111 protein-coding genes and 1 riboswitch (1 of these 112 running past the window's edge) are annotated in these 115343 nt (G+C 47.7%); of the genes, 49 read left to right on the top strand and 62 right to left on the bottom strand.

The features are described from left to right. Positions 1–1074: the 3' portion of a D-serine ammonia-lyase gene (locus H511_RS0105330; protein WP_027251376.1), read on the top strand. The gene continues 270 nt to the left of window position 1, outside the view; only the last 1074 of its 1344 coding nucleotides appear in the window; its start codon lies beyond the left edge, outside the window; the stop codon is at positions 1072–1074. On the opposite strand, the gene H511_RS0105325 is transcribed toward H511_RS0105330, so the two are convergent. The 8 genes from H511_RS0105325 to H511_RS0105285 form a co-directional block, all read right to left on the bottom strand. Continuing rightward, the gene (locus H511_RS0105325; protein WP_027251375.1) at positions 1071–1652 is read right to left on the bottom strand and encodes a hypothetical protein; all 582 of its coding nucleotides are present in this window, start codon (positions 1650–1652) and stop codon (positions 1071–1073) included. The genes H511_RS0105330 and H511_RS0105325 overlap by 4 nt on opposite strands. A 36-nt stretch (positions 1653–1688) precedes the next feature. After that, positions 1689–2264, bottom strand: a complete 576-nt coding sequence (locus tag H511_RS0105320; protein WP_027251374.1) for a hypothetical protein — start codon at positions 2262–2264, stop codon at positions 1689–1691. A 76-nt stretch (positions 2265–2340) separates the two neighbouring features. After that, on the bottom strand, positions 2341–2967 hold the full coding sequence (locus H511_RS0105315) for a hypothetical protein (RefSeq protein ID WP_036758842.1): 627 nt from the start codon (positions 2965–2967) through the stop codon (positions 2341–2343). A 225-nt stretch (positions 2968–3192) separates the two neighbouring features. Further along, positions 3193–3591, bottom strand: a complete 399-nt coding sequence (locus tag H511_RS0105310; protein WP_027251372.1) for a hypothetical protein — start codon at positions 3589–3591, stop codon at positions 3193–3195. A 172-nt stretch (positions 3592–3763) separates the two neighbouring features. Further along, positions 3764–4549: a helix-turn-helix domain-containing protein gene (locus tag H511_RS0105305; protein ID WP_027251371.1), complete on the bottom strand. Its 786-nt coding sequence runs from the start codon at positions 4547–4549 to the stop codon at positions 3764–3766. A 418-nt stretch (positions 4550–4967) separates the two neighbouring features. Next, positions 4968–6188 carry a type II toxin-antitoxin system HipA family toxin gene (locus H511_RS0105295; RefSeq protein ID WP_027251370.1) on the bottom strand — a complete coding sequence of 407 codons (1221 nt, stop codon included), beginning with the start codon at positions 6186–6188 and terminating at the stop codon, positions 4968–4970. Positions 6189–6190: 2 nt separating this feature from the next. Further along, positions 6191–6445, bottom strand: coding sequence for a helix-turn-helix domain-containing protein (locus tag H511_RS0105290; RefSeq protein ID WP_027251369.1), 255 nt, complete (start codon positions 6443–6445; stop codon positions 6191–6193). 144 nt (positions 6446–6589) lie between these two features. Further along, positions 6590–7105 (bottom strand): NUDIX hydrolase, encoded by a 516-nt coding sequence (locus H511_RS0105285; protein ID WP_027251368.1) that lies wholly within the window; start codon positions 7103–7105, stop codon positions 6590–6592. Positions 7106–7329: 224 nt separating this feature from the next. Between H511_RS0105285 and galE the strand changes: the two genes are divergently transcribed. The 3 genes from galE to H511_RS0105270 all read left to right on the top strand — a co-directional run bounded on the left by galE (position 7330) and on the right by H511_RS0105270 (position 12113). Beyond that, positions 7330–8349: a UDP-glucose 4-epimerase GalE gene (gene galE / locus H511_RS0105280; protein WP_027251367.1), complete on the top strand. Its 1020-nt coding sequence runs from the start codon at positions 7330–7332 to the stop codon at positions 8347–8349. Between the two features lie 264 nt (positions 8350–8613). Continuing rightward, positions 8614–10488, top strand: coding sequence for a PhoX family protein (locus H511_RS0105275; RefSeq protein WP_027251366.1), 1875 nt, complete (start codon positions 8614–8616; stop codon positions 10486–10488). 281 nt (positions 10489–10769) lie between these two features. Next, positions 10770–12113, top strand: coding sequence for a DEAD/DEAH box helicase (locus tag H511_RS0105270; RefSeq protein ID WP_027251365.1), 1344 nt, complete (start codon positions 10770–10772; stop codon positions 12111–12113). 73 nt (positions 12114–12186) lie between these two features. Here H511_RS0105270 and H511_RS0105265 read toward each other — a convergent pair whose 3' ends face one another. The 3 genes from H511_RS0105265 to pdhA are packed head-to-tail and all read right to left on the bottom strand — an operon-like array spanning position 12187 to position 15405. Beyond that, on the bottom strand, positions 12187–13344 hold the full coding sequence (locus tag H511_RS0105265) for a dihydrolipoamide acetyltransferase family protein (RefSeq protein ID WP_027251364.1): 1158 nt from the start codon (positions 13342–13344) through the stop codon (positions 12187–12189). Next, positions 13341–14324, bottom strand: coding sequence for an alpha-ketoacid dehydrogenase subunit beta (locus H511_RS0105260; RefSeq protein ID WP_027251363.1), 984 nt, complete (start codon positions 14322–14324; stop codon positions 13341–13343). The genes H511_RS0105265 and H511_RS0105260 overlap by 4 nt, the downstream gene beginning before the upstream one ends. Beyond that, entirely contained in the window at positions 14317–15405 is a 1089-nt protein-coding gene (pdhA, locus tag H511_RS0105255; protein WP_027251362.1) for a pyruvate dehydrogenase (acetyl-transferring) E1 component subunit alpha, read from the bottom strand. The genes H511_RS0105260 and pdhA overlap by 8 nt, the downstream gene beginning before the upstream one ends. Before the next feature lie 301 nt (positions 15406–15706). Between pdhA and H511_RS0105250 the strand changes: the two genes are divergently transcribed. The 5 genes from H511_RS0105250 (at position 15707) to H511_RS24035 (ending at position 19869) form a co-directional block, all read left to right on the top strand. Then, positions 15707–16156, top strand: a complete 450-nt coding sequence (locus H511_RS0105250; RefSeq protein WP_027251361.1) for an MOSC domain-containing protein — start codon at positions 15707–15709, stop codon at positions 16154–16156. Between the two features lie 192 nt (positions 16157–16348). After that, positions 16349–16813 carry a hypothetical protein gene (locus H511_RS0105245; protein ID WP_051287894.1) on the top strand — a complete coding sequence of 155 codons (465 nt, stop codon included), beginning with the start codon at positions 16349–16351 and terminating at the stop codon, positions 16811–16813. A 168-nt stretch (positions 16814–16981) separates the two neighbouring features. Then, a complete protein-coding gene (gene trxC / locus H511_RS0105240) occupies positions 16982–17410 on the top strand; it encodes a thioredoxin TrxC (protein WP_027251359.1) in 429 nt (142 codons plus the stop codon). Positions 17411–17537: 127 nt separating this feature from the next. Then, complete coding sequence (locus H511_RS0105235; protein ID WP_027251358.1) at positions 17538–18452, top strand: cation diffusion facilitator family transporter; 915 nt, start codon at positions 17538–17540, stop codon at positions 18450–18452. Between the two features lie 769 nt (positions 18453–19221). Further along, positions 19222–19869 (top strand): TetR/AcrR family transcriptional regulator, encoded by a 648-nt coding sequence (locus H511_RS24035; protein WP_027251357.1) that lies wholly within the window; start codon positions 19222–19224, stop codon positions 19867–19869. Positions 19870–20109: 240 nt separating this feature from the next. Here H511_RS24035 and nagZ read toward each other — a convergent pair whose 3' ends face one another. After that, positions 20110–21114 (bottom strand): beta-N-acetylhexosaminidase, encoded by a 1005-nt coding sequence (nagZ, locus tag H511_RS0105215; RefSeq protein ID WP_027251356.1) that lies wholly within the window; start codon positions 21112–21114, stop codon positions 20110–20112. 273 nt (positions 21115–21387) lie between these two features. Here nagZ and H511_RS0105210 point away from each other — a divergent pair, with 273 nt between their 5' ends. Next, positions 21388–21897, top strand: coding sequence for a DUF1097 domain-containing protein (locus H511_RS0105210; protein ID WP_027251355.1), 510 nt, complete (start codon positions 21388–21390; stop codon positions 21895–21897). A gap of 4 nt (positions 21898–21901) precedes the next feature. Here H511_RS0105210 and H511_RS22635 read toward each other — a convergent pair whose 3' ends face one another. After that, positions 21902–22840, bottom strand: a complete 939-nt coding sequence (locus H511_RS22635) for a precorrin-2 dehydrogenase/sirohydrochlorin ferrochelatase family protein (protein ID WP_051287891.1) — start codon at positions 22838–22840, stop codon at positions 21902–21904. Positions 22841–23098: 258 nt separating this feature from the next. On the opposite strand from H511_RS22635, the gene sseA reads away from it, so the two are divergent. Further along, a complete protein-coding gene (sseA, locus tag H511_RS0105200; RefSeq protein ID WP_027251354.1) occupies positions 23099–23953 on the top strand; it encodes a 3-mercaptopyruvate sulfurtransferase in 855 nt (284 codons plus the stop codon). Between the two features lie 51 nt (positions 23954–24004). Here sseA and H511_RS0105195 read toward each other — a convergent pair whose 3' ends face one another. Both H511_RS0105195 and H511_RS0105190 read right to left on the bottom strand, forming a co-directional pair. After that, on the bottom strand, positions 24005–24823 hold the full coding sequence (locus H511_RS0105195) for a phosphate ABC transporter substrate-binding protein (protein WP_027251353.1): 819 nt from the start codon (positions 24821–24823) through the stop codon (positions 24005–24007). A gap of 81 nt (positions 24824–24904) precedes the next feature. Next, a complete protein-coding gene (locus tag H511_RS0105190; protein WP_248616577.1) occupies positions 24905–25753 on the bottom strand; it encodes a GGDEF domain-containing protein in 849 nt (282 codons plus the stop codon). A gap of 346 nt (positions 25754–26099) precedes the next feature. On the opposite strand from H511_RS0105190, the gene H511_RS0105185 reads away from it, so the two are divergent. The 8 genes from H511_RS0105185 (at position 26100) to H511_RS0105150 (ending at position 38299) form a co-directional block, all read left to right on the top strand. Next, positions 26100–27737 carry an ATPase RavA domain-containing protein gene (locus tag H511_RS0105185; protein ID WP_027251351.1) on the top strand — a complete coding sequence of 546 codons (1638 nt, stop codon included), beginning with the start codon at positions 26100–26102 and terminating at the stop codon, positions 27735–27737. A gap of 13 nt (positions 27738–27750) precedes the next feature. Then, positions 27751–29205: an ATPase RavA stimulator ViaA gene (gene viaA / locus H511_RS0105180; RefSeq protein WP_027251350.1), complete on the top strand. Its 1455-nt coding sequence runs from the start codon at positions 27751–27753 to the stop codon at positions 29203–29205. A gap of 155 nt (positions 29206–29360) precedes the next feature. After that, on the top strand, positions 29361–30755 hold the full coding sequence (locus tag H511_RS0105175) for an NfeD family protein (protein ID WP_051287889.1): 1395 nt from the start codon (positions 29361–29363) through the stop codon (positions 30753–30755). A 3-nt stretch (positions 30756–30758) separates the two neighbouring features. Further along, positions 30759–31520, top strand: coding sequence for a slipin family protein (locus tag H511_RS0105170; RefSeq protein WP_027251348.1), 762 nt, complete (start codon positions 30759–30761; stop codon positions 31518–31520). A 228-nt stretch (positions 31521–31748) separates the two neighbouring features. After that, entirely contained in the window at positions 31749–32231 is a 483-nt protein-coding gene (locus H511_RS0105165; RefSeq protein WP_027251347.1) for a DUF3015 domain-containing protein, read from the top strand. Positions 32232–32350: 119 nt separating this feature from the next. Beyond that, entirely contained in the window at positions 32351–34198 is a 1848-nt protein-coding gene (locus tag H511_RS0105160) for an Lnb N-terminal periplasmic domain-containing protein (protein WP_027251346.1), read from the top strand. A gap of 308 nt (positions 34199–34506) precedes the next feature. After that, on the top strand, positions 34507–35478 hold the full coding sequence (locus tag H511_RS0105155) for a calcium/sodium antiporter (protein WP_027251345.1): 972 nt from the start codon (positions 34507–34509) through the stop codon (positions 35476–35478). A gap of 280 nt (positions 35479–35758) precedes the next feature. Further along, the gene (locus tag H511_RS0105150) at positions 35759–38299 is read left to right on the top strand and encodes an Ig-like domain-containing protein (protein ID WP_027251344.1); all 2541 of its coding nucleotides are present in this window, start codon (positions 35759–35761) and stop codon (positions 38297–38299) included. A 96-nt stretch (positions 38300–38395) separates the two neighbouring features. Here the strand turns inward: H511_RS0105150 and H511_RS0105145 are convergent, their stop codons facing one another. Further along, positions 38396–39331, bottom strand: coding sequence for a universal stress protein (locus tag H511_RS0105145; RefSeq protein ID WP_027251343.1), 936 nt, complete (start codon positions 39329–39331; stop codon positions 38396–38398). Positions 39332–39551: 220 nt separating this feature from the next. On the opposite strand from H511_RS0105145, the gene H511_RS0105140 reads away from it, so the two are divergent. The 3 genes from H511_RS0105140 (at position 39552) to H511_RS0105130 (ending at position 43069) form a co-directional block, all read left to right on the top strand. Beyond that, entirely contained in the window at positions 39552–39746 is a 195-nt protein-coding gene (locus tag H511_RS0105140) for a hypothetical protein (RefSeq protein ID WP_155804806.1), read from the top strand. Between the two features lie 614 nt (positions 39747–40360). Continuing rightward, positions 40361–42052: a cation:proton antiporter gene (locus H511_RS0105135; RefSeq protein WP_027251341.1), complete on the top strand. Its 1692-nt coding sequence runs from the start codon at positions 40361–40363 to the stop codon at positions 42050–42052. 39 nt (positions 42053–42091) lie between these two features. Continuing rightward, positions 42092–43069 (top strand): universal stress protein, encoded by a 978-nt coding sequence (locus H511_RS0105130; protein ID WP_027251340.1) that lies wholly within the window; start codon positions 42092–42094, stop codon positions 43067–43069. A 33-nt stretch (positions 43070–43102) separates the two neighbouring features. Here the strand turns inward: H511_RS0105130 and H511_RS0105125 are convergent, their stop codons facing one another. From H511_RS0105125 to H511_RS0105110, 4 genes are all read right to left on the bottom strand, one after another. Next, positions 43103–44059 (bottom strand): YeiH family protein, encoded by a 957-nt coding sequence (locus tag H511_RS0105125; protein ID WP_027251339.1) that lies wholly within the window; start codon positions 44057–44059, stop codon positions 43103–43105. 127 nt (positions 44060–44186) lie between these two features. Continuing rightward, on the bottom strand, positions 44187–44510 hold the full coding sequence (locus tag H511_RS0105120) for a YdbL family probable chaperone protein (RefSeq protein WP_027251338.1): 324 nt from the start codon (positions 44508–44510) through the stop codon (positions 44187–44189). 18 nt (positions 44511–44528) lie between these two features. Next, positions 44529–44744 (bottom strand): YnbE family lipoprotein, encoded by a 216-nt coding sequence (locus H511_RS0105115; protein WP_081669195.1) that lies wholly within the window; start codon positions 44742–44744, stop codon positions 44529–44531. 47 nt (positions 44745–44791) lie between these two features. Next, positions 44792–48181 carry an intermembrane phospholipid transport YdbH family protein gene (locus H511_RS0105110; protein WP_027251336.1) on the bottom strand — a complete coding sequence of 1130 codons (3390 nt, stop codon included), beginning with the start codon at positions 48179–48181 and terminating at the stop codon, positions 44792–44794. Between the two features lie 352 nt (positions 48182–48533). Here H511_RS0105110 and H511_RS0105105 point away from each other — a divergent pair, with 352 nt between their 5' ends. The 6 genes from H511_RS0105105 (at position 48534) to H511_RS0105080 (ending at position 55713) form a co-directional block, all read left to right on the top strand. After that, on the top strand, positions 48534–49811 hold the full coding sequence (locus H511_RS0105105; protein WP_027251335.1) for an NRAMP family divalent metal transporter: 1278 nt from the start codon (positions 48534–48536) through the stop codon (positions 49809–49811). A gap of 173 nt (positions 49812–49984) precedes the next feature. Further along, entirely contained in the window at positions 49985–51415 is a 1431-nt protein-coding gene (locus H511_RS0105100; RefSeq protein ID WP_027251334.1) for a TolC family protein, read from the top strand. Between the two features lies 1 nt (position 51416). After that, positions 51417–52394: an HlyD family secretion protein gene (locus H511_RS0105095; protein WP_027251333.1), complete on the top strand. Its 978-nt coding sequence runs from the start codon at positions 51417–51419 to the stop codon at positions 52392–52394. 1 nt (position 52395) lies between these two features. Continuing rightward, entirely contained in the window at positions 52396–53547 is a 1152-nt protein-coding gene (locus H511_RS0105090) for an ABC transporter permease (protein WP_027251332.1), read from the top strand. Continuing rightward, positions 53544–54722, top strand: coding sequence for an ABC transporter permease (locus H511_RS0105085; RefSeq protein WP_027251331.1), 1179 nt, complete (start codon positions 53544–53546; stop codon positions 54720–54722). The genes H511_RS0105090 and H511_RS0105085 overlap by 4 nt, the downstream gene beginning before the upstream one ends. 97 nt (positions 54723–54819) lie before the next feature. Beyond that, the gene (locus H511_RS0105080; RefSeq protein WP_027251330.1) at positions 54820–55713 is read left to right on the top strand and encodes a LysR family transcriptional regulator; all 894 of its coding nucleotides are present in this window, start codon (positions 54820–54822) and stop codon (positions 55711–55713) included. Between the two features lie 132 nt (positions 55714–55845). Here H511_RS0105080 and H511_RS0105075 read toward each other — a convergent pair whose 3' ends face one another. After that, positions 55846–58557 carry a bifunctional acetate--CoA ligase family protein/GNAT family N-acetyltransferase gene (locus H511_RS0105075; protein WP_027251329.1) on the bottom strand — a complete coding sequence of 904 codons (2712 nt, stop codon included), beginning with the start codon at positions 58555–58557 and terminating at the stop codon, positions 55846–55848. A 349-nt stretch (positions 58558–58906) separates the two neighbouring features. On the opposite strand from H511_RS0105075, the gene H511_RS24030 reads away from it, so the two are divergent. The 4 genes from H511_RS24030 to H511_RS22625 all read left to right on the top strand — a co-directional run bounded on the left by H511_RS24030 (position 58907) and on the right by H511_RS22625 (position 61705). Then, positions 58907–59581, top strand: a complete 675-nt coding sequence (locus tag H511_RS24030) for an SPOR domain-containing protein (RefSeq protein ID WP_051287885.1) — start codon at positions 58907–58909, stop codon at positions 59579–59581. A gap of 232 nt (positions 59582–59813) precedes the next feature. Continuing rightward, complete coding sequence (locus H511_RS0105065) at positions 59814–60821, top strand: D-alanine--D-alanine ligase (RefSeq protein WP_027251328.1); 1008 nt, start codon at positions 59814–59816, stop codon at positions 60819–60821. Between the two features lie 61 nt (positions 60822–60882). Continuing rightward, complete coding sequence (locus H511_RS25205) at positions 60883–61083, top strand: YhfG family protein (RefSeq protein ID WP_027251327.1); 201 nt, start codon at positions 60883–60885, stop codon at positions 61081–61083. Beyond that, positions 61073–61705: a putative adenosine monophosphate-protein transferase Fic gene (locus H511_RS22625; RefSeq protein WP_051287883.1), complete on the top strand. Its 633-nt coding sequence runs from the start codon at positions 61073–61075 to the stop codon at positions 61703–61705. The genes H511_RS25205 and H511_RS22625 overlap by 11 nt, the downstream gene beginning before the upstream one ends. Positions 61706–61713: 8 nt before the next feature. On the opposite strand, the gene H511_RS0105050 is transcribed toward H511_RS22625, so the two are convergent. From H511_RS0105050 to H511_RS0105040, 3 genes are all read right to left on the bottom strand, one after another. Further along, positions 61714–62682: a tyrosine-type recombinase/integrase gene (locus H511_RS0105050; protein ID WP_027251326.1), complete on the bottom strand. Its 969-nt coding sequence runs from the start codon at positions 62680–62682 to the stop codon at positions 61714–61716. Positions 62683–62787: 105 nt separating this feature from the next. Then, on the bottom strand, positions 62788–63297 hold the full coding sequence (locus tag H511_RS0105045; protein WP_027251325.1) for an ATP-dependent zinc protease family protein: 510 nt from the start codon (positions 63295–63297) through the stop codon (positions 62788–62790). A gap of 107 nt (positions 63298–63404) precedes the next feature. Next, positions 63405–64016, bottom strand: a complete 612-nt coding sequence (locus H511_RS0105040) for an HAD family hydrolase (protein ID WP_027251324.1) — start codon at positions 64014–64016, stop codon at positions 63405–63407. A 118-nt stretch (positions 64017–64134) separates the two neighbouring features. Between H511_RS0105040 and yciH the strand changes: the two genes are divergently transcribed. Beyond that, positions 64135–64458 carry a stress response translation initiation inhibitor YciH gene (gene yciH, locus H511_RS0105035; protein ID WP_027251323.1) on the top strand — a complete coding sequence of 108 codons (324 nt, stop codon included), beginning with the start codon at positions 64135–64137 and terminating at the stop codon, positions 64456–64458. Positions 64459–64875: 417 nt separating this feature from the next. Here the strand turns inward: yciH and H511_RS0105030 are convergent, their stop codons facing one another. After that, positions 64876–66180: a Y-family DNA polymerase gene (locus H511_RS0105030; protein ID WP_027251322.1), complete on the bottom strand. Its 1305-nt coding sequence runs from the start codon at positions 66178–66180 to the stop codon at positions 64876–64878. Next, entirely contained in the window at positions 66180–66566 is a 387-nt protein-coding gene (locus H511_RS0105025) for a LexA family protein (protein WP_027251321.1), read from the bottom strand. Before H511_RS0105025 ends, H511_RS0105030 begins: the two co-directional genes overlap by 1 nt. A 368-nt stretch (positions 66567–66934) precedes the next feature. Between H511_RS0105025 and H511_RS0105020 the strand changes: the two genes are divergently transcribed. Next, positions 66935–67342 carry an SPOR domain-containing protein gene (locus tag H511_RS0105020; protein WP_027251320.1) on the top strand — a complete coding sequence of 136 codons (408 nt, stop codon included), beginning with the start codon at positions 66935–66937 and terminating at the stop codon, positions 67340–67342. A gap of 48 nt (positions 67343–67390) precedes the next feature. On the opposite strand, the gene H511_RS0105015 is transcribed toward H511_RS0105020, so the two are convergent. Continuing rightward, positions 67391–68320 (bottom strand): electron transfer flavoprotein subunit alpha/FixB family protein, encoded by a 930-nt coding sequence (locus tag H511_RS0105015; RefSeq protein ID WP_027251319.1) that lies wholly within the window; start codon positions 68318–68320, stop codon positions 67391–67393. Then, a complete protein-coding gene (locus H511_RS0105010; protein WP_027251318.1) occupies positions 68317–69069 on the bottom strand; it encodes an electron transfer flavoprotein subunit beta/FixA family protein in 753 nt (250 codons plus the stop codon). Before H511_RS0105010 ends, H511_RS0105015 begins: the two co-directional genes overlap by 4 nt. 179 nt (positions 69070–69248) lie before the next feature. Between H511_RS0105010 and H511_RS0105005 the strand changes: the two genes are divergently transcribed. Then, the gene (locus tag H511_RS0105005; RefSeq protein WP_027251317.1) at positions 69249–70892 is read left to right on the top strand and encodes an electron transfer flavoprotein-ubiquinone oxidoreductase; all 1644 of its coding nucleotides are present in this window, start codon (positions 69249–69251) and stop codon (positions 70890–70892) included. A gap of 11 nt (positions 70893–70903) precedes the next feature. Here the strand turns inward: H511_RS0105005 and cutA are convergent, their stop codons facing one another. Continuing rightward, on the bottom strand, positions 70904–71227 hold the full coding sequence (gene cutA, locus H511_RS0105000; protein ID WP_027251316.1) for a divalent-cation tolerance protein CutA: 324 nt from the start codon (positions 71225–71227) through the stop codon (positions 70904–70906). Positions 71228–71253: 26 nt separating this feature from the next. After that, a complete protein-coding gene (locus H511_RS0104995) occupies positions 71254–71880 on the bottom strand; it encodes a LysE family translocator (protein ID WP_027251315.1) in 627 nt (208 codons plus the stop codon). 395 nt (positions 71881–72275) lie between these two features. Between H511_RS0104995 and rpoS the strand changes: the two genes are divergently transcribed. The 4 genes from rpoS to H511_RS22615 all read left to right on the top strand — a co-directional run bounded on the left by rpoS (position 72276) and on the right by H511_RS22615 (position 75708). Continuing rightward, a complete protein-coding gene (gene rpoS, locus H511_RS22620) occupies positions 72276–73151 on the top strand; it encodes an RNA polymerase sigma factor RpoS (protein WP_051287881.1) in 876 nt (291 codons plus the stop codon). A gap of 185 nt (positions 73152–73336) precedes the next feature. Continuing rightward, positions 73337–73882, top strand: a complete 546-nt coding sequence (locus tag H511_RS0104985; RefSeq protein ID WP_027251314.1) for a YceB family lipoprotein — start codon at positions 73337–73339, stop codon at positions 73880–73882. A 272-nt stretch (positions 73883–74154) separates the two neighbouring features. Continuing rightward, positions 74155–75069, top strand: a complete 915-nt coding sequence (locus H511_RS0104980) for a LysR family transcriptional regulator (RefSeq protein WP_027251313.1) — start codon at positions 74155–74157, stop codon at positions 75067–75069. Between the two features lie 87 nt (positions 75070–75156). Further along, entirely contained in the window at positions 75157–75708 is a 552-nt protein-coding gene (locus tag H511_RS22615; RefSeq protein ID WP_081669193.1) for an OmpA family protein, read from the top strand. 32 nt (positions 75709–75740) lie between these two features. Here H511_RS22615 and H511_RS0104970 read toward each other — a convergent pair whose 3' ends face one another. Continuing rightward, complete coding sequence (locus H511_RS0104970) at positions 75741–76850, bottom strand: 1-acyl-sn-glycerol-3-phosphate acyltransferase (protein WP_027251312.1); 1110 nt, start codon at positions 76848–76850, stop codon at positions 75741–75743. Between the two features lie 194 nt (positions 76851–77044). On the opposite strand from H511_RS0104970, the gene H511_RS0104965 reads away from it, so the two are divergent. Further along, positions 77045–77734, top strand: a complete 690-nt coding sequence (locus tag H511_RS0104965) for an AraC family ligand binding domain-containing protein (protein ID WP_027251311.1) — start codon at positions 77045–77047, stop codon at positions 77732–77734. An 85-nt stretch (positions 77735–77819) separates the two neighbouring features. Here H511_RS0104965 and H511_RS0104960 read toward each other — a convergent pair whose 3' ends face one another. Continuing rightward, positions 77820–78368 carry a hypothetical protein gene (locus tag H511_RS0104960; RefSeq protein ID WP_027251310.1) on the bottom strand — a complete coding sequence of 183 codons (549 nt, stop codon included), beginning with the start codon at positions 78366–78368 and terminating at the stop codon, positions 77820–77822. Between the two features lie 67 nt (positions 78369–78435). Then, positions 78436–78966, bottom strand: a complete 531-nt coding sequence (locus H511_RS0104955) for a nicotinate-nicotinamide nucleotide adenylyltransferase (RefSeq protein ID WP_027251309.1) — start codon at positions 78964–78966, stop codon at positions 78436–78438. 180 nt (positions 78967–79146) lie between these two features. Here H511_RS0104955 and nadE point away from each other — a divergent pair, with 180 nt between their 5' ends. Further along, positions 79147–79983 carry an ammonia-dependent NAD(+) synthetase gene (gene nadE, locus H511_RS0104950; RefSeq protein WP_027251308.1) on the top strand — a complete coding sequence of 279 codons (837 nt, stop codon included), beginning with the start codon at positions 79147–79149 and terminating at the stop codon, positions 79981–79983. 72 nt (positions 79984–80055) lie between these two features. Here nadE and H511_RS24295 read toward each other — a convergent pair whose 3' ends face one another. The 9 genes from H511_RS24295 to H511_RS0104905 form a co-directional block, all read right to left on the bottom strand. Further along, on the bottom strand, positions 80056–80214 hold the full coding sequence (locus H511_RS24295; protein ID WP_081669192.1) for a YoaH family protein: 159 nt from the start codon (positions 80212–80214) through the stop codon (positions 80056–80058). Between the two features lie 78 nt (positions 80215–80292). Continuing rightward, on the bottom strand, positions 80293–81489 hold the full coding sequence (locus tag H511_RS0104940; RefSeq protein WP_027251307.1) for an NnrS family protein: 1197 nt from the start codon (positions 81487–81489) through the stop codon (positions 80293–80295). 159 nt (positions 81490–81648) lie between these two features. Beyond that, entirely contained in the window at positions 81649–82512 is an 864-nt protein-coding gene (locus H511_RS0104935; RefSeq protein WP_248616576.1) for a DUF2861 family protein, read from the bottom strand. Then, positions 82509–83177 (bottom strand): response regulator transcription factor, encoded by a 669-nt coding sequence (locus tag H511_RS0104930; RefSeq protein ID WP_027251305.1) that lies wholly within the window; start codon positions 83175–83177, stop codon positions 82509–82511. Before H511_RS0104930 ends, H511_RS0104935 begins: the two co-directional genes overlap by 4 nt. Next, positions 83152–84591 carry a sensor histidine kinase VxrA gene (vxrA, locus tag H511_RS0104925; protein WP_027251304.1) on the bottom strand — a complete coding sequence of 480 codons (1440 nt, stop codon included), beginning with the start codon at positions 84589–84591 and terminating at the stop codon, positions 83152–83154. The genes H511_RS0104930 and vxrA overlap by 26 nt, the downstream gene beginning before the upstream one ends. A 220-nt stretch (positions 84592–84811) precedes the next feature. After that, entirely contained in the window at positions 84812–86191 is a 1380-nt protein-coding gene (gene pntB, locus H511_RS0104920) for a Re/Si-specific NAD(P)(+) transhydrogenase subunit beta (protein ID WP_027251303.1), read from the bottom strand. 14 nt (positions 86192–86205) lie between these two features. Then, positions 86206–87744, bottom strand: a complete 1539-nt coding sequence (pntA, locus tag H511_RS0104915; RefSeq protein WP_027251302.1) for a Re/Si-specific NAD(P)(+) transhydrogenase subunit alpha — start codon at positions 87742–87744, stop codon at positions 86206–86208. Between the two features lie 382 nt (positions 87745–88126). After that, positions 88127–88408, bottom strand: a complete 282-nt coding sequence (locus tag H511_RS0104910; RefSeq protein WP_027251301.1) for an HlyU family transcriptional regulator — start codon at positions 88406–88408, stop codon at positions 88127–88129. A gap of 212 nt (positions 88409–88620) precedes the next feature. Further along, a complete protein-coding gene (locus H511_RS0104905; RefSeq protein ID WP_027251300.1) occupies positions 88621–88815 on the bottom strand; it encodes a hypothetical protein in 195 nt (64 codons plus the stop codon). A gap of 271 nt (positions 88816–89086) precedes the next feature. Here H511_RS0104905 and H511_RS22610 point away from each other — a divergent pair, with 271 nt between their 5' ends. After that, positions 89087–90028: a hypothetical protein gene (locus tag H511_RS22610; RefSeq protein WP_081669191.1), complete on the top strand. Its 942-nt coding sequence runs from the start codon at positions 89087–89089 to the stop codon at positions 90026–90028. A gap of 102 nt (positions 90029–90130) precedes the next feature. Then, positions 90131–90342, top strand: a riboswitch (FMN riboswitch). A 148-nt stretch (positions 90343–90490) separates the two neighbouring features. Beyond that, entirely contained in the window at positions 90491–91180 is a 690-nt protein-coding gene (gene ribB / locus H511_RS0104895; protein ID WP_027251298.1) for a 3,4-dihydroxy-2-butanone-4-phosphate synthase, read from the top strand. Positions 91181–91475: 295 nt separating this feature from the next. Here ribB and H511_RS0104885 read toward each other — a convergent pair whose 3' ends face one another. After that, positions 91476–93281, bottom strand: a complete 1806-nt coding sequence (locus tag H511_RS0104885) for a bifunctional metallophosphatase/5'-nucleotidase (protein WP_027251296.1) — start codon at positions 93279–93281, stop codon at positions 91476–91478. Between the two features lie 224 nt (positions 93282–93505). After that, positions 93506–93898, bottom strand: a complete 393-nt coding sequence (locus tag H511_RS0104880) for a VOC family protein (RefSeq protein WP_027251295.1) — start codon at positions 93896–93898, stop codon at positions 93506–93508. 247 nt (positions 93899–94145) lie between these two features. Between H511_RS0104880 and H511_RS0104875 the strand changes: the two genes are divergently transcribed. Beyond that, positions 94146–95810 (top strand): ATP-dependent endonuclease, encoded by a 1665-nt coding sequence (locus tag H511_RS0104875; protein WP_027251294.1) that lies wholly within the window; start codon positions 94146–94148, stop codon positions 95808–95810. Between the two features lie 34 nt (positions 95811–95844). Here H511_RS0104875 and H511_RS0104870 read toward each other — a convergent pair whose 3' ends face one another. From H511_RS0104870 to ycaC, 17 genes are all read right to left on the bottom strand, one after another. After that, the gene (locus tag H511_RS0104870) at positions 95845–96396 is read right to left on the bottom strand and encodes a DUF3833 domain-containing protein (protein WP_081669190.1); all 552 of its coding nucleotides are present in this window, start codon (positions 96394–96396) and stop codon (positions 95845–95847) included. Between the two features lie 21 nt (positions 96397–96417). Continuing rightward, positions 96418–96921, bottom strand: coding sequence for a chalcone isomerase family protein (locus tag H511_RS22605; protein WP_036758827.1), 504 nt, complete (start codon positions 96919–96921; stop codon positions 96418–96420). Between the two features lies 1 nt (position 96922). Further along, entirely contained in the window at positions 96923–97456 is a 534-nt protein-coding gene (locus H511_RS22600) for a DUF2878 domain-containing protein (protein WP_051287877.1), read from the bottom strand. 33 nt (positions 97457–97489) lie between these two features. Beyond that, complete coding sequence (locus H511_RS0104855) at positions 97490–98725, bottom strand: SAM-dependent methyltransferase (RefSeq protein WP_027251292.1); 1236 nt, start codon at positions 98723–98725, stop codon at positions 97490–97492. Further along, positions 98694–99572, bottom strand: a complete 879-nt coding sequence (locus H511_RS22595; protein ID WP_051287906.1) for a DUF1365 domain-containing protein — start codon at positions 99570–99572, stop codon at positions 98694–98696. Before H511_RS22595 ends, H511_RS0104855 begins: the two co-directional genes overlap by 32 nt. 2 nt (positions 99573–99574) lie before the next feature. Continuing rightward, complete coding sequence (locus tag H511_RS22590) at positions 99575–100861, bottom strand: NAD(P)/FAD-dependent oxidoreductase (protein WP_051287875.1); 1287 nt, start codon at positions 100859–100861, stop codon at positions 99575–99577. After that, positions 100858–101589, bottom strand: a complete 732-nt coding sequence (locus H511_RS0104840) for an SDR family NAD(P)-dependent oxidoreductase (RefSeq protein WP_027251291.1) — start codon at positions 101587–101589, stop codon at positions 100858–100860. Before H511_RS0104840 ends, H511_RS22590 begins: the two co-directional genes overlap by 4 nt. Before the next feature lie 2 nt (positions 101590–101591). Then, positions 101592–101999 carry a nuclear transport factor 2 family protein gene (locus tag H511_RS0104835; protein ID WP_027251290.1) on the bottom strand — a complete coding sequence of 136 codons (408 nt, stop codon included), beginning with the start codon at positions 101997–101999 and terminating at the stop codon, positions 101592–101594. 102 nt (positions 102000–102101) lie between these two features. Further along, positions 102102–103568, bottom strand: coding sequence for a deoxyribodipyrimidine photo-lyase (gene phrB / locus H511_RS0104830; RefSeq protein ID WP_027251289.1), 1467 nt, complete (start codon positions 103566–103568; stop codon positions 102102–102104). Beyond that, a complete protein-coding gene (locus tag H511_RS22585) occupies positions 103555–104403 on the bottom strand; it encodes a MerR family transcriptional regulator (protein WP_051287873.1) in 849 nt (282 codons plus the stop codon). Before H511_RS22585 ends, phrB begins: the two co-directional genes overlap by 14 nt. Then, complete coding sequence (locus tag H511_RS0104820) at positions 104393–105337, bottom strand: YbgA family protein (RefSeq protein ID WP_027251288.1); 945 nt, start codon at positions 105335–105337, stop codon at positions 104393–104395. The genes H511_RS22585 and H511_RS0104820 overlap by 11 nt, the downstream gene beginning before the upstream one ends. 163 nt (positions 105338–105500) lie before the next feature. Further along, positions 105501–105815 carry a YkvA family protein gene (locus H511_RS22580; protein WP_051287871.1) on the bottom strand — a complete coding sequence of 105 codons (315 nt, stop codon included), beginning with the start codon at positions 105813–105815 and terminating at the stop codon, positions 105501–105503. Positions 105816–106124: 309 nt separating this feature from the next. Then, on the bottom strand, positions 106125–106373 hold the full coding sequence (locus H511_RS0104810; RefSeq protein WP_027251287.1) for a Rho-binding antiterminator: 249 nt from the start codon (positions 106371–106373) through the stop codon (positions 106125–106127). Between the two features lie 55 nt (positions 106374–106428). Further along, the gene (locus tag H511_RS0104805) at positions 106429–106827 is read right to left on the bottom strand and encodes a GNAT family N-acetyltransferase (protein ID WP_027251286.1); all 399 of its coding nucleotides are present in this window, start codon (positions 106825–106827) and stop codon (positions 106429–106431) included. A gap of 244 nt (positions 106828–107071) precedes the next feature. Next, positions 107072–107989: an aromatic amino acid DMT transporter YddG gene (gene yddG / locus H511_RS0104800; RefSeq protein ID WP_027251285.1), complete on the bottom strand. Its 918-nt coding sequence runs from the start codon at positions 107987–107989 to the stop codon at positions 107072–107074. A gap of 81 nt (positions 107990–108070) precedes the next feature. Continuing rightward, positions 108071–108625 carry a dihydrofolate reductase family protein gene (locus tag H511_RS0104795; protein WP_027251284.1) on the bottom strand — a complete coding sequence of 185 codons (555 nt, stop codon included), beginning with the start codon at positions 108623–108625 and terminating at the stop codon, positions 108071–108073. A gap of 293 nt (positions 108626–108918) precedes the next feature. After that, positions 108919–109545 (bottom strand): isochorismate family cysteine hydrolase YcaC, encoded by a 627-nt coding sequence (gene ycaC, locus H511_RS0104790; protein WP_027251283.1) that lies wholly within the window; start codon positions 109543–109545, stop codon positions 108919–108921. Between the two features lie 434 nt (positions 109546–109979). Here ycaC and H511_RS0104785 point away from each other — a divergent pair, with 434 nt between their 5' ends. The 4 genes from H511_RS0104785 (at position 109980) to H511_RS0104765 (ending at position 113172) form a co-directional block, all read left to right on the top strand. Beyond that, the gene (locus H511_RS0104785; protein WP_027251282.1) at positions 109980–111293 is read left to right on the top strand and encodes a molybdopterin-dependent oxidoreductase; all 1314 of its coding nucleotides are present in this window, start codon (positions 109980–109982) and stop codon (positions 111291–111293) included. A 5-nt stretch (positions 111294–111298) separates the two neighbouring features. After that, positions 111299–111958: a c-type cytochrome gene (locus H511_RS0104780; RefSeq protein ID WP_248616575.1), complete on the top strand. Its 660-nt coding sequence runs from the start codon at positions 111299–111301 to the stop codon at positions 111956–111958. A gap of 679 nt (positions 111959–112637) precedes the next feature. Then, the gene (locus tag H511_RS0104770; RefSeq protein WP_027251280.1) at positions 112638–112886 is read left to right on the top strand and encodes a type II toxin-antitoxin system Phd/YefM family antitoxin; all 249 of its coding nucleotides are present in this window, start codon (positions 112638–112640) and stop codon (positions 112884–112886) included. Further along, complete coding sequence (locus H511_RS0104765) at positions 112876–113172, top strand: type II toxin-antitoxin system RelE family toxin (RefSeq protein ID WP_027251279.1); 297 nt, start codon at positions 112876–112878, stop codon at positions 113170–113172. The genes H511_RS0104770 and H511_RS0104765 overlap by 11 nt, the downstream gene beginning before the upstream one ends. A gap of 314 nt (positions 113173–113486) precedes the next feature. Here H511_RS0104765 and H511_RS0104760 read toward each other — a convergent pair whose 3' ends face one another. Further along, positions 113487–114530 (bottom strand): hypothetical protein, encoded by a 1044-nt coding sequence (locus H511_RS0104760; protein WP_027251278.1) that lies wholly within the window; start codon positions 114528–114530, stop codon positions 113487–113489. Positions 114531–115056: 526 nt separating this feature from the next. Here H511_RS0104760 and H511_RS22575 point away from each other — a divergent pair. Next, positions 115057–115343: transposase (locus H511_RS22575; protein WP_036758822.1), on the top strand; the 287-nt coding region annotated here is incomplete at its 3' end.

Here is a 115343-nt window from a genome sequence, read left to right as displayed (position 1 = left end):
CTTGAGGCTTGTTACGGCACTGAGATTGCGGGTCGTTTGATGCTGAAAAAAGACAGCCATCTGCCTATTTCCGGCTCGATCAAAGCGCGGGGCGGTATTTACGAAGTCCTGACACACGCTGAAAAACTGGCGACACAAGCCGGGTTGCTGTCTGTATCCGATGATTACAGTAAATTGTATTCGGACGCTTTCAGGGATTTTTTCAGCCAGTACAGTATTGCGGTCGGCTCGACAGGTAATCTGGGGATGTCGATTGGCATTATGAGTGCCAAACTGGGCTTCTCTGTGTCGGTTCACATGTCAGCGGATGCCAGAGAGTGGAAAAAGCAGAAGCTCAGAGATCATGGCGTGAATGTAGTGGAGTATGAACAGGATTATGGCGTTGCGGTAGAAAAAGGGCGCAAAGAATCTGAGAAAGATCCGCGCTGTTTTTTTATTGATGATGAAAATTCCCGTACCTTGTTTCTTGGTTATTCTGTGGCTGGTGAGCGTCTGAAAAAGCAATTTGCAGAGCAGGGGATTGTGGTTGATGATACGCACCCGCTGTTCGTTTACCTGCCATGCGGCGTTGGTGGCGGGCCTGGTGGTGTTGCATTTGGATTAAAAATGGCGTTTGGCGATCACGTTCACTGTATTTTTGCTGAACCCACCCATTCGCCCTGCATGTTACTGGGGGTGCATACCGGTTTGCATGATGCGATCTCTGTACAGGATATTGGCCTGGATAATCTGACGGCAGCCGATGGGCTGGCAGTAGGCCGGGCGTCTGGTTTTGTGGGGCGGGCTATGGAGAGAATGCTGGACGGGTATTTCACGCTGTCGGATGAGCACATGTACCGTTTACTGGGGCAGTTAGCGCAAAGCGAGGGCATTAAACTGGAGCCGTCTGCCTTGGCAGGTATGCCCGGTCCCGTGCATGTCAGCCGGGACCATGACTATGCCGCTCGCATGCTGTTTGATCACCAGAAAATGAAAAATGCGACTCATCTTGTCTGGGCAACGGGCGGTGGCATGGTACCACCTGAAGAAATGGCGTCGTATCTTGCCAAATCGGGTGTTGATACTGTGTCTTAAATAGCTGAAATCTGAAACGTCAGGGGGCTGGACTCCGCCCCCGGTTGGCCACCTGTCATAGTAATATCGATTCTGGTTTTATCGTGAATATCAAAGCCTGTCAGACTCATGTTCATATTGATGGGGTGTATGAGTTTTCCTTGTGATGTCCTCAGATCTGCCGCGATATAAAATGTGTCCGTCAGTTGAAACGACGTGTGAAAGTCATTACTTAATGCGTTATTGGCAATGACGCGATTGTTCTTCAGCAACTGAATACCTGTATATTTATTGTCTGTGGTTTTCCTCACACTGATAATGTTGGTGTCCCGAGTGATTAGCAGGCCATGTTCGTCGTGATGGGGGAGTTTCTCCAGAGATAGGTTTCTGGCGGTACTGTAATTACCATGGCTATCGCAGAGCCGGTAACTGTAACTTGTCTCTATTCTGAACGGATGACTCCATTTGTACTGGCAGTGCGTTATGACTTTCCATGCAATACACCTTGTACTGTTATTAAGATGATTTCGCTGAAAAATAGTGACACTCGGCAAATGAGTGTTCAATGATAAGTTGCGAAAGGAAATATCCGTTTGCATACTTTCCTGTCCCCGATAATTGAACAACTGAACGTCTCAGTCGTCACTTTTCAATAACGCACTGAAGCCCATAATGTAGCCAAGCTCTTCCTTTTGAAAGGGTTCGAGACCGTACATAAAATGCACCCGCAGAAAAAGATCCATGGTATTGCTTTCCAGAGCAAGCCATCCATTAACGGTAAAGTCGTTATTTTTATCATCACTTGGATCAGGCTGCGCGTTCTGATTATTTTCCGGCTCCGCGTTGATTTGTTCTGAAGTGGCGTCTACCGTGGCGGTATCGCTGTTATCAGGCGCAGTGTTTGGTTCTGAATCTGAATTTGTCGTTTCATTGCTGTTGTCAGCGTCAGCGGAATCTGTCGGCGCTTCAGGGGCTGGGATGTTTATTTTTCCTTGTGCGATCGTTAATGCCTGAATGTTACTGCTGATGCCCGCCGGATCATTCGTATAATCCGTAATGGTAATGGCCGCTGACACAAACGCGCCGTTATCATTATATTGCGGAATACCAGTGATCTGGATGCCGTTATAAGGAGCTTGGCTGTTGGCTTTATCTTTCCAGTCGCCAGACTGCCAGGTGTGTGAATTTGAGAGTGTTTGAGTGTCCGTCATAATAATGTCTCTTTACAGAAGAGTTGATTGAAGCAGGTGCTACAGTAAAAAGCTGTAACACCCGGGTTATTAAGTTTTATTTATTGATGTTTTCCAGATGGAATTCAAATGGCGAAGCTGTTGGTCCTGAACCACCGCCAGTCATAACAAGATCAGCGCTTTGAATACCAAACAGGTTAATTTCAGTGTTCACTTGCTGGATAATCGCTGAATTCATCACCTCACCTTCAACCACTTGTGATGCAACCCCGACGAAAATACTTGGATGGAATTGGAAAACCCCTTTCTGACCAGGTGAGACATTGGTTTTAGCAGCCAGTAACTTTCCGTCACGATAGATATTGGCATTAATTGAACCGCTGCTCAGGTTGTTACGAAGTTCGACTTCCTGTTGAGATACGGCGGGTGTACTGGCAAGCCGAAGTACATCACCTGACGTGTCTTTCACCATTTCGTAGGCCTGGCCGTCGTAGGCTGTCATCTGTGGTGTGTAATTACCGAAGGAATCACTCGCACAGACTTCGAATTTCAGAGGATAAACGAAAGGATGGTTATCATTACGTCCACAGTTTTGGATAACCCGCCAGGCAATGGCTATTTCATCAAAACTCTCGGCGACATTTTTCTGGAAAATAACCACTTCGCTGTTGTTGACATCATTAGAGCGGTTAATAAAGTTTAAGTTGATTTGTGACTGTGACATATTGTTTTCCTCATAGATTAACTGACGCTTGTATTTGTTGGTTAATGGTGCTTGATTTTTCAGGCACACGATAAAGATAATGTTAGTTTGTGCTGATAACCTTTGTTTAATACCTTATTTTCTTTGTGTCATCATGGTTTTTATTTTTTAATGTGACGTGCTTTGTTTTTTATAAAATAAAAGCCCATAGAATGAGCTTTTATTTTTATGGCAAAGACGTATAGATTATGGCGCAGTACCCGTAACCTGATAGCTTGCAGCGTTATCAAAGCTTTGATTAAGTGCTGATTGCACTTTTCTTAATACGCCTTGCTGGTTAGGTTGATCGTTTGTCATTGTTTCTTCAGAAACATTGGCGTGAGCAACAGTGCTATTACCATTAACACCATTTACCTGGACCTGAAGGTTATGAAAACGATAGTTACCTTGCATAAAGGTGCCCTGCATGTCCAGACGCATGGTTTGGTTTTGGACAATTGTTCCCGCGTTATTACGGTAGATATCTGCATAGGTAAGTTGTCCTATAACATTATAAACCGCTTCTTTCTGATTGTTATTAAACACACCAGGTGAGCCAGGGTATATATTGTTGATGGCTCCTGTTTGTTGTACGTTAACTGCCATGGTAAAGCTCCTTCTCTGACGTTGTAGTAGATATTTCTATGTATTGCTCTTTGACTTAGACCTTTACTTTCTCAAGAGTAACTTAATGTTAGGTCATGCTGATATGTTTTCCTTTTTTGAAATCATCTATAACTTTGAACTGCGCATGATTACTGATAGTTTAAGCCAGGGTTTAATTCTGTATAGAGGATTTAAATTGCTTTCTAAACTGACTGGGACAATTATGGTAGATACGCTTGAATGCCGTTGAAAAATTGTTTGAGTCCATGTATCCCACTTTTTCTGCGATTTGAACAATGTTGAGAGATGACGTTTCGAGTAATTCTGCTGCCTTATACATTCTTTGTTTTCGCAGCCATTCGAAGACAGTCATGCCTAAGTGATCTTTGAATACCTGATTGAGTTTGTTTCTGTTTGTTCCAAGTAGCCGGCAAAGTGTTTCTAGCCTGACATCTTCAGATATCGTACTATTGAGGTGTTTGATGCACTTTTCAATTAAAATAAGTTGTGAATCCATGGAATCCAGATTGTTGTTTTTGTATGTTTGAGCAGATAAGGATTCATTAGATTGATGTGTGTTTTTTATTTTTTCATTGGAATGCAGTATGTGCATTATTCGGTAGTTGATCTCTTTGCTGATGAATGGACAGCTAATGTAATCAGTGATACCTATGTCAAATAATTGCTTCTTGTGATTGTATTCACTGTTAATAATTGCAATGAAATCAGGTGGTGTTGTTTGTTGCAGTAGAAAGCGGAATGTTAGCGCATTTTTTGTGACCTTTATGAGTTCAAAATCATTGTTGATCGCATCAATAATGACCAAGTCAGGTGTGTCTCTAAATTGTAACTGTGAGATGCTTTTGATATTTTTATGAGAAAAAAGAACATTCCCCTTAAATAGCTTTTCTTGCAGTTCTATGGAGTAAGTTGGTTTTTCACTCAGTACCCATGCCAATGAAAAGTATTTTTTTTACAGTTTGTTATATTCATTTTGATATTCCTTTATTAATTATTTCTTATATTGGCGTACTGTTAAGTAACGCTCTGACGTTGTATGTGTTAGCAATTTCATTGCTGTCACAGTAGTAACTGTAAGAGAGTTATCTCTATATTTCCTTTGAGATAATCACTAACAGCTTTGTATTATGCACTAGGATTCTTTTGTTTAAGGACTGAAGGTTTTATAAATATTGCGATTGATGCTTTCTTGTCTGGTGATGACTTATGGTAAGGTTGATATAGATGTAATTACGGTCACTAAGACCGGTTAGCATTTCTGGTATATAGGTATACAGGAGTTTATTTAACATTTTCAATGGAAATATGCAGCGTAATATCCTGTTTAAGATGGTATATAAACATATATTACTGTTTCAGGTGAATTGTTCAAACTTACGCTTTTTGTCGTGCCGATACGACTTTGCACTGTAGCTGGATACCATGGTCTCAGACACTGATTTATCTATGGAGGCTTTTAGTCCTTCCATTAACAGGATTTCCTCTGATCGATCTATATAGTCTTTGATGTCTTGTGCCAGCTTTTCAATGATCTTATCTGCCTGCCGAATTCTGAAGCTGGTGGATTCGGCCAGCTTTAACAGGTGGTGTTTATCCGGGAAGACTTTGCTGTTCGCCATCTTGAGTGCCATTTTATTGTCAATGGTGTCGTAAATCAGGGTATGGGTGATATCAAAAGGCGGAGAGACAAATATGTGTTGCATATCTTGTGTGTATTGCAATGCGAAGTTTTTCAGGTGTGCATCACCGTTACCGATCAGGCAGTTAAAGACAATGTATCTATACATTTTCTCTACCTCAGCCAAACTGTTGGTGTACAGGTGAGTTGCTTTGAGCAGAGTTTCGTAGCTGCCTGTATATTTGGCATCCGGGTGGTTGGGCTTTTTCAATAAGGTGGTGAAGTCTTCATACCCCAGTAACTGGTCATCTGGTTTGTCAAAACGTTCGACAACAAAGGTTTCCATGTTGTCGGACAGATAGGTAGCCGGCGGTTTTAAGCCGCAATGGCGTGCCGCTTCCATACAGACATATTCATTGACTGTCAGTAATGGAAACTCTGCATCGAAAGATTTAACGATCAGATCTTTTTGTTCAACCGTTCGGTCTGTTTTGGGAATGCTGACCTTAGGCTGCACACCGGCCAGCGCATTACGCAGGTAATACTTTTCGAGCAGTTGCGGAAATAAGGGGGTATCACCCTGATAAGTCAGAATATCAGTCAGGGATACCGAATCAGCTTCCGGAAGCTGTAATTCACTCTGGTAGCTGAGCATACCTATGCTGTGTTTACCCTGCAGTGCGAGCAGATACATGTCATTGACCCGGGCATATCTTGCCAGTTTTTCAGCAATGAACCGGCGATTGAAGCCTTCGGGCAGATTCTGCGCAAAAATAGGGTGTAATGCACCGGAGGAATAACCATCCAGATTAGGCTTTGTCATGGTAAGAGAGGCATGGCGTTGAGTTTGTATCGGCTGATAATGATGAACGGAGCCGTGCGTTAACACGCCTAATTCGTCTTCTTCCAGGCATACAGTTATCTTTTCTATTTTGGCGGGCAGATGATCAAGGGCCATGCTCAGTCCTCATCAAACAGTGTGTCGATATCATCCCAGTCTGGTAACTGATGGTGTTTGGGTGATACTTGTAATTGCAAACCTACGGCATCCAGGTAGCGCTCGAAAATGTCCAGGGAGCCGGTAAAGCGACCGTTTTCAATTTCTGACAGGGTGGTTTTGTTAATACCTGTCTGCTCTGCCATGGCTTTCTGTGTCGTGCCTCTGGCTTTTCTTGCTGTGGCTATTGCTTTACCTATGCTCTCTCTGCTGGCCATGTTGAAATCCTATTAGCTATATAGCAAACAGTGTAGTTGATAGTTTGTAAGTTATCTATATAGCTAACTTAAAATTGAATGGTTACAAAGTTAGCTATATAGCTAATATTGGTGATGTGAAAAACGAAGAATAATGGCTTGTTGTCAGATCAGTCCCATGACCTGTAATTTCAGAAAGACTGCCAGCGTTTTGGCATCCTGGATCTCATTGCTGACCACCTTTTCGGTGAAAGCCTCAACGGTCATAGTCACGACTTCGAGGATTTCATCTGCATCAAGATCACCTTCAGCCGGCGAAAGCCCTTTAGCCAGAAAGACATGCTGAACCTCATCACAAAAACCGGGAACAGGCAGGAGTTCACCCAGAGCCAGCCACTCACTGGCGGCGAGTTGCGTTTCCTCCGCCAGCTCTCGCTTCGCGCAGTATGCGATCTCTTCACCTTTTTCCAGAGTGCCTGCGGGGAATTCCAGAATCCAGCGTCCGATTGCAGGACGGTATTGGCGTAACAGAACCAGTTCCCCGTGCGCCGTGACAGGCACAATGACCACCGCGCCCGGATGGCGGACTGTGGTAAAAGTGATGTCGCGTCCATCCGGTAATTGGTGTGTCCCTTGTTCTACGGAAAAGCCTTTCCATTGGCACAGGGTTTGTGATTTCATATTGCCTCAATGTGTTCTCATAACTGAATGTGTCAGTCAGTGTAACACTGAAGGCAGGGCAGAGTGTTTATCGCTGCGATAATGTCTGGCATTGATGAGAAAGAAATTTTCGGTTTGTGGGCCACGAGCGAAGCGCCACAAGCCATGCGCAGATGACGGTTGAAGATTCTCTGATATACTCAGCATCTGCAGCATAATGAAGAACTAAAAAACAAGGAGATTGTATGCGCGTTCTGGTCACAGGCGGTATGGGTTATATTGGCAGTCATACCTGCGTACAAATGATAGAAGCGGGGATGACCCCAATCATTGTCGACAACCTGTACAACAGCAAGAAGACCGTGCTGGAGCGAATTGAAAAACTGACCGGCGTCAGACCGGCGTTTTTTGAAGGTGATATTCGTGATCGCGCATTTCTGGATAAAGTATTCCGTGAGAATGATGTTGAATCAGTGATTCACTTTGCAGGTTTGAAAGCCGTGGGTGAATCGGTTGCAAAGCCGCTGGAATACTATGACAACAATGTTCACGGAACGCTTGTGCTGGTTGAAGCCATGCGTGAAGCCGGAGTGAACAGCCTTATCTTCAGTTCTTCGGCTACGGTATATGGCGATCCGGCGAGTGTGCCGATTCTTGAATCTTTCCCGACCAGTGCGACCAACCCTTATGGCCGCAGTAAGCTGATGGTAGAAGAGTGCCTGACAGATATTCAGCATGCTCACCCTGAAATGAGCATTACACTGCTGCGTTACTTCAACCCGGTAGGGGCGCATGAATCTGGAGAAATGGGTGAAGATCCTCAGGGGATCCCTAACAACCTGATGCCGTTTATTGCTCAGGTCGCCGTGGGCCGTCGTGAATTTCTGTCTGTGTTTGGCGATGATTACCCAACGGTTGATGGTACGGGTGTACGTGATTACATTCATGTTGTCGATCTGGCTGATGGCCACGTGGCAGCACTGACACACAAAGGGAAAGAAGCCGGTCTGCATATTTATAATCTGGGAACAGGCAATGGTCTGAGCGTCTTACAAATGGTTGAAGCCTTTGCCAAAGCCTCAGAGAAAGCGGTGCCTTACCAGATTGCACCGCGACGTCCCGGTGATATTGCAGAATGCTGGGCAGATCCAGGTAAAGCAAAGAAAGAACTGCATTGGGCTGCGTCCCGTACTGTTGATCAAATGACGCGCGATACCTGGCGCTGGCAGTCTCAGAACCCGCAAGGTTATCCGGACAGCCATTAACAGTAGCGATATGTATTGCAAAAACGGCCCATGACGGGCCATTTTTTTTATTGTCATCCCTAAACCACCGCCGATGGCGGTGGTGATTGTAAAAAGCCGCCTTCTCAGAAGGCGGCTTTTTACTTGCGCAATATGATTAACTCACTGCTTTTCAATGCCTTTTCATCGTTAAGACACATAATCTTCATGAGTTTGTAAAATTTAGTGCATATGCTCCGCTCGTTAAACCTATTTGGATATGCGAAGAATAATAAGGAGCATACAATGTGGAAGCGTGATGAGCAGGACTCGCAACTAACTAAAATGATTGAGGCGAGATTATCGCGCCGTCATTTTCTGACTGGAACCGCTGCTGCAGGTGCAGGGGCATTTCTGGCATTAAACCCGGTAGCTAAAGCCGTGGCCGCTTCACCTTCATCCTCTCTGCTGAATTTTGAAGCCGTGCCCGCTTCTACCGCAGACACAGTTGTGGTACCAAAAGGCTATAAGGCAACTCCGCTGATGTCATGGGGAGATCCTATTTTTCCCGGTGCGCCTGAATTTGATCAAAGCGGAAAACAGGATTCACGCTCACAGGAACGTCAGTTCGGTGATAACACAGATGGCATGAGCTTTTTTGCTATCAGTGAAGATCGCGGCGTTCTTGCTATCAATAACGAATACACCAACTACGAGTATTTGTTTGATCACCAGGGTGACAACATGACGGCGGATGACGTGCGTAAGGCACAGGCAGCCGTCGGCGTGACTATCGTTGAAGTTGTGCGTAAAAACGGCCAGTGGGCTATTGATAAAAGCGGTAAACGAAATCGTCGTATTACTGCCAATACGCCTATGATGCTCACAGGGCCGGCCGCGGGTCATGAACTGATGAAAACCAAGGCGGATCCGGCAGGAATCAGGCCATTAGGCACGTTTAATAACTGTGCAAACGGTCAAACGCCCTGGGGTACCTATCTGACCTGCGAAGAAAATTTTGATGCTTTCTTCGGCAGCGATGAAAAAGGGGATGTCAACGCGGAGCAGGCCCGTTATGGCATTTCGGCGTCACCCAGTGATTACAAATGGCATCAGCATGATGAGCGCTTTGATGTACTGAAAAACCCGAATGAAGCTAACCGCTTTGGCTGGGTCGTTGAGATCGATCCGAATGATCCGCAATCAACGCCGATGAAACGTACAGCTCTAGGCCGTTTCAAACATGAAAATGCGGCACTGACGCTGAATAAAGATGGTCATGCTGTGGTGTATCTGGGTGATGATGAACGCGGCGAGCACCTGTATAAATTTGTATCTAAGCACCGTTTTCAGCAAGGCAACGATGCCGCTAACCGTAAATTGCTGGAGGAAGGCACTCTGTATGTTGCCCAGTTCGGTATGAATGACGATCAGCTGAAAGGTCAGGGGAAGTGGATTGAACTGACGTTCGGCAAGCATGGTTTAACACCGGAAAATGGGTTTAATGATCAGGCCGAAGTGCTGATTTTTGCCCGTCGGGCTGCCACTCAGGTAGGTGCAACTACTATGGACCGTCCTGAGTGGGTGGCTGTGCATCCGGACAACAAGCATGTGTTTTGTACACTGACGAATAATAAGAACCGTGGTAAAGAAGGGCAGCCTGTTGGGGGGCCGAATCCACGAGCTAAGAACCACTATGGTCAGATCCTGCGCTGGATGCCATTAAATGGCGATCACACCAGTGAAGGTTTTGTCTGGGATTTGTATCTGATTGCAGGCAACCCTTCGGTTCATAACGGTGACTTGTACGCCGGCAGCGACAATATTAATGCCGGTAACATGTTCAACAGCCCCGATGGCATCGGGTTCGACAGCGCAGGCCGTTTGTGGATTCAGACGGACGGTAACTACTCGAATAAAGGCGATTTTGCCGGGCAGGGTAATAACCAGATGCTGTGCGGTGACCCTATGACGGGCGAAGTGCGCCGGTTCCTGACCGGACCGGTCGCTTGCGAAATTACGGGGCTGGCATTCTCGCCGGATAACAAAACCATGTTCGTGGGCGTTCAGCATCCGGGCGAAGAAGGTGCGCCATCGCATTTCCCTTACGGCGGTAACACCAAACCGCGCTCGACTATCATGATGATCACCCGGGAGGATGGGGGCATGATTGGTGCCTGATGGCGTGTGATAGCGAAACATTAACAGCGCAGTAATAACCCAAACGAAAATGGCCTCAGTGATGACTGGGGCCATTTTGTTTCAGACTTTACTGTTTCTGATGACGGTTTAACACAGTGGCGATGATCAGAATCTGTTGTACGATGTCCTGTTATCTTGTCGTGGTTAATCAGGATAACTATGGTATAATCCGCCGCTAAATTTTCTTCCGGCTGTGAGCCAGATCACAAGCAATCAGCGGGAAATATTCTTGTTTTAGAGCGTTTTACCGGAGCAATACTTTGCACTTTAAAGATCTTGGTCTTGATCAGCGACTGTTGAAAAAATTGAATCATATGGCCTTCTCGCAGGCGACAGAAATCCAGCAGCAAGCTATTCCTGTTGCGATTGCTGGAAAAGATTTGCTGGCTTCCTCGAAAACCGGTTCCGGTAAAACTCTGGCATTTTTGCTGCCGGCCATGCAGCGCATGTACCGCGGTAAACCTTTTACCAAGCGTGACCCGCGAGTGGTCATTCTGACACCGACCCGCGAGCTGGCAAAGCAGGTTTATGCACAGTTACGCACCCTGAATGCCGGTACACCTTATGACAGCACGCTGATCGTAGGTGGCGAGAACTTTAATGATCAGGTAAAAGCGCTGCGTAATGACCCAATGTTTGTGGTGGCAACACCTGGCCGTTTAGCGGATCATCTGGAGCACCGCAGCACCCACCTGAACGGTCTGGAAATGCTGATCATGGATGAAGCGGATCGCATGCTGGATCTGGGTTTTGCGCCGGAGTTGCGTAAAATTCACCAGGCCGCTGATCACAGACGCCGTCAGACCCTGATGTTTTCCGCCACATTAGATGATCCGGAAGTGATTGATATCGCATCTGAAATGCTGAATGAACCTAAGCGTATTGCTGTTGGTCATGCGGCTCAGGACCATGGTGATATTGAGCAACGCTTTATCTTGTGTGATCACCTGGATCACAAGCAGGCTATTTTGGATCGCTTGCTGGAGCAGGAAAATTATGACCAGGTCATTATTTTTACCGCGACTCGCGAAGACACAAACCGCCTGACTGAGTTACTCAATGAACGCAAACTCAAAGCGGTGGCCTTGAGTGGTAACCTGAATCAAACGCAACGTAACAACATCATGAGCCAGTTTGAGCGCAATGTTCACAAGATTCTGGTGACGACGGATATTGCATCGCGTGGTTTGGATATCAGTAAAGTCTCACACGTGATTAACTTTGATATGCCCAAGCATGCCGAAGAATATGTTCACCGTATCGGACGTACTGGCCGGGCCGGTAATAAAGGTGACGCGGTGTCGCTGGTGGGACCGAAAGACTGGAAAAGCTTTAAGAATGTGGAAGCTTTCCTGCAGAAACAAATCAGTTTCACCGCCTTGGAAGGGCTGGAAGGTAAGTTTAAAGGGCTGAAACCTGCGCCTAAGAAAACTTATCAGCCGAAGAAAAATACCAAGGCGAAACCTCAGCAGGATAAAGCCAAAGCGGCGTCTAAACCGAAGAAGAAGCTGGATAAACGCTTCTACGACAACATGGCTGTCGGGGACAATGTCTTCATGCCGAAAAAGAGAAAACCGGCAGAGCCGTCAGCAGATGACGAATAACTGAAGAACAGAACTGAAGAAAAACAGGCCAGCTTGCACTGGCCTGTTTTTTTATGCGTTAACTTTTTATGCGTTAACCATGCGGTTTTGACAGGTGTTGAACAAGGGCTCTGACAAACCGGGCAGCTTCGCCCCCGGTGCAGGCTCTGTGATCAAAGGTCACTGACAATGGCATGGCTTTTACAGAAAGCGGTTTATTATCTTTCATCACGAGTTTATCAATGAGCCGGCCGGCCCCTACAATGGCCACCTGTGGCGGAGTGACGACCGGCGTTGCATAAATGCCCGCAATCGCACCGAAGTTAGACAGTGTGATGGTGGCATGCTGAAACTCTTCCCGGCCTATTTTCCTGGCCCTGATACCTTCTGCTGTTTCGTCTATCCAGCGCCGGATGGCTTTGGGATTCAGACTGCCTGCATCCCTGAGTACCGGAACATACAGACCATGCGGACTGTCTACCGCGATACCAATATTGACTTTATTGTGCACGCAGCGCGTCATGGTTTCGGCATCAAACCAGGCATTCAAAGCCGATTCTTGTTCACAGGCAGAGACGATGGCCTGAATAATACGGGTGGTGATGTCTTCGTCTTTCGGCCATTTGTCCAGCAGTGCTTCTTCTGTGATGGTAACCGCAGCGACCTGCTGATGGGCTTCTGTCATGCTGCCGACCATAGTACGGCGAGCGCCTTTTAGCACTTCAGTGCCCGGCAGTTGCTGATCGCAGGCCCGGTAGACATCGGCTTCGACAATGACGCCATTAGGTCCGCTTCCGTTGATCTGCTTAAGGTTTACCCCCAGTTTCTGAGCCAGCATGCGGGCGGCAGGTAAGGCGCTGATCTGTTCTGATGATGGTTTTACCTGACTGCCAACCCAAAATTCATCAACGCTGACGCTCTGTGCGTGGTGAGAAACGTTGCCCACCACAGTGGCGGCATCGGCACGTTGTTCTTTTTCCGATTGGCTGGCTTTTTCAACACCGGCATCGGTAGAATTTGTTTCGTCGATTTCCAGCAGCAGGCTGCCTATAGTAATGACATCGCCTTCGTTGCCGTGTCGGCTTACGATGGTGCCACTGTAGGGCGCGGGTACTTCAACCGTGGCTTTTGCTGTTTCAACTGTCAGCACGACCTGATCAACTTCCACGGTATCGCCAACGCTGACATGCCATTCAATAATTTCAGATTCGGCGAGTCCTTCGCCCAGATCCGGCAAGGAAAACGTCTTCATTTCCATCCCTCCACAAGTTGTTTGGCCGCAATGACAATATCGTCTTTATTAATCATGAAATACTCTTCATTGCGGTAATAAGGCATGACAGTATCCATACCCGTTACCCGAATGGGTGGCGCTTTTAACAGGCACAATGCCTTCTCAGACACCTGTGCCAGCAACTCGGCACCGACACCACAGGTTTTACTGGCTTCATGCACCACCAGCAATCGACCGGTTTTTTCCAGCGAGGCAATAATGGTATTAATGTCGATGGGTTTGATTGAGGCCAGATCAATGACTTCGGCTTCAATGCCCATTTTGGAGAGTTCATTCACTGCGTCCAGGCTTTCGACAACGCAGGCTCCCCAGGTGACTAATGTCAGATCTCGTCCTTTACGCAGTGTGAAACAGGTATCGAGCGGAAGTGCTTCGCCGTTGTCGATGACCTCTGATTTTACTGTCCGGTAGATGCGTTTAGGTTCGAAGAACATAACGGGGTCATTACTGCGGATAGCCGCGAGCAGCAGGCCATAGGCACGTTTCGGTGATGAAGGAATAACCACTTTCAAACCCGGAGTGTGGGCAAAAATCGCCTCAACACTTTCTGAGTGATGCTCCGGGGCATGAATTCCACCCCCGAAAGGAGCGCGGAAAACGGCCGGGCAGGTGAGCCGGCCACGGGTACGGTTACGCCAGCGAGCAGCATGGCAGATCAGATGTTCAAGCGCAGGGAAGACAAAGCCCTGAAATTGAAATTCAGCGACCGGGCGTAACCCCTGGCTTGCCATCCCTATAGTGACACCGCCAATCAGAGATTCAGCTAATGGTGTGTCAATCACACGCTTAAGACCAAATTCCTTCTTCAGACCTACGGTGGCACGAAAGACACCGCCGTTATCACCCACATCTTCACCCAGTATGACCACGTTGGGATCCCTGGCCATTTCGTGATGCAGAGCGAGGTTGACGGCTTCCAGCATGGTAATCTCAGCCATGACGACCTCCCTGCATGCGCATTGCTTTATTGATAATGGCATCCCGCTGGGGATGCATGTCATCAGTGGGTTGTTCATACAGATAATCGAAAGCAGCCTCAGGAGGTTGAGGAGCAATGGCAAGATAGCGCTCTACGGCTTCTTCCACGATTTTACGGCACTGAGCCAGCCAGTGTTTTTCATCGTCTTCAGACCAGGCGCTTTGCGACACAAGAAACGCTTTCAGGCGTTTGACCGGCTCATACTGCCAGGCTTGCTGCAGTTCATCTTCACTCCGGTAGCGGCTGGCATCGTCAGCGGTAGTGTGATCACCTAAGCGATAACTGACGGCTTCAATTAAGGTCGCACCTTTACCTTTTCGCGCTCGGTCCAGACTTTTGATAATGATGTCATACATGGCGATGATGTCATTACCGTCGACAGTGATGCCGGGTATGCCGGCCCCTTTGGCTTTATCCGACAGAAACTCGGCGCCGCACTGTAACTTGCGGGGCACAGAAATTGCCCACTGATTATTGTTAATCACAAACACCAAAGGGATGTTCCAGGCACCGGCGCAATTGATGGATTCTAAAAAATCCCCTTTTGATGTTGCACCATCACCACAGGTGACGAGTGCAGCATGATGGCCACCCTGGATTTTCAGTGCCGCTGCAACGCCAACAGCATGCGTGCATTGCGTGGCAATAGGCACACAAAAAGGCAGATCACGACAGGGCTGGTCGTTAAACGCGAAATCGCTGCCTCGCTCGTCACCGCCCCAGTATTGGAGATTTTTTTCCATTACTATTCCGCGCGCCCACATTGCAGGCATGTCGCGGTAGTAAGGCACAAACACATCGTCTTGTCTGAGGGCGCGGCCAACAGCAATACCTATGGCCTCGGATCCTAAATGGGATGGGTAGGTCCCAAGTTTACCTGTGCGCTGAAGCGCGACAGCTTTATTGTCGTAAACTCTGGTCAGCACCATGTCCCGGTAAAAGCCTTGCAGCGTAGGGATATCCGCCCATGCCGGGAGAGGCGAGAGCAGTTGCCCCTGATAATCTAAGTAGCGGTGCATGCTTGTGGCTTGAACATTCATATCAAGCTCCTTCTGTCACTGCCCGAAACCATTAGGGCAGAAAAGTCACTATTGTTAATTGTGTATTGCTAACCCTGGCTATCCCATTCATCTTCAATGTTGCAATAAGTTTCGCTGCAACCTGGCATTTTTGGGTATAGTAGGTGTTTTACATACATGGAGTGGCGAACACTTCTAATTGTAATCAAAGTGTTAAAAAATGCGTTGGTAGCGCATTGCCAACATAGTAAAGAATTCGGTACAGCAGGTTATTTTCCAGTGTTAAATGCTGTATTTTTATGGGTGTCAGGGAGATGTTTGGATGAAGTTGATTGGAATCGCCAGACGTAAAGCGTCACGTGCTGTTATGGAAGAATTAAATCAAGTCAATGTAAGCTGTGAAAACGGTGTAGAAGGTGACTTTCGTGGTAAACCCGGTAAGCGACAGGTGACAGTATTGTCGCTTGATTCCTGGCAAGATGCCTGTGGTGAAGTGGGGGAGACATTGCCCTGGACCATCCGCCGAGCCAATCTGCTGGTGGAGGGGATACGCTTTTCCGAACGCAATGTCGGCGATGTCATCGCGATTGGTAGCTTGCAGCTTCAAATTACACGAGAAACCGATCCCTGCCCCCGTATGGATGAGCAATTTCAGGGGATGACTCAGGCGCTCAGGCCGGAATGGCGCGGTGGAGTATGCTGCCGTGTGTTATCAGACGGCGATATTCAACTGGGGAACAGTGTGCAGCTTGTTACTCAGGCTGAGTCTTAGGTTTCTCAGGCGTCGGTTTCTGTGTCATAGTTTTCACAGACGCCGTTTTCTCAATAGATATCAAGATGTCTCAGTGCTAAGAAATCGCGGTCTTTGGGCGTGTTGAACAGGGTATTTCAGGCATACTTTTCTATATATGAAGGGCAGCAATGTGCTGACGCTGCCCGGATTCAGGAACGGGAAGTGTGAGAAATGAAGTTGTATTTTATTGTCTTTATTGCCTGCTTTACTGCATCTGCCTGTTCTTCTCAACGTGGTGGCGATAATGTCTATGCCCAGCAAGAGAGATATGTGCAGCAGGCATGTTACAGTCATTCAGCCATAGACAGTTACGCTGAGAACTTCAACATTTTCCTGACTGAGCGAAAAAAGGAACTGAAAGTTCTTCGGCCAGAGCTAAGTTCGGAAAATTACCAGCAGTTGGATACAGCGTTGAATCATTTTGCTGACTATTGGCAAACACTGAACGACGAGAGAGATCTTGCGTGTGAAGAACAGGCTGCCTGCGAGTTCATGCAGCTGAAATCGCCCCAGATAAAAATAGCCGATTCTGAAATGTGTGATGGCTCTAAGTTCATGTACAGTGTCAGTCGGGCCAAGATTATCTCATTTTTCAGCGATATTGAACGGCTTCAGTTGCAGCGCACTGATTTTTGAATTTGGCGGCAGAAACAGCGGCTTGTCCCACTCTGTGATATTGAGTTAAGTTAACGGGGCTGGTACTTGCCGTTATCCTGGTTTTTTATAAGTTGTGGTATACTGGCGAAAATTTGTATCAGACGGCCTGTCTGAGCAACAAAGAGCAGGCCGGGAAATAGGGAAAACATGCCAAGCTTTACTGTGAGCTGCCCACATTGTCAGAAGGCAGTGTCTCTGCAGACCTCTTCGTTGTCGAATACCGTCTCATGCACACATTGTTCCAGAGCAGTGTTGGATAGCGGCCCGGTTGAAGCAGACAGTAAGAACTTTGCTATGCTGATTCAAAGTCCCAAACCGGTGGTAGTGACGTTTTGGGGTAATAATTGTGCTCCCTGTCAGGCATTTAAGCCAGTGGTTGAGCAAGTCGCCAAACAGAAAAAGCAATACCGTTTTGTCAGGGTGAATGTTAATCAGCATCCGGATCTGGCAAAGCGCTACAGAGTAAGAGGTGTTCCGACTGTTCTGGTTTTCAGAAAAGGGCGCCAGCAGGCTACCTTGAACACCGCATTACGAAAACCTGCGTTTTTGCAATGGCTTGAAGAAGCACTCGATTGAGTGTCGGCCACCAAAGCGAGTTTCGCAGGTTCATTAAATCGTCATGCTTCAATGGTTGACTGACTATAGGTCAACCGTTTAAAGCTGATACTGATATCAACACTTTGGGAAAAATGAGGAGGAATTTATGGCTATCAGCCGTAAAATTAGTAAGGAACGTCTGGCACTGAAAATGTCTCTTGCCGGTACGGTCCTGCTTGCCACTATGGGTATAGGTTATGGGTTGTATGTGGGATCTAGTGCGATTCTGCTCGACGGCATGTTCTCTTTTCTGAGTATGGGTATGACAGGCCTGAGTCTGTATACCGCCTACCTGGTCTCAAGACCGGACGATAACCACTTCCAGTTTGGTTACGCCCACATCGAACCTTTGATCAATGTCGTCAATGGCTTGCTCATCTTGGTAACCTGTTTGTTTGCACTCGTTAGTGGTGTGCAAACCATTGTCAACGGTGGCCATGAAGTTGTGCTGGAACATGCAATGGTATACGCAGTGTTGTCTACCATCAGTTGTTTTGGCATCTATTTCACGGAAACTCACATTGCCCGTAAGGTAGACTCCGAACTCGTTCGGGTCGACTCACAGGAATGGTTGGTCGATGGCATCTTGAGTGCCGCAATTTTAGTTGGTTTTATGCTGGTAATGGTGTTCGACAAAATAGGCTATTCACATTGGAATGCTTATGTCGATCCCATTCTGGTCTCTGCAATGGCGATTGCTGCGTCGGTCCTGCCGATTAAGGTTTTACGCCGTAACTTGCGTGAGGTGCTGTTGGTTGCTCCTCATGATCAGGTGCAGAACCGGGTGGATAGTGTGATTGAAGATCTGTCTAAACAGTACAACTTCGATGACTATACTCACCATTTTGCTAAAACAGGTCGTCAGTACGATCTGGAAATCAACATCCTTGTAAAAGACGATAAATACTGGACCACAAAGCGCCAGGACAAGATTCGTCAATTATTGTGGGATAAATTGAAAGGCGAGCTGGGTGATACATGGCTGTCTGTCACATTTACCGGTCAAAAACGCTGGCTGTAATGCATCAGGCAGATAGATAAATGAAATGCGGTCCACTCGGGCCGCATTTTTTATTAGTTAAACTTATATCAAAATCAAAGAATCATAAGGCAAATTTTGCTGGAACTTTGTGCGAATAAAGCGCAAAATACGCGTGGCTAAAAATTAGTCGCCGGAATGTTATAGCAAACTTTCAGTTGGAAAGCCGGATTTGAACCTTTTTCTCAGTATGCTATTGATACTGAGTCCCTTTCGGATGTGCTGCCTGAACTGATAACCGCCTGACCGGAGACTGAAAAACTACTTTTATGTAGATTTTAGCTGCTCTGTTTATTTTTTCTTGGCTGGTCGTTTAAGACTGCAGTGATTATCTGAATTTGGGGAAAGTTATGTTCGAGACACTACTGGTAATGGCGTTTATTGTTGGCGGGATTGTGGTTGTATTAAAAGAAAAGAAAACCTGCAAGAACATTAACTACTCCAGTAAATCACTGTAAGTTAGCACAGAGATTCACTAACATCTGGCGGTATAAGAACGCCTCCTTACATATCAATCCCTGAGCATTGCTCGGGGATTTTTTTTACAGATTTTCAGACAAAAATCAGGCAATTAACTGTACAGAAATTCACCTGTATGGTGCCAAAAATCTGTCGGTGAGAAGCTCCGGGCTGGCAAGTATGGGCATGCTGACCAAAAGTGAAACACTGGAGTTTATGTAATGAAGTGTTTTCGATATTATTGCCATGAATGCAAACTTTTACTTTTCATAAACATCAAGGATAAGTCGAGATGGCAGCTAGTTCTCGAAAAACGACAAAGGGAGAGCTTACCCGACAAAAAATCATTGAAGCAACATTGGATTTGATTGCGACTACAGGCTTAAACAGCCTCTCACATCGGAATATTGCTAATGCTGCTCAGGTTCGGTTATCACTGACCAGTTATTACTTTGAAAGCATGGATCATTTGATTCTTAGCGCATTTGAAGAATTTGCCCAGCGTGAAGTGAAACAGATTGAATGGATTCAGGAACAAGTGGACAAGATACTCAGGGAATACCTAGCAAAAGGAACGACCGAGGATCGTGAATCATGTGTTCTGCAGCTAACCGAATTGTTAACACAATACATTTCGACGGAGTTGACAGATGAGGCGCGCCGTAAGCAACTGACAATTCGCTGCCATTTTCTGTTTGCGCTTGGGCAGTCTGAGATGCTGGTCAAGCGAGTCAGTGAGTATAAGTTGCAAGTGATGCGTTTGATCGAAAAGACGGCTGAATTGATAGGCAGCCCGTATCCTGAAATTGATGCTAACCTGGTCATTTTTACCTTCAGGGAGTTCGAGTTTGCTTTGGTCAGTGGTGACCAAAACTTCAATCAGGATATTGTGTCGAAAACGTTAAAACGATTATTGTCGACACTTATTGCTAACGAATAATCCTAACTTTTGAACTGATTTTTTTCGTTTCCTTTACCCTCTTCTTTTCGTAGCTTGACCTATAACAGCCGCTGTGTACCACTTCCGGCGGCTTCTTCGCTTAACTCCGCATTTTAACTGGCTTCATCAATCTGAGTTGTTTGAATCACAGCCACATATCCTGCAGCGACAACAACGCCCGGTCATCCGGGCGTTTGTATTTCGCTGAGCTGAATGGGACACCCAACAGGTAAAAAAGCACTAGTGTGTTTTTTCCTGCCATTCATGTTGCAGTCGGCGAATGGCTTCAGAGCGCTGTTTCCATTCAGTCGTTCTTATCATCTCTGCGTATTGTGGAAATGGCTTTTTGAGTAAGTGATTAAGCACGGGTGTCTGGGTTTGTGGCAATGCTTCAAGTGCCTCAATCGCTCCACTGCGGTTATTACATAACATCACCATATCGCAGCCGGCTTGCAGAGAAGCAACAGCACGATCGCCGTAGGAGCCCAGTACATCGGCACCTTTCATGTTCAGATCATCTGAAAAGATAACCCCTTTAAAGTTAAGCTGTTGCCGAAGCACCTTCTTTAACCAGTATTCCGAGCCGCTGGCGGGCTTATCATCGTAGGAAGGATAAATCACATGGGCTGGCATCATGGCATCGAGTAATTGTTCCTCGATTAATGCTTTAAATACCGACATATCACGAACGGTAATATCACTGCGCTCATCAACAGGGGTTTCATGATGCGAATCTGCGATAACGCCACCGTGTCCGGGGAAATGTTTACCTGTTGCCGCCATTCCTGCCTCTTTCATACCGCGTATAAACTCACTGGCAAATTGAATGATTTTTTCAGGCTGATCTGAAAACGCGCGGTCTCCAATGGCTTTACAGTCAAAGCCGATATCCAATACAGGAGCCAGGCTGAGATCGATATCCATAGCCAGTAATTCCGCGGCCATCAGCCAGCCCCCCTGACGGGCAAGGTTGACTCCATTGTCGGCCGTTGCAAATGCCCGGGCAGGAGGCAGTAAAGTAAAACCCTCACGAAAGCGTTGGACTCGTCCGCCTTCCTGATCCACCGCAATGATCAAAGGACGTTTTGCTGCCTGACGAATGGATTGTGTCAGAGCAAACAACTGCTCTTTGTCGTGGTAGTTGCGGGCGAAAAAAATGACTCCGCCTACTGTGGGGTGTTGAAGAATTTCACGCTCTTCGGCATCAAGTTCGAAACCTGACACATCTAGCATTAAAGGCCCCATGGTGGCACTCCGTTTTGACTGCATCTCAGAAGAAACATAGCTTTTAGAAAGCATTAAGTTATCACAAGCTGATCAGAGTCAAAACCGCATTTTGCTGATTGAAGATGGCGTCAGTTAACTGATTATTGTGGCATTGTTCACTATGTAAAACATTGTGTTTCACTTATTTCATTTATTATGTGATTAATATCAATTTATTGGGCGGGCAGAGTGATTAGACTTCGGCATTCATCGCACCGGCAATATCCAATAAGCGTTTTCAGAGGTCTTAACATGTCAGCATTAATCGCTATAGCAATAACAACCGGTCTGTTATCTGGTCTGTGGGGCTGGGTAGCGGTTTCACTTGGCTTGTTGAGCTGGGGCGGATTTTTGGGGTGTACCACCTATTTTGCGGCACCTCAGGATGGCTTAAAGGGCATGGGTATCAGTATGGCGACCAATGTGAGTGGTGTCGCCTGGGCAATGTTGATCATTCACGGCTCAACATGGATAGATATTGAGTTGTTCGGCTACATCGCGACGGGTATTATTTCATTTCTGATGTGTGTGCAGGCAAAGCGTGAGTGGCTGAGCTTTATTCCGGGCACATTTATCGGCTGTTGTGCGACATTTGCTGCCGCGGGTAACTGGCAACTGGTTATCCCTTCGCTAATGCTCGGCGTGGTATTTGGTTATGCGATGAAAACATCCGGTTTGTGGCTGAAGGCGCAAAGTGAAAAACGCGCGCAGAAGGCAGCGTTTAAGTCTGAACTTGCGCCCGCCGCTGCCTCTACAAAATAAACGGTTATAGTGAGGGAAGTACCTCACCCTTGTGCTGCTGACAAAAAGCAGACAGTGATGCAGAAGTCCTTCCTTTTTTGACCAGAATACAGACGCGGACAGCCTGGCTGAGCAGGGCATCCGCTTTTTGCAACAGATTCTCCTCACTGCAAGCTTCACGATCAGCATCTCTGCGGCAAAGATCAATGAAATCAGCCTGACTCTCTTCATCGGTGTAAAGCACCATTTCGGCCTGCTGCATCAGTCGCAACGCTTTCAATGTCAGCATTTCAACATCTGCGCCGGTTTCTATCACACAGACTGTTCCTGTTGCCTGATTGTCTTGGGCCAGTAGCTGGACAAACGCTGCTTCAAGCACCTCAACAGACTGGGCATTTTCTACCTGAGGCAAGCGGAAGAAGAGCTCCCAAAAGTGTCTTCGTTTATCGACGGTATCGTAATGTTGTTTCAGGCGGTTTCTTTGTTTTCCTGCGAAATCTGCCAGAAGAGACAAATTTTGCGCGAGCTGGGTTTCCAGCTTTTCTCTGAGGTAACGTACGAGTACCGGTGAAGCGCCACCACTGGATATGGCCACCTGAATGGGGGAGCGATCTATCATGGATGGGGTAATAAAATCGCAATGGGCAGGATCGTCGACGGCATTAACCCAAATTTTCTTCTGCTGGGCATCATGAAAGATACGCTTATTCAGCTCGCGATCATCCGTCGTTGTCCACACCTGATAATAGCCCCCCAGGCTTCCCGGCTGGTAAGATTCTGCCAGCCAGCGCAGTTTTTGCTGGCTGGCCAGCTTTTGTAAAGCAGGATGCAGGCGTGGCGATATCAGCGTGATTGCTGCGCCTGCCCGCAATAAAAGATCGACTTTACGACAGGCAACTTCTCCGCCACCTATGACCAGTACTGGTTTGTTGTGTAATTGGGTGAAGACCGGAAAGTAGTCCATATTCGCGTCCTTGCAAAAAATCAGAAAAGTGCGGGCACTGAGTTCAGGGACATTAACCCGATGAACAATCGGATTCAAGCTCAGCCTGCTTCTGTTTACTGTGGCAAGTGGCTGGATTACTGAGAAAAAGGTTTAGTCTGATCGTATTACCTGCTATCACTATCACCATGTAGGAGTGATAACCTGAGTGGCTGCGAGGAACACAGTTCTCTGGTTTCATACAAACAGCTGAATTTCATAGGGATAGGTGCTTAGAGTATGGCAAAGAATTCATTATCGTCGTCTGTTGTCAGTGCTGACTGGTTGCTGGAGCATGCCGATGCGGAAAATATTGTGATACTGGATGCGAGCTGGTTCATGCCGGGCAGTGGCCGTGATGCCAGAGCTGAGTGGGTGAGTGAACGTATTCCCGGTGCTGTTTTTTTCGATTTCGATAAAGAGATATGCGATAAGGATTCCAGCCTTCCGCATATGTTGCCCGGTGCAGAGCAGTTTGCCAGCCAAGTGTCGGAGTTAGGTATCAGCAACAAAGACACTATCGTTGTTTATGATTCTCACGGACTGTTTTCATCACCGCGCGTGTGGTGGATGTTTAAAGTGATGGGGCATGACAAGGTCGCGGTGCTGGATGGCGGATTGCCTGCCTGGAAAGCGAGCGGGGGCTCGTTAGAATCGGGTGTCGTGACTGAAGCACCGGAGATAGGGCAATTTTCTGCCCAGTTCAGATCTGAATGGGTGATTGATGCTCAGACATTGATGGGAAAATTAGCAGACCCTCAGGTTGTGGTGCTGGATGCACGCCCCGCGGCACGTTTTTATGCCCAGCAGCCAGAGCCGAGAGAAGGCATACGCAGTGGCCATATGCCGAATGCCAAAAGCCTTCCGTTTGGTCAGTTGGTAAAAGACAACAGGTTGGTGTCACAATCAATACTGAAACAACGTTTTGATGCGATTTCAGAACACGATCAGCAGCTGATTTTCAGTTGCGGTTCCGGGGTAACGGCGTGCATTCTGGCTCTGGCGGCTGATGTAGCGGGTCGGAAAAACCTGACTGTCTATGACGGTTCCTGGACGGAATGGGGGGCTGGCATGAAATATCCGGTAGTATCCTGAGCGAACAATGGCTTACCTGATTTTTCAGGTAAGCCAAAGGTTGTTTGTTGTTTAATGCACCACGGGAATGTAACCGCGATCATGCAATATTTTCTGGCTGTTTTCGGACAGGAGGTAATGGAGGAAGTCACGACCATCCGATGTGATCTTTTTGCTTTTATAAAGCATGATGAAAGGACGGGAGATTTTATACTGTCCCGATTCCAGGTTGGCCAGGCTGGGTGAGATACCTTCAAAAGCCAATGGTTTTACCGAATCATCAACAGAGCCGAGCGACATATAGCCAATGGCGTGCTTGTTTCTGGCGATCAGGCTTTTTACCATGCCATTAGTGTTAACCACCAGAGCTTTAGCATTGATATCAGAGACGCTTTTATCACCAATAGTACGTGTCAGACCCATAAAATCTTCAAAAGAAAACCGTGAACCGGAAGCGTTTTCTCTGCTGACAACCGCAATGGGGAGGTCATCGCCACCGACTTGTTTCCAGTTGGTAATTTTCCCCTGATAAATCCCCATAACCTGTGCTTTGCTCAGAGTGTCGATCGGGTTGTTTTTGTTGACGACCAGCGCGATGCCATCATGGGCAATTAATGTGGTTGATACATCCGGACGTATCTCGTCTTCTTTCAGAAATCGCGAACTCATTCCGAGCTCAGCGGCATCTTGTTTGACTGCTGAAATGCCAGCAGATGATCCAGTCCCTTGCACGGCAATGGAAGCATCGGAATGTTGCTGCTCATATTGCTCAGCCAATATCTCAAGTATATGACTGACAGATGTGGAACCTGATACGGTAACGGTTTTGGCATTAGCCTGAATGGGTAATAGGGTAATAACGGCCAATAAAGAAGCCAGGCGAAGCAACATTGCGTCTCTCCAAAATTGAACTACGGGGGAAGACGCTATGGTATGACGAGGATATGACAGAATTGTGAATCTGAATCGAGGTTACTCGACACGGCTTTTTTGCTCTTTTTCCTGATACATGGCGCTATCTGCTTTAGCGAGCAGTAAGTCCGGATCACTGAGGTTGCCAGGATGGAAAGGAACAAGGCCGACACTGATGCCAAGTTTGAATGTGTCTCTTAGATCTTGAGTTTGCTCATATAACTGATCAAGCCACTCCTGGCTTTGACATTGATCTTCACTGGGCAGTAGAACAATGAATTCGTCACCGCCTATGCGATAGACCTGACTGCCGGTTGGTGAATGCCTGAAAATGATATTGGCGATTTCAATCAGCACTAAATCTCCCTGCCGGTGACCAAGACGGTCGTTAACCTGTTTGAAATTATCTACATCAATGTAAGCCATAATGCCGCGATTAAGGTTAATCGCCATGTGATCAAATCGTCTGAAAAGTGAGCGTCTGTTTTGCAATCTGGTCAAGTCATCTTGCAAGGCCTGCCGGCTGAGTTCCAGCTCCAGTTGACGGGATTTAGCAATTTGCTGCTTGAGTTTTTGTATTAATTTACGGCGTTGATGCAAAAGTCTAATGAAGCAGAAGCACAGTAAAAAAACACCAATATTGCTGAATACATCATCGGCGCGTATCAGCAACCAGTGAGTTGCAAGCTCCGGAATGTCGTCAAGAAGATCTGCAATTACACCAATCCCGTAGGTACAGGCAGACAGAAGTAATAAAAACTTCATTTCTTTACTGGCGACTTCGCGGACCAGCAGGATAATCAGCACCAGTGTCAGGCTCGAAGTAACCGCATCCAGGTTACCTTGCATGGGGATAAAGGTGGTTATCAGCACCCCAAAACATACAAAAATTGTCAGCCCGACAGGCAATTGAGAGATCTTCTTCATAATTGATTAAAATACTAACACGATGATTTGTGTTGAGATAGCGCAATGTAATAACAAATCGAGACATAGTCCCCATCCTGAACATGTAGCGTAACCCATTACATTCTGTGATCCTGTGCTCACCCTGAGTGCATCAAAAATGAAATCAATGATTGATCTATGTTGGTTGCCTACCCAGTTTGATATACCCTGTTTGTAACAAAATATGTATATTAACATACTTGTAACAATGTGTTTTTTACAGCTATTCTGTGGCTAGAATGAGATTTTTCAGCTCCACCCATTTCATTTCTACATCAGACCCTATTGCCTCGAGGAAATGACCAATATGCTATCTATGGCGGCCAATAGCCTACCCAATAAAGCGCTGCTTGCTGAGCGGGTAGAGAAACTGATCCAGGCTCTGTCAAACGGGGTCTATGAAAGAGAGCATACCATTCGCCTGTGTCTGCTGGCGGCGTTGTCTGGTGAGAGTGTCTTCCTGCTGGGTCCTCCCGGAATAGCAAAAAGCCTGATTGCTAAGCGATTGATTGAAGCCTTTGATGGCAGCCGCTTCTTTGATTATCTGATGACGCGTTTTTCAACTCCTGAAGAAGTGTTCGGGCCTTTATCGATTCAGGAACTGAAAGACCACGGCAAATATGTTCGTTTGGTTGATGGCTACTTGCCCACAGCGGAAGTCGTTTTCCTGGATGAAATCTGGAAAGCAGGCCCTGCAATTTTGAATACCTTACTGACTGTCGTTAACGAACGGACGTTTAAAAATGGTCAGGACACGCTGAACGTGCCGATGCGTTTGCTGATTACGGCATCCAACGAATTACCGGATGAAGACAGCGGTCTGGAAGCGTTGTACGACCGTATGCTGGTTCGTGTGTTCGTTAATCGCATACAGGAAAAACAAAATTTCAAAGCCATGCTGCTGGGTGAAGGCCCAGAGATGGCAAGTTTGCCCGCTGAGCTGAAAATTAAAGAAGAAGAATATCAGCAATGGCAGGCATTGATCGATCATATCCAGCTTGATGAGGCGACATTCGAAACCATTTATCAGCTGAAATCCATCATTGAGGAGAAAGTGGAATCGGGCAGCAGCGAGCTTTACATTTCAGACCGGCGATGGAAAAAGTCGGTAAGGCTGCTCAAAGCCAGTGCTTTCTTTAATGGCCGGGACAGTATCAATCCGCTTGATTTGCTGTTGCTGCAGGAGTGTTTGTGGCACAGCCCGGAATCCCGACAGGATATCCGGGAGATCTTACGCGACTTTGCTGTTAATCAAGTCTTCGGGCAGCAAGCCGCGACTCAGCAGGCTGATACGGCGCAGCATCAGATAGAGGAAGTCCACCAGGCGGTTGCCAGCAAGCTGTGCGTGACATTCGGGCATGACACGCTGATGGGCAAGGAAAGATACAAGTACGATTTTTCCGGCGCCAAGCGCTACACGGTTAATAACAACCCGCGCATGATCAAACTGGTGATGCTGCAGCATAATCCTTCCGTTTCTGAACAGGAAACCGGTGATAGCCGCTGGGTGTATGTAGATGGTGATGAGTTCGAGAAAAAGATTAAAGCCGGACAATGCGATATCTATGGCTTTGTTAATAAGAACACGCATTTATGCAGGCTGCATTTTGAAATTGATGCCACAGATCGCCTGGTGATCAAAGATATTGCTAACCGGAATGTGCTGGTTGGCATGGCCGGAGATTACGGAGTCAGCCAGGAACAGCTGGTTGGCTGGCAGCAAAAAGTCGAGCAAGCAACGGATGCCATCAGTGAGGCGGCTCACTTACTGAAACTGGCACGGAGCCGTTTTCACGGGGCACTGCCGCACAACTTCGTTGACCCTGAATTTCCGGTACTGATTGAGCAAAGTCTGGCTACTGCAAGTGATGAAATTGCGACAATCCAGCGGCATTTGGACAAAAGTGCTATGCGTTTAACCCGTCTGACCGAATACTTCGCATAGCCGGGAGGAGACAATGCCAGTCACCGAAGGTATTAATCTGGCTCTGATGCTGACTGAGTCGGGTATCATTGAAAATGCAGTCAACGAGCTGATGACCCGGCCACAGTTGATGATGGCAGCGGACTCCAGTCCGGGAATTAAATCGTCTATGAAGCTGCAGATCGGCAAGTGGCGCAGCTATGTACAGCATCGCATCGCAAAAGTGGATGTGGCCGAGCGCTTCAGTCAGGAGCTGGCTATGTACCAAAAAGTTCGGCAATGGTCTGCGGACACTTTTATGGACAATGCAGAGCAGGTAGTCAGTGAACTTGAAACGACGTCCGGCTTTTATTTTAAAGCACGCCGGTTGCTTGACCATGACCAGAAGAAGCATAACCCCATGTTTCACAGCTACTTTTGTCACCAGTGGTATGAACATTTGCAAGTAGCACTGAAAAAAGCGCAGGAATCTGAGTTAGAGCATCATAAAGAAGCATTGCTGAAAGATCTGTATCAGCGTATTGAAACCATGCAGCAAATGGAAAAAGTTGATGAAACGGGAGATGAAAAACGCGCTGGCCGGCTGTGGGATATGGCAAAAGCCAAACTGACTAAAACGGATGTGGAACGTTTAAAATCTATCGCAAGGTTTCTTCAAAAAAATAATGAAATTCAGGAGATTGCCGACAAGCTAGGCAGAATGGCTAACGAGGTTGATGATCCGAGTCAGGCCAGGGTTCAGACAGAAGAGCTGAAAATGGTCGAAGAAAAGAGTGACAACGTCACTGATGACATAGTGGGCGTGCATCCCAGCGATGATCTGGCGCGTTTACTCCCTAATGAGGCGATGTTTCTTGCCTATCCAGAACTTGAGGTGGTGTTCTACAAGCATCTTGTTGATAAGCGTTTGATGAATTACAGAATGCAGGGGGCTCAGCGCAAACTGCGTAAAGTGAAAGCCTACAGGAAACAAAGTAAGCAGGTCGAACAGGACAAGGGGCCGTTTATTGTTTGCATTGATGCCTCTGGCTCAATGTCCGGTTACCCAGAGCAGTGCGCGAAAGCGTTGGCTTACGGATTGATGCAGATTGCACTTGCCGATGACAGAGACTGTTATGTCATGTTGTTTTCCACCCAGCACATTACGTATGAGCTGACGCGGCAGGATGGCTTAAGTGAAGTGCTGAATTTCCTTTCTTATTCATTTCATGGCGGTACAGATTTAACGCCCGTGCTGGATCAGTCTCTGATGCTGATGAGTGGCGATAAGTATAAAAATGCGGATCTCATCGTGCTGTCCGATTTCATTGCACCGTCGCAATCGCCCGAGATGCAGGAGCGTGTAGCAAAACTGAAACAGCATAAGAATCGTTTCCATGCCGTTTGTCTGTCACGGTACGGCAACCCGGCTTTGATGGAGATGTTTGATACGCACTGGTCTCACCATCCCTCGGCGCTTGGCCGACTTTTCTCTCGTCATATTTCCTGAGTTACCAGCCGCTGTTGCAGGCTGTCATGGTTCTGCACGGCGATCAATCCTGTAGCGAATTCTGTGCGCTATGCTTAAGGGGTGGATAACCAACGTCTAAGAGTTCAGGTTTTCCTATCTGGTTCAGTCTGGTACATCTACTGGGAGCATGCGTCATGAAGCTGTTTTCCATTCTGACATTATGGCTGGCTGCGCTTTGGTCAATGTGCTCTCAGGCATCCGATGTATGGTTAATTGATATCAAAGGCGGGATCGGACCTGCGGTCAGTGATTTTGTATCACGTGAAATTAACCATGCTCAGGAAGAACAGGCTGCACTTATCGTGCTCAAAATGGACACCCCGGGCGGTTTAGATACCTCTATGCGGGAAATTATCCGCGCTATCACAACATCTCCGGTTGCAGTGGCCACCTGGGTTGGCCCTTCGGGTGCCAGAGCGGCGAGCGCCGGTACATATATTCTCTATGCCAGCCATATTGCCTCTATGGCGCCGGGTACAAATCTTGGCGCCGCTACGCCTGTATCCCTGACAGGCGGGTCACCAGGCGGGAAAAAAGACAATCCTTTTGATGACTCTGACGATCAGGACTCCGCCGGGAAAGATGACGCGGCTAAACAGTCAGAGCAAGCAACACAGCCCAGTGAGGAAGTAAAAGCTGAAACAGCAATGGAAAAGAAAGTCATTAATGATGCCGCAGCGTATATCACCAGCCTGGCTAAATTGCATGGCAGAAATGAAGTCTGGGCAGAGAAAGCGGTGCGGGAAGCGGCAAGCTTGGATGCCGAAGGGGCATTGAAAGAAAATGTCATCGATTTTATGGCCACAGATCTGGATGATCTGGTTAATCAGATTAATGGCCGTACCGTGCTTATTAACGGGGTACAACAGACATTATCGCTGGAAAATGTTGCATATGTAGAACGCGAACAGGACTGGCGGTTTAAATTTCTGGCTGTCATTACCAACCCGAACGTGGCCTACATACTCATGCTGATAGGTATCTATGGCTTACTGTTAGAGTTTTACAATCCCGGAGTGGGGTTACCTGGGGTGCTCGGCGGGATTTGTCTGATTCTGGCGATGTATTCGCTGCAACTTCTGCCGGTCAGCTATGCGGGACTGGGATTGATCATCCTGGGGATCATTCTGATGGTGGCAGAAGCCTTCAGTCCCAGCTTTGGTATATTGGGTCTGGGCGGTATCGTTTCCTTTGTTATGGGGTCAGTCATGCTGATGGATACCGAAGAGCCAGGGTATCAAATTGCCGTCCCTTTGATCGTGGGTCTGACAGCTACGTCCGCACTGTTTACCTTTGTTATTCTTACCTTATTGCTAAAAACCCGTCGTAAGCCTGTTTCAACCGGGGTTGAAATGCTCCTTGGTGATCACGGTAAAGTGGTCAGTGGCTTTCCCGGAGAGGGACGGGTGCTGGTTGAAGGTGAAATCTGGCAAGCCCGCTGTGATACGCCATTGCGGGTAGGCCAGGAAATTGTTGTGAAGCAAGTTGACGGCTTGTGTTTACATGTTGTGGCCAAAGAGAAGGAATAAATCATGATTACCTATTCCCTGGCAACCATCATTGTGCTGGTACTCGTGCTGATTATCAGCATGTTCAGAGTGCTGCGTGAGTATGAGCGTGCCGTCGTCTTTTTGTTGGGGCGCTTTTATGAAGTCAAAGGTCCTGGGTTGATCATTATTATCCCAATTATTCAACAAATGGTTCGGGTGGATCTGAGAACAATTGTGCTGGATGTGCCTACACAGGATCTGATCACCAAAGATAATGTATCGGTTAAGGTTAATGCCGTGGTTTATTTTCGGGTTATTGATCCCAAAATGGCGATCATCAATGTCGAAAATTATCTTGAAGCCACCAGCCAGCTGTCCCAGACAACATTACGATCAGTGCTTGGTCAGCATGAGTTGGATGAATTGCTGTCGGCAAGAGATGAACTGAATAAAGATTTGCAGGGCATTCTTGATATGCACACCGACAACTGGGGCATAAAGATAGCCAATGTTGAAATCAAACATGTCGATCTGGATGACAGTATGGTGCGGGCATTAGCCCGTCAGGCTGAGGCCGAGCGTTCACGTCGTGCAAAAGTCATTCATGCTACGGGTGAACTGGAAGCGTCTAAAAAATTAATGGAAGCAGCAGAAGTGCTGAATAAAGCGCCGAATGCGATTCAACTTCGTTATCTGCAGACACTGACTGAGATTGCCAACGACAGGACATCAACCATAGTATTCCCTTTGCCTATCGACTTAGTCGATAAAGTCAAAAATATCGCTAATAAGAATAATGAGTGAAGTTCTGAACAAAAATAACGATATTGCGTTAAGCGACTCCGCCCTGATTGGTTATTTTTAACTCAACTAAAATGGGCGGATTTTTTAAAAAGTGGATTTTGAGCTAAGAAAATGTAAACAAATAACTTTTTGCCCTGTATAAATTGAAATATAGCTTTAAGTTGTTATGATTTTGGACGCATAAAAGTGATGCAAGCAATTTGTGTTAATTAAGTCTAAGGAATAACAATGAAAAAAGTATTTGCAGTGGCAGTTTTCGCGGGCATGATGCCTTTCTCTCAAGCAATGGCTGACCAAGATATCGGTTGTGGCCTGGGCTCTATGGTTTTTGCTGGCCAAGAAGGCAAAGTATTTAAAGTACTGGGTGCGACAACGAACGGTACTTCAGGTAACCAAACTTTCGGTATCACTTTCGGCACACTGGGTTGTGACGGCAACGGCGTGATCACTTCTCAAGAAAAACTGGCTATGTTTATCGACGGTAACATGGATAACCTGGCTCGTGATATCGCACGTGGCGAAGGTGAAACGCTGGCAACTCTGACTGACGTTTGGGGCATGAGCGAAGAAGCAAAAGCGGAATTTAACGCGACTGCTCGTAATAACTATGCGTCTATCTTCGCTTCTGAAAATGTTACTTCTGCAGATGTTCTGGCTAACCTGAACACTATGGTTGCTGATCAGAATACGCTGGCAGCTTACGCTCTGTAATTTATTACAGGTGTGAACCGCTCAGATACAGCGCCAATGGGCGCTGTATCTTTTTCTAATCTGGTGCCTTGTTCATTCAACGCGCTTGACTGAACCTATTTGATCCCATCGATGTTTTCATGAAGTTCTGGTTATCTCTGCTCCCTCTCAGCGTTTTCAGCAGCACAGCTTTTGCGTATACCCAGCAAGATCTGGTGCATCTTTCCGCCTCTGATTATTGGCATACCCTGGGGCATTATCAGTCCGGAGTGACCGGCTCGTTCACAAGCCTGGTCGATTCGCCTTCTTTCTTTGTCAGTCCGCAGGGAAAAGATGATCCTCTGGCCGAGCTTAATGCCACCGTCGAGGGGTTTGAACGCGAAGCGAAACAGCCCGATAGCTCACCCAATGATCAGAGTTTGAGCTGCCGGTATCCGGCCCGTTTCCATTGGTTAAAACAAAAATTACATACAGATTGGCCAGTAGCCGTCTGCCCTGAGCAAACCCTCTGGAAGCAGGCGCTGAATCCCAAGGGGCTGACACTGGTCTTCCCGACAGCATTTATGAACAGCCCATCGTCTATGTTCGGGCATACTTTGCTGCGTGTTGATGCCAAAGATCAGAATCGAAACCGCGAATTAGTGGCCTTTGCCATCAATTTTGCCGCCACGCCAGAGAGCAATGACAATGCGTTTCTGTACGCGGCAAAAGGACTGTTCGGGAATTATCCCGGCACGTTCAGTGTCATGCCGTATTATCGCAAAGTGCGTGAATACAACGATTTAGAATCAAGAGATATTTGGGAATATGCACTAAATCTGGACGAGGAAGAAGTTCAGCAGGTGCTGCGCCATCTCTGGGAAATGAACGGTGTTGAATTTGACTACTATTTCATCGATGAGAATTGTTCCTATCAGTTGCTGGCTTTACTTGAAGCGGGCAGGGAAGGGCTGGATCTGACATCCGGTTTTGATTATCGGGCAATTCCATCAGACACAGTCAAAGTGCTCAGAGAAAACGGACTGATTGAAATTCCCAAATACCGGGCCTCTTTTGGTACACGTTTAATGCACTATGCTCAGCAACTGGATGATCAACAACTGCTGGCCGCCCGGGCTGCCATGACGGGCCAGTACCCGACTGAAGGTTCACTGAGCGAAAGAGCCGCCATTCTGGAAATGGCTTATGAGTGGCTCAACTTTGAATTTTATGATCAGGCGCTCGCCCGGGAAGACATTGCGCCTCAGTTACAGAAATTGTTGATTGCCAGAAGCAAGCTGAATACCTCATCGCCATTTTCTGAACCCGCAAGGCCTGCCGTATCGCCTGATGAAGGCCACAATTCAAGCCGGTTAGGATTGGGATACCGCTACAGCCATCATGACGCCGATCAGGCGCTGCTGGAATGGCGAGTGGCCTATCATGATTTACTGGATAACGCTGGCGGTTACATTCCGGGGGCACAGATCAGCTTTTTCGACCTGCAGCTAGGGGTTGACCAGGATGGCGATGTGGATCTTAACCAGCTTTATCTGCTCGACGCCATGTCACTGGCGCCTGATTATCGGGTATTTGATTCCTTATCCTGGAATATCCGTGCCGGCTACGACCGGCAGCCAGATACTACCGGCTTGACTGGTCGGTACTTCATGCAGGGCGGGTACGGTAAATCTTGGGGAGATGCTAACCGTCTCCACGCTTATGCGCTAGTGTCGTCTGAGCTGAACTATTTTGATGCTCAGGATGAGAACCTGTCGCTGGGGCTGGGGATGGAGTCGGGCTTGGTCTGGCAGGCTAACGAAGAGCATAAACTGGCCCTGTCCGCCCAGGGGTTGTATCAGTGGGATGCTATGCGCTGGCGTACGAAATCACAGGCAAGTTGGCACTGGGCGCTTAGCCAGCAGCTGGGATTACGCACCGAAGTTACCTATCAGCAGTGGCAACGTGATGAGCTGTCTTCCACATTGCGGTTCTTTGTCTATTTGTGACTGTTAGTTACGACTGTCTGTCTGCGATTGTCTATAGTGATAACGCCTTGCGGTTGTTTGCCGCTGGGTGTTTTTACCGGTAATCAGATCGTTTTTTGATTGATTCACTGCGTGTTGCAGCACGTCGTATGCAGTGAACCGGTCAGTGAGATTTATCAGTGTAATGTGATAATTTTGCTACCATAAAACCCGTAAACCCATTATTCTTTGCGCCGCTTGATTCCAGTGTCAGCAAATACGTTCGTATAACCTGTTTTTTACTCATTTTTGAACGTCATTTATTGTTAAACATTGGGATGTATATACATATGATCACCGCATCAATAGCCATATTGCTGGGTTTTGCTCTACTTGTCTGGAGTGCAGATAAATTTGTCGATGGGGCTGCGGCCAGCGCCGGCCATCTGGGTATGCCGCCATTGCTTATTGGCATGGTTATCGTGGGCTTTGGCACTTCGGCACCTGAAATGGTTGTCTCTGCCATGGCGTCCATCGACGGTAAACCGGATCTGGCGCTCGGGAATGCCCTTGGTTCCAATATTGTCAATATCGGTCTGATTCTGGGGATTACGGCAATCATTGCGCCTATTGCTGTTCATTCAAACATCATCCGAAAAGAACTTCCTCTCCTGGTACTTATCGGTATCCTCGCTGGTATTCTGCTCTGGGATGGCGAGCTGACGCGCGTCGAAGCGGTTGTCTTGCTGATTGGATTTTTCGGCTTGATTGGCTGGTCTATCTATTCTGCTTTGAGAGGTAAAGGCGATGCGCTGGAAGCTGAGACGGAAAGCGAGCTGAAAGCACATGCCATGCCGTTAAAGAAAGCTGTCATGTGGTTGCTAATTGGTTTAGTGCTTTTGGTGGTAAGCTCCCGAATTCTGGTTTGGGGCGCGGTGAGTATTGCTCAGGCACTCGGTGTCAGTGATCTGATAATCGGTCTGACAATTGTGGCTCTGGGGACGTCATTACCTGAACTGGCGGCTTCTGTGGCTGCGGCACGCAAAGGCGAACACGATATCGCGATTGGTAATGTTGTCGGTTCAAATATGTTCAATATACTGGCAGTTATTGGTATCGCTGGGGTGATTTCTCCGATCAGCGGCATTGGCGTTGAAGTGTTTGCCCGTGACTGGGCCGTTATGATGGGGCTGACCATTGCCCTGGTTGCGATGTGCATGGGCTTCCGTGGTCCGGGTCGCATCAACCGCTTTGAAGGTTTGTTACTACTGATTGCCATCGTTGCCTATAACTTATTTTTATTCAGCACTGTAGCCGACTGATTATTTTACAGGCAGCAAAAAGAGAGGGGGCTATTATGCCCCCTTGGTCTATCTTCTATCTACTTTCCCGTCAAAAGTGATCTTTCTTCGGTCTTACTGCCTGTATTTTGTATGTATTGGACTGAAAATGAGAGCCCACAGAGGATTGTATTCAATTCTCTGCTGTCTTATTTATCATTACTTAAAAAGTCGTCCATGATTGGTTTGGATAATTTTCTATCTGAACCAAGTAAGTATCTCTTTGGAAAAACCTTCATTTGAGAGAATAAGGACGTTAACAATGCGAAAAACCCTCGTTCATACGGCAATTGCATTGGTATTGGCGAGCCCAGTATCGGCCTATGCGATTGACTGTACAGCTTTGCCTGTCTGGGCAAGTGGAACTCCATATAACGGAGGGACACAAGTACAGCATCTTGATAATGCCTATCAGGCAAATTGGTGGAGCCAGGATAAGGATCCCGTTCAGTATTCTGATCCCTACGAAGAATGGTCATTGCTGGGTGTGTGTGATGCACCAGACGGTAATCAGCCCCCGACAGTAACTTTGACGTCACCGTTGAATAATGCTCAGTTTGGTGTCAACCAAGCGATTTCTTTGACCGCCAATGCGGCGGACAGTGATGGTCAGGTGATTGACGTCACGTTTAAAGTGGACGGCAATACCATAGGCATTGATGATACCGCCCCGTATTCAGTGCCGTGGGATACGGTTGAAGGTAGTCATTCTGTCACCGTTGTGGCAACCGATGATAAAGGGGCGAGCCGAACCGATTCCGTGACTATCACCGTGGTGGCCGAAGGTAACAACCAACCCCCTAGTGTGGCACTGACGAATCCGACGACCGTATCACAAATTAAGGAAGGTGACGTTGTCACTATTAGCGCTGATGCCTCGGATCAGGATGGCACAGTGACTTCCGTTGAATTTTATGTGGATGACCAACTGGTGGGGACAGCAAGCTCCTCGCCCTTTGAATCTGTCTGGTCTGCCACCGCGGGCAGCCACGAATTTAAATCGAAAGCCACAGACGATAACGGTGCGGTGACCTGGAGCTCAGTGGTTACTGTCGCGGTTTCCGGTGCTACCGGTGGCGGCTGTGCTGGCGTACCTGTCTATCAGGCTGGCACCAGTTATCAGGTGGGTGATCTGGTCCAAAGTGCAAATTACAAATATAGCTGTGATGTTTCTGGCTGGTGTTCATCTGATTCCGCCTGGGCCTACGAACCGGGCACCGGCCTGTATTGGACCGATGCCTGGACAGAGCAGGGAATATGTGCGGTTGTGCCGACAGTCACCTTTAGCTCTCCGGCCGACAATGCAACAGTGCTAAATGGTGACGTTGTCACACTGGCAGTGGATGCAACGGATGCCGATGGCTCTGTGTCGCAAGTGGAATTCTTTGCGGCGGGACAAAGCTTAGGCATCGATACGTCAGCACCCTACAGTGCGACATGGACAGCGACAGGGACCGGGGCTGTCAGTTTGTCGGCTGTGGCGACAGATAATGAAGACAATCAGGGCAGTGCGGGTGTGCTGGTCAATGTCAGTGACGAACCATTGGTTGTCACTCTGACCTCACCATCATCCGGCACTTCTGTGGGCTTAGGTAAAACAGTGACGGTGTCTGCTGATGCGGCTTCACTGAACAGCACGGTGAGCAGCGTCGATTTCCTGGTCAATGGTGCAGTCGTTGCGACAGATACCAGCTCGCCATACAGCACCAACTGGACGCCGGGCGCTGTGGGTAATTACACAGTCTCTGCGAGGGCAACAGATGCAACCGGACTGGCCGTTACATCTGCTGCCTCTACCGTCAAGGTGCTTCAGCAGTCAGTGAAAACCCATAAGCTGATTGGTTACTGGCATAACTTTGTTAATGGTGCGGGTTGTCCTATCAACCTCAGTGAGATGTCGGATGCATGGGATATCATCGATATTGCCTTTGCGGAGAACGATCGCAACAGTACGGGCACTGTCCATTTCAATCTGTACAGTGGTGATATGCACAGCAGCTGTCCGGCGCTGGATCCTCAGAAATTCAAGCAGGATATGGCCGCACTTCAGGCCCAGGGTAAGAAATTCGTGCTGTCTCTGGGCGGTGCCGAGGGAACCATTACCCTCAATACGGATTCTGATGAGCAGCACTTTGTCAGCAGCCTGACTGCGCTTATCGACGAATGGGGGTTTGACGGGCTGGACATTGATCTTGAAAGCGGGTCCAATCTGGTTCACGGCTCTCAGATTCAGGCCCGTCTGCCTCGTGCGCTGAAGCAGATTGAAGCGAATATGGGCGGTGACATGTACCTGACCATGGCTCCTGAACATCCGTATGTGCAGGGAGGTATGGTGGCGTATTCCGGTATCTGGGGCGCTTACATTCCACTGATTAATGCACTGCGCGATACCTTGGATCTGCTGCATGTGCAGTTATATAACAATGGCGGTTTGCCCAACCCATATCTGTCAGGTGCGGCGCCAGAAGGCTCGGTGGACATGATGGTGGCACAGTCCAAAATGCTGATCGAAGGATTCACGTTAGCCAATGGCGAGCAGTTTGCGCCACTGCGTGATGATCAGGTCGCCATAGGTCTGCCGTCCGGGCCCAGCTCTGCCAACTCAGGTCAGGCGCCGACTCAGAATATTCTGGATGCGTTAGACTGCCTGACTGTCGGTACTCATTGCCAAGCTGTGGTTCCGGCGTTTAATTACAGCAATTATGCCGGGGTCATGACCTGGTCAATTAACTGGGATAAACACGACGGTTATAACTTCTCCGGCCCGGTAGGTGCCAAGCTGGATGCGATGAACGCGCAGTAACATATGCCTTATGGCTTTAAATGAAATACGGGCTGCCGTTGGCAGCCCGTATTGTTTGTTGTCATACCTGACTCGTTCTCTACCGGCAATGTTTGTTTAGTAAGCTTTTACGTCCGTCACAAACCCTTTGGGCTTGAGCGCCAGAATGGAGCATTTAGTGTTCTGGATAATGTCTTCGGCAGTATTTCCCATAATAAATCCGGGTATGCCCGATCTGGCAACTGTTCCCATAATCAGCAACTCAATGCCTTCGCGTTCAATGATGTCAGGGATGCACTTCTGCGGAAGACCTTTGGGGTGGAATTCTTTTACTGGCCCGCCAATGCCAGATAGTGTGATCAGTGCTTTCAGCCCATTAATGTGTTTTTGTTCCGCCTCTTTGATGGATTGCTGAAGCTCTTGCTCAGGGACATGAATAAACGGGTTGCCGGCAATTTCTTCGTACGGGAAATCCCAGCAGGAAATGATGTTCAGACTGCCGTCACAACTGTCTGCCAGTGATCGGGACAACTGGAGCAGCATCAGATCCAGATCGGTTTCTTCCCTGCTATCGTTTTCAGCATCAATAGCAACGGCAACATGGACCTTCTTCTGTGCATGGGTAATGGGACGGCATAACCAGACCGGGCAGGGGCACTGCCGGAGTAATTCCATATCCATCGCTTTCAGCCCAGTTTCGCTTTGACTGAAACTGGCGGATTTGATCACCATGTCATAATTGTCTCTGAGTACATGCTGAATAATTAAGGTAGAGGGTTTTTTGCTGCTTTCCGCCAGAATGATCGGCATCACAGATTGTTCAGACAGAGACAGCGCTGATTTTGTCTGCGCAATCTGCAGTTTGGTGTTCTCAATCAGTGCCTGTTCCCAATTGGTCCGGTAATTTCCCAGCGTTTCAGGTAACTCAGGATAAATAATCAGCACTGTCAGGCTACAGTGGTGGCTATGCGACAGGCTCAATGCCTGTTTCAATCCATCCGATTCATCCTGCACACCATCACTGATAAAGAGCAAATTTTCAAATCGGCGCATATGCATGATCTCCGGTGCTTACAGAGGTGTATTGTTAGCCTAGACCAAAGTACCGGGGTTGAGTGTCTCCGGGTGATAATAACTAGCGGTATAAAAATCGTGCTTTAACTACTTATGGTTATAACGAAACCTGCTTTCTTAGTGTGATTAGGTATTTTTATCTGCAGTGGTGCTTAAACAATAATAAGCATCAGGAAAGATAAAAGCAGTAATGACTCAGATGGAAAAGACAAAGAAATGGGTAGCACTGGTATTGCTGCTGACATTAGGCGCAACAGTGACAACGGGCGGCTGGAGCGCTTTGCTGAGCCTGATGGCTTTTTCGCTGCTTTTTTATCAGGTTGCCACAAGAGCCTGGTCTGCCAATAACCAGTGCAGTAAAAAAGGAAAAGCACATTTTTTTCATACCGACTAGAACCTGCGGAATATTTGAATGAAAATCTGTCGTTTTTGAGATGTGCAGTCTCAAAGAAGCCGTGGGTTACTTCGTACCCCCTTCTATCATCTTCAATAAAGTACTTGCCATTCTATTGGCCAATCGCAGGACGATGAAGCGCTCCGATGCTGTTTTTTGTTTCCGCAGCTCGCATGGATGCATACATACAGTAATCAAACGCATCGTAACCCCGAATGGGCGATAATAAAATCACCATTGGCTAACACCAACCCTCTATTGAACGATAGCTCATTTGTGAATCTATACTACTCTGAATACAGTATTAAAGAAGTGCTGAGCAACATTGTTGACATTTGCCATTGGGACATGCCGTGCGCGAAAATCTTCAAAAAGTCATCAGGTGGACGCAGCCGGACAACGCCGATGAAGCAATGGCGATAGTCGTAGTCTTACTGCTGGTAATACCGTCTGCCAGTCCGATTTAAACCGTTTTGAACATTCTACTACGTTCATTGGACTCGGTATCCTGTACCCGGGTGGTTTGATGATCGTTGGCGCGGGGTTGCCCTGTTTACGGACATTGAGATAGAAAAACAGATGCGACTTATGTATCGGTAGATGAGGAAAGTGTGATGCCAGACTTAAATTTTATTCACGCTTCACCTTTCTATGAATTAACCGCATTGATTGTAGTGGCTGCAGTCATAGGTTTTTTGGGTGTGCTTCTGCGTCAGCCCATGATTGTCAGTTTCATTGCTGTTGGGGTGCTGGCGGGACCGTCGTTGCTGGACATTGTTCAATCGCATGAGCATATCGAGTTACTGGCAGAGCTGGGAATCGTGGTCTTGCTGTTTCTGGTTGGTCTAAAGCTTGATCTAAAGCTGATTCGCACGCTCGGTCCGGTTGCTCTTGCTACTGGATTGGGGCAGGTGGCATTTACTTCGGCTTTCGGTTTCGTGCTGGGAATTATCTTGGGCCTGGATACTGTCACTTCGCTCTATGTCGCGGTAGCACTGACGTTTTCCAGTACGATTATCATCGTCAAGCTGCTGTCTGACAAAAGGGAAGTCGATTCTCTTCACGGGCGTATTGCGGTCGGTTTTTTGATTGTACAGGATTTGGTTGTCGTGCTGGCAATGATGGCGTTATCCGCTTTTGGTATTGGAGCGCAAGCAGGTGCGGGAGACTCTGCATTAGATCATATCGGGAGTGTACTGCTTTACGGTTTGATGATGCTGGGCTTTGTGCTGCTGTTTATTCGTTACCTGGCCACTCCGCTTGTGAGTCGGATCGCCCGCTCCCATGAACTGCTGATTACCTTTGCTATTGGCTGGGCGGCTCTTTTGGCTGCCATCGGCAGTCAGTTGGGGCTAAGTAAAGAATTGGGCGGTCTGCTTGCTGGCATATCTCTTGCGTCAACACCTTTCAGAGAAGCTATTGTGGCGCGACTTGCTTCATTGCGCGATTTTTTGCTGTTGTTTTTCTTCATTGCGCTGGGCTTGCAGCTTGATTTCGGTTTACTAGGTTCGCAAGTTACTCCCGCTTTGATTCTTTCCGTTTTTGTACTGGTAGGCAATCCACTGATAGTGATAGTGATTATGGGGATGATGGGTTACCGGAAACGTACGGGGTTTCTGGCAGGTTTGACGGTGGCACAGATCAGTGAATTTTCACTTATATTTATGGCGATGGGGCTGAGCCTGGGGCATGTCACAGCAGAATCTCTCGGCCTGGTCACCTTGGTTGGCCTTATCACCATCGCTATGTCTGTTTATATGATTACTTATTCTCACAGTCTGTACAGTCTGCTGGAACCTTGGCTGGGCATCTTTGAGCGCAGCAAACCTTATCGGGAAGAAGCGCTTGAGGATCATCATATCGGCAAGCAATCCTACGATGTCATTCTTTTTGGTATGGGGCGTTATGGCAAAGCAATAGCGCATTATCTTCAAAAAGAAGGTTTTAGCTTTCTGGCTGTTGATTTTAATCCCGATGAAGTGCGACGTTGGCGTAACCAAGGGCATAAGGTTATGTACGGTGATGCTAGTGACCCTGTATTCGTTAGTGACTTACCGCTTAATGGAGTTAAATGGGTGGTGTCGGCAATGCCGCAACATGACATTGGTGTGACTCATGAAGATCCTCGCTTATTATTGATAGAGGGGTTGAAACAGCAACATTATACTGGCGGTATAGCCATATCCACTCAACAATTACATGACCAGCAACTTCTGAAAGAGAAAGGGGCGACATTGATACTGTTACCTTTTCACGATGCGGCTGAACAGGCGGTTGAACGCATGAAAGTGGCATTAAATACGTAAAAAAGTGCGAGTGCCGTTCATTAGCACAAAGGTGGAGCTATGAAACGATTTAACAGTATTTTGTGTGTGATTGACTCTGAGCACACCTTTGATACAGCCGTTAGCCAATCAATAAGAATTGCCAGTGATCATCAGGCGGATATCACATTTGTTTCAGTTATCGGAACAGTCGGTTTCTGGCGATCGACCCTCCACCCAGAGGAGGATCACCATAAGTTTCTTGACGAACAAATGGAGAGCCAACGAGCAACAATCGCAAGCAGACTATCGGTAATGGCTCTCACTGTGAAGCCAAACATTGAGGTTTATTCCGGTATCGGATTTATAGAGATCATAAAAAGCGTGCTTAAAAATCAGCACGATTTGGTCGTCAAGTGTGCCGAAGAATCTGATTGGCTGAGCCGTATATTTGGAAGTGAAGATATGCACTTACTTCGCAAATGCCCCTGTCCGGTTTTAATTCTGAAGCCTGGGCAAGATGACAGATTCCGAAATATCCTGGCAACGGTATCGGTCAATGATAGTTTCAGTGAACTGGATAAGGGGCGCGTTCAGGAAGCGCTTAACAGACAAGTGCTTGAGTATAGTGTGACTTTATGCCTGCCTGAGTTGACACAACTTCATGTCGGAAGTGCTTGGGATGCGTATGCAGAAAACTTTTATCGTTATGGCGCTTTTACTCATTTGCCAGAAAAAGACGTTGATCAATATACCGAACAAGTACGCCGTAAATGCTCGGATAAACTGGATATACTTGTTAGGGAAATGAACGACATGTTAGGAAAAGATGCGATTAAGTATCTTCTTCCCAGAATTCACTTAGTGAAAGGGAAACCATCCAGAGAGATCCCACTAATGACAGACAAATATGGCATAGACCTCATCGTGATGGGTACGGTAGGTCGGGTTGGAATACCCGGTTTGATCATCGGCAATACGGCAGAGTCTATTTTAGAACAAGTCAAATGCTCTGTATTAGCAATAAAGCCTGAGGGATTCAAAACGCCGGTTGTGTGACGCTGACATCATCTGCCAGCGCGCATGGTCAGGTTATTGGGCAAACCCGAGCGATATAGCAAGCAGTGAACCCAGGCCAATAATTAACCACAGCATCACACCCAGTAACAGCGGTTTGAAACCGGCCGCACGCAGTTTCTGTACTGTAATTCCTGCCCCAATCATAAATAAGCACACCACCAACAGGCGTTTCGAGAGGGCGAAGATCCCCTGATACAGCTCAGAGAATTGGGGAAGCCAGTGCGCCGTCAGCATGGCAATACAATAGAAGACGATGAACATTGGTACGGCGAGTTTTTTTTCTTTCCCCCGAAACATCAGAGCACTGACAAACGCGAGCGGGATTATCCACAAGGCTCTGGCTAATTTGAGCGTGGTAGCTGTTTTTAACGCCTCGTCGCCATAAGCCCCGGCTGCACCCACCACTGAGGAGGTGTCATGAATGGCAATGGCAGCCCAGACACCAAACTCATGTTGCGTCATATCCAGCAAATGGCCAACAGAGGGAAACAAGAAGAGCGCTGCTGAGTTCAGTATGAAAACCGTCGCCAGTGCCAGCGAGGTCTGATGGCTGTTAGCGCTGATTGCCGGAGAAACGGCTGCGATTGCGCTACCACCGCAAATTGCTGTGCCGGATGCAATCAGATGTCCTGTTTTGCTGTCTATCTTCAGCCATCGGGTGAGTACCCATCCCATGGCTAACGTCACGACAATGGACGCAACAATGAGCCATAAACCGGCCTTGCTCGCTGCAATCGCAACATCAAGCTGAATGCCGAACCCCAGACCGATGATTGCCATCGACAGCAATTTCTTTGTGATGGCGGCGACAGGAATATCGGCAGGGACAAGTCCTAAGGTGGCGAGCGAGAAACCCAGAATCAGCGCCACCGGGGAGTTGATGAATGGCATCAGGCAAATCAGCGCACTAAGCCAGAAAAAGGGATAGCGCGTTAGCTGTTGTTTCAGTAAGGCAGGTTGGAACAGCATCTTTCTACAGCACACAGACAATGAGAGCTGAAGTATACCTCTTCTTGGTAGTGAATATGACTGAAAATTTCAGTCATTAAGGTGTGTTATCTGTTCGGGGTGACTGAATGGTGTGCTGAAATCACGTTTACTTTTTGACCCACAGGCCACTTGGGCTCTGATAGAAATGGCCGCTTTCGGTTTTTTCTATCGCTTTTTTATACGCAAGGCGGCTTACTTCGGGCAGCGTCAGCCCATGTGATACGGCGATACGCTGGTAACTTTCTTTTCGTTCACTGTTTACGGTTTGAATCAGCTGGCGCACTTCCGCTGAAGGTGACGGTGCCAAAGCGGCTATGTAGCCATTGTTAGCTTCACCGACTAAGCCTTGTGCTTTCGCTTGTTGTAAATCGAGCGCGAATGCATGTGCGCAAAACAGCAACATTGCCAGGTAAGTCAGTATGCGTTTCATAACAGGCACTCCGCCTTGTCAGAAGACATCATCATCACTGAAAAGATCATCGATTTCCTTATCTACCTTAATCCTGATTTCATGTTCAATTTTCACGTTCAGATTAACTTCTATCGGCTTGTCAGAGGCTGCAACCTGTACAGTAGGTGTGCAGCCGACCAAACCAGAAGTCATTAGTAAGAATATCACTGCTAAACAGCCTGTCATACAGTAATACTTAAACTGAATATCCATGGGCGTCGACCTTTTCAAGTCATTTGCAATAAATTCAGCGCAAAAGTCTAATTTTCAAGACCAAGCTGCTTCACAAAAATCCGCTCAAACTGAGAAGTATTTATCGTGTTGAGCGTTTTGATCAGTGCTGGTATATCGTCTTCAATGTTCAGATTGATGTTGACCGGTCTTCCATTCTGAAAGTGAGGATTCCGGCCTTTGAACCTGGCACTAGCATTTAATTGACCCTCTTTGGAATAGTCTATATCAACCGCAAGAGAGTCGTATTGATAATTTCTGAGAATCCTGGTGATCACTTTGAGGCTGTTTTCGCCTCCGGCTCTGACGTTATCATCGATACTTGTCCCTTCTTTATATCGCAGAACGCCGCCCGGACTTCTTGAAAATAAAGCACCTTTTTCAATGACGGGATTTCCGCTCACAATGCGGATGGGCAGTAAGCCATCCAGTGACCCCGTCAACTCAACATTTTCAGGGTTAAATAAATCCATTAATTTCTTAAGATTGAGACTCTGGATACGCAAAGGAATGACGTCAATATTGGTCAAAGAACGGCTCACTACGTTGCGGGTGCTTAACTGACCACCAAGGACGTTGGCGGTTGCTCTGTGCAGCGTATAAAGAGGTTCATCTGTATCGAAATGAAAGCTGGCAGTGACGTCCTGAAACAAAGTACCAAAGTGTAACCAACCGGCGTGAACAGTCATCGGCTGACGGCTCCGTATCGTATTGTCAGTCACCAGGCTGGTCAATGACACGTTCAGATCGGCAAAGTGGGTGTCTTTGATATGTCCGCTTAAATGCGTGGTGAAAATATCCAGCGTGCCAGACCAGAGAGCATTCTGATATTGCAGATCCGCGCGGAGACTTATGCTGCCATTATGCAGATCAGCACTGACAGGCAGTGGCGCGAGATAGTATTTTTGCAGACTCTGTTTTGCGGAAAAAGAAATGGGCTTTTGTACTATCTGAACACGGCTGATACGACTTTTCCATTCCTGAGTGAATGAAAAATCTAACCATGGCTGACTTTGTGCGGTACTAAGCAAACCGGTTATGGCGAGTGCGTCTGAATTGAGTGTCAGTTTTCCCTGATTGCGGATGACAGGCAGCGCCTGGTTATTCACACTGAGCGCCAGTTGTGTCGAATAATTGCTGGCGAGCTTCCATGCCTGAGCGTTTTTCTCTGCTCTTAACCCGCCTGACATGATCGCGAGATTACCTTCAAATTGCTGTACGGGGAGAGAACCTTGATGCTTTCCCGGCTCAGTGTCAGCGTTAATCGTGCGCAAGCTGCTGAATGCCGCACTCAATGTGGCCGGCGCTTCGCCGACATCGAGCAGCCATACTTGCGAGGTATTTTCTGGCGCTGATGCAGAGGATAAGAGATTGTCCAGCTGAATGGCTGTGTCAGGTATCTCTATGCGTACCTGACTTAAGCGGTTTTGCTTTTGATCAGCATAGTCAGGCAAGACGATCGTTTGTGCGCTGAGCCGGGTGTTTTCCAGATTCAGCTTGAGTGAGCTGCCAGAGCTTTGTATATCGATGCGCTGTGATAACTGCAGATGACTGATTTTCAGTGACTCGAGTTCAAGAAGAGGCGCCTGTGCGGTAAGCGTATTGGTGCTGCGGCATTGAGGCAGGGCGGTTTCTGTTTGCTGGGCCGGTATGGTTAACGTCACATGGCAGGTGAGGGTGTTTATCACAATTTGTCCCTGTGCTGCCGGGCGTTCAACGTTAATATCTAACTGCTCCGGGTTTGTTAACCTTAACTGTGCCTGTTGCTGATCAAGCGACAGTGCCCATTTCCAGATACCGTCATGGTTTAACGCTATGACACTGTAATCGTTTGGCCCGCTGTGCTGATGTGAGCGGGGCAATCTGAATTGGATGCTGCCGGGTGCGCTTATCTCAATCGCATAGTGCCATACCGGCGAGAGCGAATCTGGCTCAGAGGCTGAATCTGGTTGGTGATCTTTTTTCTCAGGTTGCCTTTTCTTTAGTTGTTTTTTTTGGGGTTGGTCAGTTTCTGTCAGTTTTGCCTCAAAGACAGCCTGTTGTTGATTCGGGTCTGGGAGCGATATGGACTGGATGGAAAAATAATTCAGCACCTTAGTGACATTGTCACTTTTACAGTTGAGAGATTGTGGCATGTCAGACGTCAATTGCCAGCTGGCATGACAGCTGACCAAATCAATGCCAGAAGGACTTGTGTGATCAGTGTCAGTGAGCTGTACAGTAAAAACAGCCGGTTTGTGTTCAGAAGCCAGAAAGTAGCTGGTAACAGGCAATAACGTATTTTTGGCTGTTTGCACCTTTCCCTCTAATTCAAACCGTGTGTTTTCTGCATCTCGCTGAAAAATGAATCTGGCCTGAGACAAGTAATCGATGATTGTTATTGAGTCGATTTCAATGTGTTTAACCGGAACCTGAAACAGCAGGCTGGTAATTTGCCCGAGGCGGGGAAAGCCGGTTGATGCTGAAGCCTGATCCTGAGGTAGGAATGGCGCAGGATCCCAGCGTAACGTTTTAATGCGCAGATCGAGTGAGCTCTGCGGCGATAATAAATCGACAGCCAGAGATAACTGGTGAACTCCATCCCGTTCAGATTGCTCTGACGCTGCTGTTGCCGACGCAATGTGAGCAATAGAGACTGAAAAGGGCTGCGTGCCATCCTCTGCCGGCATTAATGCAAAAGAAAGTGTCTTGAACGTGACGGGGTAACCATTCTTGTGGTGGTTATCTTTACGGTAGTCATCTTTGCGTAAATTATCTCTGTGATAGCCATCTTTGATGAAAGCGGCCAATGGTGGCTGAATATCACCACGCCCGACTGCGCCACTGATCTGTAAATTCGGTGCTGTTGAAACGCTGATACTGATGCCATGCAAAGACTGCTGATAGGTGGTTTTCGATAATGGCGTAGCCAGTAATGCGTCAGCAAGATCGGCGGTAATCATAAAACGCCCGTCGGTCAGTGCCCCCTGCGTCATCAGCTTTACCTTATCGAAAGTAACGATGTCAGCGATGAGCCCATTTTCAAGTAAAGCTCTGCGCAGTGCCGACGGAATCACCACTGTCAGCCTGTCGGCCTGAACTAACCAGCCTGTGGCTCGGGAATCTTGATGTCGGGGTTGAATTATTGGGTGTTGCTCTGCGGTGTAGCGGTGAAACAACAATACGTTATTCAGCTCAAACTCATTATCTCTGATCTTGATACTGAGATTTTTAACTGACATGCCTTGCTGCGACAGACTGATGCCAGAGACTGATCCTAACTGAATCCCTTCACTGGCTAACCAGAAAGTCACACCCACAGCTAAAGTGACTAAGCTGCAGGTGGCGAAAATGAAAACCCATAGCAGGCCCCGTCGAATCCGGCAAAGGAGGCTGGAAGAGGAAGCTTGGGCGCTGTTGGTGTGTTCTGTTGTTGGCATATGGGCTCAAGCGAGTATGAAAATGTATGGTGCATTCTTTACAAGAATAAGCCCAACCCGGTGGGAGTGTGGAATATTTGGGTAAATCATGGCGTTATGATGAAGCAGACTGATCGCTTTTACGTACCAGAATCGATAGTGACTATAAGATGTGATGTTTTTTTTATCGTTTTTTTAGCAAGGTTAATGACATTTACTGATGCAAATGTCACGAGGTGCAGAGACATATGCTTAGTGTGGCAATATTTCAGTTGTTATCACTAAATCCAGCTCAAATAGGGGATTGCACAACTTATTTAAACCTGAGACAAAGAAGCTCATTACTATAAAAAACTACACAGGACGTATTTGAATGTCAGACACAGTATCTATCCCGCCGCAATCCAGACAGGGAAGTGGCATCAAGCAATTAATCAAATCGTTAGGTCCCGGGATCATGATGGCGTCGGCCGCGGTTGGCGGATCACACTTGGTGGCATCAACCAAAGCCGGAGCCATATACGGCTGGCAACTGGCTGCGATTATTTTGCTGGTAAACCTTTTTAAATACCCATTTTTCAGGGCCGGTATTCAATACACAATGGGAACAGGCAAAAGCCTGGTAGAGGGCTACGACGAATTAGGGCGCGGCTATCTTTGGGTATTTTCCGGGCTTAACCTGTTATCCGGTATTGTGAACACAGCAGCGCTGCTGCTGTTCAGTGCGAGCCTGCTGGGTTATTTTATGCCGGGCAATTTACCTCTGCCTGTTCTCTCTGCCATTGTGCTTGTGGCGTGTCTGGCTATATTGATGGCTGGTCACTATAAAGCGCTGGACGGGCTGTCAAAAGTCATAATGTCGGTGTTGGTTATCGCGACCATTTCAGCGGTGGTGATAGCCGCAGGCAATGGCAGTGCCGCCCCCGCTGAGTATCAGGGACCTTCTGCCTGGACCCTGGCGTCTTTCGGGTTCATTGTCGTGATGATGGGTTGGATGCCGGCTCCGATTGAAATTTCATGCCTGACATCACTCTGGCTGAAAAGTCAGCGTAAAGAGCAAACAGTGACAACGCGTTCGGCATTGTTTGACTTCAACGTAGGCTACATTGGTACGGCCATTCTGGCGGTTGTGTTTCTGTCACTGGGTGCCTTGGTGCTGTATGGAACGGGTACCGAGCTGAAAGCGTCAGGGATCGGTTTTTCTCACCAGTTAGTGAGCATGTATGCGTCTACCATCGGTGAGTGGTCTCGCTACTTGATCGCGGTGATTGCTTTCTTCTGTATTTTTGGCAGTACGATTACCGTTATTGACGGTTATTCTCGCGCACTCGCTGAAGCGCAACTGGTTATTCAGAAAAAACCACTGGAGCAAAACAGCTATATTAATGCATGGATGATTGTTATCAGTGTGTTTGCGATGGCGATCATTCTGTTCTTCACCTCAGCGCTGATGCCAATGATGGACTTTGCCATGATCCTGGCCTTCATGACGACACCTGTCTTTGCCTATTTAAATTATCGCTTGGTGTCCACTGCATCATTGCCAGAAGATTTGAAGCTGACTAAATCAATGAAACTGCTGTCATGGGCAGGTTTAACTTATCTTTACGGTTTTCTGGCTATTTTTATCTGGTGGAAATGGTTGATGTAAGCCACATTCTTGGAATTAAGTGTCAAAGCCCTCAACCGAGGGCTTTTTCTTTTGTTATGCTTTTAAAACAATATCTTGTGATCTGCTTGTCAATAAATACTTCATTGAAGCTTGTTAAATAGAGTTTTTGCTCTAATATGGGCAGTCATTCTTGAGGTCATTAAGGATATATGATGAATGTAAGGCCGACTCTGGCTAAACCCATCACCCTGGCGTTGCTGATAAGTTCCGTGTGTTTGCCGGTGAAAGCGGCGACTGTCAGTTTTGACGATGCGTGGCGCATTGTCCGGAACAATAGCGATGAACTGGCGGCAGAAAAGAGCAACGTAGAAAAGGCCGCATACCTGCAAGAGGCGTCTAAAGCACTGTCGTTACCCAGAGTGACGGTGTCCGCCAACTATACCTATCTGGACGGTCCTGTCGAGATAGCGCCTTCAGATTTGATTGCGAGCACCCCAGCCGGGCGTAGTCAGGCAAACAGTTTAGGTGGCCTGGCTCAACTCATGGGGATGACCCCGGGTCAGTTCGATAAAATGTTCACCTCACAACTGACCGACAGAGATATTCTGACCAGTTCAGTCCGCGCTATCTGGCCGGTATTTCTCGGGGGAAGAGTGATGGCGGCGCAGGACATCGCCAAAGGAAAAACCCAGGAAGCCAGATACATGCTTGAGATGAAAGAGCATGCCAAATTTGAAGACCTGTCGACCTATTATTTTGGTGTGGTGTTAGCGCAGCAAGTGCTGGACACGCGTCAGGAAGCGGAACGTGGATTGGAAAAGCATTATAAAAATGCCCTGAAGTTAGAATCGCAAGGACAGATAGCCAAAGTTGAGCGTTTACAGGCACAGTCGTCTTTTGATAAAGCCCGCGTTGAGCGTCTTAAAGCCCAGCGCGATCTGGAAATTGCACAAGTTGCCCTGACACGGCTACTTAAATTACAAACCCCTGCATTGCCTTCAACGTCCTTGTTCGTCAATGAAGGACTACCGGCAATGACCACCTTTATTGATAAAACCCTTAATGATTATCCCGGTCTTCATATTCTTGATGCCAAGAAAAAGCAGGCCAGCGGTGTGTTAGATGCAGAAAAGGGCAAATACTACCCTGAGGTTTTTCTGTACGGTAATTACAACCTTTATGAAGAAGACACGCTCGCAGCAAAAACAACGCCAGACTGGGCTGTGGGTGTTGGTGTCAGTATACCGCTACTCGACTCTTCAGGCCGTTCAGACAAGGTTAAAGCGGCTCACAGTGCAATGACACAGGTGAATTACCTGCGCGCACAGGCAGAGCAGGATCTGAGCGTGCTGGTGGAGAAAACATACCGGGAAGCCTCTCAGGCACTGGAAGAATATGACGGGCTGGCCTCCAGTATTGCACTGGCCGAGGAAAGTGTGGTGTTACGTGAGAAAGCCTTTAGTCAGGGCCTGTCGACCTCTCTGGATGTGGTCGATGCCGAATTGTATCTGGCAAGTGTAAAAACACAGCGCCTGGCAGCGGCTTATCATTATGTCACAGCATTGTCCCGACTACTGGCTGTCAGCGGTGATATCAATACCTTCCACCAATATGAAAATTACAAAGGACTTAAGGTTAACTGAAATGAGTAAGCTAAAAACTCTTGCCGTCGTATTACCGGCTGTTGGGCTGGCCGCTTGGTTGGGATACCGGTTCTGGAACGCTTATCAGCCGGATGCTGAGCGATTACAGGGCCAGATTGAAGCTCAGCAATACAATATCTCCTCAAAAGTCGCCGGTCGTATCGATCAGGTACTGGTGCGTAAAGGGGATAAAGTCACCGAAGGGCAATTGATCTTTACCTTACTGAGTCCTGAAATTGATGCCAAGCTCGAGCAGGCGAAAGCCAGTCAGCAGGCAGCAGGGGCTCTGGCTGATGAAGCACAAAATGGCGCACGGGCTCAGGAAGTTGCGGCTGCCAGCGATCAGTGGCAAAAAGCCAAAGCGGCATCGGCACTGGGAGAAAAAACCTATCGGCGGATAAACAATCTTTATCGCGACGGCGTTGTCGCAGAACAAAAAAGGGATGAAGCTTACACGCAATGGCAGGCGGCCCGCTATACAGAGCAAGCGGCTTATCAGATGTTTGAAATGGCCAAAGAAGGGGCGCGGGAAGAAACCAAACGCGCTGCACAGGAAAAAGAGCGTATGGCTGCCGGGGCTGTCGCAGAAGTCGAAGCCTATGCGGCGGATACTAAAATTTCCAGCTGGCATGATGGCGAGGTCAGCCAGATCCTGCTTCATGGTGGTGAATTGGCACCACAAGGTTTTCCGGTGGTCAGCATCATAGATATGGACGATGCCTGGGCGGTGTTTCACGTCCGGGAAGACAGGCTGGCTGATTTTGCCAAGGGGACTCAATTTGAAGCTAAGATACCGGCATTAGGGGATCAAGCCATCCCGTTTACTGTGACGCATGTTTCCGTCATGGGGGATTTTGCGACATGGCGGGCAACGGATACTCAGCAAGGTTTCGATATGCGCACTTTTGAAGTTGAAGCGCGCCCTTTGCAGCCCGTTGACGGATTGCGTGTCGGTATGAGTGTGTTGGTAGAACGCTGATATGTGGTTAAACACAATGCAGCGAGAGTGGCGGCTCATACGTCAGGAACCCTGGCTGAAGGCGATGCTGTTCTTTTTGCCTTTAAGTCTGTTTGTTCTGATGTGGTGGATATTCTCGCAAGGGATCGCCCGCGATCTGCCCGTCGGTGTGGTCGATCTGGATCACAGCCGTCTGTCCCGCGGATTGATCCGATACTACGATGCCAGCCCGACCCTGTCGGTTGCCCGACAATTGAGCGAGGTGGAAGAAGGTACAGCGTTAATGCGGAACGGTGAGATTTATGCGCTGGTAGTGATTCCTGATTCTCTGGAAAAAGACACATTGCTCGGGCGCTCTCCGTCTGTGACTGTGTTTTATAACGCCCAGTTTATTTTGATTGCCAAGCTGATAAACAGCGCTTTCGTGTCGGCGCAGACTACCTATGCCGCCAGTATAGATACGGTAAGCAATATGGTGACTGGCACACCAGTACCGCTACAGGCGCTGGGGCAGGCCTTGCCAGTCCGCAATCAGATAACCCCGTTATTTAACAGTAACTCGCACTATGGGCAGTTTCTGGTCTCGGCGGCTATTCCTGCCATGTGGCAGATATTTATCATTGCCACGACTGTCATGGCACTGGCAGCAGAGCAGCGGCGGCAGGGATTACTGGCCTGGCTGGGGCAACATCCGGTGCAGCAACTCGTCGCCAAGCTTATACCTTATGCGGCGGTGTTTATTCTGCAGGGTGTGTTGTTTCTGTGGGGCATGTATTCGCTGCTGGGCTGGCCAATGCACGGTAGCTGGAGCATTTTGCTGGTGGCACAGTGTTTGATGGTCATTGCTTGTCAGAGTGTGGCCGTGCTGTTCTTTTTCCTTGCGATGGATGTCACCCGGGCGATGAGCTTCGTGGCCGGGTTTTCAGCGCCGGCGTTTGCTTTTATGGGGATAACGTTTCCCGCGACAGACATGCCAGCCATTGCGACAGGCTGGCGGGCGCTGTTGCCGGTCAGTCATTACATTGAAATTCAGGTGCAGCAGGTGAATTACGGTACGGGTTTACAGCAAGCTATGCCTCAGATGATGGCGCTTGTGGTATTTCTGCTGGCAATGGCACTGGCCATGCTGAAAATGCTGGTCTGGCGCAAACGCCAGCTGGAGGGCGGTGTATGAGCTGGCGTCAATTGTTTCTGAGTGAATTGAAAGCGGTGTTCACGAACCCTGCGATTATATTCACCGTGTTTGGCGGCGTTTTAATGTATTCGCTTATTTACCCGCTGCCTTATTCAAACCAGCTTCCGCGCGAGCAGCAGATTGCGGTTGTCAATCTGGATAACAGTGCGGTCAGCCGGGCGCTGATCCGCATGGTTGATGCGACACCTCAGGTGGCCGTGACGAAAACAGCCGCCAGTATTGAAGAAGCAAAAAGCTGGATTCAGGCACAAGAGGTGAAAGGGATGCTAGTGATCCCTGAGCACTTTTACCGGGATCTCTTGCTTGGTACCAGCCCGACTGTGTCTTTTGCCGGTGATGCGGCGCTGTTTCTCGTTTACGGTACCGTTGTTGAAGGGCTGGCGACAGCCACAGGAACGCTCAGTGCAGAAGCAAAAGTGGCGCGTATGATTCTTGAAGGTGAGAACCTGGCGTTAGCTTCCGAACAATACGCGTCGCTGAAACTGAATATGCGTCCGGTATTTAACCCGACCATGGGCTATATCAATTACGTTGTCCCTGCTGTGTTCGTACTGATACTCCATCAGACACTGCTGATTGGCGCTGCGTTAGTAGGGGCGGCTCAGAATGAAATGCATTGCTCCGGCGTGCCGGGTTACTGGCACGCCTGTTCACCCTGGCGAATGATTTTCACACGTATCTGCTTGTTTACCTTTATCTATCTGCCTCTGACTGCTTACTACTTTGGGCTGAGTTTTGAGTATTACGGTATCAGTCGTCAGGCTGCAATCGGTGATATGCTGATGCTGACACTGCCGTTTCTGATCTCAGTAACAGCGTTAGGCATAGTCATCGGTGAGCTGATCCCCCGTAAGGAACTGGCTACGGTTATCGTGCTGCTCAGCTCACTGCCTTTGGTTTTCTCCGCCGGTTTCGTATGGCCTGTATCCGCACTGCCAGCCCCGGTTTACTGGCTGGCACAATGGGTGCCTTCTACGCAGGCGATTAACGGTTTTCTGCGGTTAAATCAGATGGGAGCGAGTTTTAGCCAGATCAGCGCCTGGTGGTTTCAGCTTTGGGGGCTGGCTGTTTTGTATTCACTGGTCGCTTTAGGCTTGGTGTACAGAAATCGCCGCCGCCGAGGACGGCTTTTTCAGGCTTCGGCAACAGTTTGAATCTGATACACACAGCGGTATACGCAGGTAGGTATTTTCAGATGAATGTGTTAAAACAGCCTCATATTACATGACTGTACTGGCACAGGGATTGAATGTGAACCGGTTATTATCCTTTGAAGCATTGATGGTTTTAGATGCGATTGAGCGTCGTGGCAGTTTTGCTGCGGCCTCAGAAGAACTCGGCCGAGCGCCATCTTCCCTGAGTTACCAGGTTCAGAAACTGGAACAGGATCTGGACTTGGTTATTTTCGACCGCTCTGGTCATAAAGCCGCTTTTACCAAAGCTGGCCGGCTGTTGCTGGACCGGGGGCGATTATTATTATCCGCGGCTGATGAAATGGTATCTGATGCAACAGCGCTGGCACACGGCTGGGAGTTAGATCTGACCATTGCCTATGACGGTTTGATTAAGCTCGATCTGATGTTTCCGCTTGTTGATGCATTGGCAAAGAAAAGTAAGACCCGCCTGAAATTTCGTGAAGAAATTCTGGCCGGATGCTGGGAAGCGCTCGCGCAGGACAGGGCCGATATTCTGATTGCTCCGCCACCAAGTGTTGCGCCGCCGGAAGTGAAAATTCAGCCTCTTGGCAAAATGGATATCGTCTGGGTTGCTCACCCGAATCACCCTATCCATAAACATGATAATCCGCTCGATCCTGTTATTCGTCAGCAATACCGGGGTATTGCGGTTGCTGATACCGCACGGAATCTGCCGCCGATAACCCATAATATTCTTGAGGAGCAGCCGCTGCTCACTGTTTCCAGCATGAATGACAAGTTGAATGCGTTACGTGCCGGTCTTGGTGTCGCGACAATTCCCAGTTTTTTCATTCAGGATGATTTAGCGACAGGGAAGCTGGCGATGGTGGGGGATAATCCTGTCAGAGAATTTGAACTGGTTCTGGCCTGGAATCGCAGCCGCATGGGTAAGGCAAAAACCTGGGCGATCAAACAGCTTGAACAGTTATGGAAAAAGCACCTGAACTGACGCACGTTTGTGTCCTCGTTATTCGACCCGCTCGTTAACTCAATAAGCCATGAAAAAGCAGGCTGACCTTTGGTTTATGGTCAGCCTTTTTATTGTCACCTCTAAACCACCGACTATGGCAGTGGTGATTATTTAACCGCGCTCAGGCTGGTTGTCGTCTTGTAACACCAACAGAAGCTCCGCCGTTTTGTCTTCAAAATGAATCTCTACCTGAAAGCCGCTTTTTCTGGCAAGTGACAACATTCCCTGGTTATTGGGCATGGTTATCCCGGTCAACCGCTGTAAACCCCGCTGCTTACAATATTGAATTATGGTATTGAGCAAGATACTCCCCAGCCCTTGCCCTTTGAGATCAGAGCGAACCAACACGGCAAACTCTGCTTCTTCGTTACTGGGATCAGAGACCGCCCGGCTGACACCAATAATGTCGGTTTCGGTGTGTGAATCAGGCTCCAGCTTCACCGCAATAAAGGCCATTTCACGGTCGTAATCAATCTGAGTGAGATTCGCCAATGCTTCGTGATTGAATTCACCGACTTCAGAGAAGAAACGGCTGTACAGATCATCATGCGAAACCTGCGCAATGAAGGCTTTATGGCCGGGTTCATCTTCCGGACGAATCGGACGAAGTAAAATCGGCGAACCGTCTTTCAGCGAGGTGTAAATTTCCAGTTCTTTCGGATAAGGCCGAATGGCCAGCCTTCGTTGTGTGTCACCATTAAAGGGATGAATGGTCATGGAAGCATCGATCACAGTCATGTCTTCGCCCGCCGCCAGCAGGGGGTGTATATCCAGTTCAATGATCTCCGGGCAATCAATGATCAGCTGTGACAGCTTAACCAGTAGTTTGCAGAGTGCAGGGATATCCAGCCGATCAGGTAAACTGCGCTGTTTAATTTTTCCTGTCTTCAGGGCATTGATGACAAGGTATCGTGCCAGCGCCATATTGAGCGGTGGAATAGCGACGGCGGCATCACGATGGATGTCCCATTCTGCGGCTTCATCACCAACAAGAATAACAGGCCCGAACACGGGATCGGTGTGAACAGCAATGCGTAATTCCTGTGCACCGGAACGGTTGGCCATGCGCTGCACCAGCAAGCCGTCAATGCGGGCTTTCGGAAAATTGTAGGAAACCCGATCCAGAATCGCCTGGGAGGCATTGGCAACTTCGGCTGCCGTTCGCAGATGCAGCATGACACCATGCACTTCTGATTTATGGCGGATATCAGGAGAGCGCAATTTGACGGCAACCGGATAGCCAATCTGCTCGGCAATATGCACGGCTTCAGCGGGATCTGACGCAATCCAGGTCGGCAGGGTATGAAAACCATAGCTTTCCAGCACAGGGCGTACTTCATGTGTTTCCAGATGATGGATTTTCTGATCGAGTAACTGATCCAATAATTGATGCACCAACCCAGGGTTGCTCTGGGTCTCACCGAAAGAGGACGGGGTTTCCATCAATTGTTTCTGATTGCGACGGTACTCGACCAGGTGCATGAAGGCAGTGACAGCACTTTCCGGTGTACGATAAGCCGGAAAGCCGGACTGTGTGAAAACTTGTCTGGCTTTCAATGCCTGATTCTCTCCGGCCCAGTTACTGAGGATGTTGAAATGCAGGGTGCGGGGGTGCTGCTGAAGCACCTTGACCATGTGCTCTGCGGTCTCTTTGCTCGGTGCGATGGCAGAAGGAGAGTGCATAATGAGCAGGGCATCGAAATCGTCGCTGTCTAACAGAATCTTGGTGGCCGCTTCATAGCGAGCGATATCGGCATCCCCGACGATATCAATCGGGTTAGATTGCGACCAGCTGGCCGGTAATACAGCAGAAAGTTTAGCGATAGTCTCCTGGCTCAGTGTCGCGAGTTTCCCGCCTCGCTCACTGAGGGCATCGACGGCCATAATCGCAGGGCCGCCACCGTTGGTCAGAATCGCCAAACGTTCGCCACGCAAAGGCACGGCGTGAGCCAGTGTTTCCACTGCCGCAAACAGATCATGAGTGTTGTGCACCCGCAACATTCCCGATCTTTTGATGGCGGCATCATAGACGGCATCCAGGCCGATTTCTCCCCCGGTATGAAGATGGGCAGCGGCACTGCCAATTTTCGTCCGGCCACTTTTCAGCACCAGTATGCGCCGGGTCCGCGCCGCCGCTCGTGCAGCAGACATAAAGCGCCGGGCATCACGTATTGAGTCGATATACAGCAAGATAGCCTGTGTTTTACTGTCACGGCACAAGGTATCTAACAGTTCAGCAAAACCAATATCGCAGGTATCGCCCAGCGAGATAAAAGTCGAAAAGCCAATATTCTTGTTCTTGGCCCAGTCCAGAATCGTGGTACAGACCGCCGCAGACTGTGAAATGAAGGCAATATTACCTTTGTTGGCGGAAACCGGTGAGAAAGACGCATTGAGATTATGCCAGGGTAAGATCATCCCCATACTGTTTGGGCCGATCAGCCGCATCCCGTACTGTTTGGCGGTCTCATACATGCGCACATCTTCTGTGACACCGTCACTGTCGGGCTTTACGTTCATTCCTGCCGCTAATACTATGGCCAGTTTGACGCCTTTACGGCCTAACTGTTCGATAATACTGACGTTCCGGTCACCACTGGTGCACAAAATGGCCAGGTCTGGTACGCGAGGCAGGCTATCGATGTCTGGATAGGCTAACACTCCTGCCACTGCGTCATACTTGGGGGTCACTGGCATGATGGGCCCATGAAAGTTAGCGGACAGCAGGTTTTTAATGACTACATAACCGGCACGCTTGGGATTATCCGATGCGCCGATAATGGCGACAGAACGTGGCTTTAGTAGCGACTCGAGTCCTTTCATGGCATTTTCTCTCAGTATTTCGTAAAGAATTAACACTCAGCGACAGACAATCATTTTTCTCGCTTGGTTGCATGATGGGGTAGCTTTTCATTCACTGCTGTGAGTGTAATGGAACCCATTCGACATTGTTTGCAAAAGAAGAAGGCGCTGCGCTTCATTCTTAGTCTTTTTATATTGCACAATTTTATTAAAAACTGGAATTTACATAGAAAATCAATCTATTATTGATATAACTTTGAACCTGTGACATAACGCCAATTCTATCGCATACAGAGTGATGCAAGCTTGATTGGCATCAGGTCGGGGTGCAGAATCTTTTTAAAGACAAATTTGATCAGGCACGATGATAATGAAAAAAATTGCCTTAATGGTTGCAATTACATCAGCTTTAGCAGGCTGTGCGCTAGATAATGAACGTCAGACAATGAATGGCACTGTGGTTCCGACATTGGATGAGCAGGAACAAGCGGCAATGGCCGCAGAGCAGGGGGCAACGGCTGAGCCGATGGCGGTTGAGCAACTGAATGAACCCATTCCACCTCTGAACCCTGTTGATATAGCAATCACAGATGAAGTTGTACCACTGGATCAGGAGATTGCCCCTGTAGACGCACCGGCAGTTCCTCAAGAAAAATCCGTGGTTGTAACCACAGAGCCTGTGTCAATGACTGGCTCTGTCGCGGCAACTCCACAGGCTAATGAGCCACAAACGGCAAAAGTCAGCTATGAATATGTGACGGAACCTGTATCGGGTTTCACTGTTCAGGTGCTGGGAGTCAGCAAAAACAGCGGTTTTGCCTCATACATTGCTAAGTTGCCAGGACAGCAACCTGTATGGGTGAACCAGAAAACCTTTCACGAAAAACCTTGGTACACGTTACTTTACGGGCACTTTGATACCGTTCAGGAAGCCCAGGCTGCCATCAAAGATTTACCTGCAGAAATCCGTTCATTCGGTCCCTTTGTTCGTAGTCTGGCCAGGATTCATCAGTCACCTGAGCCCAAGCTGACCAAGATAAACTGATACACCCGATAAGCTCTTCCCTGGAAGAGCTTATTTTTTGCATCGTTGACCGCTTTCGCGGCAGGGAATCAGGCCAATAGCTTGATGCCTGCCAGATAAGATGCAATAGTTGATGCCCTGAAGGCTGCCGGGGGAGACTCGTAATTTCATCATTTAGAACAGATGAAACCCGGTGGTACAAACAAATTTCGGCCTGCCATGATTGGCAGGTGACGTTTTACAAGGGATCAAGATGAATCCAATTCACGTTTTACTTCTTTGTGGCGGTGGCAGCGCAGAACACGAAGTGTCTTTGGTTTCTGCCAATTTCATAGAACAAAACCTGCAGGCGATTGACGGCATTCGCTATATCCGTATCGAAATGCAAAAAGACGGCTGGTTTGACAGTGATGGCCAGCGCTGGCAGTTGAACCTTGATCGCAGTATCCAGTCTGAGTCTGGCGAAAAGCTCCCCGTTGATTACGTCATTCCGTGTGTTCACGGTTACCCCGGCGAAACAGGCGATTTGCAATCTTTACTTGAAATAGCCGCTGTCCCTTATTTTGGTTGTGGCCCTCAGGCCAGCACGAATTGTTTCAACAAGATCACGACCAAATTGTGGTTTGATGCGCTGGGTATTCCGAACACACCTTATGTGTTTCTGAGCGAGCAGGACGAAGAGTCGTTACGTACTGCCAAAGAGGCATTAGCCCGGTGGGGAAGTGTTTTTGTTAAAGCGGCCTGCCAGGGATCATCCGTGGGCTGTTATAAAGCGACGGATCAGGACAGTCTGATCGAATCACTGAACAAGGCGTTTACCTTCTCAGATCAGGTTCTGGTAGAAAAAGCCATTAAACCCAGAGAGTTAGAAGTGGCTGCCTATCAGTATGGCGATGAGTTGATTGTGACCAAACCTGGGGAAGTGACCTGCCCGGACGGTAAATTCTACACTTACGAAGAAAAATACAGCACAGAAAGCCACTCGACTACAACCGTAGAAGCATCAAATATCACTGAAGAACAGGTTGAAGCCATTCGCAGTTATGCCAGAAAAGCGTTTGTGCATATGAAGTTAAAAGATCTGTCACGAATTGATTTCTTCCTGAGTGAAGAGGGAGACATTCTTCTTAATGAAATCAATACTTTTCCTGGTATGACACCGATATCTATGTTTCCTCAGATGCTGGCTCATCATGGACACAGCTTTACGGACTATCTTGAGCAGGCTATCAAAAGTGCTGTTCATCCATCCAGCCAGTGATTTTACAGTGTTAAAAACGCCAGCCTGACTGGCGTTTTTTGTATTGGCTGTAATACTGACGATGAGACTGAAAAAGAACCCTATGCTGACGAACAAACAGAAAGCTGCGCGTTTTAAAGCTATGCAGAACAAGAACTACAGAGCCAGTTTAAAGCTGGAGGGCTTTGAATTAGACGGGGCGCCCGGTACAGAACCATCAAACGCCTCCCCAGTGTCTGAATATGAACAAATCGCTCGGTTAAAGAAACGTTATGCGAGATAAATATGGTGTTCAGCAGGATCCTGATTGCTACCCCGGTTCGGCTGTGCTTATCAACTTACTGAATATCAATGATGAAGATGAACTCGCTCTGGCTGAGCGGGATTTCACCCGGGTTCGGGCAGAGCATTTTGTACCTGAATTTGACCGATTTGATTTAGCCTATCTGAGACAAATACATTTCACTCTGTTTCAGGACTTATACCCCTGGGCCGGTGATATACGACGTGTTGATATCACCAAAGGCCAGAGTCGTTTTTGTCACGCCAGAAATATCGAAAGAGAGGCAACACGTCTCTTTGCTTCACTGGCTGATGAATCACATCTCTGCGGGCTGGACTTTGATCATTTTATCCGCCGCATTGCCCATTATTACTGTGAATTGAATGTCATACACCCGTTCAGGGAAGGAAATGGGCGCGTTCAACGTATTTTCTTTGAAATTCTGGCCTTAAATGCCGGATACGAAATCTGTTGGGAAGGCATTAACCTCAAAGAGTGGGTCGAAGCGAATCAGGCGGGTTATTTTGGCATTATGGCTCCTTTGGAAGGCTTGTTCGAACGAATCACTCAGCCTGTCCATGCCGTTGTTCAACCCCAGTGGGCGTCCGGCCCGGGCGGTTAAATCTACTCTCACTTCTCCCAGTCTTTTTTCTTCACGTACTTCGCAATTTCCGTATCGTGTTTATCTTTATGGCCTGCATACTGTGCCGGCATTGCTGGGCTCTTCCAGCGGCCCTGGGACTGGATGTCCGGGATGGATACGCCAGCATCGGATAAATCTTTGGCGGCGCCGACTCTGGGCGACTGACCTGAAAAAATACTGTCCTGACTGAGTCCGAGTTCTTCACCGGCACGGCGAAACACCCGGTAGATGGATGAGTGGTCAAGCGGTTGCTCACCAATGTTGCCATGACGATCAATTCTTCGAAAGACAACGCCTGATTCAATCATGCCTACCGTCAGCCAGCGCTGCATACTACGAGATGCAATGGTACTCAAGGCAATAGTGTGCTCCTGGATGTGCAGACTGATAAGTCCAGACGCGTCAATCGAGATATTTTCAATGGTCAGTGCTGCCAGCTCACTCCGCTTTAGCATTGCTTCAAACATGACAGCCCAAATTGCCAGATCACGGATGTCTTTGGGCCTGGTAGAGAGAGAGAAAACATCAACCAGCTGTTGCAAGTGATCATCTCTGAATGCGTTCGCGTTTTTATAGTCGTCTTTTTTTTCTACACAATATTTACTCAGTACCAACCTGACTTCAGTATGACGGCAAGGATCGGGGAGGGCATGGCAGCGGTGAACCAGTCCGATTGTGACAATGTAACGCTTGAGGCTTGCCAACTTGCGCTTCTTGGCCATGGTATCAATAAAGTTATGTACCGTTTTTACCGTTGCCGGTAAAGGGATTGCATGTTTGTCCAAACAGTATTGAAGGAAGTTATTCCAGTCATTTTTGAAAGCAAGCAATGTGTTTGATGAATATTGCTTATGAGTTAAAACTTCCCAGATTTCCATATCTTCTATAGGGCGGGAAAAGACATTGATACTGTCTCTTTTTTCATTCTCATCAGTAATGGGAGGAATTTTCTTCATTTAATGCACTATAACTTATTTATAAGTAATCAATACTATATACTATGCCGTCCCATAAACAAGACGGCATACCACAAACATTAAAAAGTTAACCAAAACGGGAGGTCAGTCGTCTTCATCTGATTTTTCTACATCAACCAGATAGTCGCCCATCAGCCAGTTTCTCCCGAGCAACAGTTTGAATTCCAGCTTACTCCGGTTTCGTAAGTTTACAGTGACTTGTTTATGCTCACCGTTCCAGCTTAAATCCATTTTTACTGCATAGCGACGCTCAACACCTTGAGCATTACGGATTTTACTGACTTTAACTATTTTTGCTTTGTGAGTGGTTGTTTCACCTTTCTCATTTTTTGTCTTGAATTCGACCATATTGCCTAGATTTTCACGCATATCGTCACTTTTATCACCTAATACACGGATATCGTAAGCATTGATCGACGACGTGTTTGCCCCAGTATCAACCCGGGCTTTATATTCGAGTTCCAGATCCTGAACGTTGATGGTTTCAATTTGTCCTACGATGGATTTTTTTTCAAGAGGTCGACTTTCAGCCGAGGAAGAAGGGCTGTTAAATGCAAATACAACTAACATTAACGGAATCAATGCTTTTCTCACGGAACCTCCAGGAAAAGTGCCAATAGTAAAGTGATTACTATAAACATAAGCTACGTTTGTTTGTTCAGATTAACGTTAAAGGTTTGATGAAGTAAGCATAGGTTCAGCTAATCAACCTTTAGTCTCAATGCTGAGCGAATCTGTTGATAACAATCAGGTGTAGGTGAAAAACGAATGGCCGTTATGCCAAGTTTTCGGGCCGCGAGCACATTATCTTCATTGTCATCAATAAAATACGTATCATCTGGACTAAGGGAATATTTCAACATAAGTGATTGGAATATTTCAGGTTCTGGTTTCATTAATAGTTCTTTGGCAGAGACCAGACCACCATTGAACAATGAAATGAAATCATGCTTATCGTTAAGCGTATCGAAAAAGGCGCTACTCATGTTCGTGAGATAGTACAGGTTAAAATCCTGTTCCAGTAAGTCTTCAAGTAAGTGTTTCGACGCATCGATGACAGTCAGACTGTTTTGAATGTGATCGATGAAATCTTCCATTCTTGCCTCTGGAAAACCGGTACGAGCAGCAAATTTAGGGATCACTTCGGCCATCAGCATAGTACCGCGATCCAAAGCCAACCAGTCAGGGTGCTGAAGCACATGCGTCAGCAACATGTCTTGCTCGTAAGTCGACTGAGTGAAAGTAGAGACGATTTTGTGCGGGTTCCAGTCAAACAGCACAGCACCAAAGTCAAAAACTACGTTATGAATCATATGCGTTTCCGTTAGAGGCCTATTTATTGATAATATTCGGGCTTAGCCTGGTCGCAAGCCTCTATATTCAACCTGATGGCCAGGTCACACTTTTAAAGCAGTAATTGGGGTCGATTTCATGAGTGATAACAGCCGATTAGTCTATTCAACAGATACAGGCAGAATTAAAGAAGAGAAAACAGTCCCGGAACGTCCTAAAGGCGATGGCGTGGTACGAATTCAGCGTCAGACAAAGGGCCGCAAAGGAAAAGGGGTCTGTATTGTCACTGGGTTGGATATGAATGATGCTGAACTCAAGCTTTTGGCTGCCGAGTTGAAAAAAGTCTGTGGCTGCGGTGGTTCTGTAAAAGATGGCACCATAGAAATTCAGGGGGATAAACGCGATCTCATCAAGACTACACTTGAGAAAAATGGACACACGGTAAAATTAGCCGGCGGCTGAGAGACTAACACCAGTCTGGCAATGCTGGTTTCCATAATCAGCCAGGACCGAATCCGCTGAGTGAAGCTGGCAAAGGTATGCTGAAGTTGTCAGATACACTCACAACGAATGCATGCCAACAAGATTGCCTGCGCACTTTAAGGCATCCCGACGAACGCATTGCGTTCGTCGCTTTCAGGTAATTCCATCTAACATTGAAGAGCCAGGCAAACTGACAATTTGCAGCAGGGCTTAAATACAAGTGTGAATTACCTATTTTATGGTAAATCAGCGTTATGGTTAAATAGCATGAACCTGTCTGGTGAGGCCGTCATATAGAAGAGAGCAGAGAGCTAATACGTAGACTCCCATACACGCAATTTAACATAATCTATGTTATGCGCACTCAGGTTGTAGAAGCCAGGAAACAAATGATGACTAACACTTTGCCACTGGTATTTCGTCCAGCTTAGTGGTCCATCGGTTAGAGCGGAATGCTTGGCGCATGTGCCAATTGCTGGTTGCGATAACGGATGCCGGTTTAAGGCCGTTTTTATAGCGCGTATTGAGCTTGTCCGTGATGAGCATGAGATCACGGCGTTTGCTTTCTTGCAGCGCATCTCCGCTAAACATGTCTAATTGAAGTTTGTTCTGGCTTACAGGGCTAAGCTCATTCAGCATTACGCCAATTTTTTGATATGAATAACCAGGACGATACATTTTAGCCAACTGCGTTTGTGCAGAAATGATCAGTTTTTGTGTATCCTGAGTCGGACAAACCAGGGATTCCATACTGCTTTTATTGTGTTGAGGTAACTGTTTATAGCGATTTGTTCGTATATAAATCCCAACAGAAGAGGCTTGACTCCCCTGTTTTCGTAGTTTTTCACCTGCACGATGGCAATGGAAAGCAATAGCTGATTGTAATTCTTGCTGATCCGTAATGCCGACACCAAAGCTCCGGCTTGAAAGAATTTGTTTTCTAGTTACTTCAATATCTCCCGGATCAATACAGCTGATTCCCCGGAGCTCTAATACTGTACGAGTAAGGCCTATATTCCAGAGTTGACGCGTAAACACAACATCCTGATTTGCTAGTTGCCACGCTGTTATTATACCACTGGTTTTCAGTCGGGTGGCCAATCGCGTTCCAATCCCCCATACTTGCTGAACATCCATTCTTTCCAGCAGCCACTGTCTTTGCCGTTCAGTTTGGAGGTGAAGCACACCACGCACTCTGTTTTCGTAACGTTTCGCTGCATTGTTTGCAAGTTTCGCCAATGTTGGTGAAGTACCAATGCCAACACGAACGGCTAAACCGAGCCTGTTACTGATTGCTTCTACAATACTTTTTCCATAACTTGTCAGCGTTTCAGTTGCCAAACCGTCTAAACGTATAAATGCCTCATCAATTGAGTACTGCTCAACCTGAGGAGAAAATTGCCTCAACTCGTCGATAAAGCGCTGGCTCATATCAGCGTACAGACTGTAATTTGAACTGCGTACCTCAACACCTGCGCGTTTAGCTTCTCGTTCAATCTTGTACCATACTGCCCCACGTTTTATCCCTGCCGCTTTTGCTTGTGCATTGACAGCAACACAACAACCATCGTTGTTTGAAAGCACCACAACAGGCTTGTTTGCTAGTTTGGGGTCAAATAATTGCTCGCAGGCTGTATAAAAACTCTGAACATCAACCAGCGCCCAGATCTGATCCTTGTTTCCGGATACTGTTTGAGTCATTAGCGCTCCAGCAAGTTATGAATATTACGTGTCACCACACCAAAAATTTCAGAGTCTTCCGGCATGGGAAATGGCTTCATCGCCGGATTTTCAGCTTTTAACCACCAAGTATTGTTATGCCGAATGAGACGCTTGCATGTGAACTCATCGAAGATACGGGCAATGACAATCCGCCCCGGCAGTACAGCTTCAGCACGGTCCACAACCAATAAATCGCCATCGTAAATACCGGCACCTGTCATAGACTCACCAGACGCTTTCAGTACAAAAGTAGCATTGGGATGACGAATGAGATAATCCATCAGTTCCAGTGATTCTTCATGCCCTTCAGCTGGTGAGGGAAACCCGCACCGGACAGATTCAATAAACAAAGGTAATACAGCCATTGTTACCCTCTCAATAAATACTGTATATAAAAACAGTATAAAAGGTAATTGGCGTACTGAACAGAGAAAATACACGGTATGGCTCTGAAAAGTTCTGAGTGCTGCTAGTGCACTGAAATACCGAGATAAAATGTATAATTCTTTTAGTCTAGTATTGAGGAGATGTTGATATGACTGTTTTTATATACAGTGCTATGGTACTCTGGCGTTCATAGCATTCATGCTGTTACAGATTTGCAAAAAACGGGCAAGTTTGCTTTAAAAAACAACAAACTCAACGCTAATTTAGGGATTTATCCGATCGCCAGTTTATCTTATTGCTAAACTGGCCGCCTGTTGGTGACAGGGATTGGAATTGGAGAATGAAAATGCGAAAAATCATCATGATTTTAGCACTGGCCGTGCTCAGTGGCTGTGCTTTACAGCCTGACCCACAGTATCACACTGGGCAATGTGTCGGAAAAATGACAACAGAAGAAGCGTATGGGCATCTGGACCCTAATCGTTACACTATTCAGGTGCTGGCTCTGAGTGAAGAACGAGATATTCGCGGCTATCTGCGGGAAATCCCAGGGCAGGATCCAATTTGGGTTAACTGGAAGCATAGTTTAGGTAAGAGCTGGTACGCTGTTATTTATGGCGATTTTGCCACTAAACAAGAAGCAAAACAGCGTATTCAAACATTGTCGCCTCGTATACTGGCACAAGGTCCGTTCGTCCGCAGTTTTGCGGAAGTGCAAAGTGATAAGCAAACTGACGTTTTTCGTATGCGTTAAAAAAATGCGCTCAGACTGTCTGGGCGCACTTCTCTGACCCTTTTCACATTACAGCTTTTCGATGAGCTCAGGTAAAATCTCAAACAAGTCACCGACTAACCCGTAGTCAGCTATATCAAAGATTGGAGCATCAGGATCTTTGTTGATGGCCACAATCACTTTCGCCTCTTTCATCCCAGCCAAATGCTGTATTGCTCCTGAAATACCAACAGCAATATACAGTTCTGGCGCAACGATTTTACCGGTCTGACCCACTTGCAGATCGTTTGACACAAAGCCCGCATCGACAGCCGCTCGGGAAGCCCCCACAGCGCCACCGAGTTTATCCGCCAGCTTTTCTATCATTGCGAAATGTGTTTTATCTCCAAGCCCCCGGCCACCGGAAACCACCACACGCGCAGCTGGCAATTCCGGGCGGCTGCTTTGTGTAATTTCACTGGACACATATTCAGAGTTGGGCGATTCGATCACTTTTTCGAGTTCGACAATTGGGGCCGCTGCCCCGCTTGTTGCTGAAGAAGCAAATGCTGAGGTACGCACAGTAATCAGCTTTTTACTATCGACCGACTTTACTTTGGCTAATGCATTCCCTGCATATATCGGCCGGATTACGGTATCGGCAGACTCAATGCTGACGACATCGGCCAGTAATCCAACATCCAGGAGACCGGCTACACGCGGCAAGATGTTTTTCCCGGTTGTCGTTGCAGCCATTAATAAATGAGAATAATCGGCCGATACTTCAGCAATAAGCGCTGACAGATTTTCAGCCAGCCAATGCGTATACACTGGATGATCGGCCAGAAGTACTTTATCCACACCGGCAATGCCAGCGGCCTGCTCTGCAACAGCTTGGCATTGATAACCCGCCACTAAGACCTGACAATCACTCTCCAGTGACAGACTCGCAGTTATCACCTTGGATGTCTCAGGCGACAACGTATGGTTATCGTGTTCTGCAATGATAAGTACACTCATGAGATCACCTTGGCTTCATTTTTTAATTTATCAACCAATTCAGAGACCGAACCTACTTTCGTGCCCCCCTGGCGAGCAGGTGGCGGTGAAACTGCCAATATCTCCTGGTGTTGTGACAGCGTCACACCAAGTGTGTCCAGGCTGATGACATCCAACGGTTTTTGTTTCGCTTTCATGATATTGGGCAATGAGGCATATCTGGGCTCATTTAACCGGAGATCTGTACTGACTACCGCAGGCAGCCGTAACTTGAGTGTTTCCAAGCCGCCATCAATTTCGCGTGTCACTTTGATGAAGCCGTTATCTACTTCAATCTTTGAGGCAAAAGTCCCCTGAGGGAAACCGGATATGGCAGCTAACATTTGAGCGACTTGATTATTATCTGAATCAATCGATTGCTTACCCATAATCACCAGATCAGGCGATTCACTTTTTACAACGGCATGAAGAATGCGTGCAATATTCAAAGGCTCATCTTGTGCAGCGCTATCAATCTGAATTGCTCTGTCGGCGCCAAGTGCTAAAGCAGTACGAAGCTGCTCCTGGCAACTGGTTTCACCCACGCTGACGACAACCACCTCACTGGCCAAGCCAGCTTCTTTCATGCGAACTGCTTCTTCTATGGCAATTTCGCAAAAAGGGTTAATGGCCATTTTAACATTATGCTGTTCAACGCCTGAGCCGTCGGATTTAACACGAATCTTCACATACGGGTCTATCACCCTTTTGATTGCGACTAACACTTTCACTGGCGACTCCTTGCAAATCAATGTGTTAATAAGGGAATACGGCCAGATGACTGATTGACAGGCTCCCAATCAGATACTCACAAGCCGAGGATTGTCTTTTGCATTGAGTGTGGTTCGGGTTTACGTTTACGTCAACTGGACTACAGTTACTCATAGTCTTAATAAAAGGGACATGGGGCATGGAAAGAGAAAGCATGGCGTTTGATGTGGTCATTGTCGGAGCCGGTCCAGCGGGGTTGTCAGCAGCATGCCGGCTGATGCAACTGGCTAAAGAGAATGAAAAGGAGTTATCGGTTTGTGTGATCGAAAAAGGGGCGGAAATAGGCTCGCACATTATATCCGGCGCCCTGTTTGAACCCAGGTCATTAAATGAGTTGTTCCCTGACTGGCAAAGCCGCGAGGCACCACTTTATACTCAGGTCCGGGACGATAAGGTGTATTGGTTCTCCAATCAGTACAATCAGTTATGTATTCCTTCAATGCTAGTGCCTTCCCCTCTTCAGAATGAAGGGAATTTCATTATCAGTCTGGGCGAATTATGCCGCTGGCTGGCTCAACAGGCAGAAGCGTTGGGAGTATCCATCTTTCCGGGATTTGCTGCAGCTGAATTATTTTTTAACAACTCCGGTGCAGTCGCTGGGATCATAACCACTGATATGGGACGCGACAAACAAGGTAATGAAAAACCAGGTTTTCAGCCGGGTATCATACTTGAAGCAAAATATACGCTTATTGCTGAAGGCTCTCGCGGGCACTTAGGAAAAGCCGTTATAGATCGTTTTAAGCTGGATAAAGATAAAGCGCCCCAGCATTACGCAATTGGTTTTAAAGAACTGTGGGAAATTCCGGCAGAACAACACCAGGCTGGGCTTGTCGTGCATACTTCCGGTTGGCCACTCAGCCAGACTCGGACCTCAGGTGGGGGCTTTATGTACCATCTTGGCGATAACCTTGTGTCTGTCGGTTTAGTGGTTGATCTTAATTATCAGCACCCTTATCTCAGCCCTTTTGATGAATTTCAGCAAATGAAACACCATCCGGTTTTCGCCTCTGTGTTAGAAGGCGGGGAACGTATTTCTTACGGGGCACGAGCTATTACAAAAGGCGGACTGCATGCCCTGCCGGAACAAAGCTTTCCTGGCGGATTACTGATTGGGTGTGATGCTGGGACGCTAAACAGTGCAAAAATCAAAGGCTCTCATACTGCAATGAAATCTGGCATGCTCGCTGCTGAAGCTGTTTTTTCGGAGTTAGCCGTTAATCATGCGCACACTTCACCCGATTATCATTCATTATTCGAGTGTTCATGGCTGAAAGAAGAGCTATTTGGCGCCAGGAACTTCACCTCACAGGTACATCGTTTAGGGACATTACTTGGCGGAGCCGTCGCAGCGTTAGAGTTCAATGTGCTGAAAAAAAGCCTGTTTTCGTTTAGGGATGACACCCCGGACTATCAAACCCTGAATACAACCAACAAAGTTAAGCCGTTGTTATACCCTAAACCGGACGGAAAACTCAGTTTTGACCGAACTTCCTCGGTTTTTCTATCAACGGTTAAACATGATGAAAACCAGCCATGCCACTTGATACTGCAAGATCATGAGTTGCCGATAAAAATGCACCTGGACAAGTATGCCGAGCCTAGCCAGCGATATTGTCCGGCGGGCGTGTATGAAATTGTAGAAAATAACGGGCAGAAACGATTTCAAATCAATGCCGGAAACTGCATTCACTGTAAAACATGCGATATAAAAGATCCGTCCCAGAATATAATCTGGACCCCACCAGAAGGTGGTAGCGGGCCCAATTATCGCTCGATGTGAATGTGATCAGCTCAAAGGTGCGTTTCTGCCCGCACCCAATCGAGATAGGCATGATAACCGGCTTCAATTGGCAAACAAATGATTTCCGGCGTTTCATAATTATGATTCGCCAGAATATCGGCTTCAACTTCTGAATATCTGTCTTGAGTTGTTTTGATGACGACTAACTTTTCTTTGTCAGACTGGATGTTGCCTTTCCAGTGATAATAACTGTCGATACTCTGCACCTGAATACAGGCAGCCAGGTGTTTATTCAACAGAGAATGGATGATTGCCTCACCCACGTCGTCATCTGAAAAGGTAGTCAGAACGACACAGTATCCTTTTTTTAACATCTATTCACCTCCCCATTCAGCATTGATCAACGCTGCGAAAGTGCCACTTTGGCACTTAATGCAACCAATAAGCCACCAGAAATACCCTCAATCGCTTTCGCATAGCCTGATATCTTAGGGTTACCGAAAACGAAACTCCCCAACATGGCGTAAAGTAAGTTGATGCAAGTGGCTAAAACACTGAACAGTAAACCAAGGATCAAGAGCTGTGTGGTGACCTGACCAGCGCTGACATCAATGAACTGAGGCAGAAAGGACAGGAAAAACAACGCCACTTTAGGATTCAGCACGCTGACAATCACGCCTTGCATAAACACATTCGATGTTGATTTTACTGGTGCGGAAGCTGTCAGCCGGCTCTTCCCTCGAAGACTGTTTCTGATTGATGAAATACCCAAATAGAGTAGATACACTGCTCCTAAGTATTTTATTACGCTAAATAAAAAAGCAGAGCTGAGTATAATCGTTGAAAGCCCAAGCACAGCGGCCAGCGTATGTCCTAAGTACCCTATCCCCAGCCCCAGAGCCGCTTGAACACCTAGTCGCATCTTTCCACGCATAGCGTTTGACACAATATAGATAACATCTGGACCCGGTACTAAGTTAAGGCTGATTGATGCCAGAGCAAAAAGTAAAAGTGTTTGAACTTCCATTTTTATCTTCACCTGAAGTTACGAGCATTAGATTTTTTGACAAAAAAACCATAAAAAAGCAAAGGTTAATTGGATAATGCTCTGATCGTATTAACCACGGAAAACACACTGAACATAAATGAATATGAAGCATCAAATCTCATAAAAAAGCAAGAATCTTGTATCTCATGCTGCAATTAACATCGAGTGCGAATATTGGCACTTTCATCAGTTATTCCTTTAAGAACAAAAAGCATGAAATACATATCGACTAATAACAAACAGGTATACCTTTATAGCAACTTTGTGTTTCCTGTGAATAGATTGTGTAACATCTGTGTGTTAGTGTTTTCTGGTACTGCAATAAAAACACGAAAAATAGTTAGCTTGCTCAAACCTTGTAGAGGGGACCAGATATGGATGTCAATACACAGGAAGTAAGTAGCTTTGATACTGATGTTATTCATTTGTATTTGCAGGAAATCTCGCATAAATCACTACTCAGTAAAGAAGAAGAAGTTCAATACAGTCGTAAAAGCCTTGCTGGCGACCCACACGCAAAATCTGTCATGATTGAGAGTAATTTGCGTTTGGTGGTCAGTATTGCTAAGAAATATCGTGGCAGCACGATGCAGCTTAGCGACTTAATTGATGAAGGCAATATTGGTTTAATTACTGCTGTTGAAAAATTTGATCCTGAACGTGGATTCCGTTTTTCGACGTACGCAACATGGTGGATAAAACAAACCATTGAACGTGCGATTCACAACCAGGGAAGAACCATCCGCCTGCCTGTTCACGTATCAAAGGAAATCAATACCATACTGCGTACCCACAAACAGCTGATGAAAAACAGTAATCAGGAGCCTACTCACGAGCAGGTTGCTGAAAAAATGCAAAAGTCTGTGGATGAAATTTCGGAAGTCCTGTCCTATGACACACCAGTGGTGTCTATCGACCAGTCTTTGTCGGACGACAGCAACTCAAATTCCATCGCAGCTTTCATCGCTGATACCAACATGACCGCCCCGGATGCGTCGATGGATCAATCTGACATCCACGCACTCGCTCTGACTATGCTAAAAAGCCTGAATGAACGCGACAGAGAAATACTGTGTCGTCGCTTTGGCTTACTGGGTTATGAAGCACAAACACTTCAGGAAGTGGCAGAAGAAGTGGGCCTTACCCGCGAACGTATTCGTCAACTGCAGGTTAGCTCGTTGAATAAGTTGAAAAATGCACTTCAGCGTGAGAATTACAGCTTAGAGATGTTGTTTTCTGAAACGGCATAATTGACAGTTTTTACATCGATAAAGCCTGGTAACTTACCAGGCTTTTCTCTTTTTGTGGTATTTGACAGAACTCTGACACCTTCCCCTGGCTGTAGAGCAAGAATCCTTATTGCCAAATAGATTGGCAGAGATTTGTATTTTACTCATAATTTGGGTTAACCCTTTCAGTTAGCAGTGTAGAGATCATGATATTCAGAAAACTGTGTTTCCTTGCTTCTGTCGTTTTACTGACTTCTTGTGCCAGCTATAGTATTACGGAACAAGAAGTACAGAATTACCTTGATAAACAGGCGCGTGTAGAGCAAAAGGTAGGATTTGGCGGATTTGTCCAGGCTCATGTTCTGTTTAACGACATCAAAGTCGGTATTGGTCGTTCGGCATCAGATCGTATTAATCTCGCAGCAAAATCTAAAGCAGATATCAGTATCAAAGGCCAACCACAGCAAAAAGTGGCTATCAATGTCAATTTCAGCGCTATCCCCTATTACGATAAAAGTGAGGGGGCTGTGTACCTGAATAATTTGAAAGTAGAATCGCTGGACATCACTCCAAACACTTTGGGTCCTTTTGCCAGTAGCCAGGTACTTTCTCCGTTAATCGAGATCGTGGGACAATATCTCTTGAAGATACCTGTCTACAAACTTCAGGAAGACGACTTTAAGCAATCTCTTCTGAAAACGGCCAGACCAGAGCTAAAAATCAAAAATCACTCTCTGGTAATTCAAATCTGATAAGCTTTTATGAAGTTGTGTAAGCACTGTGCAATGTATGTTGTATCAGTGCTTTTATTTTGATGACAGTTGATAAGTTATAGTGCATTAAGGTACCCAGTTAGAATGACAAAAGCGGCTAGCGACCAGCCTCAAGTGGCGAAAATCAGCTTCTTTTCAATGAATCCTGGATCATAACTACCGAATCAAATTGTGATTGTTTACACTAGCAAACGGTGAGACTGAGTATGACAATTTTATTTTATGTATGACACATTACAGGTAACCCCTTGATGTTAGAAAATTTGCAACAAATGGTGATCCTGGCCACTGTCAGTCACGAACAGAACTTCACACGTGCCGCTGAGCGCCTTGGCATTTCTAAATCACAGGTCAGCAAGCAAATTCGATTTCTTGAAGAGCGCCTGGGTTGTCAACTGGTTCAACGCAGCACACGTACTGTTGCCCTCACTGATATTGGCCTGCAATATGCCGAATTTGGGCAGCAACTGCTTGATACCGTAAAAGAAGCAGAAGCCTTGGTGGCCGGGTATAGAAATGAAATAAAAGGCGTACTCAGAATAGGTGTCGCCCAGTCATTTGGGAACACCAATATCACACCCGCAATGGTCGCTTTTCAGCGTGCTCATCCTGAACTTGAACTGGAAATCAGCCTTTTTGATCATCGTCCTAACCTGCTGGAAGAAGGCTTCGATTGCTGGCTGGCCATTCACGAACACCCGCCTGAAGGCATGGTTGCGAAAAAACTCGTCGATTGCGAATTCATCGTTGTCGCATCTCCGGACTATATCGCTCTGCACGGCAAACCCAAAACACCTGCTGATTTACGCAAGCACAATTGCATTACCTATGAAAGCCGGGATCGCAAATATGTCCAGTGGGACTTTTCAAAAGAAAACGTAAAAGAGTCAGTGCGGGTCACAGGCAGCTACCGAATCAATAATGCCCCGGCCGTTTTAGAGGCGACAAAGGCAGGTGCAGGTATCGCCTATCTGGCCACCTACCTGATCCACGATGAATTGGAAACTCAGCAGTTAACCCAGGTATTGGCAGACTGGAAACCAGAATTAGCGCTGCCCATGTACGCTGTCTATCCGCGTCACAAGTACCTGGCCCCCAAAGTAAGAGCCTTTATCGACTTTATGGCGGAATGGATGACCAGCCATCCCTTCCAGCCTCGGCAGTAGTCGCTGTGCTGCCACGTCTTAGAACTGCAGTTGAGGAACCTGACTTACTGTTCTACACCTATAGGTAGTTCTTACAGGTGAGCAGCCATGTTAACTCTTTCAGCTTACATTCGGGAAAAGTGTCTCCACATCATACTTTTATCAGGGTTACTGATTATGGCTGGCTGCGCCACTCAGGAAGAAGCTGAACCGCCGCCAGCAGCAACCGGCACGCCGGCAACAGTTGAAGAGGTGGCTGAGCCGCCACCGCCCCCAAAAGCAATCCTTACGGAAATTCCTGAAGTCAGTGAAACCGTCTTTTTCGACACGGGAAGCTTTGAAATTTCGCAACGTGAGCAGCTGAAAATCGATCCCATTGCAGTCAGACTCAGGCAGCATCCTGACAGTAACGTAATCATCATTGGTCACAGTTCAGAGAGTGATAATGAAGAAGATAATATGGCGTTATCATATGAACGGGCGTTCAGCGTAGCCATTTATATTGCATCTGTGTTTGGGATTGCAGAAGAACGTATTCAGGTCGTTGCCCAGGGCAACGGTGATCCTGCCACATCCGGGTCGAACAGCCGGGTTGAGGTCATTTCGCCAGAGACTGTGGTCAGAACATTGAATGCCTCAGATGAGGACGGAAAATTCTGAACCACAGCTCCTTCACAGGAAAAGATGCCAAGTTATCCCAGTTTTTTCAACGCCGGGAAGGCATACATTTTCTTGATGATCTCCGCCACGCCTTCCGGTTGAGAAGCCAGTTTACTGTTAAACTTCGCTTCTTCACTTTCAGTGACGGAATCGTCTTTAATGCCGGCAGCAATGTAATTTGCAGGGAATAAGTGATAAATACCCGTTATCTGACGGTCGATTTCTTCAGCCAGTTGCTCCGGGGTTTCAAACGGTTGCTCTATCACATCACCAAAGCTCACATGAACACGTCGTTTTTCTCCGACTATGCCCTGTACAATGCTTTCGATATCTTCAAACTCGCCTTTCTCATAGCTGCCCGTTGTCTGCTTGGCATTCAGTTCGTTAGCCTTGGCTAAATCGCAGGGATCATTCTCATAAGAAATGGCCACAGGCACAATATTGAGCTGAGTCATGAACTCGGCAAAAGACTGTTTCCGCTTGCGCCCTTCCATGTAAAACATTTTCAGCAATGCTGGATCCGTCTTGTCGTTTCCGTCTTTCGCACGCCCTTCTTTCTGAGCAATCCAGATCGAGTGACCTGTTTCGATAGAGTTGGCAATATAATCTGACAGCAGACCCAGTGCTTTCATCATTTCACGCGGCGCTTTCACTGAACGTTTCACAATAAAGCTTTTGTTTAAACGCATCAGCTCTGTCGCACAGGGCTTCTTCAGAAGATTGTCACCGATAGCGATACGGACTGTGTTCAGGTTATTGTGGTAAAGGCACCAGTTCACCATAGCCGGATCCATAGCGATATCTCTGTGATTGGAGATGAAAAGATACGCTTTATTGGGGTCCAGTTTATCTAAACCAGAATGTGTGACGCCGTCACAAGAATGTTCTATGGTCGCAGCCATATACTTGGCAACTTGTAGCTGAACGTCTTCTACCGTCTTAACACTTGACCATTTACGGACAAGAAAGCGTTTTATCAATGGACGCAACAGCCAGCCAAACACACCAGATAGCTGTGCAAACCGGTAGTTGAGGATAGCATTGATGAATTCGTCATCATTGATTAAGCGTTGAATCGCACCACTGACTTCATCGTCATTGTAGGGGCGTATATCTTTATAAATATCGTTATTTGTTTGCACTATGTTGCTTCATCTAATTTTAAAATCGCGCCATTCTACGCAGATTTGATGGATTACCCAATGATCGACCCCAAACAGTTTAATGGTTGGAGGTCTGATCAGCAAAGTTTCTTCCTACTTAACCCGACTCTGAGCATCTTGACCCCGGAGGTAAAACCGAACACTATGTGCGGGCTTTGACTCAGAGGAACTACATGAACCAGGCAATTGAATATACAAAGGTTGAACAATCCCTGCTGGCCGTGGGCGCTCGCAGAAAAAATGTTACCGCGTACCTTATTACTGTCAATACAGGTGCCGCCCTGTTACGGCTGGGCAAACATGAGTTCGTTTTAACCGCAGGTAGTGGATTTTGGGTACCCTTCGAATGCCTTCATGCTTTAACTGTATTACCGGGTTGTCGTTATAACATGGTTAATTTCTCGGCCCGCCTTCAGCAACCGCTATGTCAGCAAGCAGGTTTTGTCACTGTTACACCACTTCTGAACGCTTTGCTGCAAGAGCTGAACCAAACTCAAGCGCAATCTCAAGCGCAATCTCAAACCAATCATAGCCCTGCAGGACGGATACTCGCAGTCATTGTTGATCAAACGGCGAAGTTTTCACCTGTAACACAACAAATTTGTCCTGCTCTTCCTGGCAAACTGCAATCGGTGCTGAAAAAACTACTTGAAAGGCAATCACCTGCCTCTGATGACGGCTTCTCATCAATCGAAGCCATTCTGGGGATGAGCGTACGTGAGCTTGAAGCCTGTCTTATCGTCCGTGAAGCCATCAGACTCTCCCGATCCGGAAGGAATGCTGAGCAGGTTGCCAATGAACTTGAATACCAATTAGACCATTTGCAAGCACTTGGCCAAACTCTTGCTGACTACCAATTCTAAAGCTTCGGCTTGGCCTCACAAAAACACCCGGCTATCTATTACAGGTAGCTGGTTACAGATTGCCGGGTAAGTATAAAAACGACTGTTACTTAAGCGGGATATCTACCTGCAGCATGACGCCATCCCGCTCATCTTCATGCCACATGTAATCAATTCGGTACTTGGTAGATTGACCGTCTTCTGAACCCAGTCCAAAACTCATCATGACACCGTGTTTCATGACCCATTCTTTGGCATCTTGCAGCGTCATGATATCCAAACCTTCATATTTTTTGGGTAGCCACAAACCCAGACCATAGAAAGTGGACGATGAGTTATCTTTCAGCATTGGACCACCGGAATCAGAGTGCCAGTCATCCCAAAAAGATACGTCTTTTTCATGGTGGCTCTCAGCTTCATCCCAGCGCATACTGTCTTCGGCTGATGGCACAAATTGAGTAGAATATGCCCCCCCTCTTCCTGCCGTCAGGGGCTGAAAACAGGTCAGTAAGTAAGCGCCTCTGTCATCTTCTGACAAGTTTTTCAGCTGTTTCTGGCTATAAAAGTGGCAAGGTAAAGCGGATGCAGAATACGAAAAAGACAACAGCCCGATCTGCAAAAGAGCAACATGTAATTTTCGAATAACCCGATTCACGAAACACCCTTAATATATTTTCCGGACTTTAAGCTTATAGGCGACAGAAATACTGACTGGTTTATTTTTAACCATCACCAGCAACATAAAAATGCTCTGAGGTTATTATTCTAGCGACACCGGGGGTTGTTAAATGTGAAATTGGCCTGTTTTTGACAATATTATCACGAATATCAGTACTCCGAATGGGAACCGTTTCAGGGCAGCTGAGAACCTGCCAATGACTTAAGATGTCTTTAGCGCGATAGAACTTTGAAAAATTTAAAAAATTATCAGGCCCGACAACAAAAGTCAGCTCTGCGCTCTGATGTTCATTTTGCAGGGAGCACATGACATCATAGGTAGTCACTGGTTTACCATTTTGTGAGATTGCTTCCTCTATTCGACAAAGAGATAAATTGGCAAAATTTAAATCTGCGATAAAAGCAGCAACCATAGTGCAACGAGAGTCATAATTAAGCATGACTTTTCCCCAGGCATGAGAATAACTGGGAACCAGTAAAACTTGATCAAAATGGGACAGCCGTTCCAGCACAGATTTATGCCCTAAACTGGGAGGATTAAATGCGCTGCCAAATACTGCGATCTTTTTTGCCATACTCCTGTTGCCTCTTTCCCCTCTGAACAAAATAAAAATACCAATTTCTTTCTCAATCAGCATTGATCCTACTTAAGAGTTATCGCATGATTTCGTAAAAGGTTTAATACATTTTACCGCTTTCACCAGTATTCGGTATTGAATGTCCAGAAATTGGTCAAAGCACAGAGGATTCATGTCATGGAACAGCTTATCCGTGCAGAAATGCAGGTACTCCCAGTGATAGACGCTGAATTTGAAGTTCAGCGTCGCGTTGCTTTTATTCAAAACAAGCTAAAACAAGCGCATTGCAGGTCTTTAGTGCTGGGTATCAGTGGTGGGGTTGATTCCACTACCTGCGGCCGGTTGGCTCAACTGGCGGTGGATGGCCTGAATGCTGAGTCAGCATCTGAAGACTATCAGTTCATTGCCGTTCGTTTGCCCTATGGCCAGCAACAAGATGAAGACGAAGCCCAGCTGGCATTACAATTCATCCGTCCGACTCATTCAGTATCGGTCAATATTAAGCCAGGCGTCGATGGAACACATGCTGCCACACTGGATGCACTGAGCGGCACCGGCCTTATTCCGCAAGATGATAGTAAAGTCGATTTTGTTAAAGGAAATGTTAAAGCGCGTACCCGCATGGTGGCACAGTATGAGATCGCCGGTCTGGTCGGCGGGCTTGTTCTGGGAACCGATCACTCGGCAGAGAATATTACCGGTTTTTATACCAAATGGGGTGACGGCGCTTGTGATTTAGCCCCACTGTTTGGTCTGAGTAAACGCCAGGTACGACAAATTGCAGATTACCTTGGCGCACCGCAAGAGCTTGTTCACAAAGTGCCAACGGCCGATCTTGAATGCCTGACACCCCAAAAGACGGACGAAGAGGCACTACAGCTGACTTACGACGAAATCGATGATTTTCTTGAAGGCAAAGCAGTCAGTGATTCTGTGAAGGAGAAGCTGATCGGTATTTATAAAGCCACTCAGCATAAACGACAGCCAATCCCGACCATCTACGATCAGGATTAAGCGAACCGTCGCTAAAAAGTAAAAGGGCTTTGCGTTAATGCAAAGCCCTTTCTGTGAGTCTGACTGTAATAATTACTGACTCTTATCCGCACTCTTGCTCTGGCGGATCTGTTCAGCAACAATTTGAATTGCCTCTCCACTGCTGATGCCTTGCGCCATCAGCTCATGAATTCGCTCTGCCGCTTCTTGCTGCTCTTCGTGAGTTAAAGAAATTGACGAATCACCAAACATAACGAACCCTGTATACTTCTTGATAGGGAGGCCATTCTAACGGCTCTTTATCAGCCTGTCATTGATAATTCAAAAGCCCTAGCCCGGATGCCCGTCAGCACGAGCCTGAGTGAGTATCGGCCAGAACACAATACAAAATATCCCAAAGGATACCGCCCACAGTAATGCGGACAGTATATAGGCGTATTGCGTTAGTCCCGGAAACATCACTATCAGTAAAGTCCTGACTAACACAGCTATAAACAGAATGACAAAAGCGGCCAGAATCCGCTTCCCTGTCTGCAGTACCCTGCCGGTATGACCTAATGAGACCCTGACAACCATCGCCAGTATCATGCCTCCTATACCACCCACTGTTATGACATGCAGTGAAATACTGTAGGCTAATTGCTGAGGATAAACCTGACTGATACCTGACAGGAACACTCCCAAAACAGTAAAGTAATAGGCTAAATGAAGCATCCACAACAATGGAATGCTGAACGTTCTGCTCGTTCGCCAACGCACCAGACGCGGAATTTGTGCCAATGCCGCAAACAGACATAAGCCGCCAAACCACATTGATGGTTGCCCGGATGAGATCAGTAATGATGACAGGAAAACAGCCCACATGGGCCACAAAGCTACATGTTCACGCCAGGGTATACGTGTGATGGGTTCAGTTTGTGTACCACGCGCCGTAAAGAATGGGATAACACGGCCCCCCATGACAGTCATCAGCACAGCAATCAACAAGGTCGTTTGCAATGCCACAGTACTCAGTGGAACATGGTTCCAACCCAGCACTATTCCATGCATACGAGCATTCAGGAACAACAACAAAAATAGTACTGGCAGAAAAAGCACATTTCGCCATTGGCGAGTCTGGATTACAGGTATCGCCAGGAAAAGGAGCGCCATAGCCAGCCACAGCAGGTCAAGTATCATCCAGGCTGGATGGGGAGCCATAACCAGCAGCGACACTCTCGCAATCAGCCATATTGCAAACACCAGCCCCAGCTTCCAGCCGCTGATACCAGGAATACCCGTCCAGTTTTGTACTGCAGTCAGCAGAAATCCGACAATCACCGCACCGGTAAACCCAAACAGCATTTCATGACTGTGCCACCACACGGGATTGCCGTACATAGGGAACAGCATGAAGCCAGACCAAAAGCCAGACCAGATCAACATTGCAATAACGGAGAACAGACCGGCAGCCAGGAAAAAGGGCCGAAATGCCAAACGTAAAATCGGGGGGATCTTCAGCGCGGAAGCTTTATCAACAATTTGCATGTGCTTTTCACTACTTACAGTAAAAAAGACATAATAGACAAATATAAAAAAGACGGGTTGATGTAAGACAATAAACCAAGACACTTTGGTCTTGGTTACCGGTGGTCAAACCTGCGCTATCGTTTCAGGTTCACGCAGTGGGGTCGTTACCCTGCGCTGTTAAAAATCAGGATAATCAACAGGCCGGGTTATTCGCTGAATATCCAAAATAGAGATGTCTCCCTGCCAGCGGCTTTCAATCAGCCCGACACTCAGCCAGTAGCGGCCATCCGGCACATCAATCGCCGGCAAACTTGTCGGTAGCTTGCCATCGACATCCTGAGTCCAGATCGGGCTCCAGTTTGTATCGTTCAAGTCAAACAAATTCATCGACAATACAGGCGATGGACAGGTTGAGTTGGGTAAGACTTCACGTTCAATACGCCAGTTTTTACTGTCTTTCCAGCCAATTTTCTGTTTCGGATCCGGCTTGGTCAGTATGACCCAGGAATTCCAGCTTCGCTCCTTGCCTGCCGTTATTTTTAACTGATAAAGACCTGCCGCCAAGGGCTCATCTAACCGGCGAGACTCTGAGACAAACTGGCCATTCTCAGAAATTGAAACCGCAGGCATGCTGAATTGCGTATCTGGCCAGCGGGAAAACGTGACCTCAAGCTGCTTAGCCTGAGTAATTCCCGTCACAGACAACCTCAGTAATACCTGATTCAGGTTCTGGATCACTTCACGTCGAACAGCCACTTTAGACAACCACTCAGGCAGACTTCGCTGTTTCAAACTGAAACCGCAATCTTCTGTAATGGCAAGCTCAAGTAAATCATTCAGATTAGCCTGCTGCTCCTCAGAAGGAAGCTGTTGCCAGGCCTGAACCATAGTCTCGAAACTGGCAGCTGTGTTCCCTTCCAGCAAACGCTGGTGCGCGACAGTGTAGAGATCCTTACCCACAAACCATTTAGCCGATGCCTGAGGGATCATGAACAGACATGTCATGATCCCAAAGACAGGTGTCACCCACAGCGATTTCATTCTTGTGGCGCTTTCATCCGGTAGCCAACACCGCGCAACGTTTCGATCTCAATGCCCGGCAGCTTTTGGCGTAACTGCAGGATATGAGTGTCGACAGTACGTGTTGTCGGATAATGGTTATAGCCCCACACCTGGTCGAGCAGCTCGTCCCGGGTGAAAACCCGGCCTGAATGCTTTGCAAGGAAAACAAGCAGTTCGAATTCAGTACGAGTAAGGGTAACAGAGTCCCCTTTTTGCTTCACTTCACGGCTTTCCAGATTAATCAGCGTTTCACCGATAGCAATGAGGTTCGCATTTTGCGATTCAGACTCGCCATTTCTCAAGTGAACACGAATACGTGCCAGCAGTTCCTCTTCAGCAAAAGGTTTAGTCAGGTAATCTTTGGCGCCTGAGTCAAGCCCAATCACCTTATCATTCACAGACACCATTGCTGTAAGCAGAATCACAGGAACCGATTTCAGCTTTAACCAACCTTCAAGGTAAGTCAGCGAGTCTCCTTCCGGTAGCTGGCGGTCAAGAACAACCAGATCGGCTTGCGCCCACAGATTTTCAACATTGGTTGCACAGTCAGCATACAGGCACTCATAGCCTGCTTCTTTCAAACATTCGAGCAAACCATCAGCAAGGTTGCGGTCATCTTCAACCAGTAGCAGAGTTTGATTCACACGGTATCTCCAAAATAAAAGTGGTTGGCGGACCTATTAATTTCATCCGCCCACCCATTCGACGGATCATCGATTCAACGATTGTCAGTCCCAAACCTAAGCCCTTTTCACTCACAAAGGGTTTTCTCAGCCGGGCCCAATCCTTACTACCTAAACTTCCCTGGTCTTTTACTATGACAATCAATTTTCCATCTTTGAACGATGATGTTAATTCAATCGGGGCCTGGCCATATTTGTGAGCATTGGACAGCAAGTTGTCAATACAGGTTCCAAGCCAGTACATATTGACCTTGACACTACGGTCCTCAGCAAGTGACAAGGTCACATCATAGGGTTCTGCAATAAATTCAATCCATTCATTAAAGGACTCCAGATTCTGAACACTCAATTCTTGATGATTCGCCTGCAGGTAATCCTTACTGGCCTCAGCCAACTGCCTTAATCGGCGTGAATCTTCGGTCAATCGTCTGAACTCATCATATAGGGTTTCAGGCAAAGCATCAAAGTGACGACGAAAACCTTCCACCGTCATGCTAAGACTTGCGATTGGTGTACGTAATTCGTGAGTCAAGATTTGCAGGACCAGCATTCTTTCCTGCATGGCGCGCCGGCGAATACGCCAGCGATACATCACCCAGCCCATGAGTAAGCCAATATTGACAACCAGCAACCCTGCCAGCAAATAGGTCGTCAGGTACGACTTATCTTCTTCCTGCCAGCAAATGTTACCACTTTTGACTAAACAGAAATCTGTGGTAATCAGGCGCGTGAAGTGCAGATCATGCTTTGCCAGTGCCTGGGCCCATGTCGGCTGATCATAGACATGGTATTCATTCCCATTCCGGATCCAAAGCTCACCATTGGAGATAAAAGCTTCCGCACCGGCAATAAACACTCGGATTTCTTCACTGCTCATCCGCTGTAATCGCCCCAGCACAGTGCCTGTCGCCGCTAAATCACGTTCCTGAATGTGTAAGTAGTTCTCCAGTTCTTTTTGGCGATTAGGAAACTTTTCCAGATAACGCACAGCATAGCTCCCACCGCCCGGATGAATATAGCCTGAACGTACAAACCAGCCTCTTGGTAACACAACGCTGTTACACATCGCGCGAGTAAACACGACAGGATGTGTTACCAAAGGACTGACAGGCCAGGGGCCCTTACAGGTTTCCGCATTTTGATAAAGGTGCCGCAGCGCCGATAGCGGGTACCTGGCTGATTGCGGCAACAAACTGGATGGCAACAGTAACGGTGTCGGGTAGCGACTTTGTAACTGACGAAAATCGTATGTAGCCAGAGGTTTACTGGAAAGCAATTCAGCACGAGCCGCTGACATGCGATCAGGCAAACTTTCCGTCTCCGCTTTAAGGGAGCCTGTAAACAGAATAGAAATAATTAGCACATACTTTTTCATAGCGCGGAAGTTTAACATTCACCGGTTCAGTATTGTCAGAAAATTGTCATTAGATCAGATAACTATAAAGGGATTACCCGTTCTCGCCATCATAACAGGTCAATCAGCCCCCAGATTACAGACTATTGATTCGCTTTTTTGTTGAAGCTTTCGCATCAGATATCAAAAAAGAAAAACGCCGCTTCGTAAGCGGCGTTTGATGAGTGATTCGCTGTATGACTTACAGAAAACGGGCTATATTCTCAACACTCTCTTTGGCATCGCCAAACAGCATCTGGGTGTTTTCTTTGAAGAACAATGGGTTCTGAACACCCGCATAACCGGTATTCATCGAACGCTTAAATACGATAACGTGTTTCGCGTTCCACACTTCCAGAACTGGCATACCGGCAATCGGGCTGCCTGGGTCTTCCATTGCTGCCGGGTTAACCGTATCGTTAGCACCGATCACCAGTACAACGTCTGTCTCTGCAAAGTCCTCATTAATCTCGTCCATTTCCAGGACAATATCATACGGCACTCTTGCTTCAGCCAGCAGTACATTCATGTGACCAGGTAAGCGACCAGCAACCGGATGAATACCAAATCTGACATCCACACCTTTTGCCCGTAGTTTCTCTGTAATTTCATGTACCGGATATTGCGCTTGCGCTACCGCCATTCCATATCCTGGTGTGATGATCACTGAACGAGCATCTTTCAGCATCTCTGCCACTTCTTCCGCAGAAGATTCATGGTACTCGCCCACTTCTTCATCGCCGGTAGAAACAGAACCATCTGTACCAAAACCACCGGCAATGACACTGACAAATGAACGATTCATTGCCTTACACATGATGTAAGACAGTATCGCACCAGAAGAGCCAACCAAAGCACCAGTCACAATCAGCAGATCATTGGCCAGCATGAAGCCAGCCGCTGCGGCAGCCCATCCTGAATATGAGTTCAGCATTGACACGACAACCGGCATATCCGCACCACCGATCGATGCGACCAAATGGTAACCGAAGGCTAAAGCGATAATTGTCACAACAATGAGTGGGAAGATCGAAGGATCCGGATCCACAAAAACGGTCAGTAAAACAAGAGAAACCAGAACAGCCAGCAAGTTCAGTTTATGGCGGTGAGGCAACATCAAAGGCTTGGACGACATTGTGCCGCGAAGTTTACCAAAAGCCACCACTGAGCCTGTAAAGGTCACAGCACCGATGAAGACACCGATAAAAATTTCAACCAAATGAATGGTTAACATCGCACCCGTCAGTGGCTCACCATGGTCAAGGAAAGTATTGAAACCGACCAGCACGGCTGCCATACCCACAAAACTGTGAAGAATCGCAACCAGCTCTGGCATCTGAGTCATTTCAACTTTCTTGGCATAGTAAATACCAATCGCCCCACCCACAATCATGGCCAGAATAATCCAGCCGGTTCCAGCTGATTCAGGGCCAAAAATAGTCGCAATCAATGCTATGGCCATTCCCGCCATACCAAAGTAGTTACCTGACTTTGCGGATTCCTGTTTAGAGAGTCCTGCCAACGACATTATAAAAAGGACAGCAGCAATAATGTAGGCCGCTTGAACAATTCCTGCAGACATTGATAACAACTCCCTTACTTATCTTTACGGAACATTTCAAGCATCCGCTTAGTGACGGTAAAGCCACCAAAAATATTGATACTTGCGATCAAAACAGCAATAAAGGCAAAGAAGGACACAACGCCAACCCCCTGACCAATCTGCAATAAGGCACCGACAATAATGATGCCGGATATAGCATTGGTCACTGACATCAGAGGTGTGTGCAATGCATGCGTCACGTTCCAGACGACGTAGTAACCCACTACACACGCCAGAACAAAAACCGTAAAGTGAGAAAGGAATTCAGCCGGTGCATAATTAGCCACCCAGCCAAACAACAGCGCCCCTGCCGCCATCAAACCATACTTTCTGGCTGGCGGCATTGGCTCTTTGACTGCTTTGGTAACAGGTGCGGCGACTGCTTTTTCTTGCTGCGGAGCAGCGGATACTTTAATAGGTGGTGCCGGCCAGGTGAGTTCACCTTCTTTCACCACGGTTAAACCGCGCAGCACTTCATCATCAAAGTTGATATCTATGTTGCCGTCTTTTTCTTTACACAGCAGCTTCATCAAATTGACTAGGTTGGTAGCATAAAGCTGGGACGACTGATTCGGCAGACGACTGACCATATCGGTGTAACCGATAATTTTTACACCGTTAGGCGTAGTGATAACTTTATCGGCTTCGGTATAGGCACAGTTTCCGCCATTGGCCGCAGCAAGGTCGACAATAACGCTGCCGGGTTTCATGGAATCAACCATTTCCTGGGTAATCAGACGAGGAGCCGGACGGCCGGGAATCAGCGCGGTCGTAATAATGATGTCAACGTCTTTCGCCTGCTCTGCGTACAAACGCTCAGCAGCCTTGTTAAATTCGTCTGACATTTCTTTCGCGTAGCCATCACCCGTGCTGGTGTCTTCTTTGAAATCGACTTCAAGGAACTCAGCACCCATAGACTGCACTTGTTCTTTAACTTCAGGACGCACATCGAAGGCGCGAACAATGGCACCCAGGCTGCCCGCAGCACCGATAGCGGCCAATCCGGCAACCCCCGCGCCGGCAACCAGGACTTTCGCTGGCGGTACTTTGCCTGCCGCTGTGATCTGCCCGGTAAAGAAACGGCCAAACTCGTGGGCCGCTTCAACGACAGCACGATAACCGGCAATGTTTGCCATAGAACTCAATGCATCCAGGGCTTGTGCTCGTGAGATACGCGGCACCGAATCCATAGCCATTACATTGATATTTTTGCTGGACAATTTCTTCAGCAATTCTGGATTCTGCGCCGGCCAGATAAAGCTGACCAGGCTGGCTCCCTCTTTCAGGAGGGCTATCTCATCATCACTGGGGGCATTGACTTTAAAAATCAGATCTGACTGCCACACTTCTTCCGTAGACACCACACTCGCGCCTGCGGCTTCAAAAGCAGCGTCATCAAAACTTGCGTGAATACCAGCGTCATGTTCAACAGCAACACTGAACCCCATTTTTAATAACTGCTCGACCGTTTTCGGCGTCGCAGCCACTCGCGTTTCATTCGCGAGTATTTCTTTAGGCACACCTATCTGCATCGTTATTCCCTGAACAGTAGCAAAATGTACACATTTAGTATCCAGCTCCCAGTATCGCAACGGCTGAGAATGGAACTAATACAACACTCTTTACCTGAGATTAAACAACGGATGTTATTGACTTACATGAAGTTAATCACACCAACAATTTAGGCAAACCCAGGTTCTGTAACCCGCTTCACTTATCAGCAAAAAAGCTGACAAGAAAATGAACTACACCCCTGAGATTTACCGTTTTCTCCCAACAACATTCAGGGTTTTCCACCAGCTATGCAAAAATAAAATAAGCAATAACCAGTGTCCGGTTCCCTGATAAAAAGTACCGGTCTCTAAACATTCATTTCAGCGCAGTGTCTTTACTCCCTCAGACATTGCGCTCAATTTACCGGAACATGGCATCGCCGGTCTGATCGATGAACATCTTGGCTTTATTCACCATCAATGTTGTCGCATCCGCTTTACTTGCCAGTAAATCGGAGCGTATGAAAGTGTGTGTTTTCAACTCACCTTCACATTCTTTGCAAATCCTGCCAGCAATCCGAAACTGCCCGCCTTCGGAAATAGGTTCAGGGTAAATGAGATACCCTTTATATTCCTCAGGTGTCACTTCAAGCGTTTTCGAATCTGCCGTTTCTCTTCCAAAGAGCTTTGACCAGAACCCCACGAAAGCACTCCTTTCCGATATATTTAATGACACTATCATGCCATATGCTTATGTAAAATAAACCCAAACAGATTAAAAACTGATAATTATGATGAAAATGTTCTAACTCCGTTTTATTCACCACTGTCTTACACTAGATTCACATAAGAAAAATTAACAAAAAACGCCGGCTTTCGGGCCGGCGCTTATATGCTGTCTAGCAAGTAACATGCTTAACGGATCAGACCAATGTCTTTCTGCAGATGAACTGGCAGATGAGAAACCTGATAAGTCTTAACGGATACCTGCTGACGGGGTAACAAAATATCCAGTGCGTGTGCAATCAATCCTTTGATGTTCAGCGAATAGGCTTTCTTCTCCATGACGTCCTGATTTGTGATGGTGTCGAAGTGCATTGCCTGTGCCATGATTGCCTCATTATTGATGGGTTTGATGTTGTTCTACAGAACAAATACTAACCGGTTGTTTTTTGAACTAAAAATGACATTTTTTCCAATGAACCATAAAAAAATCTAATCTGTTGCGTAAAGGTTTCAATTTGATTGACGGTAAAAAATATATACGCTGAAGAGATGAATAATCTGTCATGAAATGGTATCAATTAATGCCTAAATAGCGTGTTATCCGATCAGCCCCAACCAAAGTTCACAACCAATTAACAATCACACAGGACGAAAGATGTTATCCCTGCTTGCGAGACACTCATCAATACTTTTATTACTTGCAGCTCTCATTGGGTTTTCCTTCCCAGCGATTTCTACTGCAGTTTTCCCTTATTTGCCTTACATTCTTTTCTTTTTAATGTTGTTTACTTTGATTGGGATAAAACAAAACGCTTTAATCAGCCTTTTATTTCAGCCGAAAATCTGGGTATACGCCTTTTATCATGCCGCATTGCTGTCAATGCTCTCGACCTTGATTGCCTCTGTTTTGGGAGCTTCCGCGTCACTGACCCTGGCTATTTCAGCGGTTGCGGCAACCGGCTCATTATTTGCCACACCGGCCATCGCACGCTCAGTTGGACTGGATGTGATGACCGCCATGGCAATGACTATTGCTACCACGCTGCTGATGCCCGTTGTGCTTTGTATCAATCTCTACCTTTTCCGGCATGACAGCTTCAGTCTTGATCTGATGACTTATTTCCAGCGACTGGTTATTTTCATTTTGGGTCCTATGCTGCTATCAGCGCTGTGTCATCGCTACGTTCCTTCCCACATTCTTCAGCGTACACACAGTAAAATTGCGCAAGTGACTATTTTGCTGGTTCCGGCGTTTCCACTGGGCCTGGTGGCTGACTTTCGTGCATTTGTCGATCAGTCATGGCAGCAAGGATTACTTTACTTTGGTTATGGTATCGCAATATGTCTGCTCTTCTTTATCAGCGGTTTTCTGCTGTTTATGCGGAAAAATGTTCAGAATGGTCTTCTTGCGGGGATCACTTCCGCCAACCGGAATGTCTTGCTGACTTATACCGTCGCCGGAGCCGCATTAGGCCCTGACTATCTCATTCTTGTTGGTGCGCTTCAGCTTCCCATCTATGCCATGCCGTTAGTGGTCAAGTGGATGAGCAACTTGCTCAATAGTAAAAATCCAACGCAAACGTCCTCTGTGAACTGATTCCATGAGCAGAAAACAAGCAGTTGTGCTGATTGAACAGATAAATCTCCTTTAACGTGATGTCAGTCTTGCTCTTTGCGCATTGATTTCATTATTATCGACTGGAATTCTCAGGGCGGGGTGAAATTCCCCACCGGCGGTAACTGACAGAAACAGGCTGGTAAAGCCATGCTTTTTCGACAGAAGCCCGCGAGCGCTTCATCGCAATCACGCTCAGTGTGGATGAAGGTCAGCAGATCTGGTGAAACTGCATTCTCTACTGAATGCAACGAGTCCAGAGCCGACGGTTATAGTCCGGATGGAAGAGAATCAGCGGATTTGTTTCTTGCTTTTACATTATGTTCAGCGAGCCTGTGGCTTGCCTGCTGACACCTGCCTGTAAAGCTATTTCAGCCTGACTGAAACGCTGTTTTTTTGCGCCCTGATTCTGGTAACGTTAATGTTAATAATGGAGTAAATACCATGAATCAGTCTCTGCTTTCCCCTTTTGGAACCGCTTTCGAGCGCGTTGAAACCGGCATCCGCGCTATTCGTGAAGGTCGTGGTGTATTGGTAGTTGACGACGAAGATCGTGAAAACGAAGGTGATATCATTTTTGCCGCCGATTCGCTCACGACAGAGCAAATGGCACTGATGATTCGCGAATGCTCAGGCATTGTCTGCTTGTGCTTAACCCAAGAGCGCGTAGACCAACTCGCGTTAACCATGATGGTCGATAATAACACCAGTGTAAATCAAACCGGTTTTACGGTAACCATTGAGGCAGCAAAGGGAGTTACAACAGGCGTTTCTGCCGCTGATCGTGTCACCACCATCAAAGCTGCCATTGCCGACGACGCACAGCCCGATGATTTGCACAGGCCTGGTCATGTTTTTCCGCTGAAAGCAAATTCCGAAGGTGTGCTGGGTCGCCGGGGTCATACAGAGGCAACCATAGATCTCATGCGATTAGCTGGTAAAAAGCCGTTCGGCGTACTTTGTGAGCTGACCAACCCCGATGGCACCATGGCCCGTTTACCTGAAGTGATTGCATTCGGCAAGCGTCATAATATGCCGGTTTTAACCATTGAAGATCTTGCTGCCTACCGATTAGCGCATTTATCAGCGCAGACAGGTGAAGACAATGCGGCTTCCGAAGCCGCATTCGCTTAAGTACTCCGACACGCAAAGAGGTATTCTGCTGAATACCTCTTCCTTATTTTTGTTAATCAGATGCCTGACACTGGCACCCAGTATGTCAGTGCACTCCAGGCCACAATCCAAACACTGATTAAAATTGCATCCAGCCAATCCCGATTCATACCCGACTCTTGCTTGCTCACCTTATCAGTGATCAGTCGACCAGAGAGTCAGCATCATTAAATGGAAAATATACAAAGAAAAAAGCCTGACGTATTGCCAGGCCTTACTGTGAAGAATAATGAAGAATAGCCAACAATGCTGAGCCTTACGCTGCACCGTGTTCGTGGTCAACATGCTCACACTCACAGGGAATGTAAGTGATCAGATCATCTTTCGGTGCCGAAAGCTGTTGCTGATAACGCGCATAATTTTCAAACGCTTCAGCCATAGTACAATCGAGTGATAAAGGCGCCATTTCGCAGTCCAGCAGCGCCTGATAACCTTCTTTGCCTGTTGCCGTATAACCGGATGACACTGAGGTATAGACAGCGTCGTCTTCCAGGGGCAACCACTCACCTTCTGTGAAATAGGCCAGTTTTTCTATCCTCTGACCTTTCGGCCGGCAACAGCGATAAGTAAAACGCAGATGGGCCGTATAGGGGAAACTGCCGGTGCCCGTGCCTTCAACCCCGTTATCAACAGCGTTATCTATCGCCCCTTCCAGCGCTTCACGTACTTTGGCGCCTCTGACTTTATAAACCATCAGCCCAATGGCGAAAGGCAATAAACGTCCGGCAATATCTGCAGAACTGATGGGGCCCGGATTCAGCGACGTTCTGACACCACCAGCATTGTGAATGCCAAAATCAACCTCAAAGCCCATCTGTCTGCCATGATGCACAAAACTTTCAACCACCAGGGGGGCAATCGCGCTGGCACCATGGCTGTCAGGCACTCTGACATGGCGGAGTGACTCAGTAACGACCGCCACTTTATTGGTCTGACGTTCACGAACGGCAGGACGATAATCCAGATTCAGAATGTGCTCTACAACCGGATCCTTCGCGCACATAGTGATATTCGACTGTTGCTGAAGATAGTGTTTTACCACTTCATGGCAATCCGGGTCTAAATGCTCATTGCGTGTAGCATCCAGGGTAAACTGGCGGCCAAGCAGCAACTGATTACCGCCTGACACTTGTTCAACACTGCCATCCGCCGCAAAATCGATCGAAATCTGACCCAGCGCCAGTGCATTACAACCGGCCTGCACCACACAGGTACCCTTAATGTTGACGGCATACTGGTCTTTTTTACCGTACCCGACATTGGTGAAGTCCCCTTGCATGGTATGGGTATGACCGCCAATGATAACGCCTATCCCTGCCACTTTTTCAGCCAGTTCAAGGTCACGTTCATAACCAAGATGACTGAGAAGCACGATTTTGTTCACTCCGTGACGGTGTAACTCCGCAATGGTCTTTTCTGCGACCGAAACTACCGACCGGAAAGAGGTATCCGGATCCGGATTGGCAATTTTATCCATATTTTCAATGGTCAGGCCAAAGAGCGCGACTGGCTCACCCTGCACGTCTTTCAGCATATAACGTGCACAACCCGTATCATTGTTATAGGCCAGCAGGTTTGACTTGGGTCTCAGCGGGTTACGCTTAGTTTGATCTTCCTGACTCAAATCCCAGTTTCCGGCCAGCATTGGAAAATTGACCTGATCCAGAAAGTCGGCAACCAGGGTGTTACCCATATCCAGTTCATGATTGCCCAGCGCCATAGCTTCTACGCCAATCGCATTAAGCAGTCTGGCATTCGCTTCGCCTTTGAACAGCGAAAAATACAATGTGCCCTGAAAGCAGTCGCCGGCATGCACAAACATAAACTCACGGCCATTTAAATACGCTTGCTTTCTTGCCTCTTTCACCGCCGTTGATACCCGTGCGAACCCGCCACAACTGGCATACACAGTCGTCTCATGCTCATTCTCGGCGACAGACAGCCCTGGTGTTTGAATTAACACATGTTCGGGCAAAGTCAGTTTGATTGCAGAGGGTTCAAAGTGAGAGTGCGTATCGTTGATATGGGCGATGGTAATTCGGGCTTGAGTGTGTCGGGTCATAAAGGCTTACTGTTCTCCGTGAAATATTTCAATCAGATATGATTCTTATCACATTGTGCATATCATCATACAGGAAAGGCCCGTATCCAGGGATGAATATCTCATCTGTCACAAAAATATCACCATAAACAGGCAACTAAAAGTCAGAAAAGGCAGCGTTAATGCTGCCTTCTCATACATTCACAGGTTCATACGTAAAAATATTACTGATTACTGATTGCTGATTACTGATAGTGTCCATGACGCTGCAGAACTTCAATTTTGTAACCATCCGGGTCCAAAACAAAAAAGAAGCGTGCCAGTAACTGGCCTTCGCGAGAAAATTCTTTAATGTCCAGTGGCGCATAGCCCAGAGACTGCAGCTTTTCGTGTTCAGCATCCAGATCATCCACAGCCACTGCAATGTGCCCGTAACCGCTGCCGTGCGTATAAGGCTCAGCACCTTTGTTCCAGGTCAGCTCCAGCTCCATGTCATTCTCATCATTACGCAGATAGACCAGACTGAAGTCATCAAAATCCAGGCGGTGAGCAACATCCAAATCCAGTGCCTGTTTATAAAAGACGAGGGACTTGTCCAGATCCTGCACTCGCACCATGGTATGAATAATTTTTGCCATCAGCCAACTCCTGAATATTTGGGCTTCGTTTACCCAATAGGTGTTTGATAATCCTGAGCCATTGCCCGGACTGTTGTCTGGTTCGGACTATAACAACCCCATCTCTTCATCACAAGCAGCCGCCCGGACTGAATTTCAATCACGATGGAAATCAACAGCTTCTGTAAATTTTGTGAGCATATACATGAACACACTGTCTCTGAATGCTATAGGCTTACAGTAAGCAAGCACAGTAGGCAGGTAAAGAATGCATTTAAGCAGAATCGAAATTGCAGGTTTCAGAGGGATCAAGCGCTTGTCTCTGACACTGAATGAGCTGACGGTACTCATTGGTGAAAACACCTGGGGTAAATCTTCCCTCTTGGACGCCCTCAGTATCGCACTCTCACCGGACGCCAAATTTCATAACTTTTATTTTTCTGACTTTCATGTTGACTACTCACTGGGCCATACCCAGGTCTCTCAGATACAAATCGTCCTGAACTGGGTTGAAGACTATCCGGGCGAGCACAAAGCGCGGCGCTACCGTTCCTTCAAGCCCGTGTGGGTAAGAAACGGCAAAGACGGTAAACAGCTTTACTATCAGATAAGCAGCGAACGCGAAGATGACAAAGTGATCACCGAACGCCATTTTCTTGATGCCGGTGGCAATATCATCGACTGCCCGGATAACAATAAGCTTGCTAAGCAACTGATGGTTTTACACCCCATAGTGCGCATCCGCGACGCGAGACAGTTGCGGCTTGATACAGAACAACAGGAAGAGCTCGATCAGGAGCAACGGGAACAACGAAATGTCATCAACGCCCGAATAGAGCGCCGGCTGGATAACACCTGCCGACGCCTGCTGACCCGCCCCGGCCATGTCAGCAGCGATGAGATCAAAAGCAGTATCCGGGCATTGCGAACGCTGGTTGATCACTATTTTGCCTTTACACCGCACCATAAAGCGCCCCACCGGGATCACAGACACTTCCCTGAACGCAGTCACTTTTCCCCTAACCCCCTGGAAATGCTCGCCCGTCCGGAAATGACCAAGCAAAACAAGCTGGTGCTGATGGGACTTATCAATGCCTACATCCGCGCCCGGGGGCCGGTAGAACTGAAGCGCATATCGCGCCCCATCATGGTCCTTGAAGACCCGGAAGGCAGGCTTCATCCCATCATTCTTCATCAGGCGTGGGCTTTTGTCGTTAATATGCCGATGCAGAAAATTCTTACCACCAACAGCCCGGAACTGGCCTCTGTGGTCCCGTTGAACAGTATAAAGAAACTTAACAGAGAGCCCGATAAAACCCGGGTCTACAGCCTGGACAGCCACAGCCTGAGCCGGGATGAACTGCGCAGAGTCGGCTTTCATGTACGGTTACACCGCCCCGGTGCGCTGTATGCCCGGGCCTGGCTGCTGGTGGAAGGGGAAACAGAAGTCTGGCTGTTAAATGAGTTTGCTTACCGGTGCGGCTATAACTTTGCCTCGGAAGGCGTGCAGGTGATTGAATTTGCGCAGAGTGGTCTGAGGCCTATTATCAAAATCGCGAAACTGATGGGGATAGAATGGCATGTCGTGACAGATGGCGATGCCGCAGGGAAGAAATACGCAGAAACAGTACGTCACATGCTTGGCAGCGAATCGGATAAACACAGGTTAACCGTATTGCCCGATCTCGATATTGAACATTTCCTGTTTAACCACGGTTATGAGCCCCTGTTTCGTAAGCTGGCACGCGTGTCGGATGACCACCCAGCCCCCCCAAAAAAGATCATACAAAAAGCACTCAAACATCATGCGAAACCGGATGTCGCCCTGGCCATGGTGGAGTTCACAGACAGCGAGGAAATTGATCATATTCCGACCTTGCTGCGCTGGCTGCTCAAACGCATGGTCGCACTGGCTCGCGCTTCAACTACCTGAGCCAGCACATACACAAACAAGGCGACACCGTCACTTAGCCTGCTTTTTCAAAGAAAAGGGTCACAGTACCAACGTGAACGCCCCACTTACTCATTCTGGCAACGTTGAACATACGGGCGTCGTCCTGAAGGAACATCCAGTCATCAAAGGCGATGTCATAAGTGGTCTCACCGACAGGCACCCTCAGCGTGTACTGCCAGTTCAGTGCATTACCAGACACTTTGCCGGTGGCTTCACCCACCACATCTCCTGCCGTTCCGGTGTAAACACCGTCGGGCCTGCGTTGTATTGTCCAGACCCTTTGCTGTTTTTCACCATCATCGAACACAAAATCTTCTTTGAGAGTCAGCGTATCACCCTGAACAGTTCCGATGATATCAACGAAAAAGCGCCGTGTCTGCTTGCCGGATCTGTCCTGCAGCATCCCCCAGGCGGTTATATTGCCGTTAAAGTAACTGAACAGATCCAGTTCAGGGCGATGATATTTGTGATCCTCAACCGATGCCGAACAACCACTTATCGCAAGCACCATCAGCAGTGCCACGACTTTTACCCAATACGTCAATCCGGTGTAATACATGTGCATCATCCTGTTTCTCCCGCCACGTCAAACCTGGCCAATGAGCCGCTTTCTCAGATCAGGATACCGGGTCCGAGGCGATAACCAGATATCCAGAAAGGCGTTCGCCATTTCCCTGTCCCGCACTTCACCAATCACAGTGTTGTCCCGGTAGAATGTTCCTCCATCAGGGTGTACAACAAATATCAGCCGGTCACCTTTACGCACATTCGGCCAGATATTATCGAGCACAATGCGCCATTGCTGACGCTTGGCAACCGGTACTCCCAGCTTTTGCCACTGGTCATCCGTGGCATCCAGTAAGTCATCTTTATCGATGTCACGCTGATATTTGATCACCAGCGCGACCGAGTTCGCCATGCTGGCATTGTATTGCCCTGACGGGGTTCGGAGCTGGGAGTCATAGATGACCCAGGGGCCCCATTTTAAGGTGGCCTCTCCGACAACCGGCCAGCTTTGCCAGGCGCCGCTAGCCATTGACCAGGGCGAAACCAGCAGCAAAACTACAGTGAAAATCGGTAGTAAACGCATCTCATACCTCCTTTAAGGCACAGGATCGTATCCACAACAAGAGAGCTCCCGAAAAAGCCAGCCAGCACGTTGTCACTATCAAAAGGGTCAGTGTGTCACCCAAGGGCCAGGACACCGCACCCAGTTGCTTTCCGGCCAGATAGCTGCCAGCACCACCAACACTCCCCGCCAGTAACACCAGCGAGGTCCGATACCTTGCCAGGTTATGACGCAGGAACCAGACAAAGGTGGCAAACCCTAACCACAGCAGAACCAGCCAGGCCGGCAGAAAACTGCTTTCAAAGCGATAAACACCGGTCAAGGCCAGTAATCCGTCCATCAGGCTGCCCACCAGAGCGGTGAGCAGTACCATTTTTACTGCAGCCGGAAAACACCACCAGACGATGATCAGAATGCCGGCCAGCACCGCGATCCAGTCGTTTTGCCCCAAAACCGCCAGCAGCCAGAATCCGTTAAACAGCAGGCCAACGGCAACCAATGCCTTAGTCGGTAATGCCTTGGTCGATAAGGTTGATGTATCGCATGACGTTTTCATTGGATCTTACCTTCCGGCTCGTCTGTCAGGTAATTATTGCCACTTGGGTCTGCTGGCAATCAGTTGCACTGTGCTGATTGTTTTTTCTTTGAAGCCGCCTTCGCAATAACACAGGTAATAGCGCCACATACGGATAAAACGTGAGTCGAAACCTTGCTTGCTGAGCTGATCGGCACTGGCATTGAACAGACGGTGCCAGTCAGCCAGTGTGCGCGCGTAGTCCAGCCCGATATCTTTCAGATCCCGGATAACAAAATCGCTGTATTGCGTCAGGCTTTGCGCCAGGAGCGTGACAGACGGCAGGAAGCCACCCGGAAAAATATGCTTCTGGATAAAATCAACGCCTTTGCTGTAGCTCTCAAACCGCTGGTCTGCGATAGTAATTGCCTGTATCGCCAGCAGGCCACCTTCTTTTAACAACGACTGACATTGCTTTATGTAGGTCGCCAGATAGCGTTTGCCTACCGCTTCAACCATTTCGACAGAAACCAGCTTGTCATATTGCCCGCTCAGATCGCGGTAATCCTGGCGCAGTAAGGTGATACGATCAGACAACCCTTCCTGCTCCACGCGGGATTTCGCGTATTCATACTGAGCATCGGAAATGGTGGTGGTCGTCACCCGGCATCCGAATTGTTTGGCCGCATGAATGGCCAGCGCGCCCCAGCCTGTACCTATTTCCAGCAAATGATCACTGGGCTGTAAATCCAGCTGCCGGCACAGACGATCCATTTTGTTGAACTGTGCCTGCTCTAATGACTCCGATGGATCGTGATAAATCCCACAGGAATACAGCATCTGCGGATCAAGAAACGTCCGGTAAAAATCATTGCCCAAATCGTAATGCGCCAGAATGTTTTGCTTTGAGCCGGCTTTATTGTTGCGACGGGTAAAATGCTGCCAGCCTTCAGCCACACGTGTCATCCAGCTGGTTTTCGACTCCAGCTTATCCAGCATGGCTAAGTTTCTCGCCAGCACCTGCACAACGGCTGTGATGTCGGGTGAATCCCACCAGCCGTCCATATAAGCTTCGCCGGCAGCGATACTGCCGCCCTGTAGCAGTCGCTGGTAAAGCCCTGGTTCTCTGACCAGAACATGCGCCTGGCAATCGGACGTTTCATCCCCGAATCGATGTGTTTCGCCCTGGCTGTCCACCAGTGTCAGGCCGGCATGGCGTAACTGAGCCAGCAAAGCAAAGACCAGACGGCGAGCCATTGTGCCTTTTTCAGCCTGGGTGCTATAGCTGCTTTTCGTTTCTGTGTTCGACATCGTCTACCTCAGCGTTCCGGTTGTTTTCTTCTGAGGGCTTGTCAGAAGTGAAGCCCTTGACTGTATCTGTATGAAAATGCGCGTCCTTCGGGTGACCATTCGGATGACCATGAAACGGCACTTTTTTCCACCATAGCTTCATGGCCTGCCAGTAAATGCCGGCGACCACCTTGAGCGTCTGAACCGGTGTCTGGCGCAACAAACGCCAGAGTACCCGGGTGGTGAAAGCCTGCTTACGCAGTACCATAGTGGCATCCATGACGGTGCTGCCCGTGTCGTTGCCAATAATATCCAGATGGACAAATACCTGACTGACAGGCGGTTTCAGCCGCCAAAGATAGTGCTGAGCCATCGGATTGAAGGGTGACACGTGAAAAGCCTTGCCCTGTAACCACGGCTTTTCATGCCAATCCGACACTGCCGGCACAGCATAGTAATGACGCTGGTTCCATGGGGTATTACTCACTTCCGCCAACAGCCAGCGCCACTCACCCTGTTCATCAAAACAGTAATAAAGATTAAGCGGGCTAAAATAGAGCCCAAAATACCGCAACTGGCACAGTTGCTTCACTTTTCCTGCGAGCCGTTCGCCGGTCAGCTGAAACAGCTTGTCCTGAACCCTGAGCTTGAGCGGGCCTTCTCCTTCTGACCGCAGATAATCTTCCCGTCGCCACCTGGCGGGGTGATACCAGCGGCAGCCAAAACCAACCACCTGTTCGCTGAGTGAGGTTACTTCATCAAGATCAATCAAGGGCATAAACATGGGATAGCTGAACGCATGTTTAGCCGGGGTATAACGACGATGCCTCACCTGTCCGACGCACAGGCCACTTTGTAAATCAGACATTGTCATGAAACTAATTCCATTCGCGGATGACGCTTGGCGCTGCCGATTGCCTCAATGGCATTGACCACATCCAGGCCACTGCGCACACCGTCTTCATGAAACCCGTTGTACCAGTAAGCGCCACAGAACCAGCAGCCCTGCTGGCCGTTGATCAGTCCACGCTGCCCCTGTGCGGCTATGGACTGGGTATTAAATACAGGATGCGCGTAGCTGAAACGGCGGATGATGGTTTGAGGATCAATATCATCAGTACGGTTCAGCGTGACGCAAAATGTCTCGGGTGAATCGATCCCCTGCAGAATGTTCATGTTGTAAGTCACGCTGGCCAGTTGCCGCTCACGACTGACATTATCCGGCAGGTGGTAATTCCAGGCCGCCCAGGCGCGCCGGGCTTTGGGCAACATATTGCGGTCGGTGTGTAACACCACCTCATTTTGCTGGTAAGGGATAGCACCTAGTACCTGAGTTTCATTGACCGTCGGGTCAGCCAGCATGCTGAGCGCCTGATCACTGTGACAAGCAAAAATCACCTGATCAAAATACTGCTGTCCGCGGCCTGTGGTGACTTCTACCTTAGGGCCTAATCGCTGCACACTCAGTACCGGCTCACTGAGGTGAATCCTGTCGGCAAAGTCCCGGATCAGGCTGCGTACGTATTCTCGCGATCCCCCCGGCACCACATACCATTGAGGCCGGTTCGTCACTTCCAGCAAGCCATGATGACGGAAAAAACGCACGAAGAAGGGCAATGGAAACGCCCGCATATCAGACAAGGTAGATGACCAGATAGCAGCCCCCATGGGCAATATGTAGTTCTGACAGAAATATTCACTGAACCTGTGGGCAGAAAGAAACTCCCCTAATGTCGTTGCGGCCAGTTCATCCAGATCCGCTTCCCTTGCCAGTTTGTTGAATCTGAGAATGTCACGGATGAAACGGTAAAAAACAGGACGAAAGACGTTCCGGCGCTGGGCAAACATCGAAAGCGCGTCATGGCCGTTGTATTCAAGTCCGATAGCATCGTTCTGCACACTGAAACTCATCTCTGTCGGCTGACGACCAATGCCTATCTCTTTTAACAAAGCTTCGAACTGAGGGTAGGTTCTGTTGTTAAAGACAATAAAACCGGTATCGATGGCATAACGGCCGCTTGCTGTCTCAACATCCACTGTCGCTGTATGACCGCCAATATAGTCGTTGGCCTCAAACACAGTGATGTCATGCTGTTCGTGCAGTTTCCAGGCACAGGTTAGTCCCGCAATGCCGGTACCGATAATCGCAATCTTCATTCTGTTTTCCCTGTCATTTTTTTCACGATCGCCAGCTGTAACGGCATGGGTAACAGCGACAGTAATTTGAGATACCCGCTGAACAGCGGCGGGAAATGCACTTCAGATTGATGCTTAGCGATACCTTTTCGGATTTTTGACGAGGCATAGTCCGTCGTCACTCGCATCGGCATCGCAAAATCGTTCTTATCGGTCAGTGGTGTTTTGACAAAGCCTGGCGACACCAAGGTTAATGTGACACCGTCACGAGAAAGATCCATTTTCAGCGTGTTCGCCAGATAAGCCAGTGCAGCTTTTGAGGCACCGTAGGCCTCGGCCCGGGGTAATGGCACGTAGCTGGCCGTTGAGCCGACAATGGCAAGATGGGTCGTTTCTGTAAATTTTGGCTGTAAGGCTTCTATGCAATTCAGTACCCCGAAGAAATTCACATCGAAAACGCGCCGGAATAAAGCCACATCCACTTCGCCCCGCTCTATGTATTCACAGGTACCCGCATTTAATATAATCAGGTTCGGCCGTATTGAGCGCTCCCCCAATGCATCATGAGTCGCCTGATAATCAGTGACATCAAAGGCAAGCGGGATGATTTTTTTGCTGATATCAGCAAGGTGCTGCAGCTTATCAAGCGAGCGTCCGCATGCTATAACCTGCCAGCCATCAGCGGCGTAGTCTTTGGCCAGCTGGGCACCAATGCCAGAGCTGGCACCTGTAATCAGTACTGTCGACATCATCACAAACCTGCCTTTATCATTTTCACCACACGGCCGAGAATCGGTATTGCTTCGTACAACATCTCACCCAGATCGAAATAGTCCCGGTGTTTAATCACACGGTTATCAGCAAAGATCAGATGCGAGCACCCTTTCACAGATCGGGGCTCACCTTTTGATAATTTCGGATGCGAAAATGTCATGGTCCACACCACATACCCTTGATGCGCATCACTCATGCTCTCTTCAATGGTGAAGACACAATGGGTGACATTTGTGAACAAACGCCTGAAATACGCTTCCAGTGCCGGCCAGCCTTCCACTTTGTGAGCTGGATCTTCAAACACCACATCCGGATGGTAGAGAGATTCAAGACTGGCAAGCTTGTCCTTATCTAGCTCACTGTATACACAGATAAACCTGTCCATAACCGGGACTGCTGCAGCGGGAGTACCGCTTGGTGTCTCAGTCTGTGATGCATGTTCGCTGTCCTGCTCTTTCATGATGTGGCTTCCTTCCTGTGTGTAGAATTAACCCGCTTCTGCTGTGGCTTTTGCCTGTTTAAATGCCTCTATGGCATGTAATCTCGCCGACTTGTGATCCACCATGGGCGCGGGATACTCAAGGCTGGCTGCGCCTGACCATTCATGGGGGTTGTGAATGTATTTGTCAGGCACCTTTTCGAGCTCTTTTACCCATGTACGTATGAACTCACCATTTGGATCAAACTTTTTTCCCTGAGTGGTCGGATTGAACACCCGGAAATAGGGCTGGGCGTCAGTGCCGGTAGATGCCGCCCATTGCCAGCCACCGTTATTCGACGCCAAATCCCCGTCGATCAGATGAGACATGAACCACTGCTCACCCGCCTGCCAGTGGATCAGCAAATCCTTGGTTAAGAAACTGGCGGTAATCATCCGCAGTCGGTTGTGCATCCAGCCTGTTGCTTTCAACTGACGCATGGCGGCATCGATGATAGGAAAACCGGTTTCGCCCTGTTGCCATCGTGCCAGTGCTGCTTTGTCGGAATGCCAGGGCACTTGTCTTGTCCAGCCGACAAATGGCTGAGCCCGGCTGACTTTCGGATAAGCTTCAATGAGGTGCCGGTAAAATTCACGCCAGATAATTTCATTGAGCCAGGCAAAAGGCCCTGCGTCCTGCTTCTCAATAGCGTACGGGTGCTCATGTAAAATCGCAGAGACACATTGCCGGGCAGATAAGGCGCCAATAGCCAGATACGGCGATAATTTGCTGGTGCCTTCCACGGCAGGAAAATCCCGCTGCTCGCCGTAGTCCGCGACATGCTCGATACAAAAGCGCATCAAGGCATCGCGGATAGTATCTTCTTCAACAGGCCAGTGGCTGCTGTCTGCCAACGGATAATCCATCCATGACGGTCCGAGGTTGGTCTCAATCACGGAGCCAAAACTGTCGGCACCGTCACTGGGTGATACAGGTGGTGGCACAGGTTGCGCCAGCGCCGGGCTTTGCTGAAACTGACGTAACCACTCGCGGCGAAACGGTGTATACACTCTGAAAGACTCGCCCTGACGGGTCAGAATACTGCCGGCAGGCAGCACGCAGGTATCTTCCAGAGCGCTGAATTTGATCCCTGCCTCTGCCAGCGCATGACCCGCAGCCATGTCACGCTGGCGTTCATTCCATTCATACTGTTTATTACAGAACACATGCTCTGCCTGCCAGTCGCGAGCCAGGGTTGTCAGGCGATCAGGGACTGCGTTAAAGTCAGCGACTGCCTCAATACGCAGTGGAATATTAAGTTCAGCCAGCTGAGACTGGAGCACGGCTAAGCGACGGCGAATAAAATCAACCTGGATAGGAGCAACATCGTGAGCCGCCCACTGTTCAGGTGTTGCAATGAACACCGCCAGCACAGATTGATACTTTTGGCATGCCTGAATCAGGGCCGTGTTATCAACCGTTCTCAAATCTGCCCGAAACCACATCAGGCACCGATATCTGTTATCCGCGGCCATTGCTCTGAGCTCCTTTTAACTGCTGCACCCAGTCAGCATGGATAGCGGCGATACTGCCTCTCAGCGAGACCGGGCACTGACACTCGCTGTCTACACGCGCAAGTTGCTTTAAAATCGCCGGAGGCAGCTTGCTTTCCCCAATCACAACCACAGATTCAAATGCCTGTTGCGAGACTGCCGCTTCCAGACCGTGCAATTTGCTGTTAAACGGCAGATTATTCAGCAAGGTGACACTGTAACCCTCATTGCTCAGTGACAGAGCAGCGAGCCAGATGTAATGCGTAATGCCGTCCTGTGCCGGTTCAAAGCTCAGCAGCATGGCTTTGCGACCGCTCCGCTTACGTGTTTTGGACACCAGGCTGGCACATTGCTCTATCAGAGTGGATTGCCACAGCGCTTGCTGCATCGCCTGCAGGGGATTGGCCGGGTCGTTAACCTGCGTGTCCACCTGCTCTACCACTTTCTCGATAAACATTGGCAAAGGATATTCCTTCATCAGCTGGCTCAGTAGCTGTTCGAGTTTTCCGCGCCGGCAATCTGATAAAGCACTCAGTATCAGTGCTACCCCATCACTGTCTTCTTGCTGACTGGCGACGTCGCTCACCTGGCCTTCGAGTAATGGCCTTACCTTGCTGATAGCGACCCCTTTCTCAAGCCAGGACAGGATTAAACGGATCTTTTCAATGTCAGCCTGTGTATATAAACGGTGCCCTTTTTCTGTGCGCTGTGGCTTGATCAGCCCGTAGCGGCGTTGCCATGCACGTAAAGTGACGGGATTCACCCCCGTCATTTCAGACACTTCTCTAATGGCGAATAACTTAACTTCAGAGGCCATAACGTAATTTCAACTCCTCCGGATACGGATTAAGAAACGTCTGCAACTGCAGATACGGATCCGGATATTCTTTCAGGTAATGTTTGATCAAGGCCAGAGGGACCAGAATAGGTTGATGTCCCAGGCGGTAGCTTTCAATCAGGCCCAGCAATTCCTGCTTTTGTTCGCCGGTCAGGTTACGTTTGAAATAACCCTGCAAATGCATTAACACATTGGTGTTATTGCTTCGGCGAGCATGTTTTTTCAGGGCATCCATGAACTGCTGGCGGTATTCAACAAAAAACTCAGCCAGATCCCAGTCTTTAATGCCGGCTACTAACTGCCCCATCTCTCTGTACGCTGTCGGGCTGTGTGCCATCAATACGAATTTATAGCGTGAATGGAATTTAACGAATGCATCCAGACTCAGGCAGCTTCCCACGTTTTGATAAAAATCGTGTAAGGCATGAATACGAAACACGAAATTTTCACGCAGTACCGGATCTTGCAGCCGCCCGTCCTCTTCGACGGGTAACCAGGGCATGGCAGTCATCAGTTTTTGGGTAAACACCCCCACTGTGCCTCCCGGGACAGTGTTACCGTTCGGAATATACAGCTTCACCCTTTCCATGCCACAAGTCGGCGATTTGGCACATACCACAAAGCCACACAGGGATTGAATGCCGCTGATGTGCTTATCAGCAAACGCCTGCATTTTTTCGGTGAAATCCAGCTCACCGCCTTTGCTGTCGACAAGGCGCTCACCATTTTCCCGCTGTACCAGCCTGATTGTTGGTCGTGGAACGGGCAAGCCGATTGCCATTTCAGGGCAAACCGGGCGGAACTGTACAAATTTTGCCAGTTCGTCCGTCACAAAGCGGTTTCTTTTGTGTCCGCCATCAAAGCGCACTTTCTCGCCAAGTACACATGCACTGATACCTACCGGGATACTCATCTCACACCTGTACAAAAAATTATCTTGTACAATCATGTTAGCCAAGCCCGCTAAGTTGTACAAGAAAATAAAATGTATAAGTTTGTAACTGCCGCTATTTCAGGCACAAAAAAAGCTGCCTGATACCCACAGTCAGCTTTTATGCTTTGAATTAAAAGGAAAATTATTCGATATTGGAATCCGGATGTTCCGAGCCTGGTGAGTCATTTTCTGCCCGCCAGGCTTCATAATCATCCAGATCCTGTTGTACAAGCTTGAGGCAGACGGCCAGAATCAATGCATCATCTGTCAGTCCCAGGAAGGGAATCACGTCCGGCAGAACATCCAATGGGTTAAACACATAAAGCAAGGCTGTAACGATGGCAGCAATGGTAAACCAGGGGATCTCCCGGTATTCTCCTTTCCAGTACGCCTTAACCAGACCATACATGGATTTCACTACATTGAAATACTTACGCAGCGTGCCACTTTTCTGCACTTTTTCTTCAATGATCTGTTCTTTGTCTAATACATGCTGAATGTCTTTATCTGTAACTTTTCTGGACGAGCTTTCCAGTTTCTTTTGGCTTCCTGTTCATTCATTGACTGACTCATCCTCTCGCCTTAGTGGCCATTTCTTCATAAGTTAACTATGGCTTTTCGCCACCCATTTGTCATCAAGGGGAATGGCAGCCAAACGCCATTACCGTTCCGTTGGAAAACAAAATGCGAGCGATAAACCTGACAGCATCTGCAGTTCCCCTGACAACTGCTTGATAGAGTACGATCAGCATCAGTTATTGGCGGTCTACTCGCGAAAACTCACCCGTTCGAAATGGGGGTTCGGACGGGTCGCTTCCATTGTGTTCAACTGGTCAAGCACAACAATCTGTAACCCGGAGGTAGTTTTCAGCGATATACACTCTTGTTTTTCTTCATTGCGAAGTGTGTCCTGGGCTACACCCTCAATTTCACTTCCGTCTGTCAGACACAGTTTTACCGGCAACTTATACAAGCAGGCAATTTCGATATAGTCATAGTGCTGACATGAAATCATCTTCAAACCTCCTTCGCGGTATGTCAGGTTCGCGATACATCACGATTGTCGTTTTTTACTTTTTCACCCAGTACATGCCTTCCGAGTTTGGCCGGGACAATTTAAAACCAAACTTTTCATACAATTCCGGGACGTCGGCCATCAGCGAGACATAAGAGCGGGGAAAAGCGGCCTTGTCGAGATAGCCCATGATATATTCCATGATTTGACGCCCGAGCCCTTTGCCCTGATGGTCGGGATCAACCGCGACATCCACAATGTCAAAATTAATGGCGCCGTCACCCACCACTCTCCCCATGGCAACAGGTTTACCGTCATAAAGAATATGGATGCCGTAAAGGCTGTTTGGCAAGCCTTTCACTGCCGCTTCATAAGAACGGGGCGATAATCCGGAGATGTCGCGTAAACGTAAAAAATCATCAGGACCAACCACTTGCTCAATAACCTGGTACATCAATATTCCTTTCTATCATCCATTTATTTGCAGTAAATCCGAATCGCGTCAGCCAGCAAAACGTTGCCTTAGTGATCCGCGTCGGAGCTTACTTTAATACTCAATTTATTTTATATGCCATTGAAAGAATCGTGATCATCTTCAATGAAAATAAAGGCTGATGGTATAAAGGCTGATGGTTTGGCTGCATGAATAGATAAACAGATGAATAAAAAACCCGCAATGCATGCGGGTTTCGTGAAGATCAGGCCTGTTCTTCCAGTAATGGTTTTGAAGAAGCTTGTTCACGGGTGATCCACCAGCACAGCACAGAAGCAACGCTCACCATCACAACACCTTGCCAGAAGGTTGCCGTTAACGTCAGCCCCAGCAACTGCGCAGATAAAAAGGTTGAAAACACAGGGACAAAATAAGACAGCGTTGCCAGCAGCACCATGTTGCCGCGCAGGATCCCGATATTCCATAATGCATAGCCGCCGCCCATGGCAAGGCCGGCCAATAGCAAGTCCCTGATCACCGGGAGATCAAACTGCATTGGCGGTTCATTGGTGAACATAAATTTCAGCCAGAGTGCGACTGCAGTGGCAGAAAAGAACCAGGTAATCGCATTTTTGCCACTGGCCATTAGCCGGGTAACGTTGCAATAAATTGCCCAGATCAACGCCCCACTCAGCGCGAGTGTATAACTGAGCGGGTTGCTCTGCACATTTTCAATTAACCGCGGCACAGACAATCCGCTATCACCCGCTACCGTCCAGGCAACACCAAAGAAAGACAGTATTAAGCAAGGGTACAGCAGCCAGCTGACTGACCGTCGTGAGAAAATCACCGCGAACAATACCGTCAGACACGGCCAGAGGTAGTTTATCAACCCCATTTCAACCGCTTGCAGTCGATCATTGGCCATCCCCAGAGACAACGCCAGACACATTTCATAGCTGACAAACAGCAAGCCGCCGATCAACAGGTATTTCCGGGAAAAAGAAGACAGCTTCGGCAAACCAACCGTCAGAATAAGAATGACAGCGCTGACGCTGTAAATCATGGCAGCACCGCCCACAGGGCCAAGCTGCTCGGTCACATTCCGGATCAGGGCAACCACACTGCTGAAAAGACAAATTGCGCCGCACCCGGCCAGGGTAAATTGATGACTGCGTACCACGGTTAACCCTTGTATATAAACACCTGAGAATCCACAACACTGCCTGAGAATGACAGCGAAAACAACCTGAAACCACCTTGTTTATGGCCCCGGCGCATACCTCAGCAGCATGACATCCCGGTTCAGTCTTCTGGCACCCAGCAACATCAATCTTTGCCATCTTTTGGCACCATCAAAAGCTGGCTTGCCCTGGGGGCTGATAAAAGGCTCCAGTAACAACTGATACTCATTGATTAAATTTGCATCGGCCAGTGAAGCACCCAAAGCAGGACTGCCAAACAGGACCACATTTCCGGTTAATTCAGATAAAAATTGCCGGGTATTTTCAATATCAGGCCCTTTCAGTACCTCAGTGTTTTGCCAGGGAAACTCAAGTGGCCGTGTTGTGACCACCCGCTTCGGAATGGACTGCAATTCCATTGCCAAATACTGCATATATTTAGGTAAGTCCCTTCGCGTTGCAGCTTCAGGCCAGAAAGCCGCAAAAAGATCATACGTGTGGCGTCCCAGAATTAAAGCTTCTGAGTCATGCAGTAATTCAAGGGCATATTCATGATGTTCTTTATCCACCACAGCGTCTTCATGATGGCAGTGGCCATTCAATGACATGTTCAACGAATAAATCAGATGGGCCATGGCAAAAACCTCCTTGTCGTGAAACGCACGCAGAGTTTCTCTGCAATACGGGTTTCATGAGTATTTGCAGAGAGACCGGGATTTGCCAGTTTTAGTATCAGAAAAAGGTGTGAATACGTTTATTTATTTGTTGATAAATCAATAACTACTGTTCAGCACGTGCTAATAACACACCTATTGAAACAAACAGAGAGCCAAAGACCCGATTCATCGCTTTCATGGTTGAGTCACTGCTCCCCTAAATTAGCGGGCACAGTGATAGCCGCTTTTCAGCGCACTATCACTGTCATGCTTTATTTTTGCTCTTGAAGCGTAGAATAACTGTTCATTAAGTTTCGGTAATCAGGGATATGATTTGAAAAGAGCGTCCCCAAACCTTCGATATCATTTCGCCAGTCCCGGTGTAACTCGCAAGCAGCGCCAAACCAGGTCATCATCTGCGCACCCGCAGCTGACATCCTGTCCCAGGCTGCATCACGGGTCATCGCATTGAAAGTACCGGAAGCATCGGCAATAACAAAAACCTCATAGCCCGCTTCTATTGCCGATAAAACCGGGAATGCGACACAGACTTCCGTCACCACACCGGCAACAATGAGCTGTTTTTTACCGGTTGACTCAATGGCCTGAACAAAGTCAGCATTGTCCCAGGCATTAATTTGTCCGGGTCTGGCAATATAAGGTGCATCAGGAAACATCTCTTTCAGCTCAGGCACCAAAGGCCCGTTTGGTCCTTGCTCAAAGCTGGTGGTCAATATTGTCGGCAACTTAAAATAGCGTGCCATATCGGCCAGTGCCAGCACATTGTTCTTAAATTTATCCGGATCTATATCTCTGACCAGAGATAAAAGCCCGGTTTGATGATCAACCAAGAGTACTGCAGCATTGTCTTTATCCAGTCGAACATATTTCATACCCATCAGAGTTCTCCTCATGTTCTGAAATTGGATCATCCTTAAAAAACAATAAGATTGAAGAAGTACATCCCGAAATAATTTTTTGAACAGACAACATGACGGATTTACTATCCCAAAGAATATAGTCGTTTTTTGACGATCAGCCCCAGTTCTGTCTGACACGCCCATCATGGCGCCACTTCGAATCAGGTTAGACAACCTCTCCATCACAAACACAAGACGAGCGAGTTTGAGAGAAATCTGGTTGCAAACTACACTCAGAAGCGTAGCTGCAACCTTTAAGCACCAAACGCAAGCAATTTTGCGGTCTGAGTGCTTGAATCTCAGTCTTAAAAAGTGCCTCAGCCACTCATCTTGTTGCTCCGGATGAACGTTAAGATTTGGTCACATATGCTGAACCAGAGGCACCTGGTAGTTGACTTGATAAGGTGCGAATTATGGCTCAAGACAAGAAAAATACACCTCGAGGTATCTTCGAGTTCTACGAGAAAAACCCGGATTCAGCGGACAAAAAAATCTTTGGCCGGGTCAGCTTTCCGGACAGACGCGGCTTTTTGAAAGGTGCGGGCTTAGCAACAATGGCTGCTGTGCTTGGCGGTGCGATTCCTTTTCACCGTAACATGCCCGCAGGCCTGATCCCCGCCGCTTTCGCAGAAGGTCTTGATGATGTGGTGATAGAAGGTAAAGATGGCTTGACGGTACTGAACGACAGGCCGATGAACGCAGAAACCCCACCCCACCTGCTCAATGATGACATCACGCCCACCTCGCGGCATTTCATCCGGAATAACGGTATCCCGCCGACTGATGTCAACCCAGAAGCTTGGACGCTGACCATTGATGGATTGGTCGATAAACCCATGACATTAACTATTGAAGAGCTGAAGAAAAACTTCGATGTCGTCGAACAGCAACTGGTGCTGGAGTGCGGCGGGAATGGCCGCGCATTCTTCGAACCCAAAGCTACAGGGAATCAATGGACTTACGGTGCCGTAGGTTGTTCAGCCTGGACAGGCGTAAGACTCGCCGATGTGCTCAAAGCCGCCGATGTGAAGGATGAGGCCGTTTACACCGCGCATTACGGTGCAGATAAGCACCTTTCGGGTCAGGAAGGAAAAATACCCATTTCCCGCGGCGTGCCGATAGCCAAAGCAATGAGCAGTGAAAACCTGATTGCTTTCGCCCAGAACGGTGAATCTCTGCACCCGATGAATGGCGCCCCTCTTCGGTTGATTGTCCCCGGCTGGCCCGGTTCCTGCTCGCAAAAATGGCTGACACGTATTCAGATCAGAGAGCAAATTCACGACGGTCCCAAAATGACCGGTACATCATACCGCGTGCCCAACCGCCCAGTTGCACCGGGAGAGAAAGTGGATGAAAAAGATTTTGAGATCATCGAACGAATGCCGGTGAAATCTCTGATTACCTCACCACAAACCAATACCACAGTGTCTGGCAATGAGGTCTCGGTCCGGGGCCATGCTTGGTCTGGCGATCGCAAAATAGATAAAGTACAGGTTTCCATCGACTTTGGTGCAACCTGGATGGATGCCGATCTTGCCGCCCCGGCCAATGAAGGCGCCTGGCAAACCTTCACCACTAAGGTGAAATTCCCTCAGCCCGGATATTATGAAATCTGGGCCAAAGCCACAGATGATCAAGGCATCAGCCAGCCTTTTGCCATTGCCTGGAATCCCAAAGGCTACCTCAATAACACCTTCCACCGTGTCGCCCTGGTCGTAAATGGATGATACAAGTGAAGATAACAAACGTCATCGAGCGGGTATTCCCGCTCTCATTTTCTCTGCTTCTGTTCGGCAGCCTGCCGCTTTCAGCCAATGAAACCCTGATTGCCGCAGGCGAACAACAAGCTTTAGTGTGCACAGCCTGCCATCAAATGGAAGCTGATGGAGTGGCAGCCGTCGGACCGCCGCTCTGGGGCTTAGCCGAGCGCAATATCGCCAGTGTTGAAGGCTTCAATTACAGCGATGCTTTAAAGCAACAACAGGGACAGTGGGATGCCGCAAAACTTGATGCGTTTTTAGCCTCACCCGATGAATTTGCACCAGGCACTAACATGATTTTTCCCGGCGTGAAAGATCCGGGGGCACGGGCAGCCATTATTGCCTGGCTGGCAACCAAAAACCCGACACCACCGGAGTGGATCACTCAATCGGCTGATGAGCCGGTAAAATCGCCCGGTGAAGGTATCCTGGCACCGGGAAAAAACATGGCGCTGGTGGCGTCCGCTTGCTCCGCCTGCCATTCGCTTTATCTCGTTACACAACAAGGACTCAGCAAAGAAAGGTGGGATGAGATATTGACATGGATGGTCGATGAACAAGGGATGGATGAAATGGATCCTGATGATCGTGAAGCGATCCTTGTTTATCTTTCGACCTATTACGGGATATAGGTGTTATTGGCCTTTTGGTTTAGTTAAGTCGTTGTATGTCGGAGTTTGATAGTTTGTCACGCTTGAGTCCGCCGCCAGTCTCAGCACCGCAGGACGCGCGCCAGTTACTCTTTGCTGGCACAAAGCGTAACCAGAAATGCCTTTAGGTTCTCTGGTGCTGGCCGGGACGGCTGTAGGCGCTCCCGGCGCCGACAACCTGAAAATTCGTCCTGAATTTTTCCCTGGGGTTGTGGATCACTTTCGCTGAAAAAATACTCTCGGTTCATCGGTCCGTCATTTTCGCGCAAGCGGGAATCTAAACAGAAGTGCAAGTTCAGCTGTGTTGTTGGTTTGTCGCGCTTGAGTTCTGCGCCTGTCTCAGCACCTCAGGACGCGCGCCAGTTACTCTTTGCTGGCACAAAGCGTAACCAGAAATGCCTTTGGGTTCTTTGGTGTTGTCCGGGCCGGTTGCAGGCGCTCCCGGCGCCGACAACCTGAAAATTCATCCTGAATTTTCCCCTGGGGTTGTGGGTAACGCTGGTTTATTGCTTGAGATTGGACTGTCTTGTTATGTCACTTTGACCCCATCACCTTGATTGCCTCGCTATACCTACTGTTCCAAATACGTTTATGCTTATAGAAAAGCCCTGCTCGACCACCTATAATGACCGAATAGAAGACCGATTAAGAGACCGTTTAGATGACCTCACGAATCCTTGCAGATGTTGCAGCCAGCATTACAGAACTTAAAGCGAATCCAATGAAAGTCGTATCAAGTGCTTATGGTGAACCCGTTGCTGTATTAAATCGAAATGAGCCAGCATTCTACTGTGTGCCAGCAGAAGCTTACGAACTATTGATGGACCGTTTAGAAGACCTGGAACTGCTCGCTATCACGAAAGAACGTCAAGACGAACCAAGCATCACGGTAGATATCAATGATCTATAGGTTAGACTTCAAGAAATCAGCCTTAAAAGAATGGAAAAAACTTGGTGCAACTGTTCGCGAACAATTCAAAAAGAAGCTCATTGAGCGTATGGATAATCCACATGTACCGGCTTCAAAATTATCTGGATCCGACAACATGTACAAAATCAAACTTCGGCAATCTGGCTATCGATTAGTGTATGAAGTAAACGATGATGTCATCACTGTAACCGTTCTTGCTGTTGGCAAACGTCAACGAAACGAAGTATACAAAAATGCCATGCGCAGAACTGACTCGCAGGATTAACAAATGACATGGGCCCCCTGCCACTTCCCCTCTTCAGGCTTTGCCATACTTGGTCAGTCTAATCTCCCAAAAACCTGAGGCCACCCAATCGCAATCTGTCTATGGCATTAATTATGCTAAACATGTTGCACTATCCACGCAGAAGATCACCAAGGCAAGGTGTTGATCCATAAACAATATCACGTCCAAAAGTTCTCTCGACATTTGCCAATATCCCGCCAGCCATTATCAGGATGGAAGCCTGTGGTGCATCACATCGATATGCATTTTCGACTGGCATATGCGGAAAAACAACTTCATCAGATTCCTCTTTATTATGACTGTCCTTGTAGTTCCGATAGTCGTTTGTTAGGCCAATTTAACTCTGACGTAAGTAGCTGATGAATATGATAAACGTCTTTGTACTGCTCTTTACCAAAAGATAAACCATTCTGCGTCTTCAGCTTTACCGCAGGGTGAACATTATTGCGCACTGAACGCAAAAAATTTGCCATCGCATGCCTACTATAGACAAACTTTTCTGTCTCGAACTGAGGAAGCCAACCAGCTTCGAAGCAAACGTCTATTAATGTTTCTAACTTCCAAGTTAAAGGATTTTTTGATTTGAGTGTTTTGTTAGATAGCCCCAACCTTTGAAGAGCCTCCTTAACTATGGACTTATTATTGATGCAGGTAATTATCAACCGCGTTTCAATTGCGGAACCTAGCATAACAGAAGCAGCAAAGTATGCTTCGCCTTTTGATGCATTGATAGCTTCTAGTTCATAGATATGCGCTAACGCCAATAATCTAGAATTATCATCTTTTGTGAATACAGAGCTATAACCAATAGAGTGTAGCTCTTTGAATTTTTGGGGATCTTCTCGGTAAAGTTGAGCCATTTCTGGAGCGTCAAACTCTTCAAATGTTTCCAGAAGCTTCTTTTCAAGGACAGCATCATATTTGGCTGCAAGTTGTAGAAAGTCATCCGGAGCATCGGACACATGCCAGAACTCGCCTTCTTTTAAGCCGTACTTCTTTTCGACATTTCTCATTGCATCACTAATTGGTTGAAGCTCTTCATCGTACAAACCGTTAGACCACCTCAACTCATGAACCTGATTCTCGATTGCGTAACAAGTATAAAATGCGAGCTCATGTTCAGAAATATTGCCGGAATTATATCTAGCGTTTGCAACTAATAGAAACTCCTTTGCCCGACTTTCAACGGACTTCATATCCCTTATATCTACTTTTGACCGGAAGGTGTCACTCTCTAACAGCTTTTCTAACTCGATAGTTTTACATGCTCTATCTTCAAAATGACCAATAGAATCTGAAAGCGTACTTTTCCCTTCATTCTTGTTTATCAAATGCATACCCTCGCTATTGGTCTAACGAATGACATGAACTCCCCCTCATCAGGCTCTGCCACAGTTGGTAAGACAGTTGGTAAGTCTGATGATCTAATCAAAATAGGCCACCATGTCAGATTCTATTTATGGCATTGATTTTGCCAAACATGGTTTTAAGTATCCACGATGAAGATCATCAAGGCAAGGTGTTGATCCACGGACCACTTTAAAAGGACATGAATTCTTGCGGATTGTATGTCGCGCTTGAACCCGTCGCGTTTCTCCACACCGCAGGATGCGCGCCAGTTACTCTTTGCTGGCACAAAGCGTAACTAGAAATGCCTTTAGGTTCTCTGGTGCTGGCCGGAGCGGTTGTAGGCGCTCCCGGCGCCGACAACCTAAAAATTCGTCGTGAATTTTTCCCTGGCATTGTGGGATAACACTGGTTTATTACTCGTCATTGAACAGACACGACTAAGAGCTGCCGTATCGGTAGTGTTCAAAGTTTTGTGTCTTTTCCTACACTTCCTAAAAACGGGAGAGACACATCATGGCTGATAAATACGAAATTGATATCCAGGCATTCGCCAAAGCGCTGCAGTCCGGGCAAAACCTCAATGGCAAGGATGGCCTGCTCACGCCACTGATCAAGCAGATCACCGAAGCCGCATTGGGAGCAGAGCTGGACGAGCACCTGACGAATGAAACTTCTGCCAACCGCAAGAATGGCACCTCCAGAAAGACGGTCAAAACATCGTCAGGTGAATTTGAACTGGAAACGCCGAGAGACCGTAATGGCACGTTCGAACCTCAGACCGTCAAGAAGTATCAGACCCG

It is taken from the genome of Photobacterium halotolerans DSM 18316 (genome assembly GCF_000425165.1).
Lineage (GTDB): Bacteria > Pseudomonadota > Gammaproteobacteria > Enterobacterales > Vibrionaceae > Photobacterium > Photobacterium halotolerans.
This window is presented reverse-complemented; position numbering and strand designations above follow the sequence as displayed.

Coding starts and splice junctions, on each gene's coding strand:
- H511_RS0105320 (WP_027251374.1), bottom strand. CDS start 2,264: ATGACGGACACTCAAACACTCTCAAATTCACACACCTGGCAGTCTGGC.
- H511_RS0105110 (WP_027251336.1), bottom strand. CDS start 48,181: ATGCCAACAACAGAACACACCAACAGCGCCCAAGCTTCCTCTTCCAGC.
- H511_RS0105175 (WP_051287889.1), top strand. CDS start 29,361: ATGAAGCTGTTTTCCATTCTGACATTATGGCTGGCTGCGCTTTGGTCA.
- H511_RS0104905 (WP_027251300.1), bottom strand. CDS start 88,815: ATGGCACAGGCAATGCACTTCGACACCATCACAAATCAGGACGTCATG.
- H511_RS0105090 (WP_027251332.1), top strand. CDS start 52,396: ATGTGGTTAAACACAATGCAGCGAGAGTGGCGGCTCATACGTCAGGAA.
- viaA (WP_027251350.1), top strand. CDS start 27,751: ATGCCAGTCACCGAAGGTATTAATCTGGCTCTGATGCTGACTGAGTCG.
- cutA (WP_027251316.1), bottom strand. CDS start 71,227: ATGTTAAAAAAAGGATACTGTGTCGTTCTGACTACCTTTTCAGATGAC.
- H511_RS0105250 (WP_027251361.1), top strand. CDS start 15,707: ATGAAGTTGATTGGAATCGCCAGACGTAAAGCGTCACGTGCTGTTATG.
- galE (WP_027251367.1), top strand. CDS start 7,330: ATGCGCGTTCTGGTCACAGGCGGTATGGGTTATATTGGCAGTCATACC.
- nadE (WP_027251308.1), top strand. CDS start 79,147: ATGGAACAGCTTATCCGTGCAGAAATGCAGGTACTCCCAGTGATAGAC.
- H511_RS0105085 (WP_027251331.1), top strand. CDS start 53,544: ATGAGCTGGCGTCAATTGTTTCTGAGTGAATTGAAAGCGGTGTTCACG.
- H511_RS22585 (WP_051287873.1), bottom strand. CDS start 104,403: ATGGCCTCTGAAGTTAAGTTATTCGCCATTAGAGAAGTGTCTGAAATG.
- H511_RS0105150 (WP_027251344.1), top strand. CDS start 35,759: ATGCGAAAAACCCTCGTTCATACGGCAATTGCATTGGTATTGGCGAGC.
- H511_RS0105025 (WP_027251321.1), bottom strand. CDS start 66,566: ATGGCTGTATTACCTTTGTTTATTGAATCTGTCCGGTGCGGGTTTCCC.
- H511_RS25205 (WP_027251327.1), top strand. CDS start 60,883: ATGAGACTGAAAAAGAACCCTATGCTGACGAACAAACAGAAAGCTGCG.
- H511_RS22625 (WP_051287883.1), top strand. CDS start 61,073: ATGCGAGATAAATATGGTGTTCAGCAGGATCCTGATTGCTACCCCGGT.
- H511_RS0105120 (WP_027251338.1), bottom strand. CDS start 44,510: ATGAAACGCATACTGACTTACCTGGCAATGTTGCTGTTTTGCGCACAT.
- H511_RS0104980 (WP_027251313.1), top strand. CDS start 74,155: ATGTTAGAAAATTTGCAACAAATGGTGATCCTGGCCACTGTCAGTCAC.
- H511_RS0104855 (WP_027251292.1), bottom strand. CDS start 98,725: ATGTCGAACACAGAAACGAAAAGCAGCTATAGCACCCAGGCTGAAAAA.
- rpoS (WP_051287881.1), top strand. CDS start 72,276: ATGGATGTCAATACACAGGAAGTAAGTAGCTTTGATACTGATGTTATT.
- ycaC (WP_027251283.1), bottom strand. CDS start 109,545: ATGGGTATGAAATATGTTCGACTGGATAAAGACAATGCTGCAGTACTC.
- H511_RS22635 (WP_051287891.1), bottom strand. CDS start 22,840: ATGGACTACTTTCCGGTCTTCACCCAATTACACAACAAACCAGTACTG.
- H511_RS22600 (WP_051287877.1), bottom strand. CDS start 97,456: ATGAAAACGTCATGCGATACATCAACCTTATCGACCAAGGCATTACCG.
- H511_RS0105130 (WP_027251340.1), top strand. CDS start 42,092: ATGAAACGATTTAACAGTATTTTGTGTGTGATTGACTCTGAGCACACC.
- sseA (WP_027251354.1), top strand. CDS start 23,099: ATGGCAAAGAATTCATTATCGTCGTCTGTTGTCAGTGCTGACTGGTTG.
- H511_RS0105210 (WP_027251355.1), top strand. CDS start 21,388: ATGTCAGCATTAATCGCTATAGCAATAACAACCGGTCTGTTATCTGGT.
- H511_RS0105185 (WP_027251351.1), top strand. CDS start 26,100: ATGCTATCTATGGCGGCCAATAGCCTACCCAATAAAGCGCTGCTTGCT.
- H511_RS0105005 (WP_027251317.1), top strand. CDS start 69,249: ATGGAAAGAGAAAGCATGGCGTTTGATGTGGTCATTGTCGGAGCCGGT.
- ribB (WP_027251298.1), top strand. CDS start 90,491: ATGAATCAGTCTCTGCTTTCCCCTTTTGGAACCGCTTTCGAGCGCGTT.
- H511_RS22615 (WP_081669193.1), top strand. CDS start 75,157: ATGTTAACTCTTTCAGCTTACATTCGGGAAAAGTGTCTCCACATCATA.
- H511_RS0105295 (WP_027251370.1), bottom strand. CDS start 6,188: ATGGCCCTTGATCATCTGCCCGCCAAAATAGAAAAGATAACTGTATGC.
- H511_RS0104810 (WP_027251287.1), bottom strand. CDS start 106,373: ATGATTTCATGTCAGCACTATGACTATATCGAAATTGCCTGCTTGTAT.
- H511_RS0104795 (WP_027251284.1), bottom strand. CDS start 108,625: ATGGCCCATCTGATTTATTCGTTGAACATGTCATTGAATGGCCACTGC.
- pntA (WP_027251302.1), bottom strand. CDS start 87,744: ATGCAGATAGGTGTGCCTAAAGAAATACTCGCGAATGAAACGCGAGTG.
- yciH (WP_027251323.1), top strand. CDS start 64,135: ATGAGTGATAACAGCCGATTAGTCTATTCAACAGATACAGGCAGAATT.
- H511_RS0104820 (WP_027251288.1), bottom strand. CDS start 105,337: ATGAGTATCCCGGTAGGTATCAGTGCATGTGTACTTGGCGAGAAAGTG.
- H511_RS0105160 (WP_027251346.1), top strand. CDS start 32,351: ATGAAGTTCTGGTTATCTCTGCTCCCTCTCAGCGTTTTCAGCAGCACA.
- H511_RS0104935 (WP_248616576.1), bottom strand. CDS start 82,512: ATGAAATCGCTGTGGGTGACACCTGTCTTTGGGATCATGACATGTCTG.
- trxC (WP_027251359.1), top strand. CDS start 16,982: ATGCCAAGCTTTACTGTGAGCTGCCCACATTGTCAGAAGGCAGTGTCT.
- H511_RS0104880 (WP_027251295.1), bottom strand. CDS start 93,898: ATGGCAAAAATTATTCATACCATGGTGCGAGTGCAGGATCTGGACAAG.
- H511_RS0105245 (WP_051287894.1), top strand. CDS start 16,349: ATGAAGTTGTATTTTATTGTCTTTATTGCCTGCTTTACTGCATCTGCC.
- pdhA (WP_027251362.1), bottom strand. CDS start 15,405: ATGAATGTTCAAGCCACAAGCATGCACCGCTACTTAGATTATCAGGGG.
- vxrA (WP_027251304.1), bottom strand. CDS start 84,591: ATGAAAAAGTATGTGCTAATTATTTCTATTCTGTTTACAGGCTCCCTT.
- H511_RS22590 (WP_051287875.1), bottom strand. CDS start 100,861: ATGAAGATTGCGATTATCGGTACCGGCATTGCGGGACTAACCTGTGCC.
- H511_RS22595 (WP_051287906.1), bottom strand. CDS start 99,572: ATGTCTGATTTACAAAGTGGCCTGTGCGTCGGACAGGTGAGGCATCGT.
- H511_RS0105145 (WP_027251343.1), bottom strand. CDS start 39,331: ATGCGCCGATTTGAAAATTTGCTCTTTATCAGTGATGGTGTGCAGGAT.
- H511_RS0105315 (WP_036758842.1), bottom strand. CDS start 2,967: ATGTCACAGTCACAAATCAACTTAAACTTTATTAACCGCTCTAATGAT.
- H511_RS22605 (WP_036758827.1), bottom strand. CDS start 96,921: ATGCGTTTACTACCGATTTTCACTGTAGTTTTGCTGCTGGTTTCGCCC.
- H511_RS0105030 (WP_027251322.1), bottom strand. CDS start 66,180: ATGACTCAAACAGTATCCGGAAACAAGGATCAGATCTGGGCGCTGGTT.
- H511_RS0105235 (WP_027251358.1), top strand. CDS start 17,538: ATGGCTATCAGCCGTAAAATTAGTAAGGAACGTCTGGCACTGAAAATG.
- H511_RS0104785 (WP_027251282.1), top strand. CDS start 109,980: ATGGCTCAAGACAAGAAAAATACACCTCGAGGTATCTTCGAGTTCTAC.
- H511_RS0104985 (WP_027251314.1), top strand. CDS start 73,337: ATGATATTCAGAAAACTGTGTTTCCTTGCTTCTGTCGTTTTACTGACT.
- H511_RS0104995 (WP_027251315.1), bottom strand. CDS start 71,880: ATGGAAGTTCAAACACTTTTACTTTTTGCTCTGGCATCAATCAGCCTT.
- H511_RS0105075 (WP_027251329.1), bottom strand. CDS start 58,557: ATGAAAGGACTCGAGTCGCTACTAAAGCCACGTTCTGTCGCCATTATC.
- H511_RS0105265 (WP_027251364.1), bottom strand. CDS start 13,344: ATGAAGACGTTTTCCTTGCCGGATCTGGGCGAAGGACTCGCCGAATCT.
- H511_RS0105310 (WP_027251372.1), bottom strand. CDS start 3,591: ATGGCAGTTAACGTACAACAAACAGGAGCCATCAACAATATATACCCT.
- H511_RS0105040 (WP_027251324.1), bottom strand. CDS start 64,016: ATGATTCATAACGTAGTTTTTGACTTTGGTGCTGTGCTGTTTGACTGG.
- H511_RS0104955 (WP_027251309.1), bottom strand. CDS start 78,966: ATGGCAAAAAAGATCGCAGTATTTGGCAGCGCATTTAATCCTCCCAGT.
- H511_RS24035 (WP_027251357.1), top strand. CDS start 19,222: ATGGCAGCTAGTTCTCGAAAAACGACAAAGGGAGAGCTTACCCGACAA.
- H511_RS0105195 (WP_027251353.1), bottom strand. CDS start 24,823: ATGTTGCTTCGCCTGGCTTCTTTATTGGCCGTTATTACCCTATTACCC.
- H511_RS0105020 (WP_027251320.1), top strand. CDS start 66,935: ATGCGAAAAATCATCATGATTTTAGCACTGGCCGTGCTCAGTGGCTGT.
- H511_RS0105170 (WP_027251348.1), top strand. CDS start 30,759: ATGATTACCTATTCCCTGGCAACCATCATTGTGCTGGTACTCGTGCTG.
- H511_RS0105095 (WP_027251333.1), top strand. CDS start 51,417: ATGAGTAAGCTAAAAACTCTTGCCGTCGTATTACCGGCTGTTGGGCTG.
- H511_RS0104965 (WP_027251311.1), top strand. CDS start 77,045: ATGAACCAGGCAATTGAATATACAAAGGTTGAACAATCCCTGCTGGCC.
- H511_RS0104870 (WP_081669190.1), bottom strand. CDS start 96,396: ATGCACATGTATTACACCGGATTGACGTATTGGGTAAAAGTCGTGGCA.
- H511_RS0105285 (WP_027251368.1), bottom strand. CDS start 7,105: ATGAAATCACAAACCCTGTGCCAATGGAAAGGCTTTTCCGTAGAACAA.
- H511_RS0105135 (WP_027251341.1), top strand. CDS start 40,361: ATGCCAGACTTAAATTTTATTCACGCTTCACCTTTCTATGAATTAACC.
- H511_RS0104840 (WP_027251291.1), bottom strand. CDS start 101,589: ATGTCGACAGTACTGATTACAGGTGCCAGCTCTGGCATTGGTGCCCAG.
- H511_RS0105325 (WP_027251375.1), bottom strand. CDS start 1,652: ATGCAAACGGATATTTCCTTTCGCAACTTATCATTGAACACTCATTTG.
- H511_RS24295 (WP_081669192.1), bottom strand. CDS start 80,214: ATGTTTGGTGATTCGTCAATTTCTTTAACTCACGAAGAGCAGCAAGAA.
- H511_RS0104765 (WP_027251279.1), top strand. CDS start 112,876: ATGATCTATAGGTTAGACTTCAAGAAATCAGCCTTAAAAGAATGGAAA.
- H511_RS0104835 (WP_027251290.1), bottom strand. CDS start 101,999: ATGGACAGGTTTATCTGTGTATACAGTGAGCTAGATAAGGACAAGCTT.
- H511_RS0105140 (WP_155804806.1), top strand. CDS start 39,552: ATGGAAAAGACAAAGAAATGGGTAGCACTGGTATTGCTGCTGACATTA.
- H511_RS22610 (WP_081669191.1), top strand. CDS start 89,087: ATGTTATCCCTGCTTGCGAGACACTCATCAATACTTTTATTACTTGCA.
- nagZ (WP_027251356.1), bottom strand. CDS start 21,114: ATGGGGCCTTTAATGCTAGATGTGTCAGGTTTCGAACTTGATGCCGAA.
- H511_RS0104805 (WP_027251286.1), bottom strand. CDS start 106,827: ATGTACCAGGTTATTGAGCAAGTGGTTGGTCCTGATGATTTTTTACGT.
- phrB (WP_027251289.1), bottom strand. CDS start 103,568: ATGGCCGCGGATAACAGATATCGGTGCCTGATGTGGTTTCGGGCAGAT.
- H511_RS0105165 (WP_027251347.1), top strand. CDS start 31,749: ATGAAAAAAGTATTTGCAGTGGCAGTTTTCGCGGGCATGATGCCTTTC.
- pntB (WP_027251303.1), bottom strand. CDS start 86,191: ATGTCTGCAGGAATTGTTCAAGCGGCCTACATTATTGCTGCTGTCCTT.
- H511_RS0105050 (WP_027251326.1), bottom strand. CDS start 62,682: ATGAAGAAAATTCCTCCCATTACTGATGAGAATGAAAAAAGAGACAGT.
- H511_RS0105100 (WP_027251334.1), top strand. CDS start 49,985: ATGAATGTAAGGCCGACTCTGGCTAAACCCATCACCCTGGCGTTGCTG.
- H511_RS0105065 (WP_027251328.1), top strand. CDS start 59,814: ATGAATCCAATTCACGTTTTACTTCTTTGTGGCGGTGGCAGCGCAGAA.
- H511_RS0104940 (WP_027251307.1), bottom strand. CDS start 81,489: ATGCAAATTGTTGATAAAGCTTCCGCGCTGAAGATCCCCCCGATTTTA.
- H511_RS0104885 (WP_027251296.1), bottom strand. CDS start 93,281: ATGACCCGACACACTCAAGCCCGAATTACCATCGCCCATATCAACGAT.
- H511_RS0105155 (WP_027251345.1), top strand. CDS start 34,507: ATGATCACCGCATCAATAGCCATATTGCTGGGTTTTGCTCTACTTGTC.
- H511_RS0105015 (WP_027251319.1), bottom strand. CDS start 68,320: ATGAGTGTACTTATCATTGCAGAACACGATAACCATACGTTGTCGCCT.
- H511_RS0104770 (WP_027251280.1), top strand. CDS start 112,638: ATGACCTCACGAATCCTTGCAGATGTTGCAGCCAGCATTACAGAACTT.
- H511_RS0105115 (WP_081669195.1), bottom strand. CDS start 44,744: ATGGATATTCAGTTTAAGTATTACTGTATGACAGGCTGTTTAGCAGTG.
- H511_RS0105105 (WP_027251335.1), top strand. CDS start 48,534: ATGTCAGACACAGTATCTATCCCGCCGCAATCCAGACAGGGAAGTGGC.
- H511_RS0105125 (WP_027251339.1), bottom strand. CDS start 44,059: ATGCTGTTCCAACCTGCCTTACTGAAACAACAGCTAACGCGCTATCCC.
- H511_RS0104760 (WP_027251278.1), bottom strand. CDS start 114,530: ATGCATTTGATAAACAAGAATGAAGGGAAAAGTACGCTTTCAGATTCT.
- H511_RS0104875 (WP_027251294.1), top strand. CDS start 94,146: ATGCATTTAAGCAGAATCGAAATTGCAGGTTTCAGAGGGATCAAGCGC.
- H511_RS24030 (WP_051287885.1), top strand. CDS start 58,907: ATGAAAAAAATTGCCTTAATGGTTGCAATTACATCAGCTTTAGCAGGC.
- H511_RS0105275 (WP_027251366.1), top strand. CDS start 8,614: ATGTGGAAGCGTGATGAGCAGGACTCGCAACTAACTAAAATGATTGAG.
- H511_RS0105290 (WP_027251369.1), bottom strand. CDS start 6,445: ATGGCCAGCAGAGAGAGCATAGGTAAAGCAATAGCCACAGCAAGAAAA.
- H511_RS0105260 (WP_027251363.1), bottom strand. CDS start 14,324: ATGGCTGAGATTACCATGCTGGAAGCCGTCAACCTCGCTCTGCATCAC.